The 115,343-nt window shown below is 46.9% G+C and carries 72 protein-coding genes and 4 pseudogenes; 46 read left to right on the top strand and 30 right to left on the bottom strand.

Annotated features, from left to right (window positions below):
• Window positions 1-418 precede the first annotated feature (418 nt).
• The gene (locus tag DWY57_RS15260; RefSeq protein ID WP_005798322.1) at window positions 419-661 is read right to left on the bottom strand and encodes a hypothetical protein; all 243 of its coding nucleotides are present in this window, start codon (window positions 659-661) and stop codon (window positions 419-421) included.
• 330 nt (window positions 662-991) lie between these two features.
• Window positions 992-1,387, bottom strand: a pseudogene (locus DWY57_RS15255) (sodium transporter); the annotation flags it as partial.
• Between the two features lie 157 nt (window positions 1,388-1,544).
• Between DWY57_RS15255 and DWY57_RS15250 the strand changes: the two are divergent.
• Window positions 1,545-2,411, top strand: coding sequence for an AraC family transcriptional regulator (locus tag DWY57_RS15250; protein ID WP_119962018.1), 867 nt, complete (start codon window positions 1,545-1,547; stop codon window positions 2,409-2,411).
• A gap of 526 nt (window positions 2,412-2,937) precedes the next feature.
• Window positions 2,938-3,890: pseudogene (locus tag DWY57_RS21640) on the top strand (IS982 family transposase).
• A 70-nt stretch (window positions 3,891-3,960) separates the two neighbouring features.
• Here DWY57_RS21640 and DWY57_RS21635 read toward each other — a convergent pair.
• Window positions 3,961-4,257 (bottom strand): annotated as a pseudogene (locus tag DWY57_RS21635) (integrase); the annotation flags it as partial.
• Window positions 4,258-4,451: 194 nt separating this feature from the next.
• Between DWY57_RS21635 and DWY57_RS15230 the strand changes: the two are divergent.
• Window positions 4,452-5,318, top strand: a complete 867-nt coding sequence (locus tag DWY57_RS15230) for a hypothetical protein (RefSeq protein WP_081030711.1) — start codon at window positions 4,452-4,454, stop codon at window positions 5,316-5,318.
• A gap of 290 nt (window positions 5,319-5,608) precedes the next feature.
• Window positions 5,609-6,034, top strand: a complete 426-nt coding sequence (locus DWY57_RS15225; RefSeq protein WP_119962017.1) for a DUF3836 domain-containing protein — start codon at window positions 5,609-5,611, stop codon at window positions 6,032-6,034.
• 85 nt (window positions 6,035-6,119) lie between these two features.
• On the opposite strand, the gene DWY57_RS15220 is transcribed toward DWY57_RS15225, so the two are convergent.
• A complete protein-coding gene (locus tag DWY57_RS15220; RefSeq protein WP_119962016.1) occupies window positions 6,120-7,385 on the bottom strand; it encodes a S41 family peptidase in 1,266 nt (421 codons plus the stop codon).
• Between the two features lie 199 nt (window positions 7,386-7,584).
• Between DWY57_RS15220 and DWY57_RS15215 the strand changes: the two genes are divergently transcribed.
• The 5 genes from DWY57_RS15215 to mutS all read left to right on the top strand — a co-directional run bounded on the left by DWY57_RS15215 (window position 7,585) and on the right by mutS (window position 13,594).
• Entirely contained in the window at window positions 7,585-7,941 is a 357-nt protein-coding gene (locus DWY57_RS15215) for a cupin domain-containing protein (protein WP_005833946.1), read from the top strand.
• A 271-nt stretch (window positions 7,942-8,212) separates the two neighbouring features.
• Entirely contained in the window at window positions 8,213-8,353 is a 141-nt protein-coding gene (locus tag DWY57_RS20960) for a hypothetical protein (protein WP_005833945.1), read from the top strand.
• 212 nt (window positions 8,354-8,565) lie between these two features.
• A complete protein-coding gene (locus DWY57_RS15210; RefSeq protein WP_117599908.1) occupies window positions 8,566-9,030 on the top strand; it encodes a DUF3836 domain-containing protein in 465 nt (154 codons plus the stop codon).
• Window positions 9,031-9,479: 449 nt separating this feature from the next.
• Window positions 9,480-10,292: an SPFH domain-containing protein gene (locus DWY57_RS15205; protein ID WP_005824816.1), complete on the top strand. Its 813-nt coding sequence runs from the start codon at window positions 9,480-9,482 to the stop codon at window positions 10,290-10,292.
• A 686-nt stretch (window positions 10,293-10,978) separates the two neighbouring features.
• The gene (gene mutS, locus DWY57_RS15195) at window positions 10,979-13,594 is read left to right on the top strand and encodes a DNA mismatch repair protein MutS (protein WP_119962015.1); all 2,616 of its coding nucleotides are present in this window, start codon (window positions 10,979-10,981) and stop codon (window positions 13,592-13,594) included.
• A 94-nt stretch (window positions 13,595-13,688) separates the two neighbouring features.
• Here the strand turns inward: mutS and DWY57_RS15190 are convergent, their stop codons facing one another.
• From DWY57_RS15190 to DWY57_RS15180, 3 genes are all read right to left on the bottom strand, one after another.
• Window positions 13,689-17,951 carry a glycoside hydrolase family 2 TIM barrel-domain containing protein gene (locus tag DWY57_RS15190; protein ID WP_119962014.1) on the bottom strand — a complete coding sequence of 1,421 codons (4,263 nt, stop codon included), beginning with the start codon at window positions 17,949-17,951 and terminating at the stop codon, window positions 13,689-13,691.
• A gap of 22 nt (window positions 17,952-17,973) precedes the next feature.
• Window positions 17,974-22,041 (bottom strand): hybrid sensor histidine kinase/response regulator transcription factor, encoded by a 4,068-nt coding sequence (locus DWY57_RS15185; protein ID WP_119962013.1) that lies wholly within the window; start codon window positions 22,039-22,041, stop codon window positions 17,974-17,976.
• A gap of 160 nt (window positions 22,042-22,201) precedes the next feature.
• On the bottom strand, window positions 22,202-24,151 hold the full coding sequence (locus tag DWY57_RS15180) for a glycoside hydrolase family 97 protein (RefSeq protein WP_119962012.1): 1,950 nt from the start codon (window positions 24,149-24,151) through the stop codon (window positions 22,202-22,204).
• 333 nt (window positions 24,152-24,484) lie between these two features.
• Here DWY57_RS15180 and DWY57_RS15175 point away from each other — a divergent pair, with 333 nt between their 5' ends.
• From DWY57_RS15175 to DWY57_RS15130, 10 genes are all read left to right on the top strand, one after another.
• Window positions 24,485-28,114 (top strand): glycoside hydrolase family 38 C-terminal domain-containing protein, encoded by a 3,630-nt coding sequence (locus DWY57_RS15175; protein WP_119962011.1) that lies wholly within the window; start codon window positions 24,485-24,487, stop codon window positions 28,112-28,114.
• 147 nt (window positions 28,115-28,261) lie between these two features.
• Window positions 28,262-30,328, top strand: coding sequence for a beta-L-arabinofuranosidase domain-containing protein (locus DWY57_RS15170; RefSeq protein WP_119962010.1), 2,067 nt, complete (start codon window positions 28,262-28,264; stop codon window positions 30,326-30,328).
• A 225-nt stretch (window positions 30,329-30,553) separates the two neighbouring features.
• Window positions 30,554-31,783, top strand: coding sequence for a glycoside hydrolase family 76 protein (locus DWY57_RS15165; protein ID WP_119962009.1), 1,230 nt, complete (start codon window positions 30,554-30,556; stop codon window positions 31,781-31,783).
• A gap of 19 nt (window positions 31,784-31,802) precedes the next feature.
• Window positions 31,803-33,266, top strand: a complete 1,464-nt coding sequence (locus DWY57_RS15160) for a glycoside hydrolase family 125 protein (protein ID WP_005824841.1) — start codon at window positions 31,803-31,805, stop codon at window positions 33,264-33,266.
• 142 nt (window positions 33,267-33,408) lie between these two features.
• Complete coding sequence (locus DWY57_RS15155) at window positions 33,409-36,585, top strand: TonB-dependent receptor (RefSeq protein WP_117964347.1); 3,177 nt, start codon at window positions 33,409-33,411, stop codon at window positions 36,583-36,585.
• Window positions 36,586-36,600: 15 nt separating this feature from the next.
• Window positions 36,601-38,211, top strand: coding sequence for a RagB/SusD family nutrient uptake outer membrane protein (locus tag DWY57_RS15150; RefSeq protein ID WP_117964346.1), 1,611 nt, complete (start codon window positions 36,601-36,603; stop codon window positions 38,209-38,211).
• 33 nt (window positions 38,212-38,244) lie between these two features.
• Window positions 38,245-39,393: a SusE domain-containing protein gene (locus DWY57_RS15145; protein WP_119962008.1), complete on the top strand. Its 1,149-nt coding sequence runs from the start codon at window positions 38,245-38,247 to the stop codon at window positions 39,391-39,393.
• A gap of 14 nt (window positions 39,394-39,407) precedes the next feature.
• Window positions 39,408-40,541: a glycoside hydrolase family 76 protein gene (locus tag DWY57_RS15140; protein WP_005824849.1), complete on the top strand. Its 1,134-nt coding sequence runs from the start codon at window positions 39,408-39,410 to the stop codon at window positions 40,539-40,541.
• A 142-nt stretch (window positions 40,542-40,683) separates the two neighbouring features.
• Window positions 40,684-42,834, top strand: coding sequence for a GH92 family glycosyl hydrolase (locus tag DWY57_RS15135; protein WP_119962007.1), 2,151 nt, complete (start codon window positions 40,684-40,686; stop codon window positions 42,832-42,834).
• A gap of 15 nt (window positions 42,835-42,849) precedes the next feature.
• Window positions 42,850-45,477: a glycoside hydrolase family 78 protein gene (locus DWY57_RS15130; protein WP_119962006.1), complete on the top strand. Its 2,628-nt coding sequence runs from the start codon at window positions 42,850-42,852 to the stop codon at window positions 45,475-45,477.
• A gap of 111 nt (window positions 45,478-45,588) precedes the next feature.
• Here DWY57_RS15130 and DWY57_RS15125 read toward each other — a convergent pair whose 3' ends face one another.
• The 8 genes from DWY57_RS15125 to ychF all read right to left on the bottom strand — a co-directional run bounded on the left by DWY57_RS15125 (window position 45,589) and on the right by ychF (window position 57,454).
• Window positions 45,589-47,766 carry a glycoside hydrolase family 3 C-terminal domain-containing protein gene (locus DWY57_RS15125; protein WP_119962005.1) on the bottom strand — a complete coding sequence of 726 codons (2,178 nt, stop codon included), beginning with the start codon at window positions 47,764-47,766 and terminating at the stop codon, window positions 45,589-45,591.
• 123 nt (window positions 47,767-47,889) lie between these two features.
• Entirely contained in the window at window positions 47,890-50,226 is a 2,337-nt protein-coding gene (locus DWY57_RS15120) for an alpha-xylosidase (RefSeq protein ID WP_119962004.1), read from the bottom strand.
• 112 nt (window positions 50,227-50,338) lie between these two features.
• A complete protein-coding gene (locus DWY57_RS15115; protein WP_117599898.1) occupies window positions 50,339-52,450 on the bottom strand; it encodes an outer membrane beta-barrel protein in 2,112 nt (703 codons plus the stop codon).
• Between the two features lie 142 nt (window positions 52,451-52,592).
• Window positions 52,593-53,546, bottom strand: coding sequence for a LytTR family DNA-binding domain-containing protein (locus DWY57_RS15110; protein WP_117599897.1), 954 nt, complete (start codon window positions 53,544-53,546; stop codon window positions 52,593-52,595).
• The gene (lgt, locus tag DWY57_RS15105) at window positions 53,543-54,439 is read right to left on the bottom strand and encodes a prolipoprotein diacylglyceryl transferase (RefSeq protein ID WP_117599896.1); all 897 of its coding nucleotides are present in this window, start codon (window positions 54,437-54,439) and stop codon (window positions 53,543-53,545) included. The genes DWY57_RS15110 and lgt overlap by 4 nt, the downstream gene beginning before the upstream one ends.
• Window positions 54,440-54,525: 86 nt before the next feature.
• Window positions 54,526-55,446: a ketopantoate reductase family protein gene (locus DWY57_RS15100; RefSeq protein WP_117599895.1), complete on the bottom strand. Its 921-nt coding sequence runs from the start codon at window positions 55,444-55,446 to the stop codon at window positions 54,526-54,528.
• A 14-nt stretch (window positions 55,447-55,460) separates the two neighbouring features.
• Complete coding sequence (locus DWY57_RS15095; protein WP_117599894.1) at window positions 55,461-56,273, bottom strand: carboxypeptidase-like regulatory domain-containing protein; 813 nt, start codon at window positions 56,271-56,273, stop codon at window positions 55,461-55,463.
• Window positions 56,274-56,350: 77 nt separating this feature from the next.
• Window positions 56,351-57,454, bottom strand: coding sequence for a redox-regulated ATPase YchF (gene ychF / locus DWY57_RS15090; protein WP_057097379.1), 1,104 nt, complete (start codon window positions 57,452-57,454; stop codon window positions 56,351-56,353).
• 252 nt (window positions 57,455-57,706) lie between these two features.
• On the opposite strand from ychF, the gene DWY57_RS15085 reads away from it, so the two are divergent.
• Window positions 57,707-59,323, top strand: coding sequence for a family 43 glycosylhydrolase (locus tag DWY57_RS15085; protein ID WP_117599893.1), 1,617 nt, complete (start codon window positions 57,707-57,709; stop codon window positions 59,321-59,323).
• Window positions 59,324-59,590: 267 nt separating this feature from the next.
• On the opposite strand, the gene DWY57_RS15080 is transcribed toward DWY57_RS15085, so the two are convergent.
• From DWY57_RS15080 to polA, 3 genes are all read right to left on the bottom strand, one after another.
• Window positions 59,591-60,217, bottom strand: coding sequence for an HD domain-containing protein (locus DWY57_RS15080; protein ID WP_117599892.1), 627 nt, complete (start codon window positions 60,215-60,217; stop codon window positions 59,591-59,593).
• A gap of 133 nt (window positions 60,218-60,350) precedes the next feature.
• Window positions 60,351-60,743: a DUF3836 domain-containing protein gene (locus DWY57_RS15075; protein WP_005826180.1), complete on the bottom strand. Its 393-nt coding sequence runs from the start codon at window positions 60,741-60,743 to the stop codon at window positions 60,351-60,353.
• Between the two features lie 278 nt (window positions 60,744-61,021).
• Window positions 61,022-63,877 (bottom strand): DNA polymerase I, encoded by a 2,856-nt coding sequence (polA, locus tag DWY57_RS15070; RefSeq protein ID WP_119962003.1) that lies wholly within the window; start codon window positions 63,875-63,877, stop codon window positions 61,022-61,024.
• A gap of 87 nt (window positions 63,878-63,964) precedes the next feature.
• On the opposite strand from polA, the gene DWY57_RS15065 reads away from it, so the two are divergent.
• Window positions 63,965-64,939, top strand: coding sequence for a polyprenyl synthetase family protein (locus DWY57_RS15065; protein ID WP_117599890.1), 975 nt, complete (start codon window positions 63,965-63,967; stop codon window positions 64,937-64,939).
• 85 nt (window positions 64,940-65,024) lie between these two features.
• Here DWY57_RS15065 and deoC read toward each other — a convergent pair whose 3' ends face one another.
• From deoC to mnmG, 6 genes are all read right to left on the bottom strand, one after another.
• A complete protein-coding gene (deoC, locus tag DWY57_RS15060; protein WP_117599889.1) occupies window positions 65,025-65,927 on the bottom strand; it encodes a deoxyribose-phosphate aldolase in 903 nt (300 codons plus the stop codon).
• Window positions 65,914-66,252 carry a nucleotide pyrophosphohydrolase gene (locus DWY57_RS15055; protein WP_044468049.1) on the bottom strand — a complete coding sequence of 113 codons (339 nt, stop codon included), beginning with the start codon at window positions 66,250-66,252 and terminating at the stop codon, window positions 65,914-65,916. The genes deoC and DWY57_RS15055 overlap by 14 nt, the downstream gene beginning before the upstream one ends.
• On the bottom strand, window positions 66,252-66,704 hold the full coding sequence (gene dtd / locus DWY57_RS15050) for a D-aminoacyl-tRNA deacylase (protein WP_117599888.1): 453 nt from the start codon (window positions 66,702-66,704) through the stop codon (window positions 66,252-66,254). The genes DWY57_RS15055 and dtd overlap by 1 nt, the downstream gene beginning before the upstream one ends.
• A gap of 80 nt (window positions 66,705-66,784) precedes the next feature.
• Window positions 66,785-68,605, bottom strand: coding sequence for an excinuclease ABC subunit UvrC (gene uvrC, locus DWY57_RS15045; protein WP_119962002.1), 1,821 nt, complete (start codon window positions 68,603-68,605; stop codon window positions 66,785-66,787).
• A gap of 104 nt (window positions 68,606-68,709) precedes the next feature.
• The gene (locus DWY57_RS15040; RefSeq protein ID WP_165491370.1) at window positions 68,710-69,234 is read right to left on the bottom strand and encodes an adenine phosphoribosyltransferase; all 525 of its coding nucleotides are present in this window, start codon (window positions 69,232-69,234) and stop codon (window positions 68,710-68,712) included.
• A gap of 56 nt (window positions 69,235-69,290) precedes the next feature.
• A complete protein-coding gene (mnmG, locus tag DWY57_RS15035; protein WP_119962001.1) occupies window positions 69,291-71,165 on the bottom strand; it encodes a tRNA uridine-5-carboxymethylaminomethyl(34) synthesis enzyme MnmG in 1,875 nt (624 codons plus the stop codon).
• Between the two features lie 294 nt (window positions 71,166-71,459).
• On the opposite strand from mnmG, the gene DWY57_RS20955 reads away from it, so the two are divergent.
• From DWY57_RS20955 to DWY57_RS14955, 17 genes and pseudogenes are all read left to right on the top strand, one after another.
• A complete protein-coding gene (locus DWY57_RS20955; protein WP_158562799.1) occupies window positions 71,460-71,618 on the top strand; it encodes a hypothetical protein in 159 nt (52 codons plus the stop codon).
• A 125-nt stretch (window positions 71,619-71,743) separates the two neighbouring features.
• A complete protein-coding gene (locus tag DWY57_RS15030; protein ID WP_119962000.1) occupies window positions 71,744-73,561 on the top strand; it encodes a sugar-binding domain-containing protein in 1,818 nt (605 codons plus the stop codon).
• 104 nt (window positions 73,562-73,665) lie between these two features.
• The gene (locus DWY57_RS15025; RefSeq protein ID WP_119961999.1) at window positions 73,666-77,619 is read left to right on the top strand and encodes a hybrid sensor histidine kinase/response regulator transcription factor; all 3,954 of its coding nucleotides are present in this window, start codon (window positions 73,666-73,668) and stop codon (window positions 77,617-77,619) included.
• A 480-nt stretch (window positions 77,620-78,099) separates the two neighbouring features.
• Window positions 78,100-81,177 (top strand): TonB-dependent receptor, encoded by a 3,078-nt coding sequence (locus DWY57_RS15020; protein ID WP_119961998.1) that lies wholly within the window; start codon window positions 78,100-78,102, stop codon window positions 81,175-81,177.
• A gap of 8 nt (window positions 81,178-81,185) precedes the next feature.
• Complete coding sequence (locus DWY57_RS15015) at window positions 81,186-83,021, top strand: RagB/SusD family nutrient uptake outer membrane protein (RefSeq protein WP_119962026.1); 1,836 nt, start codon at window positions 81,186-81,188, stop codon at window positions 83,019-83,021.
• Window positions 83,022-83,181: 160 nt separating this feature from the next.
• Window positions 83,182-85,035, top strand: coding sequence for a hypothetical protein (locus tag DWY57_RS15010; RefSeq protein ID WP_119961997.1), 1,854 nt, complete (start codon window positions 83,182-83,184; stop codon window positions 85,033-85,035).
• Window positions 85,036-85,171: 136 nt separating this feature from the next.
• Window positions 85,172-85,522 (top strand): glycosyl hydrolase, encoded by a 351-nt coding sequence (locus DWY57_RS15005; protein WP_220186796.1) that lies wholly within the window; start codon window positions 85,172-85,174, stop codon window positions 85,520-85,522.
• A pseudogene (locus DWY57_RS21390) lies at window positions 85,486-85,668 on the top strand (hypothetical protein); the annotation flags it as partial. The gene DWY57_RS15005 and the pseudogene DWY57_RS21390, both read left to right, overlap by 37 nt.
• 20 nt (window positions 85,669-85,688) lie before the next feature.
• Window positions 85,689-88,343, top strand: a complete 2,655-nt coding sequence (locus DWY57_RS14995) for a family 43 glycosylhydrolase (protein ID WP_119962025.1) — start codon at window positions 85,689-85,691, stop codon at window positions 88,341-88,343.
• Window positions 88,344-88,551: 208 nt separating this feature from the next.
• Window positions 88,552-89,520 carry a glycoside hydrolase family 43 protein gene (locus DWY57_RS14990; RefSeq protein WP_117964326.1) on the top strand — a complete coding sequence of 323 codons (969 nt, stop codon included), beginning with the start codon at window positions 88,552-88,554 and terminating at the stop codon, window positions 89,518-89,520.
• 3 nt (window positions 89,521-89,523) lie between these two features.
• Complete coding sequence (locus tag DWY57_RS14985) at window positions 89,524-90,492, top strand: glycoside hydrolase family 43 protein (RefSeq protein WP_165853614.1); 969 nt, start codon at window positions 89,524-89,526, stop codon at window positions 90,490-90,492.
• Window positions 90,489-92,552: a glycoside hydrolase family 172 protein gene (locus DWY57_RS14980; RefSeq protein ID WP_243634696.1), complete on the top strand. Its 2,064-nt coding sequence runs from the start codon at window positions 90,489-90,491 to the stop codon at window positions 92,550-92,552. Before DWY57_RS14985 ends, DWY57_RS14980 begins: the two co-directional genes overlap by 4 nt.
• A gap of 11 nt (window positions 92,553-92,563) precedes the next feature.
• A complete protein-coding gene (locus DWY57_RS14975; protein ID WP_119961994.1) occupies window positions 92,564-93,568 on the top strand; it encodes a family 43 glycosylhydrolase in 1,005 nt (334 codons plus the stop codon).
• Window positions 93,569-93,573: 5 nt separating this feature from the next.
• Entirely contained in the window at window positions 93,574-96,300 is a 2,727-nt protein-coding gene (locus DWY57_RS14970; protein ID WP_119961993.1) for an alpha-L-rhamnosidase, read from the top strand.
• Window positions 96,301-96,332: 32 nt separating this feature from the next.
• On the top strand, window positions 96,333-98,363 hold the full coding sequence (locus tag DWY57_RS14965) for a hypothetical protein (protein ID WP_117964323.1): 2,031 nt from the start codon (window positions 96,333-96,335) through the stop codon (window positions 98,361-98,363).
• A gap of 29 nt (window positions 98,364-98,392) precedes the next feature.
• Entirely contained in the window at window positions 98,393-99,529 is a 1,137-nt protein-coding gene (locus tag DWY57_RS14960; protein ID WP_005826133.1) for an aldose epimerase family protein, read from the top strand.
• 63 nt (window positions 99,530-99,592) lie between these two features.
• Entirely contained in the window at window positions 99,593-99,784 is a 192-nt protein-coding gene (locus DWY57_RS14955) for a hypothetical protein (RefSeq protein ID WP_243634695.1), read from the top strand.
• A gap of 71 nt (window positions 99,785-99,855) precedes the next feature.
• On the opposite strand, the gene ybeY is transcribed toward DWY57_RS14955, so the two are convergent.
• Genes ybeY through DWY57_RS14940 form a run of 3 tightly spaced genes read right to left on the bottom strand, consistent with a single transcriptional unit; the run spans window position 99,856 to window position 102,591 of the window.
• Complete coding sequence (gene ybeY / locus DWY57_RS14950; RefSeq protein ID WP_119961992.1) at window positions 99,856-100,269, bottom strand: rRNA maturation RNase YbeY; 414 nt, start codon at window positions 100,267-100,269, stop codon at window positions 99,856-99,858.
• Between the two features lie 60 nt (window positions 100,270-100,329).
• A complete protein-coding gene (locus DWY57_RS14945) occupies window positions 100,330-101,562 on the bottom strand; it encodes a nucleoside recognition domain-containing protein (protein WP_117599881.1) in 1,233 nt (410 codons plus the stop codon).
• A 24-nt stretch (window positions 101,563-101,586) separates the two neighbouring features.
• The gene (locus DWY57_RS14940; protein WP_119961991.1) at window positions 101,587-102,591 is read right to left on the bottom strand and encodes a M20/M25/M40 family metallo-hydrolase; all 1,005 of its coding nucleotides are present in this window, start codon (window positions 102,589-102,591) and stop codon (window positions 101,587-101,589) included.
• Window positions 102,592-102,722: 131 nt separating this feature from the next.
• Between DWY57_RS14940 and DWY57_RS14935 the strand changes: the two genes are divergently transcribed.
• From DWY57_RS14935 to DWY57_RS14915, 5 genes are all read left to right on the top strand, one after another.
• Window positions 102,723-103,490: a DNA alkylation repair protein gene (locus DWY57_RS14935; protein ID WP_117599879.1), complete on the top strand. Its 768-nt coding sequence runs from the start codon at window positions 102,723-102,725 to the stop codon at window positions 103,488-103,490.
• A gap of 85 nt (window positions 103,491-103,575) precedes the next feature.
• Window positions 103,576-104,613: a Holliday junction branch migration DNA helicase RuvB gene (ruvB, locus tag DWY57_RS14930; RefSeq protein ID WP_034525480.1), complete on the top strand. Its 1,038-nt coding sequence runs from the start codon at window positions 103,576-103,578 to the stop codon at window positions 104,611-104,613.
• A gap of 112 nt (window positions 104,614-104,725) precedes the next feature.
• Window positions 104,726-106,174, top strand: a complete 1,449-nt coding sequence (locus tag DWY57_RS14925) for a lipopolysaccharide biosynthesis protein (protein WP_117599878.1) — start codon at window positions 104,726-104,728, stop codon at window positions 106,172-106,174.
• A 32-nt stretch (window positions 106,175-106,206) separates the two neighbouring features.
• Window positions 106,207-107,568: a TIGR00341 family protein gene (locus DWY57_RS14920; protein ID WP_117599877.1), complete on the top strand. Its 1,362-nt coding sequence runs from the start codon at window positions 106,207-106,209 to the stop codon at window positions 107,566-107,568.
• Between the two features lie 38 nt (window positions 107,569-107,606).
• Window positions 107,607-109,745, top strand: a complete 2,139-nt coding sequence (locus DWY57_RS14915) for a S46 family peptidase (protein ID WP_119961990.1) — start codon at window positions 107,607-107,609, stop codon at window positions 109,743-109,745.
• Between the two features lie 41 nt (window positions 109,746-109,786).
• Here the strand turns inward: DWY57_RS14915 and ahpF are convergent, their stop codons facing one another.
• The 3 genes from ahpF to DWY57_RS14900 form a co-directional block, all read right to left on the bottom strand.
• On the bottom strand, window positions 109,787-111,346 hold the full coding sequence (gene ahpF, locus DWY57_RS14910; protein WP_117599876.1) for an alkyl hydroperoxide reductase subunit F: 1,560 nt from the start codon (window positions 111,344-111,346) through the stop codon (window positions 109,787-109,789).
• A 102-nt stretch (window positions 111,347-111,448) separates the two neighbouring features.
• Entirely contained in the window at window positions 111,449-112,015 is a 567-nt protein-coding gene (gene ahpC, locus DWY57_RS14905; protein WP_117599875.1) for an alkyl hydroperoxide reductase subunit C, read from the bottom strand.
• 117 nt (window positions 112,016-112,132) lie between these two features.
• Window positions 112,133-113,059, bottom strand: coding sequence for a hydrogen peroxide-inducible genes activator (locus tag DWY57_RS14900; protein WP_117599968.1), 927 nt, complete (start codon window positions 113,057-113,059; stop codon window positions 112,133-112,135).
• Between the two features lie 140 nt (window positions 113,060-113,199).
• Here DWY57_RS14900 and DWY57_RS14895 point away from each other — a divergent pair, with 140 nt between their 5' ends.
• The 3 genes from DWY57_RS14895 to DWY57_RS21380 all read left to right on the top strand — a co-directional run bounded on the left by DWY57_RS14895 (window position 113,200) and on the right by DWY57_RS21380 (window position 115,212).
• Window positions 113,200-113,688, top strand: coding sequence for a Dps family protein (locus DWY57_RS14895; protein WP_117599874.1), 489 nt, complete (start codon window positions 113,200-113,202; stop codon window positions 113,686-113,688).
• Between the two features lie 999 nt (window positions 113,689-114,687).
• A complete protein-coding gene (locus tag DWY57_RS21385; protein ID WP_226791288.1) occupies window positions 114,688-114,906 on the top strand; it encodes a hypothetical protein in 219 nt (72 codons plus the stop codon).
• Between the two features lie 45 nt (window positions 114,907-114,951).
• Window positions 114,952-115,212: a hypothetical protein gene (locus tag DWY57_RS21380; RefSeq protein ID WP_226791289.1), complete on the top strand. Its 261-nt coding sequence runs from the start codon at window positions 114,952-114,954 to the stop codon at window positions 115,210-115,212.
• Window positions 115,213-115,343 lie beyond the last annotated feature (131 nt).

Here is a 115,343-nt window from a genome sequence, read left to right as displayed (position 1 = left end):
GCGGATTTACTGTTACCATACACCGGTGATGGGAAACGAAGCGTACCCCCTATCATCCCCCATGATGTCCCCCTCCCAAGCAATCCCCCTCCCCTACCTTCATATATGGGTATAAAAACACTGATATTAGGGCATTTAAAAACTAAAGCGTGAAAAATGATAGGTTTTTAGGGGGGGGCTATCAAATAAAAAACGAGGGGTATTTTTAAAATTATAGTATTTTAGTACGTCTGTATCGCACACCGCCAAAACCATATTTTGAATATCCAGTTCTATAAAAGTGAATATCCACTTTGAACATCCACCTGAATATCCAGCGTCAAAAAAGACCGATTTCAAGCACAAAAAAAGGGAGGTATAACAACCTCCCCACACCGGATCATTCTAAAGCCATTTTTATTGCGTTTTTGCCCGCTTATTATTCGTCTGATACATTTCCACTACGCCCGCAAGAAATGAGCGTAGATTGCTTTATTATAGCCTTTTTGGTGCATATAGTACCGTTCCCGGACAATCCTGCATGCAGCAAATAATTCTTCGTTGCACCCACCTGTTCAGCTGTAAAAACGGTATAAACCGCCGAAATGCTGCTGAAATACCAATCTTTCCGCTTTGTTCCTTCTATTCCGTGCGTCAAATGCACATGTATTACCTTTGCCATAGTTTATAATATTTTGCTACAAATATACCAAATATCTATTATATGGAATAAATTAAGCAATATTATATCAAATAATCAGGTACAAAAAAAGCAGCCGCAGCTGCCATGCACTCCCCCACCCGAATCAACCATGTAAGCCCTATGTAAACCCAATTAAACCTATCTGCAAATCTGTATGCCTAAAAAGCACCTAAATGTAGCTGCAAATTAAACCCACGTAAACGTTTCGTTTTGCAGAGCCATCCACTCATATCTTGCACAACCTTTTGTATATCAATAGCTTTGATGTCTTTTTCTCCCAACCCTCAATATACGTTTCGTTCTGTGCCCCATATTTCCGATGATGCAGATGCCCGAAAAGTAATAGCGTGAACGTCGGTCAAAACGTTTTTCCAAGAATTCGGGGATGGTGAAAATGCCAGACTTGATGTAGAGAGGTAGCAAGAAAATGGCAAAGAATACCATCACTATGATTCCTGTAAGATTGTAGTTGAACACAGCCAGTCCCGTATGATAAGCGTCGCCGGATTGTCCGATTAATGTGGTACTTGAAATACTGGCTGCAAATAATGACAGCCCTACTACCCACCAGGGCATGGAACGCCCTGCGAGAAAATAGGATTGCGAGTCTTGGCTTTTGCCATTCTTTAGTCCCCACCATACGATGAAAACCATATAAGCGAATACGATTATAAGGTCTAAAGTACTGATTGAAAATGTTTCCATGGTTTAATTTTTTTGCATTGCTAAATTTATATTGCAAAAGTAGGGCTGATTTCGGTAACATGCTTATGGTATTTTGTTTGTTGATTATACTTTTTTGAAAATTTGATTCTTTATTTATTGGAATTTATATCTTTGCAACTATAAAATCTATACTGACATGAAAGATATACAGAAAGAAATTACTCCTATTGCTGCTGAAGATTTATTTATTGTCCTTAACCATCCGAATGCCAAGTTTGATTATCCGGTTCATTATCATTCGGATTATGAAATCAACTTGGTAATGGACACATATGGTACTCGTACAGTAGGCGATTCTGAAGAGGAATTTAATACTCTAGACTTGATTATGATAGGGCCTAATATACCTCATGCCTGGAAGGGAGAAGTGGTGGAAGGTAACCATGTGGTTACTATTCAGTTCTCTGATAAACTGCTTAATTTCCCTATTTTAGGAAAACGGTTGTTTTCCTCTATCAAGCAGTTGCTGATTGAATCGCAACACGGCATTAGCTTTTCGGAACAAATACAGTTGCTGATGAAGGATAAGATTCTGAAACTAACAAAAATGCAGGGATTTCATACGGTATTGGAGTTCTTTTCTATTCTTTATGAACTTTCCATCGCTGATCGCCGTATTTTGGTAAGCAATCAATATGATACAAAAGATACAGTACGCACCTCTAAAAGCAGGCGTATAGCTAAAGTATGTGAGTATATTGATAAGAATATAGAAGAACCTATCCGTCTAGGGGATGTGGCGCAGTTAGTAAGCATGTCCGAGTCGGCTTTCAGCCACTTCTTTAAGAAAAAGACTAATTGTACGTTCATTGATTATGTTACCAATCTACGGATAGCTCGTGCTTGTCAGCTGCTATCGGAAACAACTTATACGGTAGCCGAAATTTGTTATACTTGCGGTTTTAACAACCTCTCTAACTTTATACGGATATTTAAGAAAAAGAAGGGTAGTACACCGCAAGAGTATCGCATGTTTCTACAGCAGATGTTGATAAAGTATTAATGATGGAGAATTGGACTGTATGGGAAGGTGAATTGGACAAATATTCTTTGACTTTACTTTAAAGTTAACGACTGCTCAACTACATCTTGTGCATTCGATTTTTAGTGAAGTATACTCCGCATCTCAATTTTCATATACCAACTTATCTCAGGGGTGTTTTTGGATGGTAGTTTCGTTTTTTCCTGCATTTTCCCGGAACTGCCTTGATTATTTTCCCCATACGTCCGACAGCTGTTCCTGCAGGTCTCTGTCTGATTTAGGAACCTGACAATAAGGTAGTTTACCGATTACATTATTCAGCCACTCTCTAGGGGCGGCATCACGTTCCTTACATGAAAGAGCAGATTATAGCCGTATTCTCAGTTGCCTCCCGACTGGTGAATTTTTAGAGAAAACAATGGATAACACTATTTATTTTAACGTGAATTCGAAATAAGAATAAATATAATCTATTGAGGAATAAGAATATAGTAATAAAAGTGTTAAATTTATAGTGACAAATTATAACGTTTAAACGATTACCACTATGTTCTCAGAGTCTACAGTTACAGAGATTTATTGTTTGTCCGATGATTTTTGCAAGAAATTTGTGTTGCAACAGGAAAAACATATGATTAAGGACAAGAAAAAAAGATATCGTAACAAGTCCAACCGCACGAGTGATGCTGAGGTTATGGTTATTCTTATCCTGTTTCATTTAGGTGATTTCGCCGCTTCAAGCATTATTACAAAGGGTATGTATGCAAACATCTCAGACACTTGTTCCTGGATCCGGTTTCCTATAACCGTTTCGTAGAGTTGGAGAAAGAAATACTGCTTCCTCTAACTATCTTCATTAAGAAAGTTCTATTGGGGAACATGTACGGGTATTAATTTTGTCGATTCCATTCCTTTGCGTGTATGTCGTAACTAAAGGATGCTGATTCATAAAACATTTGAAGGACTTGCGGAACGTGGAAAATGCTCTATGGGATGGTTCTTTGGATTTAAGCTGCATTTGATAATTAACGATAAGGGGAAAATTTTCAATTTTATGTTTACTCTCGGGAATGTGGATGGCCGGGAACCGTTAAAGCAGGGTAGGTTTTTGGAGAACATCAAAGGGAAACTCTGTGCAGACAAAGGATATATCGGACAAGGCTTATTCGAGAATCTTTTCCTTAATGGCATACAGCTTGTCACTAAAGAGAAATTCACTGATGAGTATTGTTGACAAGATTCTGCTTAGAAAAAGAACTTTGATTGAAACAGTCAATGACGGGCGTGTAAAATAAGCAGTGTTAGCAAAGTTAGTATTTTATTTTTTTCTTAGCTGACACAGTTTAAATTACGGTCTCGGTCAATGGCGAGTTGAAGAACATTGAACAGATAGAGTACTCCAGACATCGTTCTTTTAACAACTTCATTGCCAATTTCTCAGCTATCGTTGCATACTGTTTCTTTGAAAAGAAATCTGCCATTGATGTCATTTATCAATGATGGGCAACTGGCTATTTTCTAATTTTATTTCGAACTCACGTTAATTAGTGTGATAGCCCTGTGTTCTATATTCTTTTGGGTGGTTACAAAGATACTGCTTGTATTCGGAAAAATAAAGTTTCAGCTTATTGATTTTCTCGTTGGCGACCGTATTGTTTTCGTTATCCAGTTCGGTCAACCGGCAACTGATGTAAGCTTCTTGTTTCTTTACGTTCCACTAGTCCGGATATACTCTCACTCTGGTAGAAAGTTTTATCTGCTTGTTCCTAACGCGGGCCACAAAATAGATATTTGCCGGCTTTTCGGACTTGGGCTTTCTCTGATTGAAATTGTATCCGATCTCATTGCTGAAAAACTGTGCATTCATAAGGCAGTTTTTTTAGTTTGTTCTTTTTTTATGTTCTTTAATCTCGTTCTTTTAAAACACACAGTGACGGATTTGATTAATTTATAGCCCTTTGAGAATATACCAGAACAAAACTTTTCACTTTCGAACAAAATAAATAGATTTTTTTCGTTATTTTTGTATAGCAGTATTATAAATATAAAGAAGGAGGGTATATGCGTATAAAACGGAAAGTCAGTATCTCTTGTCTTGGTGGCCGTTTGGGAATCTGCCTGCTGTTGGCTTTTGTGCCGCAATTGCTTTTTGCGCAGGAAGACAGTGTACGTTTCATTCGTGACAGTATACAGATACAGCCGGAATTCAATGAATCTCTATTCTCTCCTTTTGAGCTTCCTTCTGAAAACTCTGCCCCTTCTTCCATGTTTCATCCGGAGTACTCCTATTCCCTGCCCGATTTTTCACTGAAAGAGTCTCTTCGTCTGCCTTATCAGACCAATCCTTCCCTGCTATTTCGGGGAGATTACAGTACAAGCGGTGTATTAAGACAGTTTCCTCACGGCATGTTATTCGGTTCCGGTGGGCAGACCAGCGTACCGGGTATCGGACGTTTCAACAATGCTTCCCTGGGATATCAGCATGCCTTTAACCAAAGGCTGACGCTCCAGCTTGGCGTAGATGCCATGAAGATAAATATGATTCATTCCACCGGGCAGGCTTTCAGTACTTCGGGAGCTTTGCGGTATCAGGCTTCGGACCGTGTAGCTTTTAAGGTTTTCGGTTCGTATGCCATAGGAAATACTTACGGGATGGATACCCACCGCTACGGTGCCACCATGTCTTTGGATATGTCCGAACGTTTTGGTATGGAAGTTGGAGTACAACGTTATTACGATGCTTATCGCGGTCGTTGGGAGACGGTTCCCGTTGTGATTCCCTATTATAATTTCGACAAGTTTAAATTAAGTCTGGATGTAGGTGGAATTTTGTATGAGATTCTGCGTAACACCGTCTTTGATAATAGAGGGGGCAGTGGCGGAGCGACTATTGCCCCACCACGTTTTCAGATGCCGCCATTGAGATAAGATAAGTATAAATCAGCTTTTTGTAGGGACAATCATCAAACAGTTTACTACTGTTACATAATATTATTGCTAATGTAGAAATACTTTCATGATATTTCGTTTATTTTTTGTTTTGCTGTTCGTTTTTGTGCGGACAGTTGTCCGAAAATGGACATTACTATAAAATAGTTATTCTTTGATAATCAGTGATTTAATTCTTTGGCACGCAGATTGACTATATATAGGCGAAGACGGTTATGAAACAACAACCTCCTCAGAGAAAGAAGTAATAACAATAAAAAATAACGATTATGAAAGCAACAGTATTTTCAAAAGCAGTGGTAATGATGGCAGTGGTAATGGCAAGTGTAATGAACTTTTCTGCAAGTGCGGCAACTCCTGCCGATTATGTGAAAAACGAGGAGATGACCGGCGAACTGATGACCGCCAAGACTATCTTCCGCAATGAGGACGGACACCTTTTCCGTCACCTCCGCTACACTTACACTTATGACAGTGAGAACCGTGTGACGAGCAAGGAAGCTTTCAAGTGGGATAGCGTAAAGGAAGCCTGGGTGCCTTATTTCAAGCTGGATGTTGAATACGCTGACAGTGAAGTTGAGTTGAACTATGCCCGTTGGAACAGTAGAACTAATGGTTACGACAGCTATACGCAAACTACCGTTTACGAACTGAATGACAGCAATGCGGCTTTGATGTTGGCAAGTACCAAATAAAGGATAATATATCAAATACAAAAGAGCCAAGTATCGCGAGGTGACACACCTTTGATACTTGGCTCTTTTTCGTTGAGGAAATGTATTATTGTTTCTCTGTTATCAGTCCGACAGCATAATTCAGCACTGTATCTTCATCCTTCATGAAATCTGCTACGGTTTGGGATACTTGATGATGGGGTGATATGCCTATACCTTCCATGGGGAAACCTTTAGAAGAGACGTCCGGCTGGCGGGTAGGAATACGGAAATAGGTCCGCTGTTTGGTACAGAAAGGACGGGGGCCATTGCCGGTATCCCCTCCAGTGGCTTCGCCGATGAGGGTGACATTTCCGCTTTCCTTCATGTCGAGTGTGAAGCTTTCGGCAGCAGAGAGCGTATAAGTGTCGGTCAGCAGATAGATTTTACCCTTATAGGCGTCGGCTTCGGGTTGTATGATGTAGCTCTTGCTGACGCAGTGTGGTTGTGTTTCGCGGATGAAGTACTTGCAGATATTTACTCCATTCATGCTGTTTCCTCCGCTGTTTCTACGTACGTCTATAATGAGGTATGGTAAATCCTTGACTTTGGGATAGACCGCCTTGAAATCTTCCATGACGGGGTTCATCATGGTTTTGATGGTAAGGTAACCAATGCTGTCTTGTAATATCCTGCTCTCCACAGTTTGTTCTTCGTTATCCGGAAAATAGTCCCTTTGTTTCAAGGGAAGGGTGACGGTCAGAGTATCGCCCCCTCTCAGCAGTGTATAGTTTCTTAGGGTGTCTGCATAACTACGGAACGCATCATAGGCTGTACGGAGCCGTCTGTGGGGGACGGTAGATGCTTCGGTATATTTTTCGTTCTGTTCAATCCATTGTTTATAGGGGAGTCCGTTGATAGCTATAATCCGGTCTTTGTCCTGGAAGCCGTATTCTGTCAGATAGTCACTGGGTTTGTCAACGAACAAGGAATCCTCTATAAAGGCTATGCGCTGATTGGCTGTGTACCTTTTGTAGCAGGTAATGGCGTGGGCGCATTGTAAGGCAGAGATGTATTCCTGCACTATCAGTCCGTAGTCTGTGGTGGTCTGCGCCTGGCGAACGCGGGCGTCACAAGCTTGATACAATGAATCCATATTCAGATGCTTGGCTTGGTATAATGAATAATTCTCCATGACAATCTGGTGTATTTCTTTGAAATCTTCTTCAAACTGCGAGGGGGTTAACGGTAGTTCCGCGATGTAGAAGTTTTCTACATCAATCTGCTTGTCATTATAGAAATAGTTGGCATAAACATACAAACCACACCAAATGGTTGCCAGTACAGCCATTACGATGACTATTACTTTTGAAATTTTTTTCAGAATCTTCATGTTTTATAGAGTTTAGTCGATATTTGCTTTTTCGGCAAAAATAGTAATAATTTTCGTTAATCTTATTTTTCTAACCCCTTATTTGCCAACGATGGTAACATGGAAGTAACTAACTGATCTTCAAGTGCCTTCTTGTACGATATTTAGTAGTTGGCTAACTTTGCAACCGTAAATCAAAACATACTAAGGAGAAGTGATTATGAAGAACTATCAGAAAGTAAATGTGCCCGCAGGCGAGGCACGTGTCGAGTTGCACGATTCATTGAATCTGACTGGTGCAGAAGTATCTATCAGCAATTTGCCGGCTGGTGCAGGAGTACCTTTTGTGCATTCGCACAAGCAAAATGAAGAAATTTATGCCGTCCTCTCCGGACGCGGCACCATGGTGGTTGACGGAGAAATCGTAGAACTGCAGGCGGGTGACTGGCTTCGCGTGGCTCCGGCAGGAGAACGACAATTGTCGGCTGCGGCAGACAGCGCCATCAGTGTGATTTGTATTCAGGTGAAAGCCGGCTCTTTGGAAGGCTTTACGATGACGGACGGTGTGGTGAAGTAAGAGGAAGTCACACAAGTAGAATTAAGGTAATAGGGGATGGGCTGTGGTGCAGGCTATTCCCTATTGTCATATGATGTGCAGTGATTTATTGACTGCGATTTGTTTTATAGTCAAAATAATCATATATTTTGTGCTATACCTAAGAAAACAGACCATGTCAACGATGCAATAAAGCAGAAATTATGATTAAATTGAAGAAAGAGCATTGTTTCTGTCACATAACGAGGACCCAATCAAAGAGTTTAAAACTAAGAATTGAAAACATAATATCATGGCCCAGCATAATGCCATCAAGTTTTTCGAAGCGAAGAAAGTCCGAACCGTTTGGGACGACATAGAAGAAAAATGCTACTTCTCAATAGTAGATGTGGTGGCAGTCTGCTGTATGCCTATCCAGTTACGTCTCCGATAGATTGAAAAAAGGAAAGATATAAGAGGAAATGTGTTTTCATTTTGTTCTTGTTTTGGGCGCAAAAGTAATAAATATCTCCGTTAACCTAACATTAACGTAACGATAACCTAAAAGCTTTTTACCTCCCTCAATCTTTGCAATGTCGAAAGGGAACAACTTCCCCGAAGACAAGAACTTAAAACAAAATGTATAACTTAAAAAATAGAACCATTATGAAGACTTTAGTAATTTCAGCAATCATCGCAATGACCTCTTTAGTAAACGTAGTAAGCGCAGCAGCCGTTAACCGTACAGACAACTTTGCCTATAATACCGAAACCAACGACGGCCGTGTGGAAACACAAACCGTATTCAAAGTGGAGAATCAGAAATTCCTGCACCACCACTTGAAGTACAATTACATTTACGACAACTCCGGTCGCATCTCCCAAAAAGAAGTGCTGAAATGGAACGAATCCACGCAAAGCTTTGAGAAGCACCACAGTCTTAACTTCTTCTATACGGATGACGTCACTGTGGAATACGCCCTCTGGAACGAGCAAAGCAATGCCTACACCGACATCAAGCAGAAAGCCGTCTATCGGCAGACCGACAGCAGTGTCCTGCGCTACCTCAGCTACGAATGGGACGAAAAGAACAATGACTGGAGCTTGACAGCACCATCACATGACGGGTGAATCTGTGCAGTTATTGGCAGAGAAATAAGAAAACACGATTTCTATTCTATTTATTTTAAAAACCAAGACATTATGGCAATATTATTTCGCAAACACGAACGTTTAAGTAATTTGGCACAGAATTCTGTAAAAAGGTATATCCTACAATTATATATAAATACAGCAATCCGGAAGACTGAAAGAAGTGGCAAAGGAAATCAGCACCATGTCCAGTGGGAGTGAGGGTAATTCCTATAGTGTGCTGAAAGTTATCTGAAGAAATCACTGTTGGCAGGTCGTATCGTGACTGAGTAAATTCTGAAAATATAGAGACTATGGGCCTCCTTTCTACACTGTGTGCGGGAGGGAGGCCTTCTTCTCTTCCAAAAATAACCGGATTGCCTTTCTTGAACAAACAATTATAAATATCTTTGGAGCATTATTCACTCATTAAACTAACAGAAAACACCATGAAAGTCACAAACAAATCAACAGTGAGAGTAGGCGCGGCAGGAGTCGCAGTCATTGGAATTATAGTATTGTTCTTGGTCATGTTTGCCGTGGAGCGTATTGATTCGGGACAGACGGGCATCATCGTCAATCTGGCCGGTAGTGAGCGTGGAGTAGATGATGCCAAGGTGGAAACCGGATGGGTGGTTTACAACCGTTTTGCCAAGCAGCTATTCGAATATCCTGCATTTGCGCAGATTGTAGACTACGAACCTTTCGACATTCAGGACAAGAAGGGAACCATCTTCAAGACAGACCCTACTATAGAATACTTCATTGAGCGGGAGGATGCCAAAGTAGTTTTTCTACGCTATCGCAAGACTACCGAAGAATTGGAACAGAGTGTTATCCTGACGGAAGTGAAGAACGCTTATAAGGACGTGGCAGGACTCTATGAGACGGATTCGCTCATCAACAACCGTCCGGCTTTCGAGAAGGAGGTGGAGGCATTACTGAAGGAGCGTCTCAGTACCCGTGGCTTTACGTTTACCAACATACAGTCGTCCGTGAAACCCAACGATGTGCTGCAAGCTGCCATTGACGAAAAGAATACTGCTGTGCAGAATGCCTTGAAGGTGGAGAATGAAAAGAAAGCCGCTATAGCCGAGGCGGAAAAGGTAGTAGCTGCCGCCAAGGGTAAGGCAGATGCCAACCGTATCCTTCAACAAAGCATCACGCCGGAATTGATTCAACTAAAGGCTGTGGAGAAATGGGACGGGAAATTGCCGTTGTCTACCGGTGGAAATACGTTGCCATTCTTGAAGTTGCAATGACAATCTCTATGAGACCCCATTGGCAACTTGATTCTTTTGGGGAGGTACTGATTGTGTGCGCGGATAATCACAAATAAATCAAGCGGTAAGCCATCTATCTCTCTATTTGCTAAGATTTATTCGTCCGATACTTGTTGAATTATCGTCCGACAATTGTCGGACGATAATTCAACGGCTGTCGGACGAATAAGTTTTAGTAAGCAAGAATTTAAAATGCAGTATTGCAGGAATTGTTGCTTAAATAGGGAATGTAGTAAATGGGAGACAACTGTTGCTCATCCTTGTTGGGATCGCATGAACAAGGTTTTCAAGAAGATAAAGGGCGTTTCGCCGAGTGAATATGTACTTTTGTAAGGGAAAAGGGGAAAGATACGAAAGGTATGGGCATAAAAAAAGGAGTACCGCTGTACTCCAACCTTTGTTAACCTTAAATCTAATACTATGAAAAACACATTGCAAAGGTACGAACTTTTTGCTTATCTCCAAATAAAGCAAATAAAAAAGACTGTTTTATAACATGTTTTAGGAAAATGCGTCTCTTTGTTAAGGCTTGCTAAGGTTTTGAAGCCTCTCCGTGGCTGTTTTCTAAAAAAGAATTATCTTTGTCACATTAAGTTTTGGGTCTTACTTGACGATTTCCTGCTCTCTTGGCTCAAAGCTTTGGAAATTAAAAATTAAAGACTTGTATGCACGAAGATATTGTCCTTACCCCGATGATGAAGCAGTTCCTCGACTTGAAGGCAAAGCATCCCGATGCTGTCATGCTGTTTCGTTGTGGTGACTTCTATGAAACCTATTCCACCGATGCCGTCGTCGCGTCCGAAATCCTCGGTATTACCTTGACCAAACGTGCCAATGGCAAGGGGAAAACCATCGAAATGGCGGGTTTCCCGCATCATGCGCTCGACACCTATCTGCCCAAGCTGATACGTGCCGGCAAGCGTGTGGCCATCTGCGACCAGTTGGAGGACCCGAAGCTGACGAAGAAACTGGTGAAGCGCGGCATCACGGAGTTGGTGACGCCGGGAGTTTCCATCAACGACAATGTGCTGAACTACCGGGAGAACAACTTCCTGGCTGCCGTGCATTTCGGTAAGGGTGCCTGCGGTGTGGCTTTCCTGGACATATCTACGGGCGAATTTCTGACGGCGGAAGGACCTTTCGACTATGTGGACAAGCTGCTGAACAACTTTGCCCCCAAAGAGGTGCTTTTCGAGCGTGGCAAGCGGCTGATGTTCGAAGGAAACTTCGGCAGCAAGTTCTTCACCTTCGAGTTGGACGACTGGGTGTTTACCGAGACATCTGCCCGCGAAAAGCTGCTGAAGCATTTCGAGGTGAAGAACTTGAAAGGCTTCGGTGTGGAGCATCTCAAGAACGGTATCATCGCTTCGGGAGCCATCCTGCAATACCTCATCATGACGCAGCATACGCAGATAGGGCATGTCACTTCGCTGGCACGCATCGAGGAGGATAAGTATGTCCGCCTGGATAAGTTCACGGTGCGCAGCCTGGAGTTGATGGGGTCGATGAACGACGGTGGCAGCAGTCTGCTGAATGTGATAGACAAGACCATCAGCCCGATGGGTGCCCGCCTGCTGAAACGCTGGCTGGTATTCCCGTTGAAGGACGTGCAGCCGATTAACGAGCGGCTGAATGTGGTGGAATACTTTTTCCGCCAGCCTGATTTCAAAGAGTTGATAGAAGAGCAGTTGCATTTGATTGGCGACTTGGAACGCATCATCTCCAAAGTGGCGGTAGGGCGTGTCTCTCCGCGTGAGGTGGTGGCGCTGAAGGTGGCTTTGCAGGCGATAGAACCCATCAAGGCGGCTTGCATGGATGCCGATAATGCCAGCTTGAACCATATAGGCGAGCAGTTGAATATCTGCCAGTTTATCCGCGACCGCATTGACCGGGAGATAGACAATGACCCGCCGTTATTGATTAATAAGGGAGGTGTCATCAAATCCGGTGTCAGTGCCGAGCTGGACGAGCTGCGCCAGATTGCCTATTCCGGTAAGGATTATCTGTTGCAGATACAGCAGCGAGAGAGCGAACTGACAGAGATTCCCAGTTTGAAGATAGGCTACAACAATGTCTTCGGCTACTACATCGAGGTGCGCAACACGCATAAGGACAAGGTGCCGGCAGAGTGGATACGCAAGCAGACCCTTGCCAATGCCGAGCGCTATATTACCCAGGAGTTGAAGGAGTACGAAGAGAAGATTCTCGGCGCGGAGGACAAGATACTGGTACTGGAAACACAACTCTATGCAGAGCTGGTACAATCTTTGAGCGAGTTCATTCCTGCCATTCAAATCAATGCGAACCAGATAGCACGGTTGGACTGCCTGCTCTCCTTTGCCACAGCGGCGCGCGAGAACAACTATATACGCCCCGTCATTGCCGACGACGACGTGCTGGAAATCCATCAGGGACGGCATCCGGTCATTGAGAAGCAGCTCCCCATCGGCGAGAAGTATATTGCCAACGATGTGATGCTGGACAGCCAGACGCAGCAGATTATCATCATTACGGGTCCCAACATGGCGGGTAAGTCCGCTTTGCTGAGGCAGACGGCGCTGATTACGCTGCTGGCTCAAATCGGCAGTTTCGTGCCTGCGGAGAGTGCCCATATCGGTTTGGTGGATAAGATATTCACCCGTGTGGGTGCCAGCGATAATATTTCCGTGGGCGAGTCTACCTTTATGGTGGAGATGAACGAGGCGGCGGATATCTTGAACAACCTTTCTCCCCGCAGCCTGGTGCTGTTCGACGAGCTGGGACGCGGTACTTCTACGTACGACGGTATTTCCATCGCCTGGGCGATTGTGGAGCATATCCATGAGCATCCAAAGGCGAAGGCACGCACCTTGTTTGCCACGCACTACCATGAGTTGAACGAGATGGAGAAAAGCTTCAAGCGTATTAAGAACTACAACGTTTCGGTGAAGGAGATAGATAACAAAGTCATCTTCCTGCGCAAATTGGAGCGCGGCGGCAGCGAACACTCCTTCGGTATCCATGTAGCCAAAATGGCAGGTATGCCCAAAAGCATCGTGAAGCGTGCCAATGACATTCTGAAACAACTGGAAACGGACAACCGCCAGCAGGGGATTTCCAGCAAACCGATGGTGGAAGTGGGAGAGACACGCGGTGGTATGCAGCTCAGCTTCTTTCAGCTCGACGACCCGGTGCTGTGCCAGATACGCGATGAGATACTGAATCTGGATGTGAATAACTTGACGCCGCTGGAGGCGCTGAACAAGCTGAATGATATTAAGCGGATAGTGAAAGGGAAGTGATTTTTGCTTATAGGAGAAAACGTGGAATTTCAGGACTTGTACAAGTTTTTGCACAAGTCTTGAAACTCCATGGTTAATAGTTTTTCATATAAAATTATTCTTCCAAGATTATCTCTAATTCTGCTATGGCAGCTTTCTTTCCTTTGTCATGGGCCGATAATCCCGATAGTTTCACATAGCGTGCCCGGCAAGGAGTAAATTCTATAGTTTGCGTTGCTGTACCTATATGGAAGGTGCCATAGGTAATGGGCTGCCCCCAATTTTTTCCATCTTTGCTTGCATATACTTCATAGGAAGCTATCCGTCCTTCTTCGCTATCTTGTCGCGGAGTGTAGCGGATCCCCTTTATAGTGGCCTCTTTGGATAGGGAAAAATGTATCTCATGAGGGTAGGGAGCTATGTAGAATTGGTTGTGTACCGTGTGCCAATAGGTGTTTATGTTACCGTCTGCCGCCAGCTTCATGCTGTTGTCTGCATCGCTGTCTACGGAGACCACTATTTGTCTCTGGGATGCTCCGCTGATGTTTTTCAGGATGCTCACATTCAGTTCGGCTGCCGAAGCCCATTTCCTGCCGTGCATTTCGGACAAGGGAACGAATTTGAAGTAACGGGCAGTGACGGGTGTTTCCAATGTTATGGTTTGGGCAGACGTCAGATTGGAGAATGTACCTTTGACGGTGCTTTCCCAATTTTTTCCGTCTTTGCTGAAGCTTAGCTCGTAGTCTTTGACGTGTCCGTTATCATTGGAATGTCGTGCTGTGTAGATGAATTTGTCCACTACCAGTAGGGAAGCCATGTCTACCACAATGCTGTGTGGAAACTCTGGAATGGGTTCGTGCCAACGGGTGTGCCAATACGTGGAAGGGTCTCCATCGATGGCGTTTTGCGCCTCTTCTCCTTGGCTGTCGCTGCTGGAGGAGACCACCTTCCATGCCGAGTGGTCTACGAATATGGGTAGTTCCATAGTAGTGACCAGGCTCTTGCCTAATTTTCCAGAAACAGCGTATGTTTGTATCTTTCCACCGTCAATGAACTCGAATGGAGCTGTGTATTCCCGGTATTCGTTACCGTTAAGGCTGTAGAAGATGGTCGCGTCCGGAGTTCCGGTACTCATTTGCAGGTAACCGTTGTTATCGCGTTCTACCATTACGGGCATGCATGCAGGCATCTGTACGCGTGCTTTCTTGGTAAGCTCACTTTGCGTGTAGCTTCTTTCCAAAGGCATCATGATGAAGCTGAATGCTACGGGAGTTGCTTGCAGTTCGTATTTTTTCATCGGGCCTGGACCGCAGCTTGCGTTGCCCAGAGGACGATTGTGGGCATCAAGACAAAGAACTGTCTCCTTGCGCATCGGGATGTCGTATTTGTGAATCAGTTTTTGCAGATGGTCGGGGTCTGCCATGTCTTGTGCTCTGACATGCAGGGCAGAAGCCGCCATTTGGTCGCCTGCCACGAAAACGAAGCCCATACCGTCGGCGTTGGTGATGGAAATCCAGCGTACCTCTTCATGGTTACCCATCTCCTGAGGCTTTACATAGTTCACCCATTGGTCGGATACTGTACTTTCGTATACGCCTATTGGGGTGGCATCCTTGCGGTCTACGTAGTTTTCCCATGGGCCACGTCCATACCAACGCATACGCTCGAAGCCTTCGGGCAGTTCCATTCGATAGCCCACACGCGGAATGATTTCGCTGTCGGATACCGGGATGATGACACTGTTCACCATGATGGAACCATCGGCATTTACGGTGTATTCTATTTCTGTGCGATACTCAAAACCGAGTTTACCTTTGTGGCAGTTCCGGATGTGCAGGGTTATTCTGTCCTCTTCTTGGTGGGTTTCCCATTTGCCGGTTTCCGCTTGCAGCTGGTAAAGGCCTTTGCGTTGCCAATCGCCACTTACCTGTTTATCGTTGTCGGTGGGAGCACGGAAGAGGTTCAGTTCGAGTCCTTTACTTATCAGGGGGATATTATTCAATGTATATGCCGATAAAGTTCCTTCTTCCTTGGAGAAGACAGCTTCAAAACGTTCACCTTTCACCACCAATGCGTCGGCAGTTTCGTTTAGATTGATGTTTCCTTTTTCGGGTACGAATATAGGTTTCTCGCTGCTTGATAGCTTGAATTGTTCGGTGGCTACCTCGTAGTCGGCTTTTGCCCATTCGGTATCTCTTTTTTGGCAGAAACTGAAATTGATAAAGTATTCTGCTCCGGGTACCTTCGTTGCGGGTATGTCTGGCAGGGTGATGACTTTGCTTGCCTGTGCTTCCAGCTTCAAATCTTCCAGATTGCCTGAGCAGACGGTCCTTCCATCTTCCGTTATTTCGTATCTCCCGTAGAGGTCTTCCATATTGGCATGGAATCGCTTGTTGCTGATTCTATATTTGCCATTCCCTAATGCTTCTATGCGGATGGGTTGATGTATCTTCTTCATTTCATAGGATTTGGCAGATAATGTACGGTCGGAGAAGATGACGCCGTTGGTACAGAAGTTACCGTCGTTGGGCTTGTCACCAAAGTCACCGCCTACGGCCATGTAGAAGCCTTTGCCGTCGGGAGTGGGCATACGCAGGCTTTGGTCCACCCAATCCCAAATGAAACCTCCGATGAGTGCCGGATAGCGTTCGTAGGTTTCCCAGTATTCCTTGAAGTTTCCTATGGAATTTCCCATGGCATGGGCATACTCGCATACTACGTGAGGTTTCACGATCTCGCCCTTTTGTATTTTCTCCAATCGTTCACGGCCTACGTTTTCCAGCCAGTCCACACTTGGGTACATGCAACTGGTCACGTCGCAGAAGGAACTGTTTCCCTCGTAGTGGGTGGGGCGGGTAGTATCCAAACGTTTGATGGCCTTTTCAGCAGTGGAGAAGTTGTTTCCGTTTCCCGATTCGTTGCCCATGGACCACATTACGATGGAAGCGTGGTTACGGAAACGTTTCACTTGGTTCTCGTTGCGCTCGGTGAATGATTTTTCCCACTGTGGCTCGTGTGAGAGACGCATTTCGCCGTGGCACTCTACATTGGCTTCTGCCAATACATAGATGCCATAGCGGTCGCATAGGTCGTAAAAGTAAGGGTTGTTGGGGTAATGGGAGGTACGGACAGCATTTACGTTCAGCGCTTTCATTAGTTGTACGTCCTTTTCCATCTCTTCTTTGGAGACGGTACGGCCATTCAATGGGCTGTGATCGTGGCGGTTGACACCTTTGAAAAGAGTAGGTTTGCCGTTAATCAGCAGTTGTCCGTTTTTGGCAAACTCTATTTCGCGGAAGCCTACCTTTACACTACGTAGGTCTGTCACTTTTCCTTTCTGTTTTAGGGTCAGGGTCAGGTTGTAGAGGCTGGGTGTTTCGGCTGTCCATTTCAGTGGGTTCTCCACATCGAATTCCAGATGGGTACTACCTGTTTTTGTGGCGTGGATAGTGCGTGATAGCACTTCCTTTCCTTCTGTGTCGGAGAGCTTCACTATGAGTTCGGCAGAACTTTTCTTACCGGTGATTTCTACGTCCAAAAAAACTGTAGCATTACGATACTCTCCGTCCAAGTCGGTTCGGAAGAAGAAGTCCCTAATTTGCGTGCGTGGTGCTGACCATAGGAATACATCGCGGAAGATGCCGCTGAACCGCCAGAAATCTTGACATTCAAGAAAGCTTCCATCGGTGAAACGGTACACTTCAACTGCCAATGTGTTTTTACCTTCTTGTAAATAGGGAGTCAGATTGAACTCGGCAGGTAAGTAGCTGTCTTCTGAATAGCCCACTTTTTTACCGTTCAACCAAAGATAGAAACCTGCTTCCACTCCATTGAAGCGAATAAATACATCTCTGCCCTTCCAAGATGTGGGCAAAGTGAATTCACGTCGGTAACTGCCTACGGGATTGGGCATGTTGGCGAAAGTATAGTCTGCCGGGCGAGGTTGGATGACGTTGGGCCATTGTACTCCTTTACTGTAATCACAGAAAGGGTAAATGGTATTACAATACAAAGGCTTGTCCCAGGGCTTGTTATGGCGTACAGCCTCTATCTGCCATGTGGCAGGCACTTTGATGTTGTCCCAGTCACTTACGTCGTAGTCGGGCTTGAAGAAATCCTTCGGCCGTTTTTCGGGGTCGGCCACCCAATGGAATTTCCATGTACCGTTCAGAGTTTGATAATAGGGGGATTCCTCGATGCTCAGGCGTAGGGCTTGTCCTTCGTCGGCAAAGGGAATGGCGGTTTGGCATGCCGTTTCTTTGTTCACTCCCGAAATGTTCAGGTCATTCCATTCGGGTTGTTCGTGAGTTTGTGCTGTTGTGGCTGCGGTAGCAAGCAGCCCGGTGAATGCGATACTCAAAAAAGAGCTTCTTTTCATAAATGCAGATGGTATAAGATGATTAAGTATTAGTGATTTCCTGTCCTTCCCTCACGTTCTTCTTTTGCCGTTCGCAGTATTGACGGGGCGGCATTCCGTAACGTTGTGAAAAAGCTTTATAGAAAGTGCTTCGGTTGGTGAATCCCGTGCGGTCCATCAGCTCTTCGATGGTGAAGTTGCTGGAGACTAACAAGCGTTCCGCCGTGGAGAGGCGGTATTCTTTGATGATGTCGGCAGGCGATTTGTCAGTAAGTGGTTTCAGTTTGCGGTAGAACTGCCGGCTGCTGTAGCCCATTTCCTTACTCAAAAGTTCTACTTGCAGGTCTGGATTGGCTAAGTTCTTTTCAATGACTTCTGTCATTTTCTCTAAGAATTCTTGTTCTTCTTTGTGCAAGCAGCTTCCTTCTTTCCAGGTAAAGGTGCTGAGTGCCGAACTATAATATTCCTTCAGGTTTTCTTCGCGGCGGATGAGATGATAGACCATCTTTTCCAAATATTTCACATTGAAAGGCTTGGTGACATAGGCATCCGCCCCCGATTCCAGTCCTTTTACTTGGTCGTCTTCGTGATGCAGTGCTGAGAGCAGGATTAGGGGAATATGGCTCCACAGCTTGTGTTGCTTGATGGTGAAGGTGAAGGATAACCCATCTATATCGGGCATCATCACGTCTGAGATGATGAGATCTGGCTGTCGTTGCTCCAGGCTGTCTAATGCCTTTTGGGCATTATTGAAAGAGAGTACGTTGTATTTCTCTGTGAATATTTCGGATACGAACCACAGCATGGAAGGGTCATCATCTATCACCATGACCGTCTGCTTGTTTGCGTCGAATTCTTGGGTGTATTTTTCGGGCAATTCTTGCACTTCTTCGGTGGGAATGCTTGGAGAAGCCGCTTCGTATGCAGTTTGCGGTACTTCTTGTCCGTTTGGGGGGAGCGAGGGAAGGCTTACAGTGAAGGTGGTCAGTTCGCCCGGTGTGCTTTCGATGTTTATGTCTCCTTCCAACAGGGTCACCATGTTTTTGCAGATGGCCAACCCCAGTCCGTTTCTTGAGTTTTTGCCGTTCATCTCCACGGAGTCGAGAATCTTATAGCGGTCGAATATCTTTCCGAGATTTTCCGGTGTGATGCCTTTGCCGGTATTGGCTATCTTCAAAATAAGACGTTCGTTTTTCGTGTACAATGTTACGCTGATGTTCCCCTTGTCGGGTGTGTACTTGAAAGCGTTGGATATGAGGTTTCCGGCTATTTTGTTGAAGCAGCTCAGGTCGGTGTTCCATGTCAGTTCGGGGGCTATGTCAAGGCAGTAGTTCATTTCTCTGTTTTCCGCCATGTCACCGAAGGATTCGGCGATGTCCCTTAACTTTTCGGAAACAGGTTGCGGCTGTATGGAGAGCATTTTGTTTTCCGTTTCCAGTCTTCTGAACTCCAGCAATTCCACAATGAGACCATTCAGCTTTTCCACATTTTGCTGAATCATCTTGGCGTAGCGGTGCGTGTAGATATCTGTCTCCTTGTGGGTGAGTATCTTCTCGCACGGTCCCTGAATCAGGGTGAGGGGGGTGCAAAACTCGTGGGTGATGTTGGTGAAGAAGCGTAGTTTTGATTCATAGACTTCCTCTTTTTTCTGTCGTTCCATTTTCTTCATCATGTGCTGCCGCTTCAGGCGGTAGGTATAGAATGCATAGGCGACTATGCCTGTACATAATAGTAACCCTAACAAAAAGTAGCCCACATAGGCCCAGGTACTGAGATACCAGGGAGGAGCGATGTAAATGGTGAAGGCTTGCGGATGGCTTTCTTTACCGTTGATGTTGTTGCGGTATTTCACAAACAGAGTATATTCTCCGGGGGAAAGGTTGGAGAAGATGGCATTGGGTGAAACTCCGTTTTCTATCCATTGGTCGCTTGCTTCCTTTAGTTTATAGGAGTAGAAATAGTCGTTTCCGTTAATGTAGTCTGTTATCCGGAAGTTGAGCTGGAAGAAGTTGTGTTTGTAGTCCAGTTGTAGCACGGGCTTCCCGTCTTTGTAATGTAAAAAGTCATGCAGGTTGTATTCCTTACCGAAGATGGAAAGTCCTTTCAGGCTGATTTCGGGCATATAGTCCGTGGTGATGTAAGAATCGGGCTTCACGGTGACGAAGCCGTTTACACCTCCAAAGAAAAGGATTCCCGTAGCATTGTCTTTGTAGAAGGCTCCATCACTAAATTCGGTCACGGCCAGTCCGTTTCCGTTGTTGTAGGTCTGCTTGGTCTGTTCTTGGGGATTGAGTCTCATTAATCCTTGATTGGTACTCACCCAGAGATTGCCTCGGTTGTCCTCCAAGATACCATGTACGGTGCTGTTGGTGTAGAGCTTTGCACTGATGCTGTCTGGGTTTCCGTCTTCGTTTGAGTAGAAGCGGAGAAGCCCTGATCCAGTGCCCAGCCAGTAGCCTTGCTCGTTTTTGTGTATGGCGAACACATCGTTGGCGGTTTGGCTGTTTACCAAGTTGTTGAAGCGGAACTGTGCCATTTCTCCAGTACGTACATCAATGCGGTAGGCTCCGAGCCCTCTGTTCCCGAACCACAGCGTAGAGCTGCTTTCACGGTAGGAGGTGAAAAAATAGTTTGATGCCATATGTCCGTTACTCACCAAAGTCCGTGTAGCATGCTTCACAATAGGATCTTTTCTCTGATTTTCTAGTGTCACCTTTACGATTCCTTCGCCCACGGTGGAAATCCAAAGTGTACTGTCATTGGTTTGATCAATGGAGTGCACATATTTCACTTTGGTTCCATTGGCTTGTACCGCCAGTTCTTTCAATTGGTGGGTAGAGTAGGAATAATAATTGATTCCGTTTTCCGTACCTATCCAAAGTCGGTCTTTTCCACCGGGTGCAAAACAGTAGACGGAGTTGTCGGTCAATGTGCTGTTACCGGTGATGAGACGATCATGTTTTTCGGGTGTATTGTTGACAAGATAATTCGGTATACGCAATATGCCACTGCCTTTGGTTCCTATCCATAAGGTTTGCTGTGGGTCGAGGTAAAGGCTGCGTACCGGGTTGTTCACCTGATATGCGGGAGTGTTGAGCAGGGTGTTGGTCATGGTGAATGTGTCATTGTAAAGCATGTATAACCCTTCTCCGTCGGTAGCTACCCATACGATATCTTGAAATTTGTCTTTCATCAGACAGAAGATGCCCGACTGTATTTCAGTGTATTCTATACGGTATTTAATCTTTTGGTTTGCTTCATATTTCAGTACTATCAAGCCGCTGCTTTTGAAACCGATACAGAAGTCATTTTCTCGTTTGATGATGGAAGATACTTCACCTCGTTTTTCTATTTCGTCTTTCAGGTCGGCAATGTAGTAACACTGTCGGTTGCTGAAACTATATTCGTAGAGGGCATAGGTTTCATCAATGAAGTAGGCTGAATCTTCTCCGATGAAGGCATGCTTCAAGCCGTGATGTCCAAATGGCTTTTCCGGAATCAGTGTCACGCTTTTTCCCGTGTGGTTCAGACGATAGCAACGAGTGTTGTTTCCAGTTGCGAATATCCAAAGCAGGTTGTTGGAATCGATGGTCATGGACAGTACTTTATTAAAATCCATGGAAGGGGTATTTAACTGGAGAAATTTCTGGTTCTCTTGTTGGTAGTGATACAGATTTCCGTCATCTTTCAGCACTAACATGCACTTGTTGTTGCTTCGTGCCAAGAAGATGTTGTCCTTGAATTCGGTAAAGGTCCGGCAGGTCTGTCGGTATGTATCCAATCTGTCTAACCCGTAGTTGGTTTGTAACCACAGTATGCCTGGCTCTGATTCTACGATCTGGCTGATAATGTTGCCTGACAATAGGTTGCGTGACACATCAACGGGCGTATATAGGTGGATATTGTTGCCGTCAAACACGTTCAGTCCGTCGCATGTTCCTATCCATAGTACACCTTGGCTATCTTGGTAAAGGGATTGGATGGCACTATTGGAAAGACCGTTTTTATTGGAGAATTGCCGTAGGCTGTAAGCGTACACAAAATCCGGAAAACAGCATAAGAGGCTGATGAGCAATAAAATCGTATGGCCTTTCCAGTATATGTCTTTCATGTGGCTTGTTGTATTGATTTTGAGTTGCAAAGATATATTTTAAGGTGGAAACAGTCAATTTTTGCAATATATTTCTTTAGTTGTAGGCTTACAGTTTGCTTTGTATCTGCTCCGTATCCTTAGAAATGTATTTGTACGGAGCAGATAGGTATGGATATGATTAGCGAATGACCGCAGCGAATCCACCGTTGCGTGCCAAACGGACTGTGATATGGTCGCCTTTCTTCAAGGATTGTTCTTGCTTGCGGTAGTCCATGGCCTGGTGGTCAGCGTTGATGCCGTCTTCAAAAGAGGTCATGAGATAATTTTTTCCTTCTTGCAGGAAATCAAGGGAGATGTTGAAGACCCGTTCACGTTCGCGGTTGTTGGTCATGCCTCCTATATACCATTGTTCTCCTTTGCGTTTGGCCACGATGGCATATTCTCCTGCTTTGGCTTCAAGAGCGATGGTTTCGTCCCATGTTTGGGGTACTTGGGTGATGAAACGTGTACACTCGTCGTTACGATAATAGAGGGTAGGATTGTCTGCCATCATCTGCAGGCCGGTTTCAAAAAGAACAAAGAGTGCCATCTGATAGGCACGTGTGCCGATGCTGGCAGAATTGGGACGTTCGGAATGGTAGACTTCAGGCTGCATGCTAAGCATGGCGCCGGGAGTATAGTCCATGGCTCCTACTGCGTTGCGTATGAAGGGGAAATAGACACTGTTGTCGGGACGGCATCCGCCCATTTGCTCCATACCTCTTACGCCTTCGTAGGAGAGTACGTTTGGGTATTTGTATTCTAATCCGGCAGGTTTGAAAGCACCGTGAAAGTCAACGAAGAGATGGTGTTTGGCGGCTTCATGTGCTACGCGTTCATAGAAATTTACCATCCATTGGTCGCTACGATCCATGAAATCTATCTTTACGCCTTTCACACCCCACTTTTCGAAAGTTTCGAATAGGTCAAAGTGGTTTTCTACCGTAAGCCAAGTGAGCCATAACACAATGCCTACGTTTTTTTCTTTGCCGTAGCGGATGAGTTCGTGTATGTCTACCGAGGGATTGGGTTTATAGGGGTTGCGGGTGTTCATGGCCCAGCCTTCGTCCATTACTATATATTCTACGCCGTAGTGGGATGCGAAGTCGATGAAGTATTTGTAGGTGTCAAGGTTGCAACCTGCTTTGAAGTCCACGTCGGGGCCGTAGGGTGTGGCTCCGTTCCACCATTCCCAGCTGGCTAGTCCTGGTTTAATCCAAGAGGTGTTTTCTATGACATTCTTTTCAGCGAGGCGATAGGATAGAGTGTTTTCTATAAGTTTGCGGTCATCGTCGGTAATGACGAAGTAACGCCATGGATAACTGCGCTTGCCTGCGGTACGGGCTATGCAGTTGGCTTCTTTCAGAATCTTGAGACTGCGGTCACCGTCTTCTCCGAATTCAAGAGGCAGACGGGGGAAGACGGCGGTAATGCCGCCTTGTCCATCGTTTTTCAGAAACATGGCGGGATAGTCTGTCAGATTGGTTTCACTCATGAGGATTTTGTCACCTTTGGGTGTGCTGGCTAAAAGGGGAAGCAGAGCCATGCGATTGGAGTTTTTCCACTCGCTGCTTGTTTGGTGGCGATATTCTTCTTCATAGGAAGTCTTAAAGCCGTCAGGTTGCTGAAGATGTAGCAGGCAATCATCCACAAAGTTCAGGCGGAGGATTTCATTCATTATTTCTTGCTCGCCTTTCAGGTCAGTAAGGAAGCGGTAGGCGAATCCGTCATCAAAGGCACGGAACTCTACTGAATAGCCTCCTTTAAACTTCAGTAGCAATTGGTTGTAGCGGTTGGTTATAGTAGAGAATTTCAGGGGTACGATGGGAGTCAGTTCCTCGTTTACATTTTGGCGTACTACTTTGTTTAGTTTAGGATGGATGCCCAGCTGGTGGTTGGCAGTTTCCAGACCAATGACACAGTTGTCCATCAGTGTTTGATTTCCTTGGGTTACATCATATTGGATTTGATCGGTCAGCTCCACCGAGATGCGGATGTTTCCGCTGGGTGAGGCCAGTTGATGTACTTTCTGTCCGAAAGCGGTCAGTGAGAGGCAGAAAACTGCCGAGAGTAGGAATTGTTTTTTCATGTTCTTAGCTTTTGGATTTTTACAATATACAAAAGTAGTTTGTATTCTGTAGGAAATGTATGCTATTTATGACATAAATATATAAAATCATGCCACAGACGACTTTTTACATATCTATGTCGCGAATCTGTACAGTATGGGAGTGAAGGATGGGCTACTTTTGTTATCAACATTCCACATGTCAGAGAACTATTGTTGCCGGATGGAGGCTAAAGAGAGAAGGTGAAAGAGCGGTTTGCGGCTAGAGGAGGCAGTACATTTATAACAAAGAATGCGGTGGTTTATATCGAATTGACATTATCTTTTACGAAAAAAAACAATAATAACAAAACCATGAAAAAGAGACGAATACTGATGGGGAAGACCCATCTGATAGCGGGAGCCGTGATGTTGGCCGTTGCAGGAGGACAATTATCGGCTCAGACCGCTGCACCGAAGAAAGCAAAAGCGTACATGGTGGCAGATGCCCACTTGGACACGCAGTGGAACTGGGATATTCAGACTACTATTAAGGATTATGTTTGGAATACCTTGAATCAGAACCTTTTCCTTTTGAACCAGTACCCCGACTATATCTTTAATTTTGAAGGTGGAGTGAAATATGCTTGGATGAAGGAATATTATCCTCGTGAATACGAACTGATGAAGGCCTTTGTAAAGGCAGGCCGCTGGCATGTGAGTGGGGCCAGTTGGGATGCTACCGACACTTTGGTGCCGTCCGTAGAATCGTTTATTCGCAACATTATGCTGGGGCAGGAGTTCTATCGTAAGGAGCTGGGGGTGGAAAGTACCGACATCTTCCTTCCCGATTGCTTCGGATTCGGTTGGACATTGCCTACTGTTGCTGCCCATTGTGGACTGATAGGTTTCTCTTCACAGAAGCTGGATTGGCGTAACAATCCTTTCTACGGTAAGAGCAAGCATCCCTTTACCATCGGACTGTGGAAAGGAGTGGATGGAGCGTCCGTCATGCTGGCTCACGGATATGATTACGGTCGTCGTTGGGATAATGAAGACCTTTCAGAAAATAAATATTTGATGGAACTCTCCAAATGTACTCCCCTGAATACCGTTTACCGCTACTATGGAACAGGTGATGTGGGCGGTTCACCTACCATCGCTTCTGTGGCTTCCGTGGAGAAAGGTATCAAGGGAGACGGTCCGTTGAAGATTATCAGTGCAGCCAGTGACCAGTTGTTCAAGGATTACCAGCCCTATGGCAGCCATCCCGAGCTCCCCGTATTTGACGGTGAATTGCTGATGGACGTTCATGGAACCGGCTGCTACACTTCACAGGCTGCTATGAAACTCTATAATCGTCAAAATGAACTTTTGGGTGATGCCGCTGAACGTGCTTCTGTGGCTGCGGCCCTTTTGGGGGTTGCCGAATATCCTGGCAAGAGCCTGACGGAGTCTTGGCAGCGCTTCATCTTCCACCAATTCCACGATGATTTGACAGGTACCAGCATTCCCCGTGCCTATGAATTCTCTTGGAACGATGAACTTCTCTCTCTGAAACAGTTCTCCGGTATCCTGACTCATTCTGTGGGAAGTGTGGCAGGCAAGCTTGATACTCGTGTCAAGGGGATTCCCGTAGTGCTCTATAACGCTTCGGGCTTCAAGGCTGCAGATGTGGTGACCATCGAAGTGGAGGCTTCCCGTTTTCCCCAAAGTGTGGCTGTATATAACGAACAAGGCAAGTTGGTGGTTTCTCAGTTGGTTTCATATACTGCTGGAAAGGTCCGCTTGTTAGTAGAAGCCACTGTACCCGCCAATGGATACGCAGTTTACGATGTCCGCCTTTCCGGCGAAGGAAAAGAGATGCCTGCTGTTGAAGCTGCAAGTGTTGAAAATTCGTTCTACAAACTGACATTGAATGAGAACGGTGACATTACTTCACTGTTCGATAAGAGAAACAACAAGGAACTGGTAAAGGCTGGTAAGGCTATTCGTTTAGCCCTCTTCACTGAAAACAAGTCATTCGAATGGCCGGCATGGGAGATATTGAAAGAGACTGTGGACGCTACTCCTATCTCCATCACCGAGGATGTGAAAGTGACTCTTTGCGAAAACGGCGCATTACGTAAGACTCTCTGCGTGGAGAAACGTCACGGTGATTCTTTTTTCCGCCAATACATCCATTTGTATGAAGGTGTATTGGCCCACCGCATTGACTTCACTAACGAAGTGGACTGGCAGTCTACCAACGCTCTGTTGAAGGCTGAGTTCCCCCTCAATTTGAATAATGAGGTGGCCACTTACGACTTGGGCGTAGGCAGCGTGCAGAGAGGAAACAACATCTTGACCGCTTACGAAGTATACGCTCAATATTGGGCAGATTTAACGGACGCTAACGGTTCTTATGGCGTTTCCATCATGAATGACAGCAAATATGGCTGGGACAAGCCTGATAACAACACCCTGCGTCTTACTTTGCTGCACACTCCGAAGACAAAAAAGAACTATGCTTATCAAGATCGTCAGGACTTCGGTCACCATACCTTTACTTACAGCTTGGTAGGTCATGTGGGCGCTTTGGATGTAGTTCAAACCCGCGAGAATGCTGAACTGCTGAACCAGCGCATCAAGGCGTTCGTTGTTGGAAAGCATCGCGGCGAATTAGGTAAGAGCTATTCATTGGCTTTTTCCGATAACCGGAATGTACTTATTAAAGCCTTAAAGAAAGCCGAAAGTTCAGATGAATATGTGGTACGCGTGTATGAAGCCGCAGGCAAGCAGGCGCAGAAAGCCTCGATTGTCTTTGCCGACAACCTTGTGGCTGCTGTAGAAGCAGATGGTACGGAAAAGACCATCGGTAAGGCTACATTCAGTGGAAATCGCTTGGAAGTGTCAGTCAATCCAAACAGCATTAAGACCTACAAGGTACGTTTCGCTTCCAATAAGAAGGTGCAGACGGTGGCCGAACCATTGCCCCTTGTTTATGACAAGAAGTGCTTCAGTTGGAACGAGTTCAAGGCTGCTGCCAACTTTGAGTCTGGTTATTCTTATGCTGCTGAATTGATACCTGCCGAGATGAATGTGCATGGAGTGCCTTTCAAATTGGAGACACGTGAAGAGCTGAATGGTATGGCTTGCAAGGGCAATGTACTGAAACTGCCCGCCGACTGTACTTATAACAGACTTTATATCCTTGCTGCTGCCGCTTCTGATAAAGATGTGAAGGGGATATTCCGAGTAGGCAAGTATGTGCAGGAAGTCATTGTTCCTTCTTATACTGGCTTCATCGGTCAGTGGGGGCACACCGGACATACGGAAGGTTATCTGAAAGATGCTGAAGTTGCCTATGTGGGTACACACCGCCATTCCGGTGAAGGCGATCAGCCGTATGAGTTCACTTACATGTTTAAGTTCGCAATAGACCTGCCAGAAAAGGCTACTGAGGTGGTATTGCCCGATAATAAGGATATTGTTATTTTTGCCGCCACTTTGACTGATGTTGCTGCTACTTCCGTTTGTCCCGCTTCCGAACTGTTCCGTACGGCAAACAAGTGCAATCGCTATCAGACGGAAAGCTCCACAGAGAGAGTGAACATTCTGAAGCAGGACATGGTAATGGGCTACTCAAGCTATGTGAACGAGAAAGAGAAGCCGGCTTTCATGGTAGATGGCGACGAAAACACCAAGTGGTGTGCTATTGCTGAAATGCCCCACTACGTAGACTTTGATTTGGGCGGTGAAAAAAGCATTAATGGCTGGAAGTTACTGAACGCTGCCGGCGAAAACCATTCCTACGTCACTTCCTCCTGCTTCCTGCAAGGCAAGAGCGACAAGAATGGTGAATGGCGCACACTGGACTATGTTTCGGGTAATGGTAAGAATGTACTGAATCGCACGCTAAATAAGTCTGAAAGTGTTCGCTACCTGCGTCTTTTAGTGACACAGCCCATGCAATCGGCTTCTGGTAAAGATGTGCGCATTTATGAAATGGAAGTATACGAATAAACAGTTATTATATTCCCATTTTTCAGATCCTTGTGTCTGTCACCACAGACACAAGGATCTGATGATTCTCAGGTGTAAGTGCTTAATGTGAGTAAGTTAACAACTCTATTGAAGTAAATTTATTGGAAATAACAAATACCTTGAAAAATGAAAATTAGAATATTTGCTGTTGTATGTTTATTAGCTGCTAATCTCTTTACAATATCTGCTCAAAAGTGGTTTACGCCTGAGGTGGAGAAACAAGTGGATGCTCTTTTGAGCCGGGTAGTAGAAGGAAACTACAAGAATAATCGCTATCCTCTACTCCGTAAGCCCTTAATGGAACTTCCTTTAGGCAGCATCAAACCTAAAGGCTGGCTGCACGAAATGCTGGTTCGTCAGAAAAATGGCGCCAGTGGTCAGATGGATGTTCTTTACCCTTCGGTTATGGGCAAACGCAATGGTTGGCTAGGTGGTGATGGAGACCAGTGGGAACGCGGTCCATACTGGATAGACGGTCTACTTCCTTTGGCGTATATACTGGATGATGATGTCTTGAAAGCCAAAGTGCAACCTTGGGTAGAATGGGCTTTACAGAGCCAGCGTGAGGACGGATTTTTCGGTCCTGAAAAAGATTATCCGGGAGAGCCTGGGCTGCAACGTGATAACTCGCAAGACTGGTGGCCGCGTATGGTCGTGCTGAAAATCCTACAGCAGTATTATTCGGCAACGAACGATAAGAGAGTCATCGCTTTTATGACAAAATATTTTCGTTATCAACTGAATACCTTGCCCCAAAAACCTTTAGGACACTGGAGCAGTTGGGCAGAATTCCGTGCTTGTGACAATTTACAAGCTGTATATTGGCTTTATAATCTTACAGGGGAGGATTTCTTGCTTGAATTGGGGCATTTGCTGCACCGGCAGAGTTTCAGTTTCATAGATATGGTAGATAGGGGAGACTTGCGCAGACCCTGCACTATACACTGTGTTAATTTGGCACAAGGCATCAAAGAACCGATTATTTATTATCAGCAAGATACCGACCGGAAATATATTGATGCTGTCAAGGAAGGCTTTCGAGATATTCGCCGGTTCCACGGACAGCCGCAAGGCATGTATGGAGGCGATGAGGCTTTGCATGGAAACAATCCTACACAAGGCTCGGAGTTGTGTTCGGCCGTAGAGTTGATGTACTCGCTGGAAAAAATGGTGGAGATTACAGGAGACATAGACTTTGCCGACCATTTGGAACGCATTGCTTTTAATGCTTTACCAGCCCAAATATCCGATGACTTTATGACTAAGCAATATTTCCAGCAACCGAATCAGGTGATGGTAACACGCCATCGTCGCAACTTCGACCAGGATCATGAAGGGACAGACCTTGCTTTTGGCACTCTGACCGGATACCCATGTTGTTTTTCGAATATGCACCAAGGTTGGCCAAAATTTACACAGCACCTATGGTATGCCACACCTGATAACGGCATTGCAGCCATTGTCTATTCTCCGTCGGAAGTAACAGCCAATGTGGGTGATAATGTACCGGTGGTTATCAGTGAAGATACTTACTATCCGATGGATCATCAGATAACTTTTACCATTAAAGAGGTGAGGAATAAGGTGAAACAAGTGAAATTTCCATTTCACTTGCGTGTTCCGAAGTGGTGCAAGCAAGCTGAAATACGGGTAAATGGAAAGATGGAGCAAACTGTCAAAGGTGGGAAAATAGCTATCGTAGACCGTATATGGAAGCGGAATGATAAGATTGAACTGTATCTGCCCATGGAGGTCTTTACTAGCACTTGGTATGAAAACGCAGTATCTATTGAAAGAGGTCCGTTGGTATATGCCCTGAAAATGGAAGAAAATTGGGAAAAGAAAGAGTTTAAGGATAGTTGGTATGGTTCTTATTATTATCAGGTGACTTCTTCGGATCCATGGAACTACGGATTGGTGGATTTTGACCGTAACAGAATGAACGAGGTGGCCCAAGTAAGTATCAATAGCCAAAAACAGCAATTGGACTTTCCTTGGAATCAGGAAAATGCACCGGTTGAAATAAAGATGAAGGCTCGTCTTATCCCTACTTGGACAGTATATAATGAAATGGCAGGGCCCCAGCCTTTCTCTTTCTGTGGCAGTGCCGAAGGAGGAGAGCAAGAAATCACGCTGATACCCTACGGTTGTACAACCCTGCGTATTTCAGAATTTCCAGTTGTTGGGAAATGATGTTTCCGAAGTATGGGGGAAACGGTGTGTCTGTTTTGTGACAAACTTGTTTTAGAATTCTGCCATGTCCGGAATGTGGACGGTTATGTCACGGATTTATAGTTGGCTTTTAACCTTACTGTCTATTTTTGCAATCGTTTTTAATAGGGTTTATATATTATATAAAAGAAGACTCCTGCAACGGAGTGAAAAACAAGTCGAACAATTTAATGCCGTAGAAAAAAGATGAAAAATTCCAAGAAAGCACTCCTCTGCCTATTGGCATGCGCCTTGGCAGTAACCGGATGCAAGACACAGAAAGAACCGGCTGTGGCAGACAACGCAATGCTGGTCAGATCTACACAAACACTTGATTCCTTATATGCTCACTATTCCGCACCGGGCACTTGTCTGTTGCGTGAGAATTATCCTTCGGACGTGGAAGGCTATACCGCTACTTATCTGGCTTCCGAGGAACAGAAGAACCGTCCCAATCTCTACTCTTATTTGTGGCCTTATTCCGGTACCTTCTCCGCAGTGAATGCGTTGATGGAGGCCACTAAAGATAACAAGAAAGATTTCGGGAACTATCAGAAGTTGCTTGATGAGAAAGTGCTTCCGGGACTTGCTGAATATTTCGATACTCGTCGTATGCCCGAAGCGTATGCTTCTTACATCAAGGACGCTCCGTTGTCCGACCGCTTTTACGATGACAACGTGTGGCTCGGCATTGACTTCACAGACGTCTATCTGATGACTAGCCAAGAGAACTATCTGCAGAGCGCCAAGCTTATCTGGAAGTTTATAGAAAGCGGTATGGACGATTGTTTGGGAGGAGGTATCTATTGGTGCGAACAGAAGAAGGAATCAAAGAACACTTGTTCCAACGCCCCTGGTTCCGTCTTTGCCCTGAAACTTTTCAAGGCTACGCAAGACAGCTCCTATTTTGAGAAAGGGAAGAGTTTGTACGAGTGGACTAAAGCAACATTGCAGGACACAACAGACTGCCTTTACTTCGACAACATGCGTTTGGACGGTGAGATAGGACGTGCCAAATTTGCCTATAACAGCGGTCAGATGATGCAGTCGGCTGCTTTGCTCTATCAGCTTACCGGTAATGGGCAGTATCTGAAGGATGCGCAAGCGATTGCTGCTGCTTGTCATAATTATTTCTTCATGGAATTCACCCCCGGACAGGGAGAACCGTTCCATATGCTGAAGAAGGGTGATGTGTGGTTCACCGCCGTTATGTTGCGTGGTTTTATGGAACTCTATCAGGTGGACGGTAACAAGGTTTATCTTGATTCCTTTGCCCGCAGTCTGGACTATGCTTGGACGCATGCCCGTGAAGATAACGGCCTTTTCAATACTGATTTCACCGGCAAGAGCCGCGACAATCGTAAATGGCTGCTGACACAAGCCGCCATGGTAGAGATGTACGCGCGTTTGGCCGTGTTCGCTAATCAGTCTTTATAATTAAAACGAATCAGACCAAATGAAAAAGAGAAACATTACCTTGTGCGCTGTTGCCATGCTCTGTATGCAAGGCTATGCTAAGGCAGACACTTTTATCCTGAAAGGTGACAACACTTGTGTGGAGAACTATGCTCAGATGACTGCTGCTTACAAGAGCAATCGTCCAAAAATGAAGAAACGCCTTTTCACCTCAAAAGCGGTGGAAGCTGAGATTGTTCGCGTGAAGAAACTGCTTACCAATCCTAAGTTGGCGTGGATGTTTGAGAATTGCTTTCCTAATACGCTTGACACTACTGTACACTTTCGCATGCTGGACGGTAAACCCGATACTTTTGTTTATACCGGTGACATCCATGCTATGTGGCTGCGTGACTCCGGTGCGCAGGTGTGGCCATATGTGCAGTTAGCCAACAATGATGCGCAATTGAAAGAGATGCTCGAAGGTGTCATTCGCCGTCAGTTCCTTTGCATCAACATTGATCCGTACGCCAATGCTTTCAACGACGGACCTACGGGTGGCAACTGGATGACTGACTTGACAGATATGAAGCCCGAACTGCACGAGCGCAAATGGGAGATAGACTCTCTTTGTTACCCGCTTCGTCTGGCTTACCAGTATTGGAAAGTAACTGGTGACAGCAGTATCTTCGACGGTGAATGGATGAAGGCAATTACTGCTATCCTGAAGACTTTCAAGGAACAGCAGCGTAAGGACGGTGTAGGCCCTTACCGTTTCCAACGTAAGACGGAACGTGCTCTGGATACGCTGAATAACGACGGCTTGGGTGCTCCGGTCAAACCGGTGGGACTGATTGTTTCCGCTTTCCGCCCATCGGACGATGCCACTACGCTTCAGTACCTGGTCCCTTCCAACTTTTTCGCTGTCTCTTCTCTGAGAAAGGCTGCTGAAATTCTGACGGAAGTAAACAAGGAAACATCCTTGGCCAAAGAATGCACCGATTTGGCAGCCGAAGTGGAGGCAGCCCTGAAGAAATATGCCACTTACAATCATCCTGAGTTTGGGACAATCTATGCATTTGAAGTAGATGGATTCGGCAATCATCTGTTAATGGACGATGCCAATGTACCCAGCCTTCTTGCTATGCCTTATTTGGGTGATGTGGACGTAAACGATCCTATCTATCAGAATACACGCCGCTTTGTGTGGAGTGGCAGCAACCCTTACTTTTTTAAAGGTAAAGCCGGTGAAGGTATCGGAGGTCCGCACATTGGTTATGATATGGTATGGCCTATGAGTATCATGATGAAGGCATTCACCAGCCAGAATGATGAGGAGATAAAGATTTGTATCAAAATGCTGATGGATACGGATGCCGGTACGGGATTCATGCACGAGTCTTTCCACAAGGATGACCCCACTAACTTTACCCGTGCATGGTTTGCTTGGCAGAATACGCTGTTTGGAGAATTGATTTTGAAATTAGTGAACGAGGGTAAAGTGGATTTGCTGAACAGCTTGTAAAAACAGGAATTATTTAAAATCAATAAAGTGCGCTGGAAGGAGGATTAGGATACAAATTGCATGAATTGGTTGTTCGTTGGTATTATTTGTGTTCTTTTCCTTTTTTTATCGTGATTTATTATAATGTTTAATCTTAAAGAATATGAAAAAGAATCGAGTGTACACAGTAAATTCATTGCTGGCTCGGATAGGTGGGAACTATAAGTTCTGGCTTATTGCCTTGCCTGCTGTGACTATGCTGGCGCAGGCTCCTGCGGTTTATGCACATGCGGAGACTATTACTGTGGTGCAGCAAAACAATGCCACGGTGAGAGGTTCCGTTAAGGATGCCACAGGTGAAAGCCTGATTGGAGTGAGTGTTACTGTTAAGGGTAAAGAAGGTGTGGGTACCATTACAGATGTGGACGGAAACTATTCCATTGTTTGTAGTGCCCAAGATGTTCTCGTCTTTTCCTATGTGGGATATGCCACTCAGGAAATTGCTGTGAAAAATCAAAAACAATTGAATGTTGTCTTAAAGGAGGATACCAAGGTGCTGGATGAAGTTATTGTCATCGGTTATGGTACTACTACCCGCAAGAGTGCCGTAGGTGCTGTAGACCAGGTAAAGGCTTCCATGATCGAAGACCGTCCCGTGGCTAACATGACAGATGCTTTGCAAGGGGCTGCGCCCAACGTGGTTATCCAGCAGCGCAGTAGCAATCCTAATGATCGTAAGACTAACTTTAATATTCGTGGTATCAGCACTGTGAATGACAATAGTCCGCTTTTTGTCATAGACGGATTGGTAGCTGATGGCGGTAGTTTCGATAAATTGAATCCCAATGATATTGAGAACATTTCCATCTTGAAAGATGCCGGTACAGCTGCTATTTATGGTTCACGTTCTTCCAATGGTGTAGTTTTGGTTACTACTAAGAAAGGTAAGAAGAACCAGCGTGCGACAGTTCGGTTAAGTGGTATGATGGGATGGCAGAATCCGGATATCTTGTTTTCTCCGGTGAAAGGCTATCAGAACGCTACTTTGCGCAATTTAGCTGCCACCAATGCTGGAGAGGCTCCTTTGTATACACCCGATCAAATCCGTGACCTGGCTGCCCATCAAAATGAAGAAAGCTGGTTTTTTGATCAGATAGTCCGCACAGCCTTACAGCAGAATTACAATCTAAGCGTATCTGGAGGTAGTGATAAAACTACTTACATGGTGTCCATGGGTTATTATGACCAGGAAAGTAATTATGTGGGCAACAGTGATTTTGGCGTGCAGCGTTATAATTTTCGTACCAATGTTAGCACGGAAGTGGGACGTTTGAAACTGAATGCTATTTTGGCTTATACACGTAATAATAGTGTAAGTACTACCGGTGGGAGTTTGGAAGTGGATGCCGCCCGTGTACCTACTTATTATTATTACAAAATGAAATCGGAAGATGGAAGATATTTGTTAAATGATGTATTGACTGAATTTAACCCATTGGGAGCATTGGAAGCTGGTGGCCGTAACAAGTATCGTAACAATTATCTGAACGCTAATGTCAATGCTGAATTCCGGCTTATTGACGGATTGAAGTTGCGTGGAGTGTTGGGTGCGGATGTGATAAACGACATGCGTTCTACCCGCAATTTGGGCGTATCCTATTACTTGAATGAAGAGGCTACCGAACCACGTCCAGTGAAAGATACTGACTATCGGACCAGTAACTGGAATCATACGGCTTACCTTATTAATAGCCAACTTTTGTTGGATTACAACAAGACATTCGGTAAACACAATGTCAGCGGGCTTTTTGGAGTAACCAATGAATCGTTTACTTCGTCTAGCAATGAGATTGAGAAGAAGGGGGTAGATCCCGACTTGGGTATTGGTACAGACATTACCAATAGTACTGTGGGAAACATCACAGGAAAAACATTTGTAGATGAATCCAACCGTACCAGTCTGACTTCTCTGTTGGGACGTGTGGGGTATTCTTACGCTGACAGATATTATACAGAATTCAGCTTCCGTTATGACGCTTCTTCCAAGTTTCATAAAGACTACCGATGGGGTTTCTTCCCTTCTGTTTCATTAGGCTGGCGTTTGAGCGAGGAGAACTTTATGCAGGCTTACAAGGAACGTGTGGGTGACTTGAAACTGCGTACTTCTTTTGGTATTTTGGGTAACCAGTCTATTGGTACTTATGACCGTTTTACTGTTTACGAACTGTACAACAACTCTTACGCATACAACAACCAGACAGTATCGGGCGCAGGTTTTAAGTTAGGTAAGGATAATTTGACTTGGGAAAAGACCAAAACCTTCAACGTGGGTGTAGACGCTTCGTTCTTCAATAACGCTTTGAATGTGACGTTCGACTATTTCTACAAGCGTACGAGCGACATTTTAATGAAGCCCCTTGTGCCTTCGGTATTTGGTACGGATATGGCGATGGACAACATTGGTGAGATGCAGAATCAAGGTTGGGACCTCTCTATCAACTATCGTTTGAAAACGGGAGCCGCAAATCATAACTTCAACTTCAATCTTGGTGACTCTTGGAATGAAGTGCTGAAGTACCCTGGTCACGAAAGAATCTCACAAATAGAGGAGTTGAGCCGTATCACCCGTGAAGGATGTCCGTTGGAGTCTTACTACGGTTACAAGATGGACGGCTTTTTCCAAAGCTACGAGGAGATTGAGGCATCGGCTATTCCTGTAGGTGGAAAGGTACAGCCGGGTGACGTGAAGTTTGTAGACCGTAACGAAGATGGTGTCATCGACTCGAAGGATAAGTTTATCTTGGGTAATGCCTTCCCTCGTCTTACTTTCGGTTTCAACTACAATGTAGAATGGAAAGGATTCGATTTCGGTATGTTCTGGCAGGGTGTGGGCAAGCGTGACATGATGCTTCGTGGTGAATTGATTGAACCGTTCCACGCCAATTACTCTTATAATATCTATAAGCATCAACTGGATTTCTGGACTCCTACCAACACCGATGCACGTTGGCCGAGACTTACTGCCCCGGGTTCTACTTCCAACAGAAACAACTACGGAAGCGGACAAGGTTCCGACCTATTCTTGATGGATGGAAAATACCTGCGTCTGAAGAACTTGCAGATTGGTTACACATTCCCCAAAACATGGAGCCGCAAGGTGGGCATGGAAAAGGCACGTATCTATGTCAACGGACAAAACTTGCTGACTTTCAGTAATAACTCGTTTATTGACCCTGAATCTTCTGAGTTCGACTCTAAGATGGGTAATAGTGGCGCCAATTCTGGTAGAAACTATCCGACGCTCCGTTACTATGGTTTCGGTATAGACATTGAATTCTAAAAACAACAGATAACTATGAAACTAAAAAAATATATAGCTTTTGCCGGAATGGCTGTTCTGATGCTTTGCAGTTGCAACGAGATGGAGAACGCACCGACAAACAAATTTACGGATAACTCTTATTGGACTTCCACCACCAAAGCCCAGTATGTGGTGAATATGGCTTACAGCCAGATGTACAATGCAGGCCGTATGTGGAGCGATGAAAGTTTGAGTGACAATGCTTACGACGGTCGCAGTGTGGACGACCAACGTGCCATTCGCAAAGGTATGGCCACTCCCTCGCTCGACATCTTCAAGAATGAATGGAAAGACCTTTACGGAGGTATAAAGACCTGCCACGTGTTCCTTGAAAAGGTGGATCTGGTACCCAACATGGACGCATCTGTTAAAGCACGTATGATTGCCGAGATACGCTATATCCGTGCAAGCCTCTACTTCCGTCTGACTAACCTTTATGGTGCAGTACCTTTCTTTACGGAGGACATCACGCTGGAAGAATCGCGGAGTGTAAGTCGTACAGACCGCGAAACCATTATCAGCTTCATTCACCAAGAATTGGAAGACATCAAGGATGCGCTTCCCACTCGCGACCAATTGCCCGAAGAAGACAAGGGCAAAATTACTAAAGGTGCCGTTTGTGCTTTGCAGGCTCGTGTCTACTTGATGGATAGCGACTGGAACAATGTGATGCTTTATTGCGACAATCTGATGAACAAACAAGGCGAATATGGTACTTATGCTTTATTTCCTGATTATGCCGGGCTTTTTGATGAAGCCAATGAGTATAATGAAGAGATTATCATGGATCGTTCTTATGTACCCAATTTGATTACTTGGGGTGAGATGGTAGACATGATTCCTTTGTCAAGAGGCGGACGTGCCGTGAACCGTGTGCCGCAGCAATCGTTGGTAGACACTTATCTGATGCTTAGTGGAAAGACTATCAGTGAAGCCGGGACAGATTATAACCCTGCTTATCCTTACGATAACCGTGACCCACGTCTCACCGCTACTATCATTTATGATGGCTATGATTGGAGTGGCAATGTGGACGATGGCAGTAAAGACGTAGTCATCAACATTCGTCCGGGTTCGGGAACCGATGCCTACGATGGTGGTGGAAACGGCACTTCTACCGGTTATTTCACTCGTAAGTATTATAATCCGCAGGCTTCCGGTGATCAGAATTCCGGTATGAACATCATCACTATGCGTTATGCTGACATCTTGCTGATGTATGCTGAGGCTGTTCACGAAACAAGCGGTATGACTGAAGCGGTATGGAACAAGACCATCCGTCCCATCCGCGAACGTGCCGGATTCACTGCCGATGCAGCCTTGAACTTTCCTGCCGGAAAGAGCAAGGAAGAGATGAGGCAGATTATTCGCGACGAACGTCGTGTAGAAATGGCGATGGAAGGTTTGCGCTGGTATGATATTAAGCGTTGGAAGGCTGGCAACGAATACTTGTCGGGCAAGGTGCGCGGTGCAAGCTTCGTGGACGAGAATAAGCTTGACACTCGCAAGTTCGAAGAGGCAAGAGATTACCTTTGGGCAGTTCCTATCAGTGAAATCAATTTGAATCCCAATCTGGCACCTAACAATCCGGGATATGGAAATTAACGTGTATCTAAACTCATTAAAAACAATAGAACAATGAAAACAATATTCTCAACAATAGCTCTTTTTTCGGTAGTCCTCTTTGCTACGTCTTGTACGGAAGACATGGAATACAAGGATTCCAAAGTTTCCTCAGTAAATCAGTTGTATGAACCCACTGACGGCAAGGAAGTAGTCTTGCAATCGTCGGCCAGCGCCAGCCTGTTCTTTGAATGGGAGTCGGCCAAGGCTGAAGATAGCGGTGCCCCTCTTTATGAAGTGGTATTCGATAAAGAAGGTGGAGATTTTTCTAAGCCTATTTACAAAGTGCTTTCTGACAATGGCGGTTCTTTGAGCTATGCTACCATCAGCCACAAGACATTGAACAAGGTTGGTGCGGCTGCCGGATTGAACAGTGGTGAGACGGGTACACTTGTTTGGACAGTAATGGCTTCCAGAGGTTTGAATTCTGTAATGGCAAAGGAAAGCAAGAAGCTCACCATCACTCGCTTGGTGGGATTTGAAGAGATTCCGGCACAGCTTTACTTGACCGGAAGTGCTACTGAAGGTGGTATGGATGCTTCTAAGGCCGTGGCGTGTGCTTCACCCGAAAAGGATAAGTTCGAAGTCTTTACGAAGTTGGAAGGCGGAAAGACTTACAAACTGGTAGATAGAGCAGCCGAAGGTGCCAAGGTGTTTTATATCAATGGCAATAAGATTATGGAAGGCGAAGGCGAGACAACCGTAGAAAAGACGGGAGTTTATCGCATTGAGATGGATTTCTCCATTGCATCTGTAACCGTCAGGGAAGTAAGTAAGATGGAATTCTACTTCTGCCCGAGTGGTGCCGCAACTTTTGAATTGCCTTATGTTGGAAACGGTGTGTTCTGCGGTCAGGATAAAATTGAGTTCAAGCAAGAAGGATGGGGGCGCGACCAACGCTATAAGTTCTTGATGACTTATGCTGATGGTAGTATACAGTATTGGGGAACCAAGAATACTACAGACTCTAATCCTGGTGCGGCTACTCCCGAAGATCCTTATTTCTACATTATGGAGACTCCTGATAACCAATGGGATCAGAAGTGGAAACTGAACAATGAATTCGATGGTGCGGCCGATGGCCACAATCCGGGTGCCATCACCAAGATTAGTGTGATATTCAATGTGGAGAACTATACTCATAAAGTGGAATTGGCCAACTAATTTAAGGAGAGATTATGAAAAAAATATTATTTTGTCTGCCCCTGCTTCTTTTGGCACTTCAATCGTGCGAGATAGAAGATGAGTATATGTATGATAAGGGGCTTTACACCATAGATTGGGATGCGGCTGCCGACAGCAGTTCTGTGACCCTGATAGATCGTTTCTGGAATACGGAAGAGAATTATTTCAACTACGGGAATGACGGTTCAATCAAGGATTTCCATTATTGGCCGCAGGCTCATGCTATGGATGTGATGATAGATGCTTACAATCGTACCGGAGATAGCAAGTACAGCGACTTGTTTGACAAATGGTATGTCGGTATCAAGGCAAAGAACGGTGGCAGTTATTGGAACAACTTTTATGATGATATGGAGTGGATTGCTCTCACCATGATTCGCTTGTACGAAGTTACTGATGAAAACAAGTATCTGGAAACTTCTCAAGAGATGTGGAATGAAATCAAGACCGGTTGGAACGATTACGCAGGTGGTGGCATTGCTTGGACTCACGACCAGCTATGGAGCAAAAATGCTTGTTCCAACGGCCCTGCTGCTTTGATTGCTGCTCGTCTTTACCGTATTAACGGGAATCAGGAGGATTTGGATTGGGCTGTCAATATTTATAAATGGGAGCGTGAAAATTTATTTAACCCTGCTACCGGCGCCATCTATGATAATGTGAACGGTGAGACGGGTGAGTTGAGTACACTTTCTCTTTCTTATAACCAAGGTACATTCTTGGGTGCTGCTTACGAACTGTATAAGATCACAGGAGAAGAGTCCTATTTGAAAGATGCTCGTAAGGCTGCCAATTTCGCTATCAGTAATAGCAGCATGATAGATACTGGAAATAATTTACTTCGTGATGAAGGCGATGGTGACGGAGGTTTGTTTAAGGGTATTTTCATGCGTTATTATGTGCAGTTGATTATGGAACCGAATTTGGACCCCATATATAAGAAGAAATTCATCACTTTCTTTAACAATAATGCTGAAATCTTGTGGCGAAAGGGAATCAATAAACTTGATTTGCTGTATAATACTAACTGGGCAATGAACAATAGCGGCAACAACCATCTGACTACGCAGACAAGTGGTTGTACTTTGATTGAAGCCAAAGCTCTCTTTGAAAAGAGCCTGAAATAAGTTAGCAATTAAAAGTGTGTCGAAACTCAATCTGGTTATTGGGTTTCGGCACATTTTTTTTTAGAGCCAGTTTTAATTGGCAGTTATTTTGGAAATAATGTTTTTAGAGACAACAGTTTTTTATATAAAATAAACACAAAAGATGAAACAGAATCAATATTTATTTCTACTGTTCGCCCTGATTGTTCTGACGGGCTGTGGCGGTACGCAGAAGAAATTAACCGAATATGTCAATCCTTTCTTGGGTACGGCTACTTTGTGGGAGCCTGAGGACTTAGGGTATACGCGCAAAATAAAGTCACGTACATGGGGTGCGGAAACTTATCCGGGTGCTACCTTGCCCAACGCAATGGTGCAGCTCAGCCCCGTTACACAGTTTCGTAGCGGTGCGGGCTATCAATATGAGGACACTGTGATTTATGGTTTTTCACATACTGCTAAAGGGCATTGGAACTTGTTGCATGTCCCCATGTTGCCAGTGGTGGGAACTATCGCTCCGGGTAATTATTGCTCCGGGTTTAGTCACGAGAAGGAATCTGCGCATCCGGGGTATTACCAAGTTTATCTGGAACGCTATAAAGTGAACGCCGAGTTGACCAGTACCTTGCGTTGTGCCTACCATAAATATACTTTCGGCAAGGGCGACGATAAGTCATTATTGGTAGACATCCGCCGTTCTAATAATGATGTCCGTGATTGGAAGATTGAGAAGGTTGACGATAATACGTTCACGGGTTATCAAGATGGCGATGGTAAAATCTACTTTTACGCTAAGACCAACTATAAAATAGGCCAAGTGGAAATGGTAAAAGACGACAAACATGAGGTGGCTGTGCTGCGTTTTATCGACAGCAAAGGTGTTGAACCTTTGGAAGTGAAGGCTGGTTTCTCGTTTGTGAGTATAGAGAATGCTCAAATGAATTTGAAGGCCGAAATGTTGAACAAAAGTTTTGCACAAGTGGCAGAAGAAGCCGATGCGGCTTGGGAAGCACTCCTCTCCAAGATTCAAGTTGCAGGTGGCACGGAACGTGAAAAGAGATTGTTTTATTCTACTTTCTTCCATGCTTTTAAATGGCCGGCTTTGCGTAGCGATGTGAATCATGAATATACTGATGTCCGTGGCGAAGTAGTGAATAACGGCTTCCACTATTACACTGACCCTTCTTTTTGGGACGATTATCGCAACAAACTGGTACTCATAGGTATGATTTCTCCCGATGTGACTACTGACATCATTAGGTCTATTATTGACAAAGGTGAGAAGCGTGACGGCTACATGCCCACCTTCTTCCATGGTGATCACGCTTCCACTTTTATTTCTGGTTCTTGGTTGCGTGGTTTGCATGATTTCGATCTGGAGCGTGCTTATAAGTTGATTCTGAAAAATGCTACGGTGCCCGGTAAAGGAGGACGTCGCTATTTGGATGAGTATATGGAGCGAGGTTGGATTGCTGAAAAAGACACAGTGAATGTACCCACATGGGACGAATACAAAGGGGCTGTGACCAAGACCCAGGAATATGCTTACGATGACTATGCCGTAGCCTTGGTAGCCAAGGAGCTGGGAGATGAAGCCAACTACAAACTGATGATGGAACGCTCCAACAACTACAAGACGCTATTCGACCCCTCTACCGGCTTTTGGAGAGGTAAGATTGACGATGGTAGCTGGATTCAGGATTTCGATCCGTATTATCCCTATTACCAGTACATGTACCGTGAGGCCAATGCATGGAACGCCCTCTTCTTCGCCCCCCACGACCCCGAAGGCATGATTAAGCTCTATCCCAGTAAAGAGGCGGTGGAGGCTAAACTGGATTCCTTATTCAGCGAACCGTGGAGAGGTTACGAGGCCCACAACCTGACCGGATTCATCGGAAACTATTGCCACGGAAACCAGCCGGGACACAGCATTCCTTACACCTATTATTTCATAGACAAACAAGAGAAAGCCCAATGCATTCTTGACAGTCTGATGAACCACTACTATGACATGGGTGCCGACAAGCTGGCTTATGCAGGGATGGATGATGCCGGCGAGATGTCTTCGTGGTATGTGCTCAATGCTATTGGACTTTACACTTATTCGCCTGCCGATCCTGAATATATTGTTACTGTTCCCTTGTTCGATAAAGTGACGTTCAATCTGAATGGTCGTCCCTTTACGATTGTGAAGAAAGGAAGCGGCAAGAAGATTATTGACATTACTTATAACGGTAAAAAGATTGACGGTTACTTTATCACCCATGACCAACTGAGGGAGGGCAAGGAACTGGTGATTACTACGGAATAGATAAACAATGGAGTTATGAAAAGAAATATACTGCTTCTATTCACATTCTTTGCTTGCATTACTGTACAAGGGCAGACTCCGGTTCGTTTGGTTGATCTGAGGAGCGAACATCTTGACAGACCTATAGGTTTGGATAATCCCGTTCCACGCCTTTCTTGGCGGATGGAAGATGGTAGGCAGGGAGCTGTGCAGACTTCCTGGCGGATTGTGGTAGACGAAGACTCGTTGAATGTGGTCAATGGCTGTGGCAGGATGTGGGATAGTGGAAAGAACGATTCCCGTAATCAGCTTGTGGCCTATGCGGGCAAAAAACTGCAGCCTTTCACTAGATATTATTGGAAAGTAATCTGCAGCGACATGGAATATAAGGAGACTGCTTCTCCTGTCTCTTACTTTGAAACGGGCATGATGGGGATGCAACATTGGCAAGGTGCTTGGATTGGCGATGGCAAGGATATTCATTATGGGCCTGCCCCTTACTTCCGAAAAGAGTTCAAGACCGGCAAAAAGGTAAAGTCAGCGCGTGCTTATATTGCCGCTGCTGGACTATATGAGCTTTACATCAATGGCGAGAAGATAGGAGACCACTGCCTTGCCCCTCTCTATACCCGCTTTGATCGCCGCAACTTGTATGTGGCTTATGATGTGACTTCACAATTACAGAATGGTGACAACGCTATTGGCGTACTTTTGGGTAACGGCTGGTATAACCATCAATCCAAAGCAGTGTGGGACTTCGACCGTGCCCCTTGGCGCAACCGTCCCACTTTCTGTCTGGACTTGCGCATTACCTACACCGATGGAAGCGTGGAGACTATTCCCACCGATCTCAGTTGGCGGACAGCGTCGGGTGCAATCACTTTTAATAGTATCTATACTGGCGAGCACTACGATGCACGTCTGGAGCAGAAAGGATGGAGCACTCCGGAATTCGATGATTCCAAGTGGCGCGGAGTAGCCTATCGGAGTGTACCTTCTTCCAATGTCACTGCCCAGCAAGTACATCCCATCCGTAATGTAAAGATTTTCCCCGCCGTCTCTTTCCGCAAAGTGGACGAGAAAACATACATCTATGATTTCGGGCAAAATATGTCCGGTGTGACTTGTATTCATGTTTCGGGTGAACGGGGAACGGAGGTCAGAATCAAACATGGCGAACGCTTACATCCAAATGGCCGCCTCGATCTCTCGAACATTGATGTCTACTTTCGAGGCGATAAGGAGAAAGACCCTTTTCAGACGGACATTCTCATTCTGAGTGGAGAAGAGGATGAGTTCATGCCCCGATTTAATTACAAGGGATTTCGTTATGTGGAGGTAGTGGCAGATAAGCCTATTGAGCTTGACCAAAACAGCTTGATTGCTTACTTCATGCACAGTGATGTGCCGGCAGTAGGTAGCTTGGAATCTTCGAGTCCACTGATAGGCAAGCTGCTCCATGCTGCCAATCACTCTTACCTTTCCAATCTGATGGGCTACCCCACCGATTGCCCTCAGCGCGAGAAGAACGGTTGGACTGGTGACGGTCATTTTGCCATTGAGGCAGCATTTTATAACTTTGATGGAATTACCGTTTACGAAAAATGGTTGGCCGACCATCGTGACGAACAGCAGCCCAACGGAGTGCTGCCCGATATTATTCCAACTGGTGGATGGGGATATGGTACAGACAACGGGCTGGACTGGACTAGTACTATTGCCATCATCCCTTGGAATATCTACCTCTTCTACGGTGATAGCAAGCCCTTGAGCGATTGTTACGAGAGCATCAAACGTTATGTGGATTATGTGGAGCGTATCTCTAACAATCATCTCACTACGTGGGGGCGCGGAGACTGGGTGCCGGTGAAGTCAAAATCCAATAAAGAGCTGACTTCCTCGGTCTACTTTTATGTAGATACCAAGATTTTGGCCGCTGCTGCCAAACTCTTCGGCAAACAGGCCGATTACGAATATTATAATGCCTTGTCGGAGGAGATAAAGCAAGCTGTCAATGATAAGTTCCTGAATCGAGAAACAGGCATCTATGCCGAAGGTTCACAAACCGAATTGAGTGTTCCCTTGCAATGGAAGATTGTGCCCGAAAAGTTGATAGGAAAAGTGGCAGCTAACTTGGCACATAAGGTAGAGGAGGACGGTTTTCACTTGGATGTGGGTGTATTAGGAGCTAAAGCTATTCTGAATGCACTCAGCGAAAATGGTTATGCTGAAACAGCTTATAAGGTGGCTGTACAGGACACTTATCCTTCATGGGGTTGGTGGATGGTGAACGGTGCCACTACGCTGCTCGAGAACTGGGATTTGCAGGCTACTCGTGACATCTCGGACAATCATATGATGTTCGGTGAAATAGGTGCTTGGTTCTACAAGGGGCTGGGAGGTATTTTCCCTGATCCCGCGCAACCTGGTTTTCAAAACATTCTGCTCCGTCCCCATTTCATAAAGGGATTGAAACGGTTTGAAGCTCGTCATCGGTCGCCTTACGGTGAAATTGTTTCTCGCTGGGAATGGAAAGGGAAATGTGTGCATTATGAAGTTACAGTGCCCGCTAACAGTACAGCTACACTCACTTTACCTGACAAGGCCGAGAATGTACGGGTGGTGGAACTGGCGGCAGGAAGATATGAGTTTATTGTAAAGTGACCTTGTACTTCATTTATGCTTGCAAATATGTAATTAGCGGGTTTGCCACGTTGTTGTGGCATAACTCGCTAATTTTTATAGTCGGTATGTTAAGGGATGGCTTTTTCATTCTTATAGCCTGATCTTTCCCTCCAACCGTATATCTTCCGACGAAGCCCCTATCAGCAGCTTCACCGTTCCGGGTTCTACAACGAACATCTGCTTTCCTTCGTTCCAATAGCCGAGCTCCTCTTTGGGAACGGTAAGCGTCACTTCCCGGGTTTCGCCGGCCTTGATGGGGATACGCTTGAAGGCGCGCAACTGCTTGGAAGGACGTTCCACTTTGGAGTCCGGATAGCTGGCATAGAGCTGTACGACTTCTTCTCCGTCGCGTCCGCTGGTATTCTTCACTGATACCGTCACGCGGATGTTCTTCTTGTCTTGCTTGACGGATTCAATCTTCTCGTACGTAAAGTCGGAATAGCTCAGACCATAGCCGAAAGGATAGAGCACAGGGCCTTGGTGGTACATATACGTACGTCCGTTGCGGATGTCGTAGTCCATCATGTCGGGCAGGTCGATGATGTCTTTCACCCACGTCTGTACGGTACGTCCGGCTGGATTTACCTTGCCGAAGAGTACGTCGGCCAGTCCGTTGCCCTGCTCCTGGCTGCAGTGGGTGATGTGAACGATGGCAGGCACGTGCTCCTGGCTCCAGTTGATGGTGTAGGGGAAACTGCTGACGAGCACCAGTATGGTATTGGGATTGGCTTTGAGCACCAGCTTCACCAAGTCTTCATCGGGCAGCATCAGCGATTTGCGGTCCACGGCTTCGCGGCCGTCACTGGGGACGGGAGAGAACTTCCAGTCCGCACGTGTGCCGTAAGGATGGTTTCCTACACATACAATGGCGATGTCGGCGGCTGCGGCAGCCTTTTCCGCCTGGCCCATGCGGTTGTCTTCGGCGTGGATGATTTCGGTTCCTTCTTTCACAGCATTGCGTATGCCACTCAGAATCGTTGTTTCGTAAGGCGGGGTACCACTATACCAGTCTTGTACGATTTTGTCCGAATACGGGCCTATAACGGCTATTTTACGCAGCTTTCCGGCATCGAGTGGCAGGAGATTCTTGTTTTTCAATAATACCACGGACTTGGCGGTGACTTCCCGTGCCAGCCTGCGGGCTTCTGCTGTCATGAAAGGCGGTGCCTGCGTACTGTCCTTTCCGATGGAGAGATAAGGGTTACGGGAGTGGTCCCCGTCCAGCAAGCCAAGCTTGAGGGCGACGAAGATGTTCCCGCGGATGGCTTTGTCAATGTCGGCTTCGGTCAGCAATCCCTTTTCCAGCGCTTCCTTGACGTAAGGAACGTATACGTCGAGAAACTGTCCTGTGGTGGCTTTTACTACGGCAGCGGCACCCTCCGCAAAGCTTGGAAAACTCTTGTGCGCTTCAATCAGCAGTTTCAGGGCACCGCCGTCCGTACAGATGATACCGTTGTTGCCCCATTGCTTGCGGGTAATCTCTTTGAGGCAGGGATGGATGGACATGGGGATGCCGTTCCAACTGTTGTAGGCGGCCATGAAGGCGCGGCTGCCTCCCTCGGTGATGCCTTTATAGAAAGGATAAGCGTAGTATTCATGGAACAGCCGCGTGTCGAAGTCGGAGGAAGTGCTGTCCCGTCCGTCCTCGTTACTATTAGCAAGGAAGTGTTTCATCAGAGAGGCAGTTTTCCAGTAGCGGGGATGATTGCCTTGCAGGCCGCGTACGCTGGCAATGGTGAGTTGGGCGGTGAGGAAAGCATCTTCTCCGAAACTCTCCTCGGTACGTCCCCAGCGCGGGTCGCGGGCAAGGTCGGCATTCGGAGCGCGCATCACGAGGGCATGACGCTTGTTACCGGTGGTCTGCATGTAGTAGCGGGCTTCTTCAGCGGCTTGTTCCGCTACTTTCTGCACCAAATCGGTGTCCCATGTGGAGCCCAGACCGTAGGATTGGGGGAATATGGTGGTGGGGCAGTCTGTGGGGACTACTTTCCCATCTTCCGTTCTTTGGCGTCCGCCCCACATGGCAGGCCCGCCGAGGGTCAGCCCGTGCAGTCCTTCGTAGTGTCCGCAACGGGGAATGTTGAGGCGGGGGACACCGAGGTCGGTGGAAAGAAGGTTTATCTTTTCATCCAATGTCAGGATGGAAAGAAGATGGTCTACGCGCTGTTCGTCGGTGAGCGTGGTATCTTGGAAGGCTTGTGTTTGTTGTGCGCTTGTCTGCAGGCAAAGCAGCAGAGAGAAAATGAGGAGTAGTGACTTGTTTCTCATGGTTCATTAGGGTTTAATGGATTCAATGTAGTGAGTTGTCATAGCAAACATTCTTGGTTGTTATCTCAATCTATACCTTTTGTCTGCACGAGATGTGCATCTCGTACATGAAAGGATAGGGGATTATGGGATGGACATTCGTTGCAACCGTCCGTCCTGCGGCAGACAGAGCAACCCTTCGGCTTTCTTTTCGTCTGCCAGATACTTCTTCCACGTAATCTTGTCCCACTTCATTTGGTCTGTGCATTGTGCCACGGGGATATGGGGGATGGCCGAACCGTCCTTTACAAGAATGATGATGGGCAGGGTGCCGCACTCGATATGGTTCCATCCCGGAGCATACACCTTTCCGGTCTGGTAGTCTATCCATTTCTGCCGTCCGGGGAGGTAGACATCCCGTCCGCTGCCCTCTTCGAGCATGGGTGCCACGAGGAGATTGGAACCGAACATGTACTCGTCCTCTACCAGCCATGCACCCGGGTCGTCGGGATACTCCAGCAGCAGGGCGCGGAGCATCGGCCAGCCGTTTTCGGTGCACTCTTTGGATTGTGCATATACGTAGGGCATCAGTTTGTACTTCAGTTCGGCACAACGGCGGAAATAGTCTGTGAACTCTTTCCCGTAGTACCACGGCTCGGTGGGAGGTGCTCCGTGCACGCGGCTGTGGCTGGTGAGGAAGCCGAAGGGCAGCCAGCGGCGGTAGAGGCTTTCGGGGCTTTGGGTCACGAAGCCGCCTATGTCATTGCTCCAGAAGCAGAATCCGCTCAGTCCGATGGAGAGGCCGCTGCGGATGGTTCCCTCGAAACCGGTTTCGGTAGTGGCGGCGTCACCGCCCCAGTGCAGCGGGTAGCGTTGTGAGCCTGCCCATGCGGAACGTGCCCAGATAATGTTTTCGCCGTGTATCTTCTTGATTACCTCGGCCACGGTCTTGTTGTAGCGCAGGGGATAGAGGTTGTGTTCGTATAGTCCGCTACGGCCGTTGGCATAGATGGCATCCAGTGGGGCACCTTCGCCGAAGTCTACTTTGATGGCGCCTACACCCATTTCAATCAGGTTGCCGAGCTTCTTTTGATACCACTGCACGGTTTCGGGGTTGGTGAAGTCCAGCACCACGTCCTCGTAGGGGAGCTGTCCCTTGCCGTTGCGCACGTACAGACCGCGTTCTACCAACTCAGGGAAGAACTTGTTTTTCGGAGTGAAATAGGGAAGTTGCCAGAGGCAGGTGCGGAAACCTTGTGACCTCAGGTCGGTGAGCATCTGCCGGGGATTGTCGAAGCGGTCGGCGGCAAAGGCGTAGTCGCATTGCCAGTCCACGCTGAACCAGCCGGTATCGAAGTGGATGACATCGCTCGGTATCTTGTTCTCACGCAGTTTCCGGGCTACGTCGCGGCCCTCTGCTTCGCTGAAGTAGGTGATGCGGCTCATCCAGGTGCCGAAGCTCCACAAGGGGGGCATTTCGGGCCGTCCTACCAGTGCGGTGTATTCGCTCAGCATCTCCTTCGGCGAACCTAGGAAGATGAAGATGTCCATCGCTTCGTCTGCCATGAAGAGTTTGGTGGCTCCGATGTAGGAACAGCCGAAGTCGCAGGTCACGGGGGCGGAAGTGTGCATGAACATGCCGTAGCCACGGTTGCTGAAGAAGAAGGGGATGGGCTTGTACATGTCCGGGGTTTCGGGGCCCTGCGGGTCGGTGACAAAGAGGTTGACCTTCTGCCCGGCCTTGTTCAGTGCGGTGGCGGACTCGCCGCAACCGTAGATTTTCTCGTTCGGCGCGAGGCTGAATACGGGATTGATGCTGCGTGAGTTGTCCGAGCCGCGCTTGATGAAGCTGAATGGAGGTACCTTGACCTGCGTAGAGTCGTTGTCGCTCCAGCAACGGGTCTGTGTCAGCAGGCGTCCGTCGGCGTCTTTCAGTACCAGACGCCAGGGATAGTTCTGGATGAGCAGGCTGCCGTATCGGGAGGTGTACAGCGTACCTTTGTCCGTCTTCTCGGCTTTCCAGAAGGAGCGTCCGTCGGCGGGCTTTCCTATGAGCATGGGGTCGTCAGCATCTTCTTTCGGCACGATGGGCGAGGTGAGCATACGGATGCGGAGGGTACGTTCGCTGACCGGCTCGACGGTGAACGTCAGTTGCGGGTTATTGTCGTAGGCGGTCTCCGGGAAGTCCAGCGACTGGAGGGGCTGGTGCAGGTAAGTGTTTGCATTGAATGCCTGGCGGGGCATCAGTTGCTGGCGTTTCCACTGGACGGTTCCTTTACCGGTGGAGGTGTCGAACGATACCAGACTGTCGGCGAAGAAATAGGTGTTGCTGAGGTCCAGAAAATCCTGGCTCATGTCTTTCGACTGGGAAAGCAGGTATTGCACGCCGGCATTTGTTTTCAGTTGGGCATGCGCGGGCGGGGTGGCAGTTGCTGCCAGCAGCATAAAAGCTGCCCCTTTCATCAGTTGTCTCTCTTTCATGATAAATATATGATTTACGGTTACTGTTTCGATGCCGTAAAAGTAGAGAAATCCACACAGATGAAAGGGGCAGGTATGTTGCTTATGTGGGGCTGAAATGTTTATTTTGCTTCTATTTGTTTCCTTTAAGGATGCCGGTGTCCGTATCTTCGTTCTGTATGCGCTTGGCGGCAGTCTTGCGTTTTCGTCCGAAGTCCATGCCGTAGGTCACTTTCACCAGCAGCATACGCGAGGTTTCGTTGACGTATTGGTAGCTGGTATTCCCGGCCCGGCGGTTCCAGTTTTCGCTGCCTATGCGGTAGTTGTCCATGAAGGGATTGTTCATGGCAAGGGTAAGGCTGAAACGCTTCTTGAAGTAGGTCAGAGCGATGTCGTGCAGGTCTTCGCCCAAGGCCAGCGTTTCGCCGTAGAGGGTGGGACGGTGGGTGCGCAGGTTGAAGGTGAGAGCCATGCACTTGTAGGCAGCTTGGGCGTTGACCACGGCGTAGAGGTTGCAGTGCGTGTGGTGGTAGTCGGCGGCGCGGCTGTCAAAGTAGTCCATGCCGAGGGCGGCACGCAGCGAAATCAGTCCGTGCATCAGCTGGTAGCGGAATTCGTATTCGGCGTTCCATTTCTGCCAGCTGTCCTGGTTGGCCATCTCGCGTACAAAGAGGTTCTGCTCCTGCCGGGTCTGCTCCATGATGGGGTTGTTGCGGTAGTGGAAGCTGAGGTTGAGGGCGGTGCTCCAGTCGGTGCGGTGGTAGTCTAGGGTCAGCCGGTTGCGGTATTCGGTGGAAGGGGTGAGCAGGGCATTGCCGCGGCGCAGCTGGTAGTAGTCCAGTTGCTGCTCCACGCAGCTCAGCTCGGCCAGGGTGGGGGCGATGCTCTCCACGCTGCCCCGATATCGGATGGTGAAGCGGTCCGAGGGGGTGAATCCGGCACGGAGGATGGGGCGCAGCAGCAGGCGATGGTAAGACTGCTCTTCTTGGCTTGCCCGGAGGTAGCTGCCGCCCATACCTACGGACAGGTTCCATTTTTCCATCTTGCGGTTCCATTCGGTGTAGAGGTAGAGTTCTGAGTTGTGCAGGCGGTTCTCCGTGTTCTCGGTGCCGAAGTAGCGGTTGTTGGCGTAGCCGTAGGTCTGCTTCAGGCCGATGCTCCACGTGTCGGTGGGGGAGGCGGACTTCTCGTAGAGGGCTTCAGCGATGAGGGCGTACTTCTTGCCGTCCACGTTGTTGCTGAGGCGACTCAGGGGAGAAGAGGCATTGTCTTGGCTTATCAGATAGTCCAGGCGGCTGTCGGTGTCGGTGTAGCTGCCGGTGAAGTCGAGGATGAGCGTCTGTCGGCGGGGCAGGTTGTGTTGATAGTAGAGGTCGAGGGCGGTTGTGGCGGAGTGGTCGCGGCTGTGGTTGAGCAATTCCAAGGGGGAAGTGGAGAGTTCGGGGTTGTAGAGGCGGCTGTCCAGTTCGGACTTGGGCGTGTTGAGGTACTTGCCGCGCAAAGCCACGTTCAGCATCCGGTTGTCCGCTTTTAGGTAATTGTAGTTCAGGGTGAGCCAGTGGTGGTTATAGCGCAGGCGGCCGGGGATTCCTTCTTCTTGCTGCAGCACGTGGCGGTTGTCGTCGAAGAGGTATTCTTCGCGGTTCTCGTTGTAGAACTCTTTGAAAGCGGCATGTTGCATGTCGTAGTTTACGCTCCACTCCGATGCCTTGTGGTTGTATTTCCCGGAAACGCGGTTCACGCCATATACTGTGTTCACGGCCTCCATCAGGTCTGCCATGAATCCGCCTCCCTGCATGCTCTGTTTCAGCTTGTAGTTGATGACGACGGCTGCATCCTTGAAGCGTGCGCCGGGATTGTCGTTGTGCTCCACACGCGCCACTTCATCGGGCTTCAGGGCAAGGATGTCCTTCAGTTCCACAGGACGGCCGTTGATGCAGAAGACGGGAGTGCCGCCGCCCGATACTTCTACAGTGTTGAATAGACTGTTCACTTGCAGGCCGTTGAGCTGCATCTTCTCCAACAGTCCCAGTGCGTTGGTGGAAAGCTGCTTCTGCTGTGCGGTAGGGAAATAGATGTTCCGGTCGCCGCGCCGGAGGCAGGGAGAGGCTTGCACTACGACTTCTTGGGTTTCTACGTCTATCAGCAGACTGTCCTGATGATAGGTTTCTGTCATTTTCTGTGCGTGTGCGGCAGCGATGGTTGCTGCCAGTGCGAGGAGGATAAGTACGATTCTTCTGTTCATATAACTTTGCTTTTTAGTTTTTCGTTTTGAAATCCGTTGGCAAAGCTATGGATGAATCCCGGTAGGGGCAAGAATGTGGGACAGACGACGGCTGAAGGTGATGTGTGACGGCTGTTTGGGACGAATGGAGGGATGAATGGACTTAAATACGGATGCTCCGGTAGATGGCTGCGGCGTATTGGCGCGATACGGGGACTTGCTCTTTGGTGGCTTTCAGGGTCAGCCGATAACCTTGTCCGTTACCCGATACATGCTCTACGTGGGCTATATTCACAATGTAGGCTCGGTGGCAGCGCATGATGCCTTGCACTCCTTGCAGTTGTTCTTCCATCTGCTTCAGGGTGCAGCGCAAGGCTTTGTGTACTTCTTTTCCCTCATATAGATAGTGCACGAGGGCATAGTTCCCGTCCGACTCCACGAAGAGTAGTTCTGCAGGCGATTTCAGTTCCACTGTCTCCCGGCTGTTGCCTTCCAAATGCAGAGGGCTGTCGGCTGTTTTAATGTGTTCGGGGGAAGCGGCGCTTTCCGCGGAACCGGAAGCAGTGGGGTTACCGGAAATTCTGCAGGCTTCGGAGGAGGCTTCTTCCGGCATCTGCAGGTTCTGTTTCTTCTTTTCCTTGGCCAGTGCCTCGTTCAGTTCCATTACCTCCTGCAGGCGCTTGGCAAGCTGGCGGCTGTGTTCCATATAGTAGCTGAACAAAGTGAGGAAGAAAGAGATGATGAGTGTATATCCGCTGTTTATCCAGAACGCTTTCAGCGTGAAACGTCCGTCGGGATAAAACCAGCCTTGCCGGATGTCTCCGGCGTAGGCCCATGCAGAATAGCAACAGATGAAAGCTCCCATAATGGGGCAGATAAGCAGTCCGACGGCAATGTTGCGTTTGAAGTCCCATTCTTCCCGTCGCGGCATTCGCAGCGCGTAGGTTGTCAGCAAGCTCGCCAGCAGATAGGTGATGGCAGACAATACGGCATAGCCCACGATGATGGGGTACTTGTAGTGCTCCACCCGGTCTATGCCGAAGGGCTGTAGCAGCACCATGATAATGATGCATGCCACTCCGGTGTAGAGCGCATAGAAGAAGGGGCCGTGTTTCATTTCTTCTTCCCGTAGAAACACATGAAATACACCCCGATAATCACAAACGGGATACTGAGCCACTGGCCCATGTTCAGCGTCATGTTGTCCTCAAAGTTCACCTGGTTTTCTTTCAGGAACTCGATGAAGAAACGGAAGGTGAAAATCTCCGTCAGGCAGAGTCCGAAGAAGAAACCGCGGTGATAGGGCAGGGAGGCTTCGGCCTGCAAGGTGGTTGATTTCCGCTTGGTGGTGCTGAAATCTGTTTCAAGTTTGCTCTCTTGTTTCTTCTGCCCGCGTTTGTATAGCCAGACCATTCCCAAGAAGAAAATGAAGTAGGCGATGGCTTCGTAGAGCTGTGCCGGATGGCGGGGCAACATGTCTTCTCGTTCGAAGATGAATGCCCAGGGCACGTCGGTCGGTTTGCCGATGATTTCGGAATTCATCAGGTTGGCAAGGCGGATGCAGCAGGCGGTGATGGGAGTGGCAACGGCTATCATGTCGAGCACGTCCATGTAGTGCATCTTCGTCTTGCGGCAGTACATCCAGAGGGCGATAATCAGGCCCAGCGTGCCGCCGTGGCTGGCAAGGCCGGTGTAACCCGTCATTTTCCATCCTGCGGCGGTCTGCTTGATGGGGAGAATCATTTCAACGAAGTGGTCTTGGTAGTAGGCCCAGTCGTAAAATATGCAGTGGCCCAGTCGTGCGCCTATCAGTATGCCGAAGAAGCAATAGAAGAAAAGAGGTTCGAATTTCTTTTCGTCTATTTTGCGGTCGCGGTACTGGTGTTGCACGATAAGGTAGGCAAAAGCGAGGCCGATAATCCATAACAAACCGTAGTAGCGGATGGATATGCCGAAGAAGTTGAATAGTTCGGGGTCGGGGTTCCAGTTGATGGTGAGTAGTGATAGCATATTTATGAAGAATTAAATTACTGAATTACGGGGTTGTTCGGGACAAAGGTATGAAATTATCTCGTTTGGCAGTTCATTGTGGCAGTTTATTTGAATTTCTCCGCCACCATCCTATACGTCGGCACCTCAATCCCTTGTGCCTCTGCAGCCGTAATCATGTCGAACAACAAGCCTTGTACTTCGCTCTGATGCCCTTTGGCCATATCTTTCTGCATGGAGGCGGTACTTTCGGGGGCGAGTTTGTCTATTACTTTGAGGTTATACTGCACGATGTCTTCCTTAAATTCTATACCCAACTTCCTGCCCAAAGCTGCACTCTCTTGTGACAGTCCGATAAAGGTGTCGCGCACTTTGCCCGGTTTCTGGACTTCGCCCATAGGTACGTCGTAATAGGCTCCGGTGACGGCCATAGCAGAAATGAAGGACCACTTGACGAATGTGTCCCGGTTGATGTCGTCGGAGATTTCGGCTTTGATGCCGCTTTCCTGCAAATCGCGTTGCACGGCTTCCAATGTTTCACGGGAAACAATCGTGCCGCGGTGTGCTCCGTAGACGAGCCGGAAAATCTTTCCCATCTGCGTGATTTCTCCCCGTCCGGATACGAATCCTACGATGTAGATGCAGCCGTCGAGCACTGTGACGCCGGGGACCAACCGTTGGATACGGGGACCGGTTCCGTAAACATTCAGGATGGGGATTACCACTGTACGCTCGTGTGAGGCACGTTTGATGAGTTCCGTAATGGAGTCTACGGAATAACCTTTGACGCAGACGAAGATAACATCCGCTTTGCCTTGGAATTCTTCTGCGGTAAATGTCGCCACTTTCAGACAATGTTCACCTTTCAAATCGGAGTGCAGTTGCAGACCGTTCCCGCGTATGGCGGCAAGGTGTTCGCCGCGTGCAATGCAAGTGACGTCTTTGCCGGATAATGAAAGAAAGGCGGCGATGCTTCCGCCTACGCCGCCGGTACCTGCTATGAGGTATTTCAGATTACTGTTTGCCATTTGTTGTGTATGGTTTATTGAACGTAGTTTTCCTTTTCCATATAGTAAAGCCCTTCGCCCCGGTCACCGTTCTCCATGTCTTCCAGCTCTACTTTGAAGATACGGTAGGGAAGGTCTTTTCTGGGATGCTTGGGCATGTCTACTGTCAATAGATAGGCGTTGCCATATTCGTTGCTGTCGAAATATTCTTTTATTTCCTGCTTCATCAGCACGGGGACTTTCTCGCCGTCTATCCAGACGGTGACTTTCAGTTGCCCGGGGCGGGGAGCCATCTGGCATTCTTTGGCTTCTTCGTTTTGTTCTTGTTGCTCAATGTCACTCAGGTTTTCACCGTGTACCAATGACTCGGGCTTTGTTTCTTTCATCCATTGGTAGGTACGTGTCAAGCTCATGGGACGGACGTATATCTGATAAGTAGGCATGGCTCCGGGGATGCGGAAAGCACGCAGGCCATAAGCTTCCATACGATGATAACGTATGTCGAGTGTAGTGTCGCGGTCGGCGATGAAATCCCAGGCCCAGAATTCCAGGCGGTGTTCAGTCTCGGGCAGCCCGCTTTTCATGGCAATGTGTGCATAGGAGGGCAGATAAATAGAGGCTGCACTTTGATATTTCCCTTTGGGTATACGGGCCGTGTAATGCCCGTCTTTGTCGGTTATGGCTTCTATGATGTCATTGAACTGCGGGTTTTGCCACCAGATGCTGGCACTGTCTATCGGCTGTCCGTTGTAATCAGTCACCCGTCCGTGAATGGTTACTGAGTCTTGCTGTTGTGCATAAACGGCAGTACAGGACAATAAGAATAAAAGGAAGATAATCTGTTTCACAGTATTGTTATTGTATGGAGTTTATTAGAAAATGGCAATGTACAAAGAAAGTACATTGCCATCTGGAATGAATATCATTACACATTGAACCTGAAGTGCATGATGTCCCCATCCTGCACCACATACTCCTTGCCTTCCACACCCAACTTTCCGGCTTCGCGCACGGCTGCTTCGCTGCCATACTTGATATAATCCTCATACTTGATGACCTCTGCCCGGATAAACCCTTTCTCGAAATCCGTATGGATAACGCCGGCGCATTGCGGCGCTTTCCATCCCTTGCGATAGGTCCATGCCTTTACTTCCATCTCTCCGGCAGTGATGAAGGTTTCGAGATTCAGCAGGCTGTAGATAGCTTTAATCAAGCGGTTACAACCGCTTTCTTTCAGTCCTAGGTCTTCGAGGAACATCTGTTTTTCCTCGTATGTCTCCAGTTCGGCAATATCGGCTTCGGTCTGTGCGGAGATGATGATGAGTTCCGCATCCTCGCCCTTGATGGCTTCGCGCACCTGTTCTACGTACTGATTGCCGCCGGCGGCGCTGACATCATCCACGTTGCAGACGTACAGCACGGGTTTGGTGGTGAGCAGGAACATCTGCTTGGCACATTGTTCCTCGTCGTCGTTCTGCGGGATGACGGTGCGGGCGCTTTGCCCTTGTTCCAAGGCATCCTTGTAGCGGAGCAGGAGTTCGTACTCTATCTTTGCCGCCTTGTCGCCACCCACCTTGGCTATTTTCTCTACGCGCTTGATGCGGTTTTCCACGGTTTCGAGGTCTTTCAGTTGCAGCTCTGTGTCGATGATTTCCTTGTCGCGTACGGGGTTCACCGAGCCGTCCACGTGGACGATGTTGCCATTGTCGAAGCAGCGCAGCACGTGGATGATGGCGTCACACTCGCGGATGTTGCCCAGGAATTGGTTGCCGAGTCCTTCACCTTTGCTGGCGCCCTTCACCAGTCCGGCAATGTCTACGATGTCGCACACGGCGGGTACGATACGCCCCGGGTGAACCAGCTCGGCGAGCTTCGTCAGTCGTTCGTCGGGTACGGACACTTGCCCCATTTGGGCGTCGATTGTACAGAACGGGAAGTTTGCCGCTTGTGCCTTTGCGCTGCTCAAGCAGTTGAAAAGAGTGGATTTTCCTACGTTGGGAAGGCCCACGATACCAGCTTTTAATGCCATAGTGTTATCTCGTTTTTTAGTTATTGTTCAGTTAATTGGATGCAAAGATAGTGCAAACCGAAGGCAGAATGAAATGAACGCGTTCATTTTTTATGCTGAGGTGCGGCCTATCTTCACTTTTTTAAGCAAAGATAGTACTTACCGGGGAAAGTGGGTGTGTTAATTTGCATTAAAAGCACGAGAGTAAAATGATAAATTGATAGTTTTGTCGCAATTATAAATTTAAGTATCATTCTATAAATCAATGCGATTATGAAAAACAAAGTAAGAAAAATTCTGATGATTTTCTCTTGTCTCATCGGTCTGTCTTTTACATTATCTGCACAGAATCCTTATCTGCCGCTTTGGGAATTTATTCCTGATGGTGAGCCCTATGTGTTTGAGGATCCTGACTGTCCCGGCAAGTACCGTCTTTATATTTATGGTTCGCACGATAATCTCAAGTGGATGTATTGCGGACGTGACCAAGTGGTGTGGTCGGCACCCGTAGAAGACTTGACCCGTTGGAGATATGACGGCGTGATATTTAAAGTCAATGAGTCGCCCGAACTGTATAAACTGAATGCTGATGGAACCGACGACGTGCTTTTTGCTCCTGACGTGACAGTAACTACCGATGCCGATGGTAAGAAAACTTATTACCTTTTTCCGAACAATCAAGGTGGCGGACGCAATTCCATGATTGCCAAAAGCGACCGTCCCGATGGCCCGTTTACGGTATGCAACTGGCATAAGGAGCGTCCTCGCGAGACTTTCGGTTGTTTGGGATTCGACCCCGCAGTGTTTGTCGATGATGATGGACGTGTGTATGGTTATTGGGGATTTGGCATTTCGCATGGCGCGGAGTTGGACCCTGCTACCATGTGCACGGTAAAGCCGGGTACCGAAGTGGTGGAGAACATGATTTCAGGCTATCGGCAGGAAGGTATATTCCGCTTCTTTGAGGCATCCTCCATCCGCAAGATTGAGGATAAGTATGTGTTTATCTATAGCCGTACTACCGCTGAGGGTGAAGATGGCTTGCCAAACGCCAGCAATTATACGTTGGCCTATGCCTACAGCGAGCATCCTTTGGGCCCCTGGACCTATGGCGGAACAATCATCGATGCGCGGGCGCGCGAATATGATGAAAAAGGCAATGTGATAGCTTCTGCCATGCCCGGTGGAAATACGCATGGCAGTATCTGTAAGATAGGCAAGCAATGGTACGTGTTCTATCATCGCCAGATAGGTACTGATTGCTATGCACGCCAGGCTATGGTGTCGGCCATTGATGTAAAGGTGGAAAAAGGAAAAGGCGGGAAAGTTGTGATTTCACGCGGGGAATTCAACTCTGAGGGTTTCCTTCTTGAAGGGCTCAATCCTATGCAACGCATCTCGGCCGGACTGGCTTGTTGGCACACCAATCCCGGAGGTATCAAAGAGGTTTATCCCCATTATGTCTACACGGGGTCTTACATCCGGCCTGTGTACCGGGATAATAATCCCTATGCCGGCGATAACAACCACAAAATCCCGTTCGCTCCGGTGGTGAATAATACAAGCGGGTCGATTGTAGGATATAAATACTTGAATATGAATGCCGTTCCGCAAGATAAGCCTTTGCAGATGCAGTTAAGGTTGAAGGCTGAAGATACCGACGGACGCATCCGCATCATGCTGGGTAGCCCTTGGACAACAAAAGGTGGTGTAGAGATAGGACTTGTGGATGTGAAGGCTGGCAGCACTTGCAGGGAGTTCTATGCTCCGCTCTCTATTCCGGCAAAGCTGCATAAGGGAAAGCAGCCGCTCTTCTTTGTCTTCGAATCAGAGACCGAAGGCCAGTCCATCTGTGAGTTTTATGATTTCCTCATGTTGCCACGCCCATAAGTCTTTATACTTATGGAGGCGGATACTTATCTTGTGAGACCTTCTAAATAGAGCTATTGTATTAGTTCACAGTACAGAACACTTTGTTACACCCCGTCGGAACAGATTGTTTCTCTTGTATGAAACGACTTGTTTCGACGGGATAAAACGATTTGTTCCGTTATAGGAAACACTTTGTTTCCTTATAGAGAACACTCTGTTCCATTATAGGAAACAAACCGTTTCCATAGTCGGAAATGAAATGGGGTATATGCTTCATTGATACCGCTATTGCTTTTCCTCCTCGAATATTCGGTTGAAAACTTGCCGCAGTCGTCCTTCGTCTGCGATAATGGCTTGGAGCTTCTTCAGCTGTTCCGCATTCTTCCCCTCGGGAAACCAAAGCTTCAGATAACCGCCGGGTGCATATTTTGCCATGAGATGCTGATGGAATCGCTGGTAGTGCCACTCCTTGTCGGCGGCAGGATTCTGTTTCAAGCCGTATTGGACGGTGCGGCGCAGGGTGATGTCCGGGTCGATGATACGGTCCGCTTCGGCAACAATCTTGCCGTAGATGCTACGAGGTTCGTGGTCTGTGGAGGCCCGGTGGTCCTCTACGGCTTCTTTCATGAGGAGGATTTCCGTGTCGGAGAACCATTGCCGCAGGGTGGAGTCCGCCATCAGTATCTCGCCGGAGACAAGGTGGTGGGTGGCGCGGTCGCGGCACAGTCCCGTGTCATGGTAGGCGGCAATGACGTATGCCAGGCGTTCGTCCGCTTCGGGATATTGCCGGGCGAGGGCAAGGCTTTCTTCGATGACGGTGCGGACGTGTGAGAGGTTGTGTGCCTTATCAAACTCCTTGTACCGGGGAATGATTGCTGTCTCGATATAGGTAATGAGGGTCTCGGGTATCATGTGGCATTCCTTTTTAGGAGGCGAAGATATAATAAAAGAGCCGGAATGTGCGAATCATTCCGGCTCTTTTATGAAAGGTTTCGGTTATTGTTGTTAGGAATAAGATTTCTTACTTTAAGAGAGAGTTTGTCAATTACATGTTAGGGTTGTCCATGATTACTGTCATCTCGGGAACCAGTATGTATTCGCCTTTCTTGTTGTTCCATTTGTAGTATGTGGTAGTCATCGTCTTGCCTTGGTATGCATAGCGGATGCACATGTCCTTGCCCCATGTATTCTTGGTGCTGTTCCATTTCAGGGCTTCGCTTTCCGTCATGCGGTTCTGGTCGTCGTACTTATAATTGTACTTCATATAGTTGGCAAGCGTGTTTCCGTCCATCTTGTATACGGTCTCTGCCACCTTCATGCCATTTACTTCTTCCGAATTGTAAATGAGGTTGCTCTTATTGTCGGCTGAGGCATTTAATCCGCAAACTAAGAGAAGTGCTGAAACAATCACTGTTTTTAAAGATACTTTTGCTTTCATGGTTTTATGTCTTTTTTAGTTTAACTTTCTATTTTCTATCAATATGTCATTGATTTCGCTGCAAAGGTACGTATTAAATTGACATAAATATAAATATTGGATTAAATTTTATCAATATGTCAGTAGTGAGGGTTCCGGTATGCTTTCCTTTTGGCAAGATTGGTGAATAAAAAATATCCGGCAGCGAGGTTGCCGGATATTCTGATGAGCAAACTGTATTTGGAAAGGATTGCTTCTGTTGCTTTCTGATTGTAAGTTAAATAAAGTTATTGGGCTGTTTAGTGTGCCTGCAACCAGTTGTTTCCCCACCCACAATCGGCTTTCAGGGGTACGTACATGCGATATGCCTGCTCCATCTCTTCGATTACGATTTTCTGTACAAGCTCTTTTTCTGCCTCTGGAACGCTGAAATTTAGTTCGTCATGGACCTGTAAAATCATCTTTGCTTTCAGATTGTAAGCTTGGAAGCGCTGATAGATGTGTGCCATGGCTACTTTTATGATGTCGGCGGCACTTCCCTGGATGGGAGCGTTGATGGCATTCCGTTCGGCATAGCCCCGTACCACCCCGTTTCTTGAGTTGATGTCCGGCAAGAAGCGCTTGCGGTGGAAGATGGTTTCCACATAGCCGTTCTCGCGTGCCACTTGGATGCTTTTGTCCATATACTCCTTCACTTGTGGGTAGGTTTCAAAGTAGCCGTCTATCAGCTCTTTGGCTTCCTGGCGGGAAACGCCCATGCGTTCGGCAAGCCCGAAGACGGAGATGCCGTAGATGATGCCGAAGTTTGCCGTTTTTGCCTTGCGGCGCATGTCGGCGGTTACGTCGTTTATATCTATCTTATATATCTTGGCAGCGGTAGCGGCGTGGATGTCGTGTCCGCTGAGGAAGGCGTCTATCATGTTCTTATCTTCGCTGAGGTGTGCCATGATGCGCAGCTCTATCTGCGAGTAGTCGGCAGAGAAGAACTCGCAGTCGGTGTCGGGGATGAACGCCTTGCGGATTTCCTTTCCGTCTTCGTCGCGGATGGGGATGTTCTGCAGGTTGGGATTGCTGGAGCTGAGGCGTCCGGTAGCGGTTACCGCCTGGTTGAAGGAGGTGTGTATGCGGCCCGTACGTGGGTTGATGAGCTGGGGCAGGGCATCTATATAGGTGCTCAGCAGTTTCTTCAGTCCGCGGTATTCCAGTATCTTCCCGATGATGTCGTGCTTGCTGCGGTAGCTTTGCAGCACCTCTTCGGAGGTGACGTATTGTCCGGTCTTGGTCTTTTTCGCTTTCTCCACGATTTTCAGCTTGTCGAACAGCACTTCGCCTACCTGCTTGGCGGAGCTGATATTGAATGTCTCGCCAGCCATCTTGTAGATTTCCTTTTCAATCTCCTGCAGGCGGACAGTGAAGTGTTGGGACGACTGCTTCAATGCTTCCGTATCGAGCAGCACTCCGTTGCTCTCTATATTGACAAGTACGGGGACGAGCGGCATCTCTATTTCGTAGAACAGATGTTCGGCACCTTGCTCCTTCAGTTCCTTTTCCAGCACGTTTTTCAGTTTGAGGGTGACGTCCGCATCCTCGCAGGCATAACGGTAGACATCTTCGGGTGGAAGGTCGCGCATGTTCTTTTGGTTTTTGCCTCGCGCTCCAATCAGCTCATCGATGTGGATGGTCTGGTAGTGCAGGTAGATTTCCGCCAGATAGTCCATGTTGTGTCGCAGTTCGGGTTGAAGCACGTAATGGGCGAGCATGGTGTCGAAAAGCTTGCCTTTCACCCGGACTCCGTAATTCTGGAGGATAATCATATCGTACTTGATATTTTGTCCCACCTTCATGGATTTCTCGTTTTCGAAGAGGGGGCGGAACTCGTTTACAATTTTTAAGGCTTCCTCTCGTTCAGCAGGTACGGGTACGTAGTATGCCCGATTTTCGGCGTCACTGAAGCTCATTCCCACGAGTTCGGCATCCATTGGCTCGGTTCCGGTAGTCTCTGTATCTATTGAGAGAATTTCGCTTGTAAGTAACTTTTGAATAATTTCCTTTCTTTTCTCTTCTGTATCAATGAGTTGATAGTCTACATCGAGCATTTCTAACCGCTTCAGATTTGAATTTTCAGAAGCTCCCGTCCCCTCGCCCGCAAAATTTGCAAACAAATCGCCTTGAACGGGGGCGCTGTTTTCGGGATTGGAGGTTTGCGGCTGGGCAAACAGAGTGCCGGCAAAGAGGTCGGGTGTCGGAGAGGTTGGGGTGGGGGAGGAAGAGTTGCCGTTTCCTTTTTTGAGTATCCGGTCGATGAGTGTGCGGAATTCCAACTCTTCGAAAATCTTGCGGAGTTCTTCTTCGTTCGGTTCTTCCCGGACGAGCGAATTCATATCGAGCCGGATGGGGACATCTGTTTTGATGGTAGCAAGGAATTTGGAGAAGGTAATCATTTCCCGGTTTGTCTCCACCTTCGTTTTCAGTGCGCCTTTCAGTTGGTCGGTGTGTTCCAGCAGGTTCTCGATGCTGCCGAATTCGGCAATCAGCTTCTGTGCGGTTTTCTCGCCCACACCCGGACAGCCGGGGATGTTGTCGGAAGCATCGCCCATCAGTCCCAGCATATCGATGACTTGCTCGGTGGTTTGTATGTTGAATTTGGCTTTTACTTCTTCGGTACCCATCACTTCGAATCCGCCGGTGTGCTTGGGGCGGTACATAAAGATGCGGTCCGATACCAGCTGGCCGTAGTCCTTGTCGGGTGTCATCATATAGGTGGTGATGCCCTGCCGCCCTGCTTCGGTGGCAAGCGTGCCTATCACGTCGTCCGCTTCATAGCCGGCCACCTCAAGGATGGGGATGCGGTAGGCGCGGATGATATCCTTTATAATAGGTACGGAAAGGCGGATGGTCTCGGGTGTCTCCTCGCGCTGTGCCTTGTATTGCTCGTAGGCCTCGTGGCGGAAGGTAGGGCCTGACGGGTCGAAGGCTACTCCTATGTGTGTGGGATTCTCTTTTTTAAGCACTTCTTCCAGGGTGTTTACAAAGCCCAGAATGGCCGAGGTGTTGAATCCTTTTGAGTTGGTTCTCGGGTTCTTGATGAACGCGTAATAGGCCCGATATATCAGTGCGTAGGCATCGAGCAAAAACAGTTTATCGATTGAATTCATACATTTAATCCTTTTTTTCATGGTAAAAGTACAAAAAAATACCGTATTAACCGTTTTATTACTATTTTTGTAGGCAAATAGCGATGCATGGACAACTCATCATTGATAAAATCTCCGATTTCTGAGGAACTGGAGGACTTCAAGAAACTTTTTGAAAGTACCCTTTCCAGTTCCAACCTTTTGCTGAACAGCGTGATTGCGCATATCCGGCAGAAGAACGGGAAGATGATGCGCCCCATTCTGGTGCTTCTGGCTGCGAAGCTTTTCGGTAAAGTATGTCCTGCAACCCTGCATGCTGCGGTTGCACTGGAACTTCTCCATAATGCAAGCCTTGTACACGATGATGTAGTGGATGAAAGTACTGAACGCCGTGGACAACTCTCCGTTAATGCCATTTTCAATAATAAGGTAGCCGTGCTGGCAGGCGATTATCTGCTTGCGACAGCGTTGGTGCAAGTGGGCATGACCCGTAATCATGACATCATTGACATTGTCTCCTGCCTGGGGCAGGATTTGGCAGATGGTGAACTTCTGCAGCTTTCCAACGTCAGTAATCTTCATTTTTCTGAGGAAGTGTATTTCGACGTCATCCGCAAGAAGACGGCCGTGCTCTTTGCTGCTTGTACGAAGGCGGGCGCGCTCTCGGTGGGAGCCAGCGATGAAATGGCGGAATCTGCGCGTCTGTTCGGTGAATATATCGGGCTTTGTTTTCAGATAAAGGATGATATTTTCGATTACTCCGAGAGCAAGGAGATAGGCAAACCTACCGGAAATGATATGGTGGAAGGGAAGTTGACCCTGCCCGTGCTCCATGTACTCAATACCGTGAAGGATAAAACAGCGGAAGAGATTGCCGTGAAGATAAAGAACGGAGAGGCAACGCCTAGTGAAATAGCCCATTTAATCGAGTTTACCAAGCAGCATGGTGGCATAGAGTATGCTTCGCAAGTGATGCATGATTATAAGAGAAAGGCCCTTTCTTTGCTGGCTTCTTTGCCCGATACGGAGGTAAAAGCAGCGCTTACCGGGTATCTGGACTATGTGGTGGAACGGGAAAAATAACGGAACTATTTCCGGTTGATAATATGAAAAAGCCTGATGGAATCCATTCCATCAGGCTTTATTTATAGGTAAATGCAACTTCCTCTTAAAAGAATTTCATTTCCTCGCCCTTGATTTCCGAAAGCAGCAGGTTAGCAAGACGGCTGGTTCCCAAGCGGAACAGTTCGTTGTTCAGCCATTCTTCGCCGAGCACTTCCTTGACGATGGTGTAGTAAATCAGTGCGTCGTTCACGCAGTTGATTCCTCCTGCGGGCTTAAAGCCTACCTTGATACCCGTCAGCTCGTGATATTCCTTGATGGCCTGGCACATAACCAGAGCGGCCTCCGGTGTGGCGGCAGGCTGTTGCTTGCCGGTGGAAGTCTTGATGAAATCGGCACCCGAATACATGGAAAGGATGGATGCTTTTTTGATGTTCGAAGCCGTCTTCAAAGCTCCGGTTTCGAGGATTACCTTCATGTGGTGCTCTTTACAGGTTGCTTTGAGTTCTTGTATCTCCTCGCACATGCTTTCATAGTCTCCAGCCAGGAACTTGCCCACCGAAATAACGATGTCTATTTCATCGGCGCCTTCCATCAGTGCCATGGCAGTTTCTGCCACTTTCACTTCAATGAAAGTCTGGGAGGAGGGGAAACCTGCTGATACACAAGCTATTTTTACATCCTCCACTTCCAGCGTATCTTTTACGACTTCTGCAAAATTGGGGTATACACAGATGGCTGCCACATTCTTCAGGTCGGGGAACTCTTCGTCGAATTTATTCACTTTCTGGGTGAATTTCATGACGCTTTCATCGCTGTCTTCACTCTTCAGGGTGGTAAGGTCAATGCAGTTGAACAGGAATTTCTTTACCTCCGGTGTATTGTTTGCCGGTACTTTCTCTGCAATGATTCTGGCAACTTGTGCAGCTATTTCTGCATCATCCAGTTGGGTGTTGTACTTTGCCAGGGCGGCGTCATACTTACTCTGGGTAGGCTCATTCTTCTCCATGGTCTTTCAATTTAGGATTATTGATATGTCTTGTCTGGTCACGTCTGGTTTTCTTCTCGAAGTTACGGCGGAAAGCCTCTGTCAGGTTCACTCCGGTCTGGTTTGCAATACAGAGAAGTACCCAGAGAATATCTGCCATTTCATCGTCGAGGTTGTCTTTTTCTCCTTCTTTGAAGGACTGGTCTCCGTACTTGCGGGCCATGACGCGGGCCATTTCGCCCACTTCTTCGGTCAGTATGGCCATGTTGGTGAGTTCGCTGAAATAGCGTACTCCGTATTCCTTTATCCAGGAATCCACTTGTTTCTGTGCTTCTTCTAACGTCATTATTCCTTGTTTTTTGTATCCATACAGATGGTTACGGGACCATCGTTCATCAGTTCTACTTTCATATCGGCGCCAAATTCGCCGGTACCTATTTCTTTACCTAATGCTAAACTCATTTCCCGGCAGAATTGTTCGTACAGCGGGACGGATATTTCCGGTCGTGCTGCCCGTATGTAGGAAGGGCGGTTGCCTTTCTTGGTGGAGGCATGTAGGGTGAACTGGCTGATAACCAGTATTTCGCCGCCTGCCTCAAGAATGGATTTGTTCATCACGCCGTTTTCGTCGTCGAAAATGCGCAGGTTGACTATCTTCTTGCAAAGCCAGTCAATATCTTCTTTTCCATCGGATTCTTCGATGCCTACGAGTATCATGAGGCCTTTTCCAATGGAGGCTTTGCAGGTTCCGTTGATGGTGACGGAAGCGTATCCGGCACGTTGTATCACTACTCTCATGTTATTCTTGTCTTTTTGAGGGAACAAAGTTACGAATTAATTCGTTGTGTGCATGGCTTTGCAGGCTGATTTATCAGTCATTATTTCTCTGAGAAATAGGTCTGGATGATTTTGGCTTTCGCTTCTCCCACCACGGTGGCAAGCTCCTCGGCAGATGCTTCGCGGATACGCTTCACGCTTTTGAACTCCTTGAGCAACGCACTTTTCGTCTTTTCACCGATGCCTTTTATCTCGTCCAGTGCGGAGGCAATCTGCCGTTTGCTGCGCTTGTCGCGGTGGAAGGTAATGGCGAAGCGGTGCACTTCATCTTGAATCTGCGTCAGCAATCGGAAGAGGGGGGTGTTCTGTTTCAATCCGATGGTCTGGGGAGGGAAACCGTACAGCAGTTCGGAAGTGCGGTGTTTGCCATCCTTGGCAAGCCCGGCGATGGGGATGTTCAGGCCAAGTTCGTCTATCACCTCTTTTACGGCGCTCATTTGCCCTTTCCCACCGTCGGTGATAAGAAGATCGGGCAAGGGCGTTTTCTCTTCCATGGCGCGCTGATAGCGCCGTTTTACGACTTCTTTCATGGAGGCATAGTCATCCGGTCCCTCTACGGTCTTGATATTGTACTTGCGGTAATCCTTCTTGGAAGGTTTCCCCTTGACGAAGACTACGCACCCGGCCACGGGGTCGGAACCTTGGATGTTGGAGTTATCGAAACATTCTATCTGCATGGGCAGGCGATCCAGGTGCAGCTCTTGTTGTATCTCTTTCAGCAGGCGCACAGTCCGTTGCTCCGGATTCAGCTTTTCGGCTTGTTTCAGGCGGTCGGCTTTGTACTGCTTCACGTTGAGGATGGAGAGTTCCAGCAGCTTCTTTTTGTCTCCCCGTTGCGGGATGGTGAAAACGATATCTTTCAGCTTCATATCTAGCTCAAAAGGTACGATGATTTCACGTGAAAGGCTTTTGTATCTTTCCCGCATTTCGATGATGCCGAGGGAGAGCAGCTCTTCCTTGGTTTCGTTCAGCCGCTTTTTGTACTCGAAGGTGAAAGCCTGGTTGATGGCGCCGTTCGTAATGTGTAGGTAGTTGACGAAAGCGGACTTTTCATCGCTGTCTTCTTCAATGGAGAATACGTCGATGTTGTGCAGCACGTTGCTTACCACTTCCGATTTTGCCCGGTAGTTTTCCAGCAGCAGGTATTTTTCCTTTATCTTCTGTGCTTCTTCAAACTTCATTTCGGCTGCCAACTCCTGCATTTGTTGGAAGAGCATCCTTTCTATCTCTTGGGTATTCCCTTTGAGGATTTCCTTGATTTCAGCGATGTTTTTCAGGTAATCTTCCTGACTTTGCTTGCCGATGCAAGGCCCTGCACAGTTCTTGATGTGATATTCCAGGCAAACATTGAACTTTCCGGCACGTATGTTCTCTGGAGAGAGGTTCAGGTGGCATGTACGTAAGGGGTACAGATGCTTGATGAGGTCGAGTAATGCGTACATGGAAGGTATATGGCTGTAAGGGCCATAATAGGAGGAACCGTTACGGATTATCTTCCGGGTTCTGAATACGCGTGGAAAGTATTCGTTCTGCACGCAGATGCTAGGATATGTTTTGTCGTCTTTCAACAGTACGTTGTAGCGTGGCTTGTATTTCTTGATAAGATTGTTTTCCAACAATAGCGCGTCTTCTTCCGTATTCACCACGATATATCGGATATCTGCAATCTTGCTGACCAGCACTTTCGTCTTTCTCGGTTCGTGCTCCCGGTTGAAGTAGGAAGACACTCTTCGCTTCAGATTCTTTGCCTTTCCTACATATATAATGGTCCCTTCGGTATTCAGATATTGGTAAATACCAGGACTTTCGGGAAGGTTGGATACAATCCCTTTGAGGTAGTCGTTAGTTCTGAGTTCTTCCATAATGGTATGATGAAAAGGTGGAGGATAAGAGGAGTAAAATGATGGATAACATCAACTCTCAGGTAAGAGTACTCTGTGCCTCTGTGTCGTTTCGTTTGACAAATTTATAGCGATAGCACCGATTCCACTTCTACATCATCCCCAAACACATCCTTGCCATGAAGCTCTTTCAGCTCGATGATGAAGTTTACATACACTTTCTTGGGGCTCATCTGCTTCACCAATTTGCAGGCAGCTTCCATTGTTCCACCGGTTGCCAGTAAGTCGTCGTGCAGCAAAACTACATCGTCTTCATTAATGGCATCCTTGTGCATCTGTACGGTATCTTTGCCATATTCTTTATCATAGCTTTCTTCAATGGTTTCTGCAGGAAGTTTTCCCGGCTTGCGGATAGGGACGAAGCCTGCTCCCAGTCTGGTGGCGAGAATGGGGCCCATAATGAAACCTCTTGATTCTATACCCACTACTTTGGTTATTCCTTTGTCCTTATACATCTCGTACAGTGTGTCCGAGAGCTCCTGCAAGGCGGCAGGTTCCTTGAACAAGGTAGTTACATCGTAGAATAGAATTCCCGGAATGGGGAAGTTGGGAATTTCCCGAATGCTTTTAGCAAGCGTTTCTTTGCTCATAATCAGTTTATTTAATAGGTTTGTTGAATTCTTTGTTTCACGTGGAACTTTGCGCTCTATCGTCCGCAAAGTACCAGTAGTACGTTGATGTCGCTCGGAGATACTCCCGGAATCCGACTCGCTTGGGCTATTGTTTCCGGATCTATCTTTACCAGCTTCTGTCTGGCTTCGGTGGAAAGGGATTGGATGGAATTATAGTCAAACTTTCCTTTTATCTTGATGCTTTCCAATCTTGCCAACTTATCCGCAATAATCCGTTCGCGTCCGATGTATCCTTCGTATTTGATGAGTATTTCTGCAGCTTCTACAATTTCTTCTTTTCTATCGGATATTTTATCCAGTTCTCGTTTAAAGGCGCTGACATGTTCGGCAATGTTCTCAATTGTTACTTGCGGTCGGTTTATCAAATCTATCAATTTGCATCCTTGGCGCAGTGGAGTAGTGCCGAGCTGCTCCAATACCGGATTGATTAATGCCGGTTTCATCGAGTAATTCCGCGTGAAGTCTATAATCCGGTTCACGGCTTCACGTTTTTCTGTCAGCAGCTTGTACCGCTCTTCCTTGGCGAGTCCTAGCTTCCAGGCTTTTTCCGTGAGTCGCATGTCCGCATCATCCATACGGAGCAGGATGCGATATTCGGCACGGGAAGTAAACATACGGTAAGGCTCGTCCACACCTTTTGTTACCAAGTCATCGATTAAAACGCCGATATATGCTTCATCTCTTGCAAGGGTGAATGGTTCTCCGCCGTGGCAATTGATGTGGGCGTTGATGCCTGCCATGATTCCTTGTCCGGCAGCTTCCTCGTAACCGGTTGTTCCGTTTACTTGTCCGGCAAAGAACAGATTCTTTATATTCTTCGTTTCCAGCGTATGTTTCAGTTGGGTGGGGTCAAAGAAGTCGTATTCGATGGCATAGCCCGGGCGGTAGATGACCAAATCTCTGAATGCCGGTATCTTTTTCAATGCTGTAATCTGGATGTTCATGGGCAATGAAGAAGAGAATCCATTCAAGTAGAGCTCCTGGGTTGTTTCCCCTTCGGGCTCCAGGAAAAGCTGGTGCTGCGGCTTGTCGGGGAAAGTTACAATCTTGGTCTCTATACTGGGGCAATAACGTGGGCCAATACTTTGGATTTGTCCGTTGAAAAGGGGAGAATCTGGCAGACCTTCCTGCAGAATCCGGTGTACCTCTTCATTGGTGAAACAAGTCCAGCAAGGGAGCTGTTTCAAATGGCGTACATGAGTATCCATGAACGAGAACTTGTGGAAGTCACATTCTCCGTCTTGAATTTCCATATCCTCATAATGCACGCTGCGTCCGTCTATGCGTACGGGGGTTCCCGTCTTCATGCGTCCGAATGTGATGCCATGTTTGGCGATGGACTCGGTTAATTGGTAGGATGCAGGTTCTGCCATACGTCCACCCGGAAGCATGGTACGTCCCACGTGCATCAGTCCGTTGAGGAAAGTTCCTGCGGTGAGTACTACACATTTGGCATGGAACGTTACTCCCCATAGTGTTACTACTCCTGTAATCTCACCGTTTTCAACGAGGATTTCCTGCACGGTATCTTGCCAGATATGCAGGTTGGGGATATTTTCCAGGATTTCTCTCCATGCCCAGATGAATTTGTTGCGATCGCACTGTGCGCGTGGGCTCCACATAGCGGGACCTTTGGAACGGTTCAGTATACGGAACTGTATGGCTGTCTGGTCTGTCACCAATCCCATATATCCTCCCAAGGCGTCTATTTCGCGTACTATCTGTCCTTTGGCGATGCCTCCCACTGCCGGGTTACAACTCATCTGTCCGATTTTGTTCATATCCATTGTGATAAGACAAGTCTTCGAGCCCAGGTTTGCGGCAGCGGCAGCGGCCTCGCATCCTGCGTGTCCGGCACCTATTACAATAATGTCATACTTAAACTCCATTCGTTCAGTGTATTTTAAAACTGTGCAAAGTTACGAAAAAAGTTGTATGCCGGGACGTGTCATATCTTAAAATCCGGATATATCTTCTTTGGCATTGCTTATATTTCCGCATCCGGTATCATACTTATTTTCTGGATTTCTTTAACTGGAGACATATTGCTTGTATTTGGTCTGTAATGTAATCAAAATAAAACTTTTTAGTGTGATTACTTTTCTTTTTGAAAAAGAGACATATCTTTGCAGTGATTGAATATTAAAAAGCGTTTTGATTGATTAATTTTAAGGAAGAGAAGCATGAGAAAGAAATTCTTCTTGTTAATCATTGTCTGTCTGGTTATGGGGGCAGTGACCGATATCGAAGGTAACTTTACAATCTTGAATGTACTGAGTACGGTATTTCTGTCAGCAGGTTGGCAAAACTGTCAGAAAGATGCCTTTGATGGATTCCTTTGATAAAATGAGACGATAATACCTTGATATTTCACAAAAATACTATTTATTGGCTCGAAATTTCTATTCTTTTTTTCTGAATCGGCTTATCTTTGCTTTCGTAGAAATCAATAAAAAGTTATAATACTATGAGAAGACTTTTCCTCATATCGTCATTCTTGACGTTGTTTGCAATCGGAAGCTCGGCGCAATGGAAGCCGGCAGGTGATAAAATCAAAACGGACTGGGCATCCCAGATTAATCCCGCGAATGTGTTGCCCGAATATCCTCGTCCCATCATGGAACGGAGTGACTGGAAGAACTTGAACGGACTGTGGAATTATGCCGTTATAAATAAAGGTGAGCATCTTCCGGCAGAGTTCGAAGGGCAGATACTTGTTCCCTTTGCTATTGAATCCTCCTTGTCCGGAGTTGGAAAAAGAATCAATGAAAACCAGGAACTGGTCTACCAGCGCAGTTTTGAAATTCCTTCTGCCTGGAAGGGAAAACAAGTGCTGTTGCACTTTGGTGCTGTCGACTGGAAAACGGATGTATGGGTGAATGATGTGAAAGTAGGCAGCCATACGGGGGGATTTACTCCGTTCTCCTTCGATATTACTGCCGCCCTTTCTGGCAAAGGCAACAATCAGTTGGTCGTAAAGGTTTGGGACCCAACGGATAAAGGACCTCAACCCCGTGGAAAGCAGGTCAGCAATCCGGAAGGTATCTGGTACACTCCCGTAAGCGGTATCTGGCAGACGGTATGGATGGAGCCGGTTGCCGGAAAACATATCGAGAATCTCCGTATCACTCCCGATATTGACCGTAATCTGTTGACAGTGAGGGCTGAATTGAATAGTGCATGCCCTTCTGACTTTGTGGAAGTGAATGTGTATGACGGCAATCAACTGGTAGCTACCGGCAAAAGTATCAATGCAGAGCCGGTGGAGGTGTCCATGCCCCGGAATGCCAAGTTGTGGAGTCCGGATTCCCCCTTCCTTTATACGCTGAAAGTGACGCTGAAAAGCGGAGGAAAGGTAGTGGATAAGGTGGACAGCTATGCTGCCATGCGTAAGTACTCCACCCGTCGTGACGCGGATGGTATCGTACGTCTGGAACTGAATAACGAAGCTTTGTTCCAGTTTGGACCGCTGGACCAGGGCTGGTGGCCCGACGGACTGTATACAGCTCCCACAGACGAGGCTTTGCTGTACGATGTACAGAAGACGAAAGATTTCGGTTTCAATATGATTCGCAAGCATATCAAGGTGGAACCGGCACGTTGGTACACACATTGTGACCGTTTGGGTATCATCGTATGGCAGGATATGCCGAGCGGTGACCGTAATCCGGAATGGCAGAACCGTCGCTATTTCGACGGGACAGAAATGAAACGTTCTGCCGAATCCGAAGCTTATTATCGAAAGGAATGGAAAGAAATAATGGATTGCCTCTACTCTTATCCGTGTATCGGTACATGGGTACCGTTCAACGAAGCTTGGGGGCAGTTCAAGACGGTAGAGATAGCCGAATGGACGAAACAGTATGACCCGACCCGCCTGGTGAATCCGGCAAGCGGCGGTAACCATTATACTTGCGGTGACATGCTCGACCTTCACAACTATCCCCAACCGGAAATGTATCTGTATGATGCACAGCGCGCTACGGTTTTGGGTGAGTATGGCGGCATTGGCCTTGTCTTGAAAGACCATCTTTGGGAACCGAATCGCAACTGGGGATATGTTCAGTTTAACTCTTCCAAAGAAGTGACTGATGAGTACGTGAAATATGCCGATATGCTGTATCGGATGATAAAAAGAGGTTTCTCGGCGGCCGTCTATACACAGACCACGGATGTGGAGGTGGAAGTGAACGGTCTGATGACTTACGACCGCAAGGTGATAAAGCTGGATGAGAAACGCGTGAAGGAGATAAATACGCGTATCTGCAATTCACTTAAGAAATAAGGGCATTTATAATTTACCATTTACAAAGTACAATTTGGCTGCGCTGTTATCTGCATAGTTAAATTGTACTTTGTAAATGGTAAATTGTACATAAAAATGTTGTTATGAAACGATTGATTATAAAGCTTTTCCTTAGTCTGTGCCTATGGGCGGTATTGCCGGTCTGTGCACAGGATGCTGTTCATTACTATTTCAGAACGATGGATATCCGGAACGGTCTTTCGCAGAACACCGTGTATCAGATTTTGCAGGATAGGAAAGGCTTTATGTGGTTCGGAACCAAGGACGGTCTGAACCGTTATGACGGATTGTCTTTCCGTGTCTACAAGAAGGAGAATTCCAGTTTAGGCAGGAATTTCATAACCGCACTCTATGAAGACCGCCGGGGTAATATCTGGATTGGAACCGATGGAGGAGTCTTTATTTACGACCCCGTGTTGGATTCCTTTACCGCTTTCGATGAGGCCAGTGATAACGGCAGTATCATCAGGGATTTCGTCACTATGATTGGAAGTGACGAGGACGATAATATCTGGATATCGGTAGAAAACCAGGGGTTGTTCTGTTATAAACCGGATGAAGGGAGCCTGCTGAACTATCTGCACGATTCGGGACTGCCCAATGTCACCCGCTTTTGGCTGAATGGGAATACGTGTTGGCTGGCTTTGTATGCGGATAATCTTTACTATGCGAAAGCTGACTTTGAAACTCCTCTGCAGCCTTTCAAGGATGCGGAAGGAAATGAAATTTTCAAAAATGATATTATTAACTGGCAGGTCAACGGACCCCATAACTGCGTATATATCGCTTCGCTGAACGGTTTGACAGAGATAAATCAGACTACAGGCAAGACGCGGAAGCTGCTGAACACCTATGTGAGGGCCTTGCAGTTCAAATCTGACAACGAGCTGTGGGTGGGTGCAGAGTCTGGTTTGTATATTTACAATCTGACGAATGACAAGATTACCCATCTGACCGTTCCCGACCAGGATGATTCGTATGCATTGTCGGACAAAGCCATTTATTCGCTCTGCTGTGACAAGGAGAACGGCATGTGGATAGGTTCCTATTTCGGTGGAGTGAACTATTATCCTTATCAGTGGACTTATTTCGAGAAGTTCTATCCGAGAGACAATCTCAGGCATTTTGGCCGTCGTGTACGGGAAATCTGTGAAAGTAATGACGGCACTTTGTGGATAGGTACCGAAGACAAAGGCTTGTTCAATTACAATCCGGAAAACGGAAAGATAGTGCCCTTTGAACATCCGGCCATTTATCAGAATGTTCATGGCCTTTGTCTGGATGGGGATGATTTGTGGGTAGGTACGTTTTCCGGTGGTCTGAACCGGGTGAATCTTCGGACCAGGCGGGTGAAACATTATGCCAAGGGTGAGAGTGAGAATTCCATGGTCGCCAATGACGCCTTTACCATTTGCAGGACCACTACGGGAGACGTGTGGATAGGCACCACGTCCGGTCTGTTGAAGTATAATCGTCCCACGGATGACTTTACCCGGATTCCTCAGCTGAAGAATATGTTTACTTATGACATTCTGGAGGACTTCAACGGAAATTTGTGGTTTGCCACTTTCTCCAATGGAGTGTTCTGCTACAATGTAAGAAGCCGGCAGTGGAGGAATTATCTGCCTAATGAGAACGATTCGACCTCTCTTCCCTACAATAAAGTAATCAGTATTTACGAGGACAGCAAGAAGCGTCTGTGGTTCATGACGCTGGGTGAGGGCTTCTGCCGCTACAATCCGGAAACGGATAATTTTACCCGTTATGACATGTCGAAAGGATTTCCGAGCAATACCATTTACAAGATGGTCGAGGATAAGCGGGGAAACTTATGGATTACTTCTAATTATGGTCTGGTCTGCTTCAATCCCGATACGGAGAGCAAGCATGTTTATACCACGGCTAATGGGTTGCTGAGCAACCAGTTTAATTTCCAGTCCGGTTACATTGACAAGAAAGGACGCATCTATTTAGGAAGTATCAACGGATTCATTGCCTTTGATCCGGAAACTTTTGTGGAGAATACTTTCCTCCCTCCCGTGGTGATTACAGACTTCTTTCTGTTCAATAAACGGCTTTCGGTGGATAGTCCGGATTCTCCTTTAGAGAAGAGCATTACCTATGCGGATGAAATAGAACTGGATGCCGACCAAAACTCCTTCTCTTTCCAGGTTGCGGCTTTAAGTTATCAAGCACCCGAAATGAATGGACTTGAATATAAGTTGGAAGGTTTTGACCGCGACTGGTATACGGTAGGGCGGAATTCCATCATCAACTATTCAAACCTTCCTTATGGAAGCTATACATTGCGTATAAAAGGTTCCAACAGCGATGGCAAGTGGAATGCTACGGAACGTGTGCTCGACATCCATATTCATCCTCCTTTCTATCTCTCCACCTGGGCATATGCCGGTTATACGATATTGGCGTTATGCTCACTGGCTGCTGTAATCATCTATTTCAGAAAACGGACCCGGCAGAAGCATCAGCAGGCTATGGACAAGTTTGAGCGGGAAAAGGAACGTGAGTTGTATACTGCAAAGATAGACTTCTTTACAAATGTGGCGCATGAGATACGTACACCACTTACACTGATAAAGAGCCCGCTTGAGAATGTACTGGCTTCCCAATCTGTTTCGGATGACATCAGGGATGATTTGGAGACCATGGAACTGAACACCAACCGACTGCTCGATTTGGTAAACCAGTTGCTGGACTTCCGGAAGACAGAGACACAAGGCTTCCGATTGAATTTTGTGGAATGTGACGTATCTGAGCTCTTACAGAAGACGTATAAGCGTTTCAAGCCTTTAGCACGTGAAAGGGGGCTGGCATTGAGTATAGAGACTCCCGAAAGCTTGTATGCTTCGGTTGATAGGGAAGGGCTTACCAAGATTATCAGCAATCTGCTGACCAATGCGATAAAGTATTCGGAGACCTATATACGCATCAGGTTATATTCGGAAGGTGAAAGACTGCTGCTTTCTGTATGCAATGACGGCCTTGTCATTCCGGTAGAGATGCGCGAGGAGATTTTCAAGCCGTTCATCCAGTATAAAACCGGTACGTTGCGCTCTGTGCCCGGCACCGGTATCGGGCTTGCGCTTGCCCGTTCATTGGCCGAACTCCATGAGGGTACGTTGTGCATGGAAGATTCGATGGAGAACAACTGTTTCCTGCTGTCACTTCCACTAAGGCACGAGCAGACGGTGGTCGTAGAGCATAAAGAACCGGTAATGGTCGGGGAATCCTCCGAGGAAAGTGGTGCAGGTACTGCCTTGGAACAGCACCGGTATACCCTTTTGGTGGTGGAAGACAGTCCGGAAATGCAGGCATTTATTGTGAAACAGCTCTCTTCGGAATATCGTGTGCTGACTACCGTGAACGGAGTGGAGGCTTTGAAAGTGCTGAAAGAGCATACTGTAAATCTTGTCATTTCAGACATAATGATGCCCGAGATGGATGGATTAGAATTGTGCGAACACCTGAAGTCCAAGCTTGACTATAGCCATATACCGATTATTCTGCTTACAGCGAAGACGACCCTTCAAGCCAAAATAGAGGGAATGAAATTGGGGGCTGACGTATATATAGAGAAACCTTTCTCTGTGGAATATCTGAAAGTGTGTGTAGCCAATCTGCTGAACAATCGTGAGAAGCTACGGGCTTCTTTAGTCAATTCTCCTTTTGTGCAGACGGGCAGTATGGCAATGACAAAGGCAGATGAATCTTTCCTTAAAACATTGAAGGAAGTGGTGGTTGCCAATATGCAGAATCCGGATTTCTGTCTGGATGATATGGCAAGCCTGCTGAACATGAGCCGTTCGAGCCTGAATCGGAAGATAAAGGGCATATTGGATATGACTCCCAATGACTACATCCGCTTGGAACGACTGAAGAAAGCGGCGCAGCTTTTGAAGGAAGGGGAGTGTAAAATCAATGAGGTTTGCTACATGACCGGCTTCAATACTCCTTCCTATTTTACCAAGTGCTTTCAGAAGCAATTCGGTATTTTGCCCAAAGACTTCGTGAAATGATTGAATTTATGTTAGTATAATGACCAATTACGAAAGTGCATACAGAAAGAGGGTAGATGGTTGGGGGGATACATTCTTAATGCGGAGTTATTGATTGGAAGTATGCTCCATTTATCTAATCTATAGCTATTTGTAAACTTGTTCGAAAATTTTTGTTTATGTATAAAAGGTATTCTTTCTCTTTTCCCCATTTGTATCTGTACTTATTTGGTGAATGATTACCCATGGTTAAAATAGAAAAATGGACTTAAATGCTCTTTGAAATGTATTCAGAGGTGTTTTTTGAATTTATCATTATATAGATTGAAGCGATATTTGTATTAAATTTACTTTTGTACTAATATATTTGCATCCAGAAACCAATTAATTGTTAATACTATGAAATGAATATTTTTATCTATTTGACAAATGCTTTACACATTTGTGGGATGTCAATTTTTGTGTTTTATTCGAAAATCTAATTCTATTAAAAATTATTTTATGTGCTGTATTAATCAAAAAAACAAGTTGAAAGTAAATAGACGAGTGATTTTTCTATTTATGTTGGTATTTATTTGCTTTTCATTATTTGCACAAAGTGAGAAGATGGTGGTGCAAGGGTATGTGACAGATGCCGCAAGGGATCCATTGCCTGGTGTTACAATTACTGTAAAAGGTACTTCTGATGGGGTGATTACTAATGTTGACGGAGAATATTCTATTACTGTATCAAAGAATGCTATTCTCATTTTTAGCTATGTGGGATTTGTCGATCAGGAAATCCCTATTGCTGGTAGTAAGATTCTTAATGTAACTATGGAAGAAGAAATTGGTAAACTGGACGAAGTCGTAATTGTTGGATATGGTACACAAAAAAAAGTAAGTGTAACTGGTTCTGTATCTAATATATCAACGAAAGAATTGGCCAAAATTTCGACACCTTCACTTAGTAACACTTTAGGAGGACAGATTCCTGGTATCGTGACACGTCAAGCAATAGGTGAGCCCGGGTATGATCAGGCCCAAATTTATATTCGTGGTTTTGGTACTTGGACAAATAGAAATCCTTTGGTTTTGGTTGATGGAATTGAGCGAGATATGAATACGATTAATACTGAAGAAGTAGAAAGCATTTCGGTTTTAAAAGATGCATCGGCAACAGCTGTTTATGGAGTTCGTGGAGCTAATGGTGTAATTTTGATTACAACTAAAAAAGGTAATATAGGAAAACCTAAAATAACATTTAGAACTGAATATGCAGTGTTAACTGGACTTAGGTATCCTGATTACATCAATGCTGCAGAATATGCAGAATTGGTTAATGAAGGGCGTAGGAATGTAGGTATTACAAGTATGGCCTACACAGATGAGCAAATTGAATTATATCGTAACGGGAGTGACCCTTATTTGCATCCTAACGTAGATTGGGTAGATGAAATATTGCGTAAAAATACGACCCAAAGTATTACGAATTTGAATATTACAGGTGGTAGTGAAGTTGTGAGATATTTTGTGAATGTTGGGTATACATCTCAAAGTGGTTTATATAAAGAAGATAACTTAAATAATTACAATACAAATAGTAAAATTAATCGCTACAATTTTCGTTCTCGCGTAGATGTAAACCTTTCAAAAGATTTGTCTGTTGAGTTAGGAGTCGGAGGTATCATTCAAAGCCGTAATTTCCCGGGTAAAAGCCAAGGTGATATCTTTACAGCATTGAGAAGAACACCTCCTTTGGCTTTTCCAAAACAGAATCCGGATGGTTCTCCTGGAGGTATTTCTGCATTTTTGGGTAGTAATCCGTGGGGTATGGTGACACAAAGTGGATATGAATCTCAAAATTGGAATACATTGCAAGGAACTTTTTCAGCACATTGGGATTTATCTTCTCTGATAACGAAGGGATTATCACTGAATGGGCGTTTTGCATATGACCATTATTATATTAATAATAAACAATACTATAAGGACTTTGAAGTGAAACATTATGACGGGAAAGATGCGGAAGGGAATGATTTGTATACGGTTTTGCGAGAAGAAAATATCAAAAATGTGGGATTGCATGAAAGTGCGAATAGAGCTATATATTATGAAGTCGCTTTGAATTATGATCGCACTTTTGATAAACATAATGTTGCAGGAATGTTTCTATTTAATAGACGTGATTATGTTGATTTAAGAAATACAGACCCTACTGGCTCTCTACCATATAGACGTCAGGGCATAGCAGGGCGTGTTAGTTATAATTGGAATCAGAGATATTTTGCAGAATTTAATTTTGGTTATAATGGTTCGGAGCAATTCCCCAAAGGAAAAAGATATGGTTTTTTCCCTTCTATTTCATTGGGCTATGTAATTACGAATGAAGATTTCTGGAATCCGGAATGGGCTGTCAGTAACTTGAAGATAAGAGGTAGCTATGGTGAGGTAGGTAATGATATATCGAATAGTGCTCGTTTTTTGTATCTGACAACTATGAATATGCATAGTGCAACCATTCCGTTCGGTAAGGATGGCAACACATATTTGGAAGGTCTTAGTGAAGGAAAGATTGGTAATCCTAATGTTACGTGGGAAACGGCTAAGAAACTAAATGTTGGCTTTGATTTGGGTTTGTTTAAAGATGCTTTGTCATTGCAGGTTGATATTTTTAGTGAGAAACGCGATGGCATTTTGATTAATCGTGGAACTATACCTAGTGTAGGAGGGTTCCCCGATGGTGCTATACCTGTGGCTAATTTAGGGAAAGCTGAGAATAAAGGTATTGAAGCTGCGTTGGAATTCAAAAAAACGACTCACAATGGGTTGTTCTATTCTTTGAGAGGTAATTTCTCGTTTGCACGTAATAAAATTATAGAAAATGATGAACCGGAGCCCCTATATAAATATCAGGATGCTCGCGGACGTTGCATTGATCAGCCTTTTGGCTTGGTTGCTTTAGGTTTCTTTAAAGATCAAGATGATATAAAGAATAGTCCTCGGCAAACATTCCAAAGCGAGGTACGTCCTGGAGATATCAAGTACATGGATGTGAATGATGATGGTGTGATAGATGATTATGACAAGGTGGCTATTGGTTACCCCCGAACACCTGAAATAATGATGGGATTTGGTGGAACTGTGGCATATAAGGGGTTTGATGTTAGTGTGTTCTTTACTGGGGCAGCTCATACAAGTTTCTTCTTGGATGGGCCGACGATGTATCCTTTCTATAATGGAGAAGGTTCTTGGAATGTATTGCGTGAATATTACGATCATAGGTGGACTCCCGAAACAGCTGTTACAGCTAAATATCCGTTGGTTACAAATGAATTTAGTAATAACAATTATAGAACTTCTACTTTATGGATGAAAAATGGTTCTTATTTAAAGTTGAAGACGGCTGAAATAGGATATACATTCAAAGGACATTTAATTGATAAGATGTTCATGGATGATATCCGTATATTTTGTAATGGGCAGAACTTATTATCTTTCGACCATTTAAAAATAGTAGATCCGGAAGCAGATAATGGAACTGGTAGTTATCCCATGCAGAGAAGTATAAATGTAGGTTTCCAAATTAATTTTAAATAATGAGATTTATGAAAAAACAAATGATTGATAATAAGATATTGAAGTTCTGTTTTTTGATGCTTGCGGTTGTAATGTCGTCATGTAGTGATTATTTAGATAAGACTCCTGATGATGCTTCATCAAAGACAATGGAGGATATTTTTAGTAACCAGCTATATACAGAACGCTTTCTTTTGAAGACATATAGTTATCTTCCTCCGGAAAATAATTACAATGATAATTTTGCACATTCTCCGTGGAGTGGTGCTTCTGATGAGATGAATTTAACTTGGACATATCCCATGTGTAAGAAAATGAATTCGGGATCGTGGGATGCTTCAATGATTGAAGAAAATTGTAATATCTGGACAGAATTATATCGAGGAATACGCCAATGCAATTTGTTTTTGGAGAATGTCGTTAATTCGCCAGTAGATGAAGCTACAAAAAATATGTGGATTGGGGAGGTGCATTTTCTACGTGGACTATTTCATTTCTTTTTGTTGCGAAATTATGGGCCTATTCCAATTATAGACCATTCTTTGAAAATGGATGAAAAGTACTATTATGTTCGGAATACATTTGATCAATGTATAGACTTCATCGTGACAGAATTTCAACAATGCATTGATAGTAATGTTCCGATAGCTTATACAAATACTTCCGGTTCTATAGTGACATCAAAATATGGGCGTGTGACTAAAGCGGCAGCTTTAGCTATGAAATCTAGAGTTTTACTCTATGCTGCAAGTCCGCTATTCAATGGGAATGCTGATTATGTGAATTATAAAAATGAAGATGGGACTTTATTATTTGGAGCGAAGGATGATGGAAAATGGCAGTTAGCAGCAAATGCTGCATTGGAGTGCATTACTCAGGTGGAGCAGAGTGGTCATTATAAATTGTATCATTCTAAAACAGATGATCCTTATAATAACTATGCTGAGATTTTCTTACCTGGGAATAAATGGAATGAAGAAATTTTGTTTGCTCGCAATAAGGGAACATCGTTTGGTAATAATATTCACCAGGAACAATGTATGTCACCTAATGGAATGGGAGGATGGTCTGGACTAAGTCCGACGCAAGAAATGGTTGATGCTTATGAGATGAGTGATGGCACAACTCCGATTGTTGGGTACAATATAGATGGAAGCCCTATAATAAATAGTGAAAGTAAATATTGTGAGGAGGGAGTAGCTGAAGTTGCTGGTAAATATCATCCTGCAGGCATTTCGAATATGTATGCTAATAGAGAGCCTCGTTTCTATGCTACGATCAATTTTAATGGGCAACAATGGCGAGGAAGAACTTTGGAGTTCTTTTATGGAGGTAAAGATGGTATGCAAAATAGTAGTGTTGATTACTCTTCAACTGGATATTTGTTGAGAAAGACATCAGATGAGGAGGTGAATATTGTTGCCGGTACTGGAGGACAGATTGAGATTGCGATATATGCTAGATTGGCTGAGATATATTTGAATTATGCGGAAGCTTTGAATGAAGCGAAAGGACCTATTGATGAAGTATATAAATATGTAAATTTGATTAGAAATCGTTCTGGTCTTCCTAATTTGAGGATAGGATTAAGTAAAGAAGAGATGAGAGAACGGATTCATCATGAGCGTAGAATAGAGTTGGCTTTTGAAGCGGGGCATCGTTATTTCGATTGTCATCGTTGGAAAATAGCAGAAATTGTTGATAATGGAGATATTCATGGAATGAATATAAATGCTGGCTTAGAGCATTATTTTGAACGTACTAGAATTAGTAAACGTATTTTTGAGAAAAAGCATTATTTGTTTCCTGTTCCTCAGGCTGAAATTAATAAACGTATAGGTGTGGTGCAATCCCCGTTGTGGTAGTTCTTATGAATATTGATGAAGTAATAGCTTGTGAAGAAGCTATTACTTCGTTTCCTTTTAATTTAATGGCTTATGAGTATATTAAAATATATATTTGCTCCGTTATCTTGGAAACGGACAAACTATCAACATTAAAGTCTAATTTTAAAATATTTTAAGCATGAAACGAACGGCTATATTATTTTATACGCTGCTCCCTCTGTTATTGCTGATTGGCAGTGGACAAGCCTTGGCACGCAAGCAATGGACGGAAAAACAAGCTTGGAAATGGCAAGAAGAAGTGGGCGTTATCAAGGGCTTCAATGAACCCAATCCGGCCTACCCCAGCATGACGCGGGTCGATGTGTTGTGCAAAGCCCATGAAGTGGGTTTGAACAGCGTGCGCTTTTGGGTGCGCGGGCGGACTTCTGATGACCAAATCCGGTACATTCAACAGATGATAGACGATGCCGACCAATTCGGCATGACCGTCTCGCCCGTCATCTCATGCGTGGCTGACAACTATTGGCGCAACCGGGGCAAACAGCCCATGCAGGAATATGAAGCGACCGTCCGGAAAGTCATCCGGGCTTTCGCCAAGGAGAAACGCATTGTGTTTTGGGATTTGTGGAACGAACCCCGCTATGAAGACAAGGCGGAAACCTACGAACAGATGGATATACTCGAACAGATGGTGCAGTGGTGTCGCGACGAAAATCCGATCCAGCCACTTACGTCCTCCATCATCTGGGCTACTATCAAACGAAACAGCAAGTCGCTCAAACGCATGGCGGAAGTGGAAAGCATGATGGACATACACAACTTCCACTACTACAACTGTGCGCTCAACTTCAGCAAAAATATTAATGACATGATGGACTATCTGCAAGAAATAGGCTCTCGTCCCATGGTAGCGACTGAGTGCCTCACCCGCACGAACGGCTCTGGCATAGCCCGTACATTCGCCGCATTTTCAAAATACAAAGTCAATTTCTACATTTGGGGATTGTATATCAACGACTGCAACTGGGAAGCCCGCTGGGGACGGAGCACTTACGACCCCTACGGTCCGATGTTCCACAATATCCTCTATAGTGACGGAACGGCCTATGACAGCCGGGAGATAGCGATGATCAAAAACTACCGCTTCGCTTCTCCAGGAGAAGAACTCTATCCCGGACTGGAAATCACCGAACGCTGGAATCACAAAAGAGCCTGGCAATGGATGGCAACTGGTCCGTTGAAGGGACGTGCCGCACAAACCCTCTATTTGGGCACAACGCAGCTCCCGGGCTACAATGCCGTCAGCCTGAAACTGTCATACCGTGATTGGGTGACCGACTCTACCGCGTTTTTCAACAATTTGGAAGAGCAATTGAGTCTTGCCGCAACGAACCGGCTCACAGTCATGCCGGTATTGCTCACTGACGATGATTTCAATGCTCCGCACCTTTCCTTGGCAGAATATGTCGGCACGGTCATCGGCAAATACTATTGTGACACCCGTATCAAAGCGTGGGAATTGTACCACCATCCCGGCGAGAAAGTGACCGCCGCGTCCGCGCTCCGCGAACTGATCACGCTCATCTTCCGCCACGCCCGCAACCAGTATGCCAATCAGCCGCTTACCATGACACCTTATGTACAAGTGAAGCCGTTTGCTCCCGATTTTAACTATTGGGGAGCTTTGGTACATGGGCATAGAGCCGGTTGGGACTACCTGACTTACGGAGGAGGAAGCTCTGCCGAACTCTGTTACCAAATATGGAGTCTGTCTGACATTATCGCTTTTTCCTCTGCTCAAAAAGCACCGGAAACCGGCTGGCTGGCCAGTATCTGCTATCGTTTCGGACGGCCGATTTTCTGTACGGAGTGGAACGCTCCCGCGGTGGAAGACATCGTTCCTACCTTGGAACGCTTTGCTATCAGCCAACTGCATTGGTTTTCCGGTCAAGAGATTTCCTCTGAACTGCTGGATAATTTCGCGTTCAAGCAGATTTCTACCCAACGGCAAGTCACGGAGGGGATATTTTAAATGTCAGATTGATTTCTGCGATACCTTATTCAATATCAAGGAATACAGCAGGGTGCAGTTCTGCGTTATGGTGCTGAGCTGTAGCGTTTATGAAAACTACGTGGCCAAAACAATTGCTAAGATGTATTAGGGAGCGATACCCCTATGGGATTATTACATATGGAGGATACAGCTGGAAGTAAATGGTAAGATGTTGAATATCAGTAATGAACATGCTCTGTGCATATCTCGTTATATGACATCTACGGATAAACTTGTCTGGGATGTCTCTAAAGGAGAGTGGGGCGTGCTGCGTACGGGAATGATGCCGACCGGACGAACCAATTTCCCGGGTGGCCCGGATGGCACTGGCCTTGAGATAGACAAGATGAGCAAGGGGCATCTTGCCATGCATTTTGATACGTTTATCGGACAAATTTTAACGCGTATTCCCGCACAAGACCGCCGGATATTCAAGGTGTGGTTCAGAATGCCTTACTCGAACTAAGCGACTATGTTTGGGGATATTGTTATACTCAACTGACTGATGTAGAGCAAGAACAGAATGGTCTTTATTATTATGACCGTACATCTAAATTCGATATGAAACGTATTCATGTTATTTTTAGCAAGTTACCTAAGAAAATGAAATGATGTCCAAACTATATTATACTATGTCTGATTATAAAAAACTACTATTACCATTTGCCTTTGCTTGCTGCAGCACTTTGTTCGCGCAGAACGTCCAGAATCCGGTACTTCCGGGAGTAGCCGATGCCGGTGCGATGAAGTATAATGGCAAGTACTACATCGGCGGAGTTTTTACGAATGGGGACTTTTATGTATCCGATGACTTGGTTCATTGGGGTAAGCCTATCCATGTGGTAGATATGGATAACGATTGGAGCAGGGGCAGTGGAGCAGGCAATGACCAAATCCATGCCAACGATATGCTCTACCTGAACGGTGACTTCCATCTGTATTGGTCTGTCAATTACTGGAGAAGAGACAAGCATGCCGTTCACATTGTACACGCACAAAGTAAAGATGTCCTGGGGCCTTATGCAGAACCCGACAAGAAGACATGGATGGATAACCGCATCGACCCTATGATATTCAGAGATGATGATGGACAACTATACATGTATATGGTACGTTTTACTGATGGAAATACCATATGGGGACGTAAAATGAAGAACCCGGCAGAATTTGCCGGCGAACCGGTGTGCCAGTTCGCCTCATTGCCAGATACATGGGAAACGATGGATAACAGAGTAGCGGAGGGACCGTGGGTCATGAAGTATAGAGACCGCTACTATATGATGTATAATGCCAACCATACCTCTACAGAGTGGGGCAATTATCAGTTGGGAGTTGCTGAGGCAGACTTTCCTTTAGGTTTTCAAAATGGTAATAAATATAGCTATCCGGTTGTAGGTTGCAATCAGACACAACTGGAGGAGAAGCAAGTGGATTTATTGCGGTATGGCCGCACGTATGAGCCGTTGTTTGCTTATACGGAGAGCAAGCCGGAGGGCGACTGGACAAAAGCGACCTACGATGACTCCGGCTGGGCGAGGGGGGAGACCGGCTTTTCGTCCCGTGAAGTGAAAGGTTCCACAACCCGGCATCTGGGTACTTGGTGGAATACGCCCTCCCTATGGTTGCGAAAGACTTTCTCTGCCGGTAGCGAAACCGGCAATCTGGCACTGCGTGTCGCTCACGATGGAGATACCCGGATTTATCTGAACGGAACAATTGTCTACGAGAAGCAGGGGCGTGATTATTGCATCGTAAACCTGGACAAGAAGCTGCGTGCTGCTTTGAAGGAAGGCACGAATCTGCTTGCCGTAGAAACAAACAAGGGACGTTCGCAATTCTTCGACGTTTCTCTGTTCGATATGAAAGACGGCATTGCCGATGATATTCTGATGACTCCCGGTCAGCCCAATATTTTGAGAGGTCCCAACGGATTTGAATGGTGGCTGATTTATATGGCAAACAAGAACGATGAGCATCGGGGACAATATATCAACCGTGTCCAGTTCTTCGACAAGACTTTGTTTGTGGACGGTATCACTGGTCCACGTACGGCGGGTTATCATCCCGAACCTTCGATGCCCACGTTTGCGGATAAAGGCGAAACTGCTTCGTTCGGTGTGCTGAAGCAAGTACAGCCGTCCGTGGCTTACTTGTTCGAGACAGGAGTCAAGACCGAGGGTGGAGCCGGTGTCATTGCTTGGTGGAAGGATGCAGATAACTGTGCCTATGTAGGTTTGGATGCCGAGAACCGGAGCTGGTACCTGCGTACACTTGTCGGCGGTAAAGAAAATAAGGAATCTTATGCCCTGCCGGAAGATTTCCGTTGGGGGGTGTATCATCATCTGCGCATTGAGCGTAATGGTGGCTGTCTGAAGATTTGGCTGGATGAGATTCCCGCACCGGGAAAACATGTCTTTGCAGAGGCTGTTCCGGCAGAAGAAGCGGGTGTTCCCGGAGTATTTGATGAGACAAAGTCTGCTTTGTTCGAAGGGACTACCTATACCATCGGTTTCGATGATGTGCATTTTCAGCTTTCGGAGAATGAGGAGTTGTTGAAAGGCGATTTCCTGAACGATTATGAATTCAGCTTCCAGTTATCCGGCTTGTCCGGACAAGACAAGGCAGGAAGCTATCCGGTTTATGTGGATAAGGATAACTATGTGAAGGCTCAGTTTAATGGTGCTACCCGTATGCTTGAGGTGACAGCTGTGAAGAAGGGGAAAAACGCTTGGAAAAAGGAGTTTTCACTAGGATGCCTGCAAACATTCTATCCGGATGTGAAGTATACCGACTTCATTGAGAAAGATTATCGTTTTGCTGCACCTACGTGGCTGGATACCCTTTACCTGAACCGTCATGAAGCAGGTAACAAGTCCGAATTTGTAGATGACATGTTCGGCAAATTCGACATAGAGTACCTGAATGGCAGCGAATGGTATCCGATAGAGAGCAAAAGTGGGGGAGTAGCAGAACATCCTGCGTATAATTATTGTACCTTTACTCCGGTGAAGGCAGAAGGTATCCGGTTCATTAACAAGGAGGCGGAAGATTTGGAACGCCATATCTATAAGATAGGCGTACACGAGTTGTGGAAAGACTCCTATAATTTTCGTGCAGTACGCCGGGCGGACAAACTGTATCTGTTTGTGGACGGCAGGGAATTGGGTACGTTAGACATCCGCTACCCTGCGTCCCGCATCGGATTCTGTTCGGAGGGCGAATCTCCTGCCTATAAGGGAGTGCTGTATTATCACATAGGGCAGGTTCCCAATCAGATGAAGCCTTGATTGGATGTTGGAACCGCATTTTGTCTTGAAATTTGCACATCGAATGATAAAACTGTAATATGTTGGTAATCAGTCTGCTTAAATTACTCTTATCTAAGTATACGACTGAGGGAACCTAAGTATATGACTGAGACCTCTTCACTATACGAGGAGATGACGAAATGAGTTTGATGTAAATATTTATTTTGAAATAGAAACCATGAGAATCATGAAAAAGAATTTTATATGTATGTATTTGTTTCTGTCGGCTACGCTGGCTTCCTGTCAGTCCTGCTCTTCAGACTATAAGGATGTGGACGATATTGTTGTCGAAGGAGTTGAAACACCGGTACCTTTGGGCGACCCGTTCATCATGTTGTACGAGGGTACTTACTATGCATACGGCACCCATGCGGATGACGGCATTGAAGTCTATACCTCCGATGATTTGCAGACTTGGAAGTATAAGGGCATGGCGCTCCAAAAGAAGGATGTCTGGGCCGACCGTTGGTTCTGGGCGCCGGAGGTCTACGAAGTGAACGGGAAGTTCTATATGTACTATTCGGCAGACGAGCATATCTGTGTGGCAACAGCCGATTCGCCCGCAGGTCCGTTCACTCAGAGCAAGAAGGAGCCCCAGATTGCCGATGAGAAATGCATTGATAACTCCCTGTTCATTGATGACGACGGCACACCTTATCTCTTTTTCGACCGTTTCAACGACGGACTCAACATTTGGGTGGCCGAATTGGAGAAAGACCTCATGACTATCAAGAAGGAGACCATGCATCCTTGCATTCACGTTTCTCAGGCATGGGAGGAAGTGTGGCCTCGTGTGAATGAAGGTCCGTTTGTCGTCAAGCACAACGGAATTTATTATATGACTTATTCCGCCAACAGTTATGAAAGTCCCTTCTACGGCATAGGTTGCGCCACGGCTACCGATTTGATGGGTACTTGGACCAAATACGAGGAGAATCCCTTGTTGCAGAAACCCGGAGAACTGGTCGGGGTGGGACACAGTGCCACCTTCACAGACAAGGCTGGCAAGCTTCGTCTTGTTTTCCATGCTCATAAGGACAAGAACAATATCCATCCGCGCGCCATGTATATCACTGATGTTTCTTTCGAGAAAGTGGACGGTGTGGACCGTATGAGAATCAGCAAGGACTATATGACCCCCAAAGTAGTAAAATAAAAGATGGATATGGAGAAAAATTGTATATGGTTGCTGTTGCTTTGTCTTTGTTTTGCCGGATGCAAGGAGAAGACGGTTGTAGAATCAGACTATCTGCCGATTGCCGACCCTTACGTGATGCTTTACGAAGGCAAGTACTATGCTTACGGCACCGGAGGTACGGTAGAAGGGGAGGGCTTTGCCTGCTTCTCTTCCGATGACCTGAAGAACTGGACGCGTGAAGGCCAGGCGTTGTCGGCCGCCGACTCCTACGGTACGTGGGGATTCTGGGCTCCGGAAGTCTACTATATCGAGTCGAAGAAAAAGTTTTACTTGTTCTACTCCACCGAAGAGCATATTTGCGTGGCAACGGCAGATACTCCCCAAGGCCCGTTCCGTCAGGAGGTGAAGCAGCCTATATGGGATGAGAAGAGCATTGATACTTCTCTCTTCATCGACGATGACGGCACGCCTTACCTTTATTTCGTGCGTTTCACAGATGGCAATGTCATTTGGGTGGCAGAAATGAACGATGATTTGACCGGCATCAAGCAGGAAACGTTGACGGAGTGCATTAAAGTGGGAGAGCCTTGGGAACTTTCGCAGGACAAGCCTGCCAAGGTGGCCGAAGGCCCTTCCGTCTTGAAGAAAGAGGGCATTTATTACCTGATTTATTCAGCCAATCACTTTGAAAGCAAAAATTACGGAGTGGGCTACGCAACTTCAGACAGTCCTATGGGACCGTGGAAGAAATACGAGGGAAACCCGATTCTGCAACGTGCCGATGGTTTGATGGGTACCGGACACGGAGCGCCCTTCCGTTGCAAAGACGGCAGTTGGAAATATATTTTCCATGCACACTGGGATTCCACGAAGGTACAGCCGCGTACTTCGTACATCAAGGATTTTGCCATTTCCGACCAGAGAACGGTTTCTATCGGTGGCCCTCTTATCCGTCCGCAGGTATTAACTGATAATCTGACATCAAAATGAAAAAAGGACTGTTTTATTATATGCTGATAGCATGCCTCTGTGCTTGTCAAAAGAAGACAGAAACAATCTCTACTGCTTCTTTATTGAAAGAAATGGTGGATTGTGAAGCATTGGCAAAGTATCCTGAACCTTATTATGAAACCAGGCAGTTCAGTAGTTACGACCGGGCGTCTGTCAAAAAAGATAGTGTCTCTTGGTATGCCAATTGTGACCGAAGCCAGTTTCTGCGCGTTGATTCCATTGACGGACGGAGAGAGTTTGTTCTGGTTGATACGGACGGTCCGGGAGCTATCACTCGCTTTTGGGTGACTGTAGCCGCATATTCGGATAAAGGAACCCTGCGTTTTTATCTTGATAATCAGGAGGTTCCCGAAATAGGAGGGGAGGTTCTGGGCATATTGAGCGGACATGCTCTGGTAGATGCGCCTCTTTCGGCTTCTGTATCGGAACTGACGGACTATAAGCAGAGGGGACATAATCTGTATCTGCCCATACCTTATGCCAAGCATTGCAAGATTACCTATGAAAGTCCTTCCATCAAGGAACCCGGCGAGTTTTCCGAAGAATGCTTCTATTACAACATCAATTACCGTACTTATGCAGAAGGAACGTCTGTAGCCACTTTCTCTAAGGAGGACATCAAGCAGAATGCGAAATTACTGGCAGATGTACAACGAAAACTGACTGTATCCCGGAGGGAAATAGGAGGATTGCAGAAAGAACCGATGCTTCGGAGTGTGCTGGCTGCCGGTGAAGAGCGGGATATGACCCTTTCCGGTCCGGGTGCTGTTCGGCGTCTGGACGTAAAGCTGCATGCCGGAGACTTTGACCAGGCATTGCGTTCTACGGTTCTGCGTATTTCTTTTGATGGAAACGAAACTGTATGGGTACCGGTAGGAGACTTTTTCGGAAGCGGGAACCGTCTTTCTCCGTTTCAGACTTTTTATACCGAAGTAACATCCGATTCACTGTTTTCTTGCTTTTGGGTAATGCCCTATCAGAAAGATTGCAGGATTGCATTGCAGAATGTGGGGACGGACGAGGTTGAGGCTTCTCTGACTGCATACACCTCGGCTTGGAAATGGGATGAAAGAAGTATGTACTTCGGTGCGGGGTGGACGGAGTTCTCTCATCTGCATACCCGTACAAATCCGGATAAGCCTACGACAGACGACCACTTTGAAGTAAATTTCGTGAAACTGACCGGCAGAGGAGTATATGTGGGCGATGGGGTAACCTTGTTCAACTCCTTGGCCGACTGGTGGGGCGAAGGTGATGAAAAAGTGTATGTGAACGGTGAGGAATTTCCTTCGCACTTCGGCACCGGTACGGAAGACTATTACGGTTATGCCTGGTGCATGCACAATGTTTTCAGCCATCCGTTTATTGCCGAGCCGGATGGAACAGGCTCCACTCAGTGTGGGCACGTCTCCAATGTGCGCTATCGTGGTTTGGATGCCATTCCTTTCAGCAAGTCATTGACGTTTGACATGGAGATATGGCATTGGGGCAGTACGGTCATCAACTATGCTCCTACTACTTTCTGGTATATGCTGCCCGGTGGAGAATCCAACCGCAAGGCGGAAGCAGCTAAAGCATCTGCGGATATTGCAAAGCATAAGAATGATCTGGTGAGCAATGTAGCCGTTGCCGGAAGGAAGGTGGAAGGCGAATATTTGGATATTCGGCTGACCGGAGGAATTGAAAGATCGCAAAGTATACCTGCCATGAACTGGAGTAACGGTGCCCAGTTCTTTTGGGCTGAAGCAAAGGAAGGCGATAAAGCTTCCTTAGGCTTTAAAGTCGACAAGGGAGGCAATTATCGGTTGAAAATAGCTTTTACGGTAGCACCGGATTATGGTTGTATAGATTTGTACCTGAACAACCATAAACTGAAAGAAAACCTGAATCTGTATAGTACCGGGCTGGCAACGAATGTATTGGATTTGGGGACAGTTACTTTGCAAGACGGCTCTAATGAACTGCTGATTATACAAAAAAAAGCTGATAGCCGTTCTGCGAATTCATTGTTGGGCATGGATTATTTAATAATACAATAATTAAGGATAATATGAAGAAACAAATTCTGATGTTTGCATTATGTTGCCTGACGGCATGCTCTTCGTCGTCGGCGACAAAAGAAAACGAGCCGGAAGAACAGCCGAAGAATGTCTATCGCAATCCGGTGATAAACTACAGTTTGCCCGACCCTTCTGTGATAAAGGGCGGTGACGGCTACTACTATCTGTATGCCACCGAGGACATACGTAATCTGCCGATTCACCGTTCCAGGAATCTGGTGGATTGGGAATATGTAGGTACTGCCTTTACCGACCGTACCCGACCTGATTTTGAGCCGAACGGCGGTTTGTGGGCACCGGACATCAACAAGATAGGTGATAAATACGTACTCTACTATTCCATGTCCGTTTGGGGAGGCGAGTGGAATTGCGGCATCGGTTGTGCCACTGCTGATAAACCGGAGGGACCTTTCAAGGACCACGGGAAGATGTTCCGCAGCAATGAAATCAATGTGCAGAATTCCATCGACCCTTTCTACATAGAGGAGGGAGGAAAGAAATATCTTTTCTGGGGCAGCTTCCGTGGAATCTATGCGATTGAACTGTCCGATGACGGCTTGTCTTTGAAGGAAGGTGCCACACCGCAGCAAGTGGCGGGAACCGCTTACGAGGGTACTTATATCCATAAGAAAGACGGACATTACTATTTCTTTGCTTCCATAGGAAGTTGCTGTGAGGGGTTGAACAGTACCTACACTACCGTTGTAGGGCGTTCGGACAATCTTTTCGGCCCCTACGTCGACAAGAAAGGCGGTAGCATGATGGACAACAAGCACGAAGTGCTGATTCAGAAAAGCAATACCTTTGTGGGCACCGGCCATAACTCCGAGATTGTGACGGACAATGCCGGTAATGACTGGTTCTTCTATCATGCGGTGAGCACGAAGAATCCTGAAGGTCGCGTATTGATGCTAGATAAGATTAGCTGGGAAGACGGATGGCCGACAGTAGAAGGCTCCGTTGCATCTACAGAATCGGAGAAACCTGAATTCTGACGAGTATGAAGAATTTTATTTTAGTATCCTTGTTGGCCTTGCTTATGATGGGCTGTAAAACATCGAATGGAGGTGCCTTGGAAATAGTGGAACCTACCGTTGAAATGCGGGATAATCCCGAAGGAGTAGCTTCGTTTGCTCCCTGTTTCTCATGGCAGTTGGCAACCGGCAAGCAGGATGTGATGCAGACTGCTTATCAGATTGAAGTGGCAGATTCGGAAAAGAGTTTGCAGACCGGGGCCGGGCTGGTATGGAACAGTGGTCGTGTGGAGTCCGACCAGTCGGTGCTGGTGAAATATGCAGGGGCGCCTTTGGAGTCGGGACAGAAATATTATTGGCGTGTCACGGTATGGACAAATACCGGTGACAAAGCGCAAAGCAATGTCCGGCATTGGTCAATGTCCTTGCTGGACAGTTCGGACTGGAAAGCCGGCTGGATTGGACTGAACGACAGTACAAACTTGAAACTGGACGGTGAACGGACCATCCTTCCGGCACGTTATCTGAGGAAGGAGTTTGATTTGCCGTCACAGCCGAAGCGTGCAGTCCTTTATGTTTCGGGAGTAGGCTCTTCCGTATGCTATATGAATGGCGAGAGGATTGGAAACGATGTATTCGGTCCTTTGCCTACCTGGTACGATGCTTCTGTATCTTATCTGACCTATGATGTCACCCCCTTGTTGAAGTCCGGTACCAATACGATAGGCGTGGCTCTGGGCAACGGCCGCTATCTTTCCATGCGTGCCAATGGGATGGTAGGCTTTGGCTTACCTCGCCTCATGGCGCAGTTGAATATAGAGTACGACAATGGTGAGACGGTGTCGGTAGTCAGCGATGATTCCTGGAAAGCGACGAACCACGGTCCTATAACTGCGAACAACGAATTTGACGGTGAACATTACGATGCCCGCTTGGAATTGGGTAAATGGACGGAAAGCGGCTATAATGATTCCGGATGGCAGTTGGCCGAACGGATGGAGGCTCCCAAAGGAAAACTTGTGGCACAGCTCTCTCCGAGTCTGAAGGTGATGGAGGAGATAAAGCCAATATCCGTTAAATCGGTAGGTGATGGAAGATATATCGTGGATATGGGGCAGAATATGGTAGGAATACAGCAGGTGAAACTGCGTGGCAAGAAGGACAAGCCCATTACTATGCGTTTTGCCGAAGTGCTGAAGGACAATGGTACGGAACTGTATCTTGACAACCTGCGCAGTGCCCTTGTCACGGATATTTATACTCCTGCCGCTGACGGTGAGTTTGTTTGGGAACCGCTGTTTGTTTACCATGGTTTCCGTTTTATGGAAATATCCGGTTTGGACTATGAACCGGCAGCGGATGATTTCATCGGTAAGGTGGTGTATGATGAAATGGCAACGAACGGTACGTTCGAGACTTCCGAGGAGTTGATTAACAGAATTCACAAGAATGCCTATTGGGGAATCCGTGGAAACTATCGCGGTATGCCTACCGACTGCCCCCAGCGTGATGAACGTCTTGGATGGCTGGGCGACCGCACTACCGGTGCCTATGGTGAAAGTTTCATTTTCGGCAATGCCTTGATGTATAAGAAGTGGCTGGTGGATATAGAAGAGTCCATGAATGAAAATGGAAGTATCTCTGTGGTATCTCCCCGTTACTGGACCATCTTCCATGATGACGTGACTTGGCCGGCTGCCTATTTTTACGTAGCCGACATGCTTTACCGCCAGTTTGGCGATGATAGCTCCATCAAAGAACGCTATCCGTCCATGAAGCGCTGGGTAAACCACATGACGGAGACCAAAATGAAGGACTATATTCTGGTGAAGGATGAATACGGGGATTGGTGCATGCCTCCCGAGTCGCCGGAGCTGATTCATTCGGAGGACCCTGCCCGTAAGACGAACGGTGAAGTGTTGAGTACAACGGTGTTTTACAGTATTCTGCAACTGATGGAGAAGTTCGCGCAAATGAACGGACTTCCGGCAGATGCTGAGGAGTATGCAGCACTTGCCATTAAGGTCAAGGACGCTTATAACAAGAAATTCTTCAATACTGAGACTGCACAGTATGACAACAATACGGTGACGGCAAACCTGCTTTCCCTCAGACTGGGTCTGGTTCCCGACGGATATGAAGATAAAGTATTTGCCAATGTCGTGGAGAAGACGGAAAAAGACTGTAAGGGACATGTCAGTGCCGGTGTGCTTGGCATCCAGCATCTGATGCGCGGACTTACCGAGTACGGCGGACTGGAACTTGCCTATAAGATAGTGACCAATGACACTTATCCCTCATGGGGTTACATGATTAAGAAGGGTGCAACCACCATTTGGGAATTATGGAATGGTGACACGGCAAATCCGGCGATGAATTCAAGAAACCATGTGATGCTTTTGGGAGACCTGCTGATATGGTTCTATGAGGATCTTGCCGGTATAAAAAATGCTCCCGCTTCCGTCGGGTTCAAGCAGATTCTGATGGAACCGGTATTCCCGGAAAAACTGAATTATGTGAATGCTTCGCATGTATCGCCTTATGGCAGGATAGGGAGTTCCTGGAAACGTGACGGCAATAAGCTGGAGTGGAACGTTGAGATTCCCGCCAATACAACCGCTACGATCAAGCTGCCGCTTGACTTCCATGTACAGGTAGATGCCGGTCAGGCGGGGATTCATTCCGTGGAGGAGGCTGACGGTAAGCTGGTAGTCGAATTGGGCTCCGGCAAGTATGTATTCATGTCTGAATGATATTTTCTAACAACAATAAAACAGATGTAACTATGAGACTAAAAAGATTGTTTTTGGGAATAATGCTCTTTACGGGCATTACGGGTGCAGGAGCGGCAAATGCTGCTCCGGAAGACATCTCTGCTTCTATTTCCTTGAAAGTGCCGGGGAATGATGCCAAGCAATATCCGCTGGCCTTGCAGAAGATGCAGGATGGTATGTACAGCTGCCGGGCTTCGGAAACGTTGCCATTGGACATCATCCGCCAGGTGGTGGACAAGGATGGCAAACTGCGCATTACCGTCACACTCAAGGCACTGGAAAATGTGTATTTCAACTACGGGGAACAGATAAAGACCGGTTACAAGCATTCGGACTGCCAGTTCTACATGCCGGGCTTCTGGTATCGCCGCAACCTGCGTTCGCCGAAGGAAGCTCCTTCTTTCCACACATCGGACAGTTGGCTGGTGCGTGAGGACCGTTTGAGCACTCCGCTGACGGCAGCTTTCAATCCGGCAAGTGGTACGTCCATGTCGGTTATCCGTATTGACAAGTTCGACAAGGAAGCTTTGACCACTCATAAGGAGGGAGAGGTAATCTTGTCCGGTGAGACTTCCATCGGATATACCGGTTTCTGCAATGTGGATGGTATGACTGTCTTGGCATACGGTTTCCCCTATAAGGAAGCACCGAAGACATATATCCGCAAATTGACGCTGGCTCCTGCCGTTGAGGCTTTCCAGTTGCTTCGTAAGGGTGACAGCATCTCCATGACTTGGGAGGTGTCCGAAAGGAATGCTGCCGATTTTTCGGAATGCGTACAGCGCACCTGGGAGTATTGTTATGACACTAACCGTCCGAAACCGGTTGACACACCTTACACGGTAGACCGCATGAAGGAGGTGATGAGCAACTTCTTCGTGGAAAGCTATGTTGGCAATACCCCCACTCATTATTATTCCGGTGTAGAGTTGGAGACTGCTACTTGTGCCAATACCGATGTTGCCGAAGTGGGCTTTGTGGGACGTACATTGCTGAACGCTTTCAATGCTTTGGAGTATGGCAAACAGCAGAACCGCCAAGACCTGGTGGACAATGCCAACCATATCTTTGACACTTATCTCCAGAACGGTTTTTCGCCTGCCGGTTTCTTCAACGAAGTGGTACACTACAACCGCGGCTTCAAGGAAACCAGACATAGCATCCGCCGTCAGTCCGAGGGAGTGTATGCCATCTTGAACTATTTGAACTACGAGAAACAGCAGAAGCGTAAACACCCCGAATGGGAGAAACGCATCAAGGGCATGCTGGACAGCTTCCTCAAGTTGCAGAACGAGGACGGCAGCTTCCCGCGCAAGTTCAAGGATGATTTCTCTGTCGTGGATGCCAGCGGTGGTAGCACGCCTTCGGCAACATTGCCTTTGGTGATGGCGTCCAAGTATTTCAAAGACAAGCGTTATCTGGCAAGCGCCAAGCGTACGGTAGACTATCTGGAGAAGGAACTGATATCCAAAGCCGATTATTTCTCTTCTACGCTGGATGCCAACTGCGAGGACAAGGAAGCCTCCTTGTATGCTGCTACGGCTGCTTATTATCTGGCTTTGGTTACCAAAGGAGAAGAGCGTGCGCACTATGCCGGTCTGGCGAAGAAAGCCGCTTATTTTGCTTTGTCGTGGTATTATACTTGGGATGTTCCTTTTGCCGAAGGTCAGATGCTGGGAGATATCGGCTTGAAAACCCGTGGTTGGGGAAATGTGTCGGTAGAGAATAACCATATCGATGTATTTATCTTCGAATTTGCCGATGTGCTGCATTGGCTCTCCAAGGAGTACAACGAGCCGCGCTTCTCTGACTTTGCCGAGGTGATTTCCACTTCCATGCGCCAGTTACTGCCATATGAAGGACACATGTGCGGCATTGCCAAAGTAGGCTATTACCCGGAAGTGGTGCAGCATACCAATTGGGATTACGGACGTAACGGAAAGGGATATTACAACAATATCTTCGCTCCGGGCTGGACGGTCGCTTCTTTGTGGGAGCTGTTCACTCCGGGACGTGCGGAGCAGTTCTTGTTGAAAAAATGATAGTCTAAACAGTAACCAATATTGTATTTATGAATAAGATGATGACTTTGTTGGCAAGCGTGATGCTATTGGCATCGGCTTGCACGGGCAAGCAGGCGAGTGAAAAGACTGCTTCTGGACTGGAACCTGCCAACTTCCGTACGGAAGTGGATGGCAAGCAGACAGACTTGTTTGTTTTGAAGAATAAGAATGGTATGGAAGTTTGTATTACGAATTTCGGCGGACGTATTGTATCAGTGATGGTGCCAGACAAGGATGGCGTTATGCGTGATGTGGTGCTGGGCTTCGATTCCATTCAGGACTACATCAAGTTCCCTTCGGATTTCGGCGCTACCATCGGACGTTATGCCAACCGTATCAACCAGGGTAAGATTACAGTGGATGGGGTAGAGTATCAGCTGCCGCGCAACAATTACGGTCATTGCCTGCATGGAGGTCCCAAGGGATACCAATATCAAGTGTTCGATGCCCGCCAGTTGAGCAGTCAGGTTCTGGAGTTGACTTATCTGTCGAAAGACGGAGAGGAGGGCTTCCCGGGTAACCTGACCTGCAAGGTCACTTTCTCGCTGACAGATGACGATGCCATCGACATTCGTTACAGTGCCGAAACGGACCGTACCACTGTTGTCAATATGACGAACCATTCTTACTTTAACCTGGACGGTGACCCCTCCAAGTCCAATTCGGATTATCTGCTCACTATTGATGCAGATGCTTATACCCCCGTGGACAGTACCTTCATGACTACCGGTGAGATTGTTTCCGTAGAAGGTACGGATATGGATTTCCGCACTCCTACTGCTGTTGGCGCCCGTATCGACAATGACTTTGAGCAGTTGAAGAACGGCAAGGGCTATGACCACAACTGGGTACTCAATACGAAGGGCGATGTCACCCGCCCGTGTGCCACCCTCGAATCTCCCTCAACGGGTATTGTGCTTGATGTCTATACCAACGAACCGGGCATTCAGATTTATGCCGGTAACTTCCTGGATGGCACACTGACCGGAAAGAAAGGTATTGTGTACGGTCATCGTGCTTCTGTCTGTCTGGAGACTCAAAAGTATCCCGATACGCCCAACAAGCCGGAATGGCCTTCTGCATTGCTGAAGCCGGGAGAGAAGTATGACAGCCATTGCATTTATCGCTTCTCGGTGAAGAAATAAATATAAGGCAGGCATAGCCTGCCTTTATGGGATGGATATAAATATGACAAGAAGCCTGAAGTATTGAGGCGTACGTTTGTTTGTCCCTATATCTTTGGTGACGGAGAGGAACATTCCATCATTTCCCATTGGAAGTATAATGATGGTTATGGCAGTGTTGAACTTATTAGAGTAACTATAGATGGTGTGGATGCCCGCATCGGATCAGGAACAGACAAATATCACCCGTTAGTTGTCGTTGTGTTGGCAAAGTAACTTGTTTTTCTTAAATACTCTGTCTTGGTAAAATCAGCACTTTATCAAGACAGAGTTTTTATTCTTTGAAATTACCGCATCGCCAGCGCCTTATTCTCCGCCTCCTCCATAATCTCCCGTTCTCCCGGCCCTTTGTCATTGATGCCGCAAAGGTGGAGGATGCCGTGGATGATGACACGGTACAGTTCACGTTCGTAGTTGTTATCGGCGAACTGTTCCGCATTGGTGCGTACGGTATCAAGGCTGATGAAGAGGTCACCGCTGAGACGGTTTCCTTCGCAATAGTCGAAGGTAATGATATCTGTATAATAATCATGTTGCAGATATTGGCGGTTCACTTCGAGTATCTTCTCGTCTGAACAGAAGATATAGGCGATTTCACCGACTCTTTTTCCGTAAGTGGTGGCTACGGATTTTATCCATTCCGTGGTTTCACGCTTCTTGATGGATGGCATTTCCACGCCGTCTGTCTGATAACTAATCATTTTATTTACAATTTTACGATTTACGATTGAAATTACATTCCTGTGATTAAGACAGTTTCTTTAGAAGAAGAACATATAACTGATAATAATCGCTGCAATGATGCCGGAGAAATCGGTAATCAGCCCACACGTCACGGCATTCCTCGTTTTGGTGATACCTACGCTGCCGAAATACACAGCAAGGATATAGAACGTAGTATCCGAAGCACCGCGTGCCACGCAGCTCATACGGCTGACGAATGAATCGGGACCATATTGCTTCATGGTGTCAATCATCAGTCCGTTGGCACCGCTGCCGCTCAGTGACTTCATCAAGGCAGTGGGCAGGGCACCTACAAAACTGGTGTCTACACCGAACAGTCCTACCACATAACCGATACCGTTCACCAGTATATCCATGGCGCCGGAAGTACGGAAAACGGCGATTCCAACGAGGAAGGCAACCAGATAGGGAATGATGCGTACAGCGGTGGTGAAGCCTTCTTTGGCCCCTTCGATGAAGGCATCGTATACATTGATTTTCTTCCATAGCCCCCAGAGGATGAACAGCAGGATGATGGAGAACAGCAGTATGTTGGCAATTAAAGTGGAATATACACCCATTTCATCACGGCTAATCTGTGTGAACAGATAAATGAGTGCGGCAAAGAAAAGACTGATGCAGCCAATCAGGATAAGTATGGGCTTGTTCAGCAGGTTGATGCGTTGTGCAATGCTGACGGCAATGACACCGACAATGGTCGAGATGGCAGTCGTTATCAGTGTGGGGATAAAGATGTCCGTGGGTTGGGCGGCACCCATCTGCGAGCGATACATCATGATGCTGACGGGGATAAGTATCAGTCCCGAGGTGTTGAGGACAAGGAACATTACCATCGGATTGGTGGCAGTATCCTTTTTCGGGTTTAGTTCCTGAAGTTCCTTCATGGCTTTCAGCCCCATTGGGGTAGCGGCATTGTCCAGCCCCAGCATGTTGGCAGAGAGATTCATGAATATGGAACCCATGGCAGGATGTCCTTTCGGTATTTCGGGAAAGAGACGGCAGAATACCGGACTCAGCCAACGGGAGAGGGCATTGATCATGCCGCTGTTTTCGCCTATTTTCATCACGCCGAGCCAGAGGGCGAGTATTCCTGTCAGTCCCAGGGATATTTCAAAAGCTGTTTTGGAAGAGGAGAAGGTGGAGTTGACGAGTTCTGTGAATATCTCCACATCACCCATAAAAATGAGTTTGCAGAGGGCCACGATGAATGCGATGACGAAGAATGCTACCCAGATGTAATTTAAAACCATGTATCGTTACTTTGTTCTAATGGATTAATATTTGTTTTCGTTGGCAAGATTCCAGGCGTTGAGGAAAGCTGCTTTGGTTATTTCTATCATTTTTTCCCAGTTCAGCCGGTCGGTGTGGTCCGAAGGCTGGTGGTAATCGGGATGTCCGTCTGTGTGGTACCAGATGATGGGGATGTTGCACAGGGCAAAAGAAGCATTGTCACTTCCTCCCGTGGGGCGGTCCCAGGCGCGGTAGTCCGGTTGCAGGCGCAAGCTGTAGCGTGCAATGTCCTGCTTCAGCCAGTCGCCGAATACGGGGTGGGCGGCGGTGTAGAAGTAGACAACGTGTTGAGGCTGCTCGGGCTTATTGTTACGGCCTATCATGTCGAAATTGAGATAACCTTTCACCTGGCTGATGAAAGGACAGCTTTGTACAAAGTATTTTGAGCCGAGCAATCCCTTTTCTTCCCCATCCCAAAAGGCAAAGATGACCGTGCGCAGAGGCTTCTGTCCGGTGGCAAGAAATGCACGGGCTATCTGCAGGACGGCAGAGACACCGGAGGCATTGTCGTCTGCACCGTTGTATATCCGGTCGTTTGCCAGCGTCTCGTCCACACCCAGATGGTCGAAGTGGGCACCTACGATGACATATTCATCCGGTCGTTCTCCCGGGATGGTTCCCAATACATTACTCATCTGCAGGATGCGGTGGACGCCTTGTTTAAGGATGGCGATGGAGTCGGGATGCACTTGCCACCGTCCCCGTTGTTGGCGTTCCTTGTTGTAAGCCTCGAAGGGCTGGTAATAATTGTCCTTTTCCAGCGGGGCAATGCCGGCTTCTTTCAGGCAGGATGCCAGATAGCGGGCAGCCAGTCGTGAACCGTGCATGCCTGCTTCGCGTCCTTGCAGCTCATCGTCGGCAAGAAAACCGACAATAGCCTCGGCCGAAGTGCGGCTGATGCTTTGCAATCCCTTTTCTTGTGGAGATTGTGCATGTAAGGATAGTGCGAAAGAAAGGCAGCAGATTGCTCCCAAAACAGCTTTATACATGTCGTACGGTTTTAAGGATTGGACATACCGGTTGCAAAATTAAAGATAACTTTCCATAGTTCCGATATAAATATCGTATTTTTGTCCGTTGGCGGATGAATTCAAATCCGTGTAAATCAAATGAGAGAAGGATGAAAAAGAAGAATGAAGCAGTGGAAACCGTCTTGTGCGAACGTGTGCTTTCGGCAGAAGAAGTGGCGTGCATCTCGGCACAGATTCAGCAGGAATTGGAGGCGTATATCGACCCGGTGAAAAGGGAGTATCTTCCCCGTTTCTTCAAGACCGGAAAGGGGCAGTATGGCGAGGGGGATAAGTTTCTGGGAGTGGTGGTACCCAACACCCGGCAGGTGGCAAAGCAGCACAAGCACGAACCTTTTGGGGTAATGGCAACCTTGCTTCAGAGTGAATGGCACGAGTGTCGCCTTTGTGCCTTGCTGATGTTGGTGGAGCGGTTCAAAAAGAGCGATGAAAAGGGGAAAAAGGAGATTTATGACTTTTACCTTTCGCAGACAGCCCGTATCAATAATTGGGATTTGGTCGATTTGTCTGCCCCCGGCATTGTGGGCGAATATCTGAAAGACAAACCTCGCGAAGACCTCTACCGGCTGGCGGATACTCCGCTGCTTTGGAACCAGCGCATTGCCGTGGTATCTACCTATACACTCATCAAAAACGGTGATTTCATCGATATATTAGCCCTTTCGGAACGGCTGCTCCATCATAAGCATGACTTGATGCAAAAGGCGGTAGGATGGATGCTCCGGGAGATGGGTAAGCGGGACAAGGACTTGCTGGTGCAATTCTTGGAGAAGCATTGCAGGACGATGCCCCGTACCATGTTGCGCTATGCGATAGAGAAGTTTTCGGACGAGGAGCGGAAGGAGTTCATGAAGCGTTGATGGACGAGAGGCAGTGTTTTATCATTCCTTCTATCGCTTATCTCAAAATAAATTAGTTATTTTGCAGAAAACAAAGGAATCTGGAATGGAACAAGAAGATTTTGATATACGCAACCAGCAGCCCGTCACCAGCCGAGAACGTGATTTCGAGAACGCTCTCCGTCCGTTGAATTTTGAGGATTTCAGCGGGCAGGACAAGGTGGTGGACAATCTGCGCATATTTGTGAAAGCTGCCCGCCTGCGTGGCGAGGCGCTGGACCATGTGTTGCTTCACGGCCCTCCCGGATTGGGAAAAACGACACTCAGCAATATCATAGCCAACGAACTGGGCGTAGGTTTCAAGATAACTTCCGGTCCGGTACTCGACAAGCCGGGAGATTTGGCGGGAGTGCTTACCAGCCTGGAGCCGAACGATGTACTTTTCATCGACGAAATACACCGGTTGAGCCCCGTAGTGGAGGAGTATCTGTACTCGGCCATGGAGGACTACCGCATTGATATCATGATAGACAAAGGTCCTTCTGCCCGAAGCATACAGATTGACTTGAATCCTTTCACGCTGGTGGGAGCCACCACTCGCAGCGGTCTGCTGACAGCTCCGTTGCGTGCCCGTTTCGGCATCAACCTGCATCTGGAATATTACGATGATGATGTGTTGAGCGGCATTATACGTCGTTCGTCCGGCATTCTCGATGTGCCTTGCTCCGTAAGGGCTGCCGCCGAGATTGCGAGCCGCAGCCGTGGCACACCGCGTATTGCCAATGCATTGCTGCGGCGTGTACGCGATTTTGCCCAGGTGAAAGGTTCGGGGAGCATTGACACGGAAATCGCACAGTTTGCCCTTGAGGCTCTGAATATCGACAAGTATGGTCTGGACGAGATAGACAATAAGATACTCTGTACCATCATCGACAAGTTCAAAGGCGGTCCGGTGGGATTGACTACCATCGCCACTGCTTTGGGCGAAGATGCAGGTACGATAGAGGAAGTCTATGAACCGTTCCTGATAAAAGAAGGTTTCCTGAAACGCACTCCCCGTGGGCGTGAAGTGACGGAGCTTGCCTACAAGCATCTGGGGCGAAGCCTCTATAGTAGCCAGCGTACCTTGTTTGGCGACGAGTGATTCATTTTAAGAAAACGAATACAGAGATGCGGAGACATAAAGTCTCTCTTTCCTCTTATCCTAAAAAACTCTGTGCCTCCGTGCCTTTGTGTTCATAACAACCATTAAAGAAGTGGCCGGATTAAAATCATTGGCAAAAGAAACTGCCATTTATGGGTTGAGCAGCATTGTGGGGCGTTTCCTCAATTACCTGCTGGTGCCCGTATATACCATGGCGATGTCCGCACAGAGCGGAGGCTATGGCGTAGTGACGAATGTATATGCGTGGGTGGCGCTCATGCTGGTGTTGTTGACGTGCGGCATGGAGACCGGTTTCTTCCGCTTTGCCAATAAAGGAGAGGATGACCCGATGCGGGTGTACTCCACGACATTGCTCAGTGTGAGTGTGGGGGCGCTTACCTTTCTTGCATTGGGATTGCTGTTCCTCAACCCCATTGCCGGATGGCTGGAGTATGGTGACCATCCCTGGTACGTGGGCATGATGATGATTGTGGTGGCGATGGATGCTATTCAAAGCATTCCTTTCGCTTATTTGCGCTACAAGAAGCGTCCCATTAAGTTTGCGGCACTCAAACTGCTGTTCATCTTCCTGAACATTGCACTGAATCTGCTCTATTATGTAGGGATGAAAGGGGATGACGTGGGCTATGCCTTCCTTTTCAATCTGATATGTACCTCTACCATCATGCTTTGCATGATTCCGGAGTTGCGTGGGTTTTCCTACGTGCTGGACAGAAAACTGCTGAAGCGGATGCTTGCTTATTGTCTGCCGTTGCTGGTACTCGGCTTGGCAGGTATCCTGAATCAGGTGGCGGATAAGATTATTTTTCCTTTTGTCTATCCGGATGAGGCGGAAGCTTCCGTACAGTTGGGCATTTATGGGGCTGCCAGCAAGATTGCCATGGTGATGGCGATGCTTACACAAGCCTTCCGCTATGCATACGAGCCTTTTGTCTTCGGGAAGAGCCGGGACAAGGACAACAAGCAGATGTATGCGCAAGCCATGAAGTTCTTCATCATCTTCACACTGCTGGCATTCCTCGCTGTCATGTTCTATCTGGACATCCTGCGCCATATTATAGGTCGCGACTACTGGCCGGGGTTGCGGGTAGTGCCCATCGTGATGGCTGCCGAAATCTTTATGGGTATCTACTTCAATCTTTCTTTCTGGTACAAGCTGATTGACGAGACGCGTTGGGGCGCTTATTTCTCCCTGATAGGTTGCACGGTACTGGTAGTGATGAACATACTTCTGATTCCCCGATACAGCTATATGGCTTGTGCCTGGGCAGGCTTCTGCGGTTACGGCATCGCCATGCTGCTGTCTTACTTCGTGGGGCAGAAGAAGTATCCCATTCAGTATGACCTGAAAGCCATTGGCGGCTATGTATTACTTGCGGCAGTTCTCTACCTGGCAGCAGAGTATGTCCCGATAGATAATATCTACCTGCGTATGGCATACCGAACTATATTGTTGCTGGTCTTTGTGGTCTACATCGTGTGGCGTGATATGCCTCTCGGCAGTATCCCCGTCATCAACAAACTGATAAGGAAACAGTAAATTCAATCGTAAATCGTCAAATCGTAAATATTATGGATTCTGATAAAAGAAACTCCTTTGCCGTCAAGACCTTTCTGAAAGAGTATCTTGATTTGCGTAAAGACAAGGACAATGAACTGGAAACTGTAGACTCCATCCGTAAGGGAGTGGAATTCAAGGGAGCCAATCTTTGGATTCTGATATTCGCCATATTCATGGCTTCGTTGGGGCTGAATGTGAACTCCACCGCTGTGATTATCGGTGCCATGCTCATCTCACCGCTGATGGGACCTATTATGGGTGTGGGGCTTTCCGTGGGACTGAATGACTTTGAACTGATGAAACGTTCATTGAAGAGCTTCCTGATAACCACTTTGTTCAGTGTGACTACGGCTACCATATTTTTTCTGGTCAGCCCCGTTGCCGAAGGGCAGTCGGAATTGCTGGCACGTACATCGCCCACTATTTATGATGTATTCATCGCCTTGATGGGCGGCTTGGCAGGTGTGACTGCGCTTTCTACCAAAGAGAAAGGAAATGTGATTCCCGGCGTTGCCATTGCCACGGCGCTGATGCCACCTCTCTGTACGGCAGGTTACGGGCTGGCAACGGGCAATCTGATTTACTTCCTCGGCGCATTCTACCTTTATTTTATCAATTCCGTGTTTATCAGTCTCGCCACTTTTGTAGGGGTGCGTGTGATGCACTTCCAGCGTAAGGAGTTTGTAGACAAGAATAGGGAGAAGAAAGTGCGCAAATACATCATCCTGATTGCAGTGCTGACCATGTGCCCTGCTGTGTATCTGACGGTAGGAATCATTCAGGATACCTTCTTTGAAAGTGCCGCCAACCGCTTTGTCAACGAGCAACTCTCCTTTGAGAATACGCAGGTATTGGACAAGAAGATTCACCATGACGGCAAGGGTCATGAAATACGTGTAGTGTTGATAGGGCAGGAGGTGCCCGAAGCTTCCATTGCCATTGCCCGCAGTAAGATGAAGGACTATAAGCTCGATAACACCAAGCTGATTGTGCTTCAGGGCATGAACAACGAAGCGGTGGATATTTCTTCCATCCGTGCCATGGTGATGGAAGATTTCTACAAGAACAGCGAGCAGCGCTTGGTGGAGCAGAAACAGCAGATTGAAACTCTTGAACAGAATCTGGAAAGATATAAAACCTTCGATGAATTGGGCAAAAAGATTATTCCCGAGTTGAAGGTGCTCTATCCATCGGTGAAGACAGTCTCAATATCTCATGCGATTGAACTGACGGTAGATTCGGTACGGGTGGATACAGTGACCCTTGCCGTATTGAAGTTCGGCAAACACCCGGCTGCTCACGAGAAGGAAAAGATTGCCGAATGGCTCAAGGCACGTACGGGAGCCAAGCAATTGAGGCTGATTACGGAATGACAACATCCCCCGAGGGGGTAGAAATATACTTATTTGGCATGAAATTAAGATTTATACTGATAGCCGTCTGCTTCCTCCTCTCTCTGCCGGGACAAGCGGATGAAGGGATGTGGATGCTGGGAAACCTGAACAAGCAGACACGCCGGACCATGAAAGAGCTGGGTTTGCAGATGCCTGTTAATAAGCTATACAATACGAAACGCCCGTCGCTGAAGGATGCGGTAGTCAGCTTCGGAGGCTTTTGTTCCGGGGTGGTGGTGTCCGGGGACGGGCTGGTGTTTACCAATCATCATTGCGGTTTCAGCAGCATACAGCAGCATTCGTCTGTGGAGCACGACTATCTGAAGGATGGTTTTGTGGCACATAATCTTAGTGAGGAGCTTCCTAATCCGGAACTTTATGTACGTTTCCTTTTACGTCAGGAAGACGTGACCCGCCGCGTGCTTGGGGCGGTAAAGCCGGATATGGATGAGGCGGGGCGTACGAGTGCGGTCGATTCGGTGATGCTGGTTATCGGCGAAGAAGTTTCCCGCAAGGACTCCACGTTGGTAGGCATTGTGGATGCTTACTATGGAGGCAACGAGTTCTGGCTTTCCGTTTATCGCGATTACAATGACGTGCGTCTGGTGTTTGCACCGCCTTCCTCGGTAGGCAAGTTCGGCTGGGACACTGACAACTGGGAATGGCCGCGCCATACCGGTGATTTCTCCGTATTCCGTATCTATGCCGATAAGCATAACCGCCCTGCCGATTATTCTCCCGACAATGTTCCCTACCGTCCCGAATATGTAGCCCCGATTTCCCTTGACGGCTACCGTGAAGGTTCCTTCTGTATGACGCTGGGCTATCCGGGCAGCACGGAACGCTACCTCTCCTCTTTCGGCATCGAAGAGATGATGACTACCACCAACCAGGCGCAGATAGATGTCCGTGGTGTGAAGCAGGCCATCTGGAAGCGTGAAATGGATAGCCGCGACAGCATCCGTATCAAGTATGCTTCCAAATATGACGAAAGCTCCAATTACTGGAAGAACAGCATAGGGGTGAACCGTACCATTAAAAAGTTGCATGTGCTGGATAAGAAGCGTGCCTTGGAAACCGAACTTCGCCGATGGATACAGCAGACCCCAAAGGAACGGGAACACTTGCTGCACCTTTTCACTGATTTGGAGTTGAACTACAAGAGCCGCCGCGAAGCTTATCGCGCCAGGGCTTACTTTGCCGAGTCTTTCCTGAACGGCCCGGAGCTGATACAGCTTGCTTTGTCCATCCTTAATTTCGACTTTGAGGGCGAAGAGAAAACGGTGGTTGCCAATCTGAAAGCCATCGTTGAGAAGTATGCCAATCTGGACTTGGGCATTGACAAGGAAGTGTTCGCGGCACTGCTGAAAGAATACCGTTCCCAAGTGGATTCGACCTACCTTCCCGAGCTCTACCAGACAATTGCAACAGAATACGGAGGCAACGAGCGTGCCTATGTAAACAGCCTTTATGCCCGTTCGGAGCTGACCACGCCCCGTGGATTGAAGTGCTTCTTGGAGCAGGACACCACCTATCAGATATATAACGACCCTGCCATCAGTCTGGGTATCGATCTGATTACAAAACTATTCGAGATGAACATGGAGGTCCAGCAGGCCTCCGGTGAAATCGAGCGGAATGAGCGCTTGTTCAATGCTGCCGTGCGGCGGATGTACGCATCCCGTAACTTCTATCCCGATGCCAACTCCACCATGCGCTTGAGTTTTGGCACTGTGTGCGGCTATGCCCCGTCCGACGGAGTGAAATATGATTATTATACCACCACGATGGGCATTCTGGAGAAAGTCAGAGCCCATGCAGGCGATGTGGATTTTGAAGTGCAGCCCGAATTGGTATCCCTCCTTTCCTCCGGTGACTTTGGCAGATATGCCGATGAAAAGGGTGAAATGAGCGTTTGCTTCATTTCCAACAACGACATTACGGGAGGCAATTCCGGCAGTGCCATGTTCAATGCCAGAGGAGAGCTTCTGGGACTTGCCTTCGATGGTAACTGGGAAGCTATGAGCAGCGACATCCTTTATGAACCGAAGATGCAGCGCACCATCGGGGTGGATGTGCGTTATATGTTGTTCATGATTGAGAAATATGGAAAGGCAGGTAATCTGATTCAAGAGCTGAAGATTACCAATCCTTAACGTGTGCTTCCCTGCCTATGCTTCTTTATGGGTGATATTTCCTAAATAACTCCGCGGATACGGTCGTCGAATGCTGAAAGTGCCGCTTTAGCCCCTTCGCCCATAGCGATGACTATCTGCTTATAAGGAACATTTGACACATCTCCTGCGGCATATACTCCCCGAAGTGTCGTACGGCAGAAAGTATCGATTTTGATTTCCCCTGCCGGAGTCGTTTCCAAGCTGTCGCGGAATGGGGCACTGTTGGCTGCCAGACCGATTTGTACGAAGATACCATCCAAGGGATAGTCGCGTTCCTCGCCGGTAAGACGGTCTTTGATGCGGATGGAAGTTACATTTTCCCCGTTTCCATCGACTTTTGTGGTCTGCGACGAGGTGAAGATTTCCACATTTGGCAGATTTCGGGCTTTCTCCTGCAACACTTGGTCGGCTTTCAGCGTATCGGCAAACTCGAATATGGTTACTTTTTTGCAGATGCCTGCCAAGTCGATGGCAGCCTCGATACCTGAGTTGCCTCCACCGATGACGGCTACGTGCTTGCCTTGATAGAATGGTCCGTCGCAATGCGGACAGAAAGCTACGCCGCGTCCGATGTACTCTGCTTCGCCTTCCACATTCAGTTTGCGCCAGCTGGCACCCGTTGAAATGATCACTGCCGGTGCGGTGAACACTTCGCCGCCTATAACGGAGATACTCTTCTCCCGGCCTTGCAATTCCACCTTCTCTATCTTCCGCTCCTCGAAAATCTCTATCGGGTAGTGCTCTATATGGGTACGGAGTGCATTGGCAAGCTCTGTTCCGGTAGTTTGTGGAACAGAAATAAGGTTTTCGATGTCCACAGTCTCTTTCACCTGCCCACCGATACGCTCGGCAACGATGGCAACCCGCAGTCCTTTACGGGCTGAGTAGATGGCAGCGGAAGCTCCGGCAGGACCGCCTCCGAGCACCAATACGTCGAATTCTCTTTGTATGGGTGTTTCGTCCGTTTGCGGAGCGCTACCGAAGGTCTGTTCCAGCTTTTGCAGCAATTCGCCGAGCGAACCCCGACCCACGTGCAACAGTTTGCCGTTGGCGTAGACAGACGGCACGCCTTGAATCTTCAGTGCATCCACTTCCTCCTGATAGAGGGCGCCGTCCACCATCTCATGAGTGATTTGCGGATTCAGGAGTGTGATGATGTTCAGGGCTTGTACTACGTCCGGACAGTTGGTGCAGGTCAGTGATACATACGTTTGTAGGCGGACGGGGCCTTGCAGGGCCTTGATGCGGCGGCTGATGGCTTCGTCCGGTAGATTTTTCCCCTTTCCATCGGCATTCAGTACGGCAAGCAGGAGAGAGGTGAACTCGTGTCCACTGGGTATGCCCCGAAACTTTATGCCGGTCTCCACACCTTCTTTCAGTAACGTGAATTCCAGTCCTGGGTTGTCGGTCTCAGTCAATAGGCAGGACAGCTTCTCGGAACAACTTGCCACATTATTCAAGAACCCGATGAACTCTTGGGCTTGCTCGTGTTCCGGATTATAGGTGATATGGAAGATATAGCGGGCTTCCAAATGCTGGAATACGCTCCGCACTTGATCTAAAATACTTGTTTCTAACATGATTAATATGGGTTGTTAAGGTTGGACGAGAGGGTACCGTCGGTTTCTCGTATTGGAACTAACGGTGCCAAAGTGGGAAACACATTTGGCACCGTTTAGGAATTAAATCTTTCCTACGAGGTCAATGCTCGGTTTCAAGGTTGCGGCTCCCTTTTTCCACTTGGCCGGGCAGACTTCACCGTCATGTGTGGCTACGAACTGCGCAGCTTCCACCTTGCGCAGCAACTCGTCTGCATTGCGTCCGATGTTGTTGTCTTGTATTTCGGCAATCTTGATTTTACCTTCGGGATTCACGAGGAATGTACCGCGATAGGCCATACCTTCTTCTTCAATCATCACACCGAACGCGCGGCTCAGTACGCCGGTCGGGTCGGCCAGCATCGGATACTTGATTTTGCGGATGCTTTCGGAAGCATCGTGCCATGCTTTGTGCACGAAGTGCGAGTCTGTACTTACAGAATATACTTCTACGCCCATTGCCTGGAATTGGTCATATTTCTCGGCGATGTCCACCAGTTCGGTAGGGCATACGAAGGTAAAGTCTGCCGGATAGAAGAAGAAAATGGCCCATTTGCCTTTTACGTCTTCGTGGGATACTGTTTTGAAATTTCCGTTTTGGAAAGCCTGAACTTTGAATTCAGGAAGTTGGGAATTGATAATCGGTTCCATAATTTTTCTTTTTTTTATAGGTTTAGTTCTTTGTTTTTCTCGTTGCAAAAATATAGCATTTTTTCCCGATAGAACAAGAAATCTGATTGAAAGGTTTTATGGACCGATAGATAAAATCTATACAATGGCTTGGGTTGCCTTCAGAGAGAGCATTTCCTTAGGTATAGAGGACTTAATCTCTTTAGTCAGTGCTTCCAGCAGAGTATGGCGGATAAAGTTCTTGTTAGTGAGCATCACGATTTGCCGGGTAGGGCAGGGAATGGCGAAGGGGCGTACCAGTTCTTTCTGGATATCCCCCAGTTGCAGAACGGCCAGTTCGGGGATGAAAGTCACACCTTTACCGCTTTCTACCATGCGCATGAAGGTCTCCATGCTGCCCAAGTGATAGGCAAGCTGGCTGGCGCGTGCCGACTTCATCTGGCAGAAACGCATCAGCTGATCGCGGAAGCAATGACCCTCGTCGAGCAACCAAAGCTGTTCGCCGTTCAGGTCCGAAGTACGGATTACCTCGCTGTTGAAGAGGATGTCTTTGCGCGACACGTAGACAAAGAATTGTTCATAGAACAGCGGTGTCTGCTGCAGCTCTTCCATACCTGCCAGACTCGCTACGATACCTGCGTCTATTTCTCCCGTCTGCAGGGCTTTCTTGATGTCGTTTGTTTTCATTTCGATTACCCGGATGTCGAGGTCGGGGTATTTCTTCATCAGTTGAGGAAAGAAGCGAGGCAGGAGGTAAGGAGCCACGGTAGGAAGTATGCCCAACTTGAAGGTACCGGTCAGTGAATGTTTTTCTTCTTCTATAATATTCTTTATACGGTTGGCTTGAACCAATATCTTCTGTGCTTGTTCTATGATGAGGATACCGACGGGAGTGGGGCATACCGGTTGCTGGCTGCGGTCAAAAATCCGGGTATCCAGTTCCTCTTCCAGTTTCTGAATCATGGCACTGAGGGTGGGCTGTGTTACGCGGCAATATTCGGCTGCTTTGGCAAAGTGGCGGAACTGGTTGACGGCAAGGATGTATTCCAATTGTTGTAAAGTCATGATGAACAAGGCATTTGAAGGTTATGTATAGAATTCGTCTATGCAAAGATAGAAATTATCTGTTTGACAAGTTTTGATTTACCCCTTATCTTTGTAATACCCCAAAGAAAAATAGTATAAATATTTAAAACAATAGAATTATGAAAACTTTAGATTACTTGTATTTGAATGAAAAGAAAGTGGCTGGTGTAGCATCAGCATTGCACCAATTGTTGGCCGATTTCCAGGTACATTACACCAATCTGCGCGGTATGCACTGGAACATCAAGGGACACAGTTTCTTTGTGCTGCACGAGAAGTTCGAGAGTATGTATGACGATACCGCCGAGAAGATTGACGAAATTGCAGAGCGCATCCTGATGCTGGGTGGCGTGCCCGAAAATAAGTTCAGTGAATACCTGAAGGTTGCCAACGTGAAGGAAGTGTCAGACATCTCTTGTGGCAGTGAAGCTGTAGATCATATCCTCGGGACATATGGCTACCTGATTGGCGAAGAAAGAAAAGTGATTGAATTGGCAAATGAAGCTGGCGATGACGTGACAGCAGATTTGATGACTAGCTACTTGAAAGAGCAGGAGAAGATGGTCTGGATGCTTGTTGCATTCAGCACGAAAAGTTGCACGAAATAAAAAGTCGTAAAAAGATAATAGAGTGATAAAACCGGTAGTGGATGCTGCCGGTTTTATTTGTAGAGTATAATTAATTTCTATCGTTCTGTACCTTAGATTCAAAGATTCTGCGAACCATAATAAGACCCTTATCAGAGTGGCACGTTTGCAGGAGCATATCGTCAACTGCCGCAAAGATAACCTTCGCAAGATCATCCATGCACTCACGTACGATAGCCAAGTGCGCACTGTCTGCATGGAGGACGTGAATGTGAAAGCAACGTAGCCATGGCCTTGCACAAGCGGTCGGGGGGGGACATCTTTCGGGATGTTCCTCGTGATGCTTGAATATAGATGCAAGTGGTATGGTGCAAACCTTGTCAGGATAGACCGTTTTGCCCTAAGTTCGAGAACTTACAGTAATTTGAATGAAATTTGGTATATCCGTTTGTTTTTCGTATATTTGCAAAAATAGCAGGCTCCAATCTACTGTTTTTTAGCACATAAATTCTTTTTTGCGCATCGGATAAATTTCATCCCTTCTTAAAAATCACACAGGTCCTGCTTATAGAAATCATTTTATAAACCATTGTGGGGTATCGGACAAATATCCCTGTCAAAACGTAACTTTATGCGATATAAAGAAAGTTTGCTATTGCCATTCTTTGGGGCAATAATAGCCGTTTCACCTTTGGCGGCACAGGAAAAAAACGATATTAAAGATAGGAGGCACACTCCGTTTCAACTGCAATTACTCGGATTGGAAATCCGAAAACCGGAAACATGGTGAAGAGTTCGATTTCGACGTGTTCCGCTTGAATGTGAACGCTTCTTACAAGAAATTCGATTTAGCCGTAGATTACCGCTTCTATCCCGCCTCTTTGGGAGACGGGATGCTTAGGGAGGGCTGGATAGGTTATAGCTTCAACAAATCACACTAGCTACAGATGGGGTTGACAACAGTACCTTTCGGCATCCTGCCTTATACAGGCAACAATTACTTTTTTAATCTGAGCTATTATGCCGGTCTCGAGGACGATGCGGACATGGGGGATAAAATACTTTTTCCGCAAGAATCGGTGGGAGTTGTCTCTCGCCTATTTCCAGAATGCTGACTTTTCCGGAACTGGTGGAGACACAGAACTGTCCGCTAGCCGTTATGCCTATGACATCGCTGGACGTGATAAGGAGGTGCATCAGGGCAATGTCCGGGTGGTATATCATTTCGGAAACTTGTGAAGACAGCAACTCGGAGGTTCGGTACTGGTGGGTGGGCTATATAATATGGACACACGGAAGACGGGGTTCCGTTCCGATTTCGCCCTACACTACGTCGTCGACTATCAATGGTGGAACCTTAAAATACACAAGTTGTTTTTGGACAGTATCTGCTTGTACAATGATTTTAGCTTGCTGAACAAACGCATTGCTGGGTTCAATGACAGCTTGGAGAACGTGACGGGATGTTCGCTGACGATGGGAAAGGTGTTCTCCTACATTGACTATGCTGTGGGAAGGAATCACGCATGGCTGGGGGATGTATAGGATGAAGCTTTTGTCCGGGGGACGGAAGACAATTGGAGTGTCAAATTCAATATAAATATAGGATATTATTTTTACCTTAATTCCGCAACACTATTATAAAATATTTTTTTTAAGTACCTGAGCAACAAAAA

It is taken from the genome of Bacteroides sp. AF25-5LB (assembly GCF_003602965.1).
Taxonomy (GTDB): Bacteria; Bacteroidota; Bacteroidia; order Bacteroidales; family Bacteroidaceae; genus Bacteroides; species Bacteroides uniformis.
This window is presented reverse-complemented; position numbering and strand designations above follow the sequence as displayed.

What these genes read in the sequence shown, in the direction of transcription:
- DWY57_RS15260 (WP_005798322.1), bottom strand. Translation starts at nt 661, where the DNA reads ATGGCAAAGGTAATACATGTGCATTTGACGCACGGAATAGAAGGAACA.
- DWY57_RS15250 (WP_119962018.1), top strand. Translation starts at nt 1,545, where the DNA reads ATGAAAGATATACAGAAAGAAATTACTCCTATTGCTGCTGAAGATTTA.
- DWY57_RS15230 (WP_081030711.1), top strand. Translation starts at nt 4,452, where the DNA reads ATGCGTATAAAACGGAAAGTCAGTATCTCTTGTCTTGGTGGCCGTTTG.
- DWY57_RS15225 (WP_119962017.1), top strand. Translation starts at nt 5,609, where the DNA reads ATGAAAGCAACAGTATTTTCAAAAGCAGTGGTAATGATGGCAGTGGTA.
- DWY57_RS15220 (WP_119962016.1), bottom strand. Translation starts at nt 7,385, where the DNA reads ATGAAGATTCTGAAAAAAATTTCAAAAGTAATAGTCATCGTAATGGCT.
- DWY57_RS15215 (WP_005833946.1), top strand. Translation starts at nt 7,585, where the DNA reads ATGAAGAACTATCAGAAAGTAAATGTGCCCGCAGGCGAGGCACGTGTC.
- DWY57_RS20960 (WP_005833945.1), top strand. Translation starts at nt 8,213, where the DNA reads ATGGCCCAGCATAATGCCATCAAGTTTTTCGAAGCGAAGAAAGTCCGA.
- DWY57_RS15210 (WP_117599908.1), top strand. Translation starts at nt 8,566, where the DNA reads ATGAAGACTTTAGTAATTTCAGCAATCATCGCAATGACCTCTTTAGTA.
- DWY57_RS15205 (WP_005824816.1), top strand. Translation starts at nt 9,480, where the DNA reads ATGAAAGTCACAAACAAATCAACAGTGAGAGTAGGCGCGGCAGGAGTC.
- mutS (WP_119962015.1), top strand. Translation starts at nt 10,979, where the DNA reads ATGCACGAAGATATTGTCCTTACCCCGATGATGAAGCAGTTCCTCGAC.
- DWY57_RS15190 (WP_119962014.1), bottom strand. Translation starts at nt 17,951, where the DNA reads ATGAAAAGAAGCTCTTTTTTGAGTATCGCATTCACCGGGCTGCTTGCT.
- DWY57_RS15185 (WP_119962013.1), bottom strand. Translation starts at nt 22,041, where the DNA reads ATGAAAGACATATACTGGAAAGGCCATACGATTTTATTGCTCATCAGC.
- DWY57_RS15180 (WP_119962012.1), bottom strand. Translation starts at nt 24,151, where the DNA reads ATGAAAAAACAATTCCTACTCTCGGCAGTTTTCTGCCTCTCACTGACC.
- DWY57_RS15175 (WP_119962011.1), top strand. Translation starts at nt 24,485, where the DNA reads ATGAAAAAGAGACGAATACTGATGGGGAAGACCCATCTGATAGCGGGA.
- DWY57_RS15170 (WP_119962010.1), top strand. Translation starts at nt 28,262, where the DNA reads ATGAAAATTAGAATATTTGCTGTTGTATGTTTATTAGCTGCTAATCTC.
- DWY57_RS15165 (WP_119962009.1), top strand. Translation starts at nt 30,554, where the DNA reads ATGAAAAATTCCAAGAAAGCACTCCTCTGCCTATTGGCATGCGCCTTG.
- DWY57_RS15160 (WP_005824841.1), top strand. Translation starts at nt 31,803, where the DNA reads ATGAAAAAGAGAAACATTACCTTGTGCGCTGTTGCCATGCTCTGTATG.
- DWY57_RS15155 (WP_117964347.1), top strand. Translation starts at nt 33,409, where the DNA reads ATGAAAAAGAATCGAGTGTACACAGTAAATTCATTGCTGGCTCGGATA.
- DWY57_RS15150 (WP_117964346.1), top strand. Translation starts at nt 36,601, where the DNA reads ATGAAACTAAAAAAATATATAGCTTTTGCCGGAATGGCTGTTCTGATG.
- DWY57_RS15145 (WP_119962008.1), top strand. Translation starts at nt 38,245, where the DNA reads ATGAAAACAATATTCTCAACAATAGCTCTTTTTTCGGTAGTCCTCTTT.
- DWY57_RS15140 (WP_005824849.1), top strand. Translation starts at nt 39,408, where the DNA reads ATGAAAAAAATATTATTTTGTCTGCCCCTGCTTCTTTTGGCACTTCAA.
- DWY57_RS15135 (WP_119962007.1), top strand. Translation starts at nt 40,684, where the DNA reads ATGAAACAGAATCAATATTTATTTCTACTGTTCGCCCTGATTGTTCTG.
- DWY57_RS15130 (WP_119962006.1), top strand. Translation starts at nt 42,850, where the DNA reads ATGAAAAGAAATATACTGCTTCTATTCACATTCTTTGCTTGCATTACT.
- DWY57_RS15125 (WP_119962005.1), bottom strand. Translation starts at nt 47,766, where the DNA reads ATGAGAAACAAGTCACTACTCCTCATTTTCTCTCTGCTGCTTTGCCTG.
- DWY57_RS15120 (WP_119962004.1), bottom strand. Translation starts at nt 50,226, where the DNA reads ATGAAAGAGAGACAACTGATGAAAGGGGCAGCTTTTATGCTGCTGGCA.
- DWY57_RS15115 (WP_117599898.1), bottom strand. Translation starts at nt 52,450, where the DNA reads ATGAACAGAAGAATCGTACTTATCCTCCTCGCACTGGCAGCAACCATC.
- DWY57_RS15110 (WP_117599897.1), bottom strand. Translation starts at nt 53,546, where the DNA reads ATGAAACACGGCCCCTTCTTCTATGCGCTCTACACCGGAGTGGCATGC.
- lgt (WP_117599896.1), bottom strand. Translation starts at nt 54,439, where the DNA reads ATGCTATCACTACTCACCATCAACTGGAACCCCGACCCCGAACTATTC.
- DWY57_RS15100 (WP_117599895.1), bottom strand. Translation starts at nt 55,446, where the DNA reads ATGGCAAACAGTAATCTGAAATACCTCATAGCAGGTACCGGCGGCGTA.
- ychF (WP_057097379.1), bottom strand. Translation starts at nt 57,454, where the DNA reads ATGGCATTAAAAGCTGGTATCGTGGGCCTTCCCAACGTAGGAAAATCC.
- DWY57_RS15085 (WP_117599893.1), top strand. Translation starts at nt 57,707, where the DNA reads ATGAAAAACAAAGTAAGAAAAATTCTGATGATTTTCTCTTGTCTCATC.
- DWY57_RS15080 (WP_117599892.1), bottom strand. Translation starts at nt 60,217, where the DNA reads ATGATACCCGAGACCCTCATTACCTATATCGAGACAGCAATCATTCCC.
- DWY57_RS15075 (WP_005826180.1), bottom strand. Translation starts at nt 60,743, where the DNA reads ATGAAAGCAAAAGTATCTTTAAAAACAGTGATTGTTTCAGCACTTCTC.
- polA (WP_119962003.1), bottom strand. Translation starts at nt 63,877, where the DNA reads ATGAATTCAATCGATAAACTGTTTTTGCTCGATGCCTACGCACTGATA.
- DWY57_RS15065 (WP_117599890.1), top strand. Translation starts at nt 63,965, where the DNA reads ATGGACAACTCATCATTGATAAAATCTCCGATTTCTGAGGAACTGGAG.
- deoC (WP_117599889.1), bottom strand. Translation starts at nt 65,927, where the DNA reads ATGGAGAAGAATGAGCCTACCCAGAGTAAGTATGACGCCGCCCTGGCA.
- DWY57_RS15055 (WP_044468049.1), bottom strand. Translation starts at nt 66,252, where the DNA reads ATGACGTTAGAAGAAGCACAGAAACAAGTGGATTCCTGGATAAAGGAA.
- dtd (WP_117599888.1), bottom strand. Translation starts at nt 66,704, where the DNA reads ATGAGAGTAGTGATACAACGTGCCGGATACGCTTCCGTCACCATCAAC.
- uvrC (WP_119962002.1), bottom strand. Translation starts at nt 68,605, where the DNA reads ATGGAAGAACTCAGAACTAACGACTACCTCAAAGGGATTGTATCCAAC.
- DWY57_RS15040 (WP_165491370.1), bottom strand. Translation starts at nt 69,234, where the DNA reads ATGAGCAAAGAAACGCTTGCTAAAAGCATTCGGGAAATTCCCAACTTC.
- mnmG (WP_119962001.1), bottom strand. Translation starts at nt 71,165, where the DNA reads ATGGAGTTTAAGTATGACATTATTGTAATAGGTGCCGGACACGCAGGA.
- DWY57_RS20955 (WP_158562799.1), top strand. Translation starts at nt 71,460, where the DNA reads ATGAGAAAGAAATTCTTCTTGTTAATCATTGTCTGTCTGGTTATGGGG.
- DWY57_RS15030 (WP_119962000.1), top strand. Translation starts at nt 71,744, where the DNA reads ATGAGAAGACTTTTCCTCATATCGTCATTCTTGACGTTGTTTGCAATC.
- DWY57_RS15025 (WP_119961999.1), top strand. Translation starts at nt 73,666, where the DNA reads ATGAAACGATTGATTATAAAGCTTTTCCTTAGTCTGTGCCTATGGGCG.
- DWY57_RS15020 (WP_119961998.1), top strand. Translation starts at nt 78,100, where the DNA reads ATGTGCTGTATTAATCAAAAAAACAAGTTGAAAGTAAATAGACGAGTG.
- DWY57_RS15015 (WP_119962026.1), top strand. Translation starts at nt 81,186, where the DNA reads ATGAAAAAACAAATGATTGATAATAAGATATTGAAGTTCTGTTTTTTG.
- DWY57_RS15010 (WP_119961997.1), top strand. Translation starts at nt 83,182, where the DNA reads ATGAAACGAACGGCTATATTATTTTATACGCTGCTCCCTCTGTTATTG.
- DWY57_RS14995 (WP_119962025.1), top strand. Translation starts at nt 85,689, where the DNA reads ATGTCTGATTATAAAAAACTACTATTACCATTTGCCTTTGCTTGCTGC.
- DWY57_RS14990 (WP_117964326.1), top strand. Translation starts at nt 88,552, where the DNA reads ATGAAAAAGAATTTTATATGTATGTATTTGTTTCTGTCGGCTACGCTG.
- DWY57_RS14985 (WP_165853614.1), top strand. Translation starts at nt 89,524, where the DNA reads ATGGATATGGAGAAAAATTGTATATGGTTGCTGTTGCTTTGTCTTTGT.
- DWY57_RS14980 (WP_243634696.1), top strand. Translation starts at nt 90,489, where the DNA reads ATGAAAAAAGGACTGTTTTATTATATGCTGATAGCATGCCTCTGTGCT.
- DWY57_RS14975 (WP_119961994.1), top strand. Translation starts at nt 92,564, where the DNA reads ATGAAGAAACAAATTCTGATGTTTGCATTATGTTGCCTGACGGCATGC.
- DWY57_RS14970 (WP_119961993.1), top strand. Translation starts at nt 93,574, where the DNA reads ATGAAGAATTTTATTTTAGTATCCTTGTTGGCCTTGCTTATGATGGGC.
- DWY57_RS14965 (WP_117964323.1), top strand. Translation starts at nt 96,333, where the DNA reads ATGAGACTAAAAAGATTGTTTTTGGGAATAATGCTCTTTACGGGCATT.
- DWY57_RS14960 (WP_005826133.1), top strand. Translation starts at nt 98,393, where the DNA reads ATGAATAAGATGATGACTTTGTTGGCAAGCGTGATGCTATTGGCATCG.
- ybeY (WP_119961992.1), bottom strand. Translation starts at nt 100,269, where the DNA reads ATGATTAGTTATCAGACAGACGGCGTGGAAATGCCATCCATCAAGAAG.
- DWY57_RS14945 (WP_117599881.1), bottom strand. Translation starts at nt 101,562, where the DNA reads ATGGTTTTAAATTACATCTGGGTAGCATTCTTCGTCATCGCATTCATC.
- DWY57_RS14940 (WP_119961991.1), bottom strand. Translation starts at nt 102,591, where the DNA reads ATGTATAAAGCTGTTTTGGGAGCAATCTGCTGCCTTTCTTTCGCACTA.
- DWY57_RS14935 (WP_117599879.1), top strand. Translation starts at nt 102,723, where the DNA reads ATGAAAAAGAAGAATGAAGCAGTGGAAACCGTCTTGTGCGAACGTGTG.
- ruvB (WP_034525480.1), top strand. Translation starts at nt 103,576, where the DNA reads ATGGAACAAGAAGATTTTGATATACGCAACCAGCAGCCCGTCACCAGC.
- DWY57_RS14920 (WP_117599877.1), top strand. Translation starts at nt 106,207, where the DNA reads ATGGATTCTGATAAAAGAAACTCCTTTGCCGTCAAGACCTTTCTGAAA.
- DWY57_RS14915 (WP_119961990.1), top strand. Translation starts at nt 107,607, where the DNA reads ATGAAATTAAGATTTATACTGATAGCCGTCTGCTTCCTCCTCTCTCTG.
- ahpF (WP_117599876.1), bottom strand. Translation starts at nt 111,346, where the DNA reads ATGTTAGAAACAAGTATTTTAGATCAAGTGCGGAGCGTATTCCAGCAT.
- ahpC (WP_117599875.1), bottom strand. Translation starts at nt 112,015, where the DNA reads ATGGAACCGATTATCAATTCCCAACTTCCTGAATTCAAAGTTCAGGCT.
- DWY57_RS14900 (WP_117599968.1), bottom strand. Translation starts at nt 113,059, where the DNA reads ATGACTTTACAACAATTGGAATACATCCTTGCCGTCAACCAGTTCCGC.
- DWY57_RS14895 (WP_117599874.1), top strand. Translation starts at nt 113,200, where the DNA reads ATGAAAACTTTAGATTACTTGTATTTGAATGAAAAGAAAGTGGCTGGT.
- DWY57_RS21385 (WP_226791288.1), top strand. Translation starts at nt 114,688, where the DNA reads ATGCCGGTCTCGAGGACGATGCGGACATGGGGGATAAAATACTTTTTC.
- DWY57_RS21380 (WP_226791289.1), top strand. Translation starts at nt 114,952, where the DNA reads ATGGACACACGGAAGACGGGGTTCCGTTCCGATTTCGCCCTACACTAC.